Raw genomic sequence first — 97,403 nt, 5'->3', positions numbered from 1 at the left:
GTGAAAAGCCCGATTGCCTTATCACCATCGACAGTCCGGATTTCTCGCTGCGCGTCGCCAAGAAGGTGCGTGCCGCCGATCCGACTATCCCGATTATCCATTATGTCTGCCCGAGCGTGTGGGCTTGGCGGCCGGGCAGGGCGGCGGCGATGAAGCCATATGTCGATCACATTCTTTGCATCCTGCCGTTCGAGGTGAAGGAACTCGCTCGCCTGGGCGGGCCGCCCGGCACCTATGTCGGGCATCGTCTTGCACACGATCCGGGCATAATCAGTGCCGCCAGGGCGCAGGCGCAGCCGCGTGACCTGTCCGCAGATCACGTCAAAACGTTGCTTGTACTGCCTGGTTCGCGTCGTGGTGAGGTGCGGCGCATGGTCGGGCCGTTCGGCGAGACGGTGTCGATCCTGCGGGCGCGCGGGCACCGCTTGCGCCTGCTGTTGCCGACGGTGCCGCACGTCGCCGATCTGGTCAGAACCTCGGTCGCGAGCTGGGACGAGAAGCCGGAGATCATACTCGATGCCGAACGCAAATGGCAGGCCTTCGGCAAGGCCGATGCGGCGCTGATCGCATCGGGGACAGTATCGCTGGAACTGGCACTGGCGAGTGTGCCGATGATCTCCTGCTACCGGCTCGATCCGGTCATGCGCATGGCGCAGCCGCTGATCAAAGTATGGAGCGCAGCCTTGCCCAATCTCATTGCCGACCGGCCGGTTGTGCCGGAACACTACAATCAATATGTGCGGCCGCATTATCTGGCGCGGCAGTTGGAAGCGCTGTTCTCCGATACCGCCTACCGCACCTGGCAGAAGGACGGTTTTGCCGAAATCGCCAGGCGTATGGCAACCGACGAGCCGTCAGGCGAGATAGCCGCGGGTGTGGTGATGGGGATGGTGAGGAAGTGAGTGAATTGTGAATAGTGAATTGTGAATAGTGGTTTCTATGGACAGGGAGCGACGCTTCGCTACTCCCATTCACCATTCACCATTCACCATTCACCATTCACCATTCACCATTCACCATTCACCACCTTCACCGCTTCGCGATTGGCACGTAGTCCCGTTCCGGCGCGCCGGTATAGAGCTGGCGCGGGCGACCGATCTTCTGGTGCGGGTCCTCGATCATCTCCTTCCACTGCGCGATCCAGCCGACGGTGCGGGCGACCGCGAACAGCACGGTGAACATGGTGGTGGGAAAGCCCAGCGCCTTCAGCGTGATGCCGGAATAGAAATCGACGTTCGGATAGAGCTTCTTCTCGATGAAATAGGAATCGGTCAGTGCGATCCTTTCCAGCTCCATGGCGATGTCGAGCAGTGGATCGTCCTTGATGCCGAGCTCGCCCAGGACCTCGTGCGCGGTCTTCTGCATGATCTTGGCGCGCGGATCGTAATTCTTGTAAACGCGGTGGCCAAATCCCATCAATCGGAACGGATCGTTCTTATCCTTGGCGCGCGCAATGAATTCCGGGATGTGATCGACATGACCGATCTCGCCCAGCATGTTCAGGGCTGCCTCGTTGGCGCCGCCATGTGCGGGACCCCACAGGCAGGCGATGCCGGCAGCGATACAGGCAAAAGGATTGGCGCCCGACGAGCCGGCCAGGCGGACGGTCGAAGTCGAGGCGTTCTGTTCGTGATCGGCGTGCAGGATGAAGATGCGCTCCATCGCGCGGGCCAGCACCGGATTGATCTTGTATTCCTCGCAAGGCACGGCGAAGCACATATGCAGGAAATTGGCTGCGAAATTCAGCTCGTTCTTCGGGTAAATGAATGGCTGGCCGATGTGGTATTTATAGGCCATCGCCGCGATCGTCGGCATCTTGGCGATCAGCCGCATTGACGCGACCATGCGTTGATAGGGGTCCGAGATATCGGTGGAATCGTGATAGAAGGCCGACAGCGCGCCGACCACGCCGCACATCACCGCCATCGGATGCGCATCACGGCGGAAGCCGGTGAAAAAGCGCGACATCTGCTCATGCACCATGGTGTGGCGCGTCACCCGGTAGTCGAAATCGTCCTTCTGCGCCTTGGTCGGGAGTTCACCATAGAGCAAGAGATAGCAGACTTCGAGGAAGTCGCCGTGCTCGGCCAATTGGTCGATCGGGTAGCCGCGGTGCAAAAGAATGCCGGCATCGCCATCGATGAAGGTGATTTCCGATTCGCAGCTCGCCGTCGACGTAAAACCGGGATCGTAGGTAAAGACGCCGGCGGTGTTGTAGAGCGAACCGATGTCGATGACGTCAGGTCCTACCGAACCACTTCGTATCTTGAATTCATGGATTTTGCCGCCGAGTTCCAGTTTGGCCGTCGATGCCTGGGTTTTGCCGCCAAATTCCATTTTTGTCGCAGGTTCGGTCATAGCAAACTCCTTTTTGTTTCCTCAGGCCGGCAAAGGCAAAATATCTGAACCCAACACGTCAAAAACATCGGAATACGCACATTTGCGCCCGCAATTAAATCTGCGCGGCAGATTAGGCCAAGACCCAATGTTGCACTGCGAAACACACCTTTCAATGCCAATCTTCTTGGGCCAGTTTGCTAATCGATTTGATCAGCGATCCGCGCCAGGCTTTCCTCGCGGCCAAGCACGGCCAGCACATCGAAGACACCTGGCGAGGTACTTTTGCCGGTGAGCGCGGCGCGCAAAGGTTGGGCCACGGCGCCGAGTTTATGGCTGGCGGCCTGCGCATAGTCGCGGATCGCGGCTTCGGCTGAGGCGGCAGACCACTCCGAAACCGTGGCTAGTGCCGCATGAGCGCCCCGCAGGATCGCGCGCGCCTCACCGCTGAGCAGCGCCGCCGCCTTCTCGTCGACCGGCAGCGGCCGCTCGACGAAAAGGAATGCAGCCCCTTCAACAAGTTCGACCAGCGTCTTGGCGCGCTCCTTCAGGCCCGGCAAAGCGGCAAGCAGTTGCGCCCTGCGTCTGTCGTCGAGGCGCGCCGCGATTGCCGGGCCGCCTTCAAGATAGGGCAGAGTGGCGATGAAGATGTCGAGCAGCGCCGCGTCGTTCATCCGGCGCATATGCACGCCGTTAAGCGCCTCGAGCTTGGCGAAGTCGAAACGGGCGGCGCCCTTGTTGACGTCGCCAATGTCGAACCATGCAATCATGTCGGCGATCGACATGATCTCATCGTCGCCGTGGCTCCAGCCAAGCCTCGCCAGATAGTTGAGCAGCGCCTCCGGCAGGTAGCCCATGGCGCGATAGGCTTCGACGCCAAGCGCACCGTGCCGCTTCGACAGCTTGGCGCCGTCGGCACCGTGGATCAGCGGGATATGCGACATCGACGGCACCTCCCAGCCCATGGCCTGATAGATTACGGTCTGGCGTGCGGCGTTGGTCAAATGATCGTCGCCGCGGATGATGTGGGTGATGCCCATGTCGTGATCGTCGACGACGACGGCATGCATGTAGGTGGGATTGCCGTCCGAGCGCAGAATAATGAAATCGTCGAGATCCTTGTTGGGAAAGCGCACGTCGCCCTGGACGCGGTCATGCACCACCGTCTCGCCGTCTGTCGGCGCCTTGATGCGGATCGCCCCCTTGGCGCCGGGCGGCGCCTCCGACGGGTCGCGGTCGCGCCAGCGTCCATCATAGCGGGGAGGCAGCCCCTTGGCCCGTGCGCTCTCGCGCATTGCCTCTAGCTCGGCAGGCGTCGCATAACAATAATAGGCCTTGCCCATACGAACGAGTTCCTCGGCCACCTCGCGATGGCGCGGCGCACGCTCGAACTGCGACACCGGCTCGCCGTCCCATGTCAGGCCAAGCCAGGAAAGCCCGTCGAGAATGGCCGCGCTTGCCGCATCGGTGGAGCGCTCGCGGTCGGTGTCCTCGATGCGCAGCAGCATCGTGCCGCCTGTGTGCTTGGCATACAGCCAGTTGAACAGCGCCGTGCGCGCGCCGCCAATGTGCAGATAGCCGGTGGGCGAGGGGGCAAAACGGGTGACGACCTTATCGGGCATGGAACTCTCAGGCGGGCGAAGGAAGTGGGTTTGCGGACTTTCGCGCGTTGCGCGTTCATGTAGCATAGGAGGTCGAGGGCGCAAGGGGCAGACCCGATGGCTGTGCGAGGCCGTGGTGCGGGCGAGGGCGAGGACGTTGGCAGCGGCGTCAGCGAACGCTTGCTGTTTGCCGCACCCCCGCCTGTCCTGCCGGCACCGGCATTGCTACCCGCTCCGCGCTTCGATGCTCCGTCGCTGCCGGCCAGCGACCCAGCAACGGTTCTCGTGCCCGCGGGCGAGCCCATCGTACGCCTGCCTAGGCGTTTCCGCCTCCCGTCACCGTCCCGTATCCGCAACAGCGTAACCTCGGCAGCCGGCCTGGAACTCGACCGCGGCATCGCCTTCCTGCTGGTGCCGGTGTTCCTCGCATGCGGGGTGGTCGTATATTTCGGGCTGTCGGTGGAGCCGGCCTTTCCACAGCCGATCGCAATCGCGCTCCTCGCGGCCCTTTGTGCCGTCGTCTCGCGGTCATGGCCCAGGACGCGCCTGTGCTTCATGGTGGCGCTGCTCTGCGCGCTTGGCGTACTTGCCGCCAAGTTCGAGACATGGCGTGTCGGAACGCATATGCTCGGCTCCGAAATCTCGACGCGGCTGACGGGTCGCGTCGTATCGTACGAGCCCATGGCGAGCGGCCGCATCAGGCTGACAATCGATGTGATCTCAACGGCCAGGCCGACACTGCGCTACATGCCGGAACGGGTCCGCGTTTCGGCGATGAAGATACCGGCTGAGCTGACCGCCGGTTCCGAGATCACCGGCTATGTGCGGCTGCTGCCGCCGACCGGCCCGGTGCGGCCCGACAGCTATGATTTCTCCTTCGACAGCTATTTCGCCGGTATCGGCGGCAGCGGCTTTTTTCTCGGCAATCCGAAAGTCGTGTCGTCGGGCAGCATGCCGCTTGCCGCGCAGCTTTCTTCCGCGATCGAAGACGCGCGCGAATCGATCGCCGACCATATCCGCAGCCGCATCGGCGGTGCCGAGGGCGAGATTGCTGCTGCGCTGATCGTCGGCGTGCGCGCCGGCATTCCCGAGGAGATCAACGAAGCGATGCGGCGCACCGGCATCTACCACATCATCTCCATCTCGGGGCTGCATATGGCGTTGGTCGCCGGCACCATCATGGCGCTGCTGCGGGGTGCCTTTGCGCTGTTTCCCGATTTCTCATCGCGACGGCCGGTCAAGAAATATGCCGCGGCCGCCGCGCTTTTTTCGATTGCGGCCTACCTCGTCTTTTCCGGCATTGTCGTTGCGGCCGAACGCAGCTTCATCATGCTGGCGGTGATGCTTATCGCCGTGCTGTTCGACCGGGCCGCGCTCACCATGCGCAACCTGGCGATCTCGGCCATCGCGGTCATCCTGGTGTCGCCGCACGAGGTGGTCGGTCCGAGTTTCCAGATGTCCTTCGCCGCGACGGCGGCCCTTGTCGGCGCCTATGCAGGCTGGTCCGATTACCGCGCCGGCAGGGCCACCACGCCGCCACCGCGGCGGTCGCCGCTACGCTTTGCCACTCGAAAGGTCCTGTTGGGCATGTGCGGTCTGGCGATGACCTCGATCATTGCAGGGAGCGCCACGGCGCTTTTCGCCATATGGCATTTCCAGCGCGTGGCGCCGCTCAGCCTGTTCGCCAATCTGGCCATCATGCCCATCGTCTCACTGGTCGTCATGCCCTTCGCCGTTCTCAGCGCGCTGGCGATGCCGTTCGGTGCGGATGGCCCTTTCCTCTATGTCATGGGCAAGGGGCTGACGGCGATGATCGCCCTGTCCGGGTGGATCTCGGAGCGCTCGCCGATCGATGCGGTCGGGCTGATTTCGCTGAGATCCGTCCTTCTGGTGACGATCGCCCTCGTCATTGCCAGCATGGCGACGACCTGGTTGCGGCTGGCGGCACTTCCTTTTGCGCTCGCCGGCTTGCTGACGACAACGCAGACACGCATACCCGACGTATTGGTCTCGGAGGACGCGCGGCTGGTCGCGCTGCCGATCGGCAGCGGTGAACTCGCGGTCAACCGGGCACGCCCGAATGAGTTCACCATCGACAACTGGAAACGCGCGCTCACATCAGAGGCCATCGTCGCGCCGGAAACGCCTGGAAAGAACGACCCGCAATTCGACATTGCCGATCCGGCCGACCTACCGCCGGGCATGCCGTTCATTTGCACGGACGGCCTCTGCCTTGCCAGGCATCCATCCGGCGCGATCATCGCGCAAGCCAAGGACCGCGATACTGCGCGGCCAGCCTGCGCCTTTGCCAGCTTGATCGTCATCGACGACGCCACCGCCCATAACCCCTGCTACTACGACCGGCTGGTCCTCGTCGTCACCAAACGGCAACTGGCGCGCGCGGGAAGTGCCGCCGTCTATTTCGATCCACAAGCGGCAACACGCGCCGAGATCCGCTTCGCCGTCGAAAAATCATACCGGCCCTGGCACGTGCAGCGGAAATTTTCACGCGCGGCACGGGGCCTGCCGCCATACCGCAGGGCCGACAACCCCAAAGCCGGCGCCAAGGGCGGAGCTCAGTAGCGGCGGATCAGTCCGACGAGCTTGCCCTGCACCTTGACCCTGTCTGGTCCGAAGATGCGCGTCTCGTAGGCCGGATTGGCGGCTTCCAGGGCGATCGAGGCGCCCTTGCGGCGGAACCGCTTCAGCGTCGCTTCCTCCTCGTCGACCAGTGCCACCACGATCTCACCGGGGCTCGCCGTATCGGCATTGCGGATGATCACCGTGTCGCCGTCGAAAATGCCAGCCTCGATCATCGAATCGCCTTTGACCTCGAGCGCATAATGCTCGCCGCCCATGATCATATCCGGCGGCACCGAAATCGAATGCGTCTGGTGCTGGATGGCATCGATCGGCACACCGGCCGCGATGCGGCCCATTACCGGGATCGAAACGGCGGCGACGACATCGTCGTCATTGCCGGCTGCAGGGACACGCGACGATGTCGGCTTGCCCTGCCGAGGGGCGCCTTGCCCAAGGCTGCCCTGGATGACACTCGGCGAGAACTTGCGTGCCGCATTGAGGCCGGGGGCGATCGAGTCAGGCAGGCGTAGCACCTCCAGCGCACGGGCCCGGTTGGGCAAACGGCGAATGAAGCCGCGCTCCTCCAGCGCCGTAATCAGCCGGTGGATTCCGGATTTGGAAGCCAGATCGAGCGCTTCCTTCATCTCGTCGAATGAAGGCGGGATACCGCTTTCCTTCAACCTTTCGTGGATGAACATAAGCAGTTCGTGTTGTTTGCGTGTCAGCATAGCGACCCCCAACAGAATCAGAAAAACAAACCCAGAACAAACACTATCTGTTCCAGTTGTGTTCCGCAACTGTTTAAAGTTTAATGAATGCGTTAAGGCTCGGGAAACAAACGACGTCCCCTACCGGCGTACCGCATTTTCACCGCCGCGAGCCTCATCGCCTTGATTCTGCTTTCGTTTGCGCCCTTCTGGCCTCCTAGAAGGCGGCACTGGCATCGGCCGTCGGTCGGCAAAAGGCACGGAATTGAACCCGTATCGACTGTGCGGTTTGGTCAATGCACCGTGAACGAAACGAATTCAAAACGCCAACCTCGGGTTAAGTCCCGGTTTCCACCGCCTGGTCAGGCTGCTTCTCGCCGGTGGAGCCTTGCTGCGCGCAACCAGGTAATGGAAGAACAGTCGATGCGTGTCCGGCGTTGCGTTGGATCTTGGGGGAGCAGACAAATCATGACAGGAATTCCCGATCTCGTGGCCATAAAGGCGATGGATGCCGCGGATCCGTTGCGCGCGATGCGCGACCGCTTTGTGTTGCCGCAAGGAGTGATCTATCTCGACGGCAATTCGCTAGGAGCTGCTTCACGTGCCGCTTTCGATGAACTGCACAAGGCCGCGACCGAAGAATGGTCGCATGATCTCATCCGCGCATGGAACACGGCCGGCTGGTTCAACATGCCGCTTGAACTTGGCGACCAGCTCGGGCGCCTGATCGGTGCCGCGGCCGGCCAGACGGTGGTCTGCGACACGACATCGGTCAACATCTACAAGCTGCTGCACGCCGCCATGGCCATGCGACCGGAGCGGCAGGTCATCGTCGCCGAGGGCGATAGTTTTCCGACGGACCTCTACATGGCCGAGGGTGTGGTTTCGACGCGAAAAGATACGCTGCTGCGCCTCTCGGGGGTCGACGCGCCGACCATCGAAGAGCTGATCGACGAACGCACCGCCGTGGTGCTGGTCAACCACGTCAACTATAAGTCGGGCGAACTGCGCGACATGCCGGCGCTGACGCGCAGGGCTCAGGAAGCCGGGGCGATGATCGTCTGGGATCTCTGCCACACCGCCGGCGCGATGCCAGTCGAACTCGACAAGGCAAACGCCGATTTTGCCGTTGGCTGCACCTACAAATATCTGAATGGCGGCCCGGGCGCGCCTGCCTTCATCTATGCGGCTGAGCGGCATCTTTCCGACATCCAGCAGCCGCTCACCGGCTGGTGGGGCCATGCACGGCCCTTCGCCTTCGAGCCAGGCTATGCGGCCGGCACCGGCATCCGCCGGTTTCTGTGCGGCACGCAGCCGGTCCTGTCGATGCGCACGCTGAAGGGCGCGCTCGACATCTGGAACGATGTCGACATGACGGCGGTGCGCAAGAAGAGCATCGCACTGGCGGATCTGTTCATCGAGCTTGTCGAGGCAAAGTGCGGCACTTACGGGCTCACGCTCGAAAGCACGCGCGATGGGGAAAAACGCGGCAGCCAGATTTCATTCATGCATGAGCATGGCTACCAGGTCATGCGCGCGCTGATCGAACGTGGCGTGATCGGCGATTTTCGCGCGCCATCGACCATGCGCTTCGGCTTCACCCCGCTCTATGTCGGCTATGCCGATGTCTGGCAGGCCGTCGAAGTGCTTGAGGACATCCTGCGCACCGGTGCGTGGAAGGAAGCGCGCTTCGCCATCAAGGCGGCTGTCACTTGAGATTGATGCGAGAGCTGGAATCGTGAGGCTGGCGACGACGCGCCGCGCGATGCTCACGGCTACGTTGCAAGGCTATATTGCCAGGGAGGGCGCAGGGTGTTCGAACGTCACATTGCCGATTGGGACAACGCCTATGCCAACGGCGCCAACATAGCCGGCAGCGATCGCTGGCCGGCGGCCTGGATCGAGCCCGCGCGGGTTTTCCGCGACGTGCTTTCGACCGAGGGCAGGGCGCGGCTCGACATGGCCTATGGCGACAACCCACGCAACCGGCTCGATCTTTTCCTGCCGGCCATCAAGCCCAAGGGACTCGTGGTGTTCGTTCATGGCGGCTACTGGATGGCATTCGACAAGAGTTTCTGGTCGCATCTTGCCACTGGCCCTGTTGATCGCGGCTATGCGGTGGCGATGCCGTCCTACACGCTCTGTCCGCAGATACGCATTGGCGGCATCGTCAAGGAAGTCGGCGCGGCGATCGGCAAGGCGGCGGCGATGGTTCCAGGGCCGCTGATGCTGACCGGACACTCGGCCGGCGGCCATCTTGTTAGCCGGATGGTTACGGCGACGACGCCGCTGGCGCCCGAAGTGGTCCGGCGCGTTCGTCACGTGGTGTCGATCTCGGGGGTGCACGATTTGCGCCCGATCATGCGCACCGGCATGAACGAGACGCTGGCGATCGATGAGGCCGAGGCGCAGGCCGAAAGTCCGGTGCTGCTGCGCCCGATGGACAAGGCCCGCCTGACCTGCTGGGCCGGCGGCGGCGAGCGCGCCGAATTCCTGCGTCAGAGCGCGTTGCTGGCCAACATCTGGATCGGCCTGGGTACCGCGACCAGCTCGGTGGTCGAGCCTGACCGGCATCATTTCAACATCATCGACGGTTTGGCCGATCCAGACCATCCGCTGACCCGGACCTTGATTTCGGAGTGAGGCAGGTTCAGCGTAGCATCAGTACGTCGCAGGGGGAGCCCGCCGCCGCGGCAGGAGCGAACGGCGCGCGAACGATCAGCCCGTTGGCATCGGCCAGCATTTTCAGCATCGAGGAGTCCTGGATGCCGAACGGCGTCGCCACGAGCGTACCGGTGTCATCTATGACAACAGCCCGCACATAATCTTGCCTGAGATCGTTGGCCGGCATGGCAGCACCGAGCCGTGCCCGACGTATATCCTGCTGAAAGGCGCGGCCACCGAGCCGCGCCAGCAGCGGCTTCAGGAAGAGCTGAGTGCAGACCAGGCTTGCCACCGGATTGCCGGGCAGGCCGATGCAGCGAATGTCTCCCAGCCGCCCGAACATCAGTGGCTTGCCCGGCCGCATGGCGATCTTCCAGAAATCGAGCGTCATGCCTTGCCCGGTCAGCACGTCATGGACGAAGTCGTGGTCACCGACCGAGGCACCGCCCAGCGTGACGATGACGTTCGCGCCAGCCTTCACGGCCTTTTCAACCAGCGCAGCGATCGCCTCCCTGCGGTCCGGCGCGATGCCAAGGTCGAGCGCGCGCGCACCGACCGACTGTGCGGCAGCGGCGACACCATAGGCGTTGGAGGAGATGATCTGGTCGGGGCCAACATCGCTGCCCGGCGGCAGCAATTCGTCGCCGGTGGCGATGATGGCGACCAGCGGCCGTTTGACCACGCGCACCTCGGGGTGATTGGCCGATGCCGCCAGCGACAAGGCCGCCGGGTCGAGCAGGCGGCCTTTGGGCAGCAGGACATCGCTCTTGGCGAAATCGAGCCCGAGGCGGCGGATGTTGCGCCCCTGCACCGTCGGTTCCGTCACTTCGACGCTGCCGCCACCGAGATCGCGGACGTTCTCCTGGATGACGATAGTGTCGGCGCCTTCGGGAAGCGGCGCGCCGGTAAAGATGCGCACGGCCTGCCGCTGCTGCACCGTTCCGGCAAAGCCGCGTCCGGCCGGCGCCATGCCGACCACCGAAAGCCTTGCCGGTACGGACGCGATATCGGCCGCCCGCACGGCATAGCCGTCCATGGCGGAGGCGTTGAACGGCGGCTGGGTGCGGAGCGCCACAACCGGCTCCACCAGCACGCGGTCGGCGGCATCCAGCAGTGCGACGCGTTCGCCCGGCAGCGCTGCTGCGCCGTCCAGCAGGCGCTCGAGCGCCTCGGCAACTGGGACCAGCGCCATTATCGGCCTGCCTCGGTGGCCCCGTCTCCGGTGATCTTGTAGTCGCCGGATTTGCCGCCGGTCTTTTCAACCAGCCTGATGCCGGAGATGACCATGGCGCGGTCGACCGCCTTGGCCATGTCGTAGATGGTCAGGCAAGCGACCGAGACGGCACTCAGAGCCTCCATCTCAACGCCGGTCTTGCCGGTGACGCGGGTCAATGCTGTCACCTTCAGGCCGGGCAGCGCGGCGTCCGCCTCGATATCGACAGATATCCTGGTCAGCAGCAGCGGATGGCAAAGCGGGATCAGTTCATGCGTCTTCTTGGCCGCCATGATGCCGGCAATGCGCGCTGTGCCCAGCACGTCGCCCTTCTTGGCGTCGCCGGCGAGGATCATGTCCAGCGTCTCGGGCCGCATCGCGACAAAACCTTCTGCGACTGCCGTGCGCACCGTCTCAGCCTTGTCGCCGACATCGACCATGTTGGCTTCGCCCTGCGCGCCAAGATGAGTGAGGGCGGCCGCCATCCTCAAACGGCCTCTGCCGGCGCCTTGCCCGTCAACAGCAGGCGCGTTGCCGCGGCCACGTCCTGCTGGCGCATCAGGCTCTCGCCGACCAGGAAAGTCGCAATGCCGCTCTGCTCCAGCCGGCGGCAATCGTCGTGCGAAAAGATACCGCTCTCGCTGACCAGATGGCGGTCGGCCTGCACCATCGCTACCAGCCGCTCCGAGGTCTGTAGGCTGGTTTCGAAGGTCCGGAGATTGCGGTTGTTGATTCCGATCAGCCGCGACGACAGCTGCAGCGCGCGTTCCATTTCAGCCTCGTCATGCACTTCGACCAGCGCGTCCATGCCGAGCCCGAACGCTGTCGCTTCGAGTTCTCTTGCCAACGCGTCGTCGACGCTGGCCATGATGATCAGGATGGCATCGGCGCCCCATGCCCTGGCCTCGTAGACCTGATAGGGGTCGAACAGGAAATCCTTGCGCAATGCAGGCAGCTCGACGACAGCGCGCGCAGTGGTGAGGAATTCGGGCGCGCCTTGGAAGGAGGGTGCGTCGGTCAGCACCGAAAGGCAGGCGGCACCGCCCTTCGCATAGGCCCTGGCCAGCGTCGGCGGATCGAAATCGGCGCGGATCAGGCCTTTGGATGGGCTAGCCTTCTTGATTTCGGCAATCAGCGCGAACCTGCCGGATTTGCGCTTTGCTTCAAGGGCGGAAAGAAAGCCGCGCGGCGCGTCGGCATCCGTCGCCCGTGCCTTGATCTCGGCCAATGACACGCGCGCCTTGGCCGCCGCGATCTCGTCGCGCTTGTAAGCCTCGATCTTGCGCAGGATGTCGGACATGGTTTTAACCGTTCGAAATCTCGATCAGCCTGTCGAGCACTTTCAGCGAGCGGCCGCTGTCGATGGCCTGCGCCGCCGTTACCATGCCGTCGGCGAGGGTCGTCGCTTTGCCGGCCACCACCAGCCCGGCGCCGGCATTCATCAGCACCGTATCGCGAAAGGCGCCGGCTGCGCCGGCCAGCATGTCGCGCAGTGCCTGGGCGTTGTGGGCGGCGTCGCCGCCGCGCAACTCGTCCTTGGTGTGACGCGTCAGCCCGACTGCTTCCGGGGTCAGCGTAAAGCTGCGGATCTCGCCGCCGGCCAGTTCGGCGACAAGTGTCTCGCCGGTGGTGGTGATCTCGTCATAGCCGTCGCCATGGACGATCCAGGCATGGTCGGCACCAAGTTCCTTCAACGTTTCTGCCACCGGCATGATCCATTCGGGCAGGAACACGCCGACCATCTGCCGTCTGACACTCGCCGGATTGGAAAGCGGGCCCAGCAGGTTGAAGATGGTGCGGGTTCCGAGCTCGACCCGGGTCGGGCCGACATGCTTCATCGCCGGGTGATGCGCCGGCGCGAACATGAAGCCAACGCCGGCCTCGTGGATGCAGCGGCCGATCGTCTCCGGAGGGATGTCGATCTTGACGCCCAATGCGATCAGCACATCGGCGGCGCCGGTCAGCGAGGACAGTCCGCGATTGCCGTGCTTGGCGACGGGCACGCCGCTGCCGGCGATGACGAAAGCGGATGCGGTCGAAATGTTAACGCTGTGCGAATTGTCGCCGCCGGTGCCGACAATGTCGATGGCGCCCTCGGGGGCTTCGACACGCAGCATCTTGGCGCGCATGGTGGCAACGGCGCCGGCGATCTCGCTGACGGTCTCACCGCGCACGCGCAATGCCATCAAGAAGCCGCCGATCTGGCCGGGGGTAGCATCGCCGGACATGATGATGTCGAAGGCCTCGCGCGCCTCCTCGAAGGAAAGAGCGCTGCCGGCGGCGACCTTGGCGATGTGGATCTTCAGCGCGCTCATCTGGCCAGGGCTTGGGTTACGGCCGTCTGATCGATGCGGACGTCATATTGCGTCTGCAACTGCGCCACCAACTGGTCGAGCAGGTCGTCGGACATGCCGGAGGTGAAGGACTTCTGTGCGTCCTCGGGTACTGAGCTGGCATCGGCCCCGGCAGGCTCGAACACCTCGGCAACCTTGAACAGGATCTGTCCGTCGCCCGTAGGCGAGGGGATCAGCCCGGTGCCGCCTTCGCCGACGCCGAACATCGCGGCGGCGCCTTCCTTGCCGAAATCGACGTCGTCCGCATCGCGCTTGACGCCGCGCTTGGTCTGCTTTTCGAGTTTGAGCTCACCGGCGATCACCTCGAGCGTGGCGCCAGCCTTGAGACGCTTCTCGAGCTCCTGTGCTTTTGCGGTGAGCCGTTTGGTGGTCTCCGCCGCGGTCCAATCGGCCACGACCTTCTGGCGGACTTCGTCCAATGTGCGGTCGCGGGCAGGCGTGATCGCGCTCACGTCGTAGAAGACGAAGCCGTTATCGGCGGTGGTGAGGCCTTCATTGTCGGTTCCGGGTTCGGATTCGAACACCGCCTTGATGAGTGCCGGCGATTCCGGCAGGTCTTTGACGATGCTTCCATCCGGCCGTTGGCCGGTGCGATCGATGGCATCGATGGTGACGACCTTCAGCTTCAATTTGGCGGCTGCCTCGGCGAGCGAACTGCCCGAGGCGCGCGTATCCTCGTAATTGTCGTGCACGTCCAGCAAGATGCGGCTTGCCTCGCCCAGTGCCAGGTCCTTGCGGATCTGCTCGGATACTTCGGCCAGCGGCTTCACCACTTCCGGCTTGATCTCGGTGACGCGCAGCAGAACGGGACCAAATGCGCCTTGTACGACCGGGCTGACCTCATTGACATTGAGCTTGAAGGCAGCGTCGGCGACCGCCTTGTCGGCGATCTTGTCCTTGGCCAGCGTGCCGAGCAGCGTGTCGGCCGGCGTCTTGCCTTCGGCAGCGACGATCTTGTCGAAGGTCGCGCCGGTCCTGAGCGAATCGAGCGCCGCCTTTGCGGCATCAGGTGTCTTGAACACAAGCTGCTCGATGGTGCGCATCTCCGGCGTGGTGTAGCGCGCCTTGTTCTTATTGTAGTCGTCGCTGACCTGTTGGTCGGTCACCGCGCTCAAATCCATGATGTCTTCCGGTTCGAGCCTGACATAGAAGAACTTGCGGTATTCGGGCGCAGCGTAGGTTTTCTTGTTTTCCTCGAAATAGGCCGAAAGCGCGCTGTCGGACGGCGCTTCTATCGGCTCGACAAGCGATTTCGGCAAGGTCAGGTAGTCGATGGTGCGATCTTCGCCGCGATAGAGCGCGACCGCCTTGAAGAATGTATCCGGGGCCTTGAGGCCGTCCGAAACCGCCTCGACGATCTGCTGGCGGACCGCGACCTGGGCGCGGTTCTTCAAATAGTCTTCCGGCCGCATGCCGATCTGCCGAAGCAGGTACTCGAAGGTTCTCCTGTCGAAGCTTCCGGCAGGCCCTTTGAACGCCGGGTCTTCACGCGTCAGTTCGGCGAGCCGGTCCTTTGACAGGCCGAGTCCGAGCTTGCGGGCCTGCTCGTCGAGGACAGCGCCCGACACGAGTTGCGCCAGCACCTGGTTGTCGATGCCGAGCGCCGTCGCTTGCTCACGGCTGATGCGCTGGCCGAATTGCTGCGACATGACGCTGAGCTGGCGATCGTAGGCGAGGCGGTATTCGTTGATCGAGACCTTGGTGCCTCCGGCCGTGATCACGGCATCATGGCCGGCAAGACCGCCCATCAGCCGCCCCGAGATGCCCCAGACGGCGAAGCTCAACACCAACAATGACAGCAGCAGTTTAGCGACCCAGGTCCCCGCCGCGCTTCTCAACATACCAAGCATGAGTACTTCCGATTTTTGCGCATTTCGCATGCGCCGAGTCTGAAACAAGCGCAATAGCGCCCTTCCTGCCCACTGTCGATTGCTTTGTGGCCTGATTTTGATAGTGAGGGCCAGCTGGAAATTGCCCGGAGAAACAAATCCCATGACGCCTGGAATCCGCCCGCTCGTCGCCGGCAACTGGAAAATGAACGGCACCAGCGCCTCGCTCAACGAGCTCAGGATGATCGGCAACGGCTTCATGAGTGGGCTCGACGCCGAGACCGAAGCGGTGGTCTGCGTGCCGGCGACCTTGCTTGCGCACGCCGCCGAGATTCTGTCGCGCACGCCGGTGCGGGCCGGCGGAGAGGATTGCCACACCGAGGAAAGCGGCGCCTATACCGGCTGCATTTCGGCCGAGATGCTGAAGGATGCAGGTGCCAGCCATGTCATCGTCGGCCATTCCGAATGCCGCGCCGATCGCAAGGAGGACGATGCCTTGGTCCAGGCCAAGGCCTCCGCCGCATGGCGCGCCGGGCTGGTGGCCATCATCTGCATTGGTGAGACAAGAGCCGAACGAGAAGCAGGAGCCACGCTCGACGTGCTGTCGCGCCAGGTCGCTGGCTCGGTCCCGCCAAACGCCACGGCTTCCAACACCGTCATTGCCTATGAGCCAATATGGGCGATTGGGACCGGCTTGACCCCGACCGCCGCCGACGTCGCCGAGGCACATGCGCATATCCGCGAAGAACTGGCACGGAAGCTCGGCAATACGGCGGCCAAGATGCGCATTCTCTACGGCGGCTCGGTCAAGCCGTCCAACGCCGTCGAGTTGCTCGGCGTCAGGAATGTCGATGGCGCGCTGGTCGGCGGCGCCAGCCTAAAGGCGGCGGACTTCCTCGGCATCGCGGAAGCCTATCGAAACATCGCTTGATACAAGGGCTGCTTGCTGCATTTGAGCGGACGGCCGGCGCCGAAATCGTTGCAAAGGACGCATTGCTTCCCATATTCCGGCCACGGGCTTGGAAATGCCGTCAAAGCATTGTATTGAGCCGCCTCCAAATCAGCGGCCGCACAAGGCCTTGCCAGGGTAAATTATGGAAACCGTACTGATCGTCGTCCACCTCATGGTCGTGCTCGCGCTTGTCGGCGTGGTGCTGCTGCAGCGCTCCGAAGGCGGCGGCCTCGGCATCGGCGGCGGATCGGGCTTCATGACCGCGCGTGGCGCCGCCAATGCGCTGACGCGGGCGACGGCGATCCTGGCTGCCGCTTTCTTCGTCACTTCGCTGACACTGTCGATCGTTGCGCGCTATGGCGAGAAGCCGATCGACATTCTCGATCGCGTGCCGGCGACCTCGGACGGAGCAGGCAAGGGCGTACTCAACCAATTGCCTGGAACCACGACGCCGACGCCGCCTTCGGGCACCACGGCGCCGACCCCGCCGTCCGGCAATGGCGCGGCAACGACGCCGCCGGCAACCGCTCCGGCGACGCCGCCAGCGACAAACGGCGCCACCGCGCCGGCCACGCCGCAGGTCCCCAACCAGTAATAGGGCAACTTATGCCGCGATCTGTTGTCGTTTGAACACAGTCGCGGCAAATGCCGCACGATCACGAAGATTCGACTGCGCCTCACGCTTGAGGCGCTTCCGGCTAATCGATTATAGGTTGCACGCGGCATTCTCGGCGTCCTTGGGGGGCGCCGGGCGACGCCGTGGGCAACAAGCATTGAACGATCGGATCTTCCCCATGCAGCTTCGCAGCTTCATTTTTGCCGGCCTTTGTGCCGTGCTCAGCCTAGGTGCGCCCGCTTACGCGGCCATGCCGACGGCAAACTCGGCCCACAAAGCCGCAACAACAACCGACGTCGTCAAGGTCGCTGCCAAAAGCGATGCAGCGCAATTGAAGCTTCTCAAGAAGAAGAAAGATCCGACGCCGGACGACCTTGCGCAGATCCGCAAGATCGAAGCCAAGATCGCAGCCGACAAGGAAGCCGCTCGCGCCAAGGCACTCGAAGCCAGGAAGCTAGCGATGCGCGAGGCGGCGAAAGCCAAAGCCGATGCGGAACGGCAGGCGTTCCTTGCCAAGAAGAGCCAGCCGCTCGCAACGGCCAAGGTGGCTGACGCCACGCCGGCCAAGAAGAAGACCGTCAACATCATCGAACCGATTACGCCCATTGCGCCGATCCAGTCGGCCGAGCCGATCCCGGCCGAGGCCATGAACGTTGCGCTGACCGGCAACAATGGCGAGTTGCGCAGCGAACCGGTCGGGCAGAAGCCGCAGAGCGTCGGGCTGTTCGCGGGACTGTTCGGCGGCACATCCACTTCGTCGATGTCGCTGCTTCCGGAAACACGCGCGCTCGACGCCGCGCTCGAAAGGAAGCAGGCCAAGCGGCAGTTCAAGGTCAAGGCGGAATTCGTGCCGCAGGAGGTCGAATTCACCGGCTACAACCCCGGCACCATCGTCATCGATACCAGCGCCCGTCGTCTCTACCTCGTCGAATCATCGTCAACCGCCCGCCGTTATGCCATCGCGGTCGGCCGGGAAGGCCTGCAGTTCAAGGGTACGGTTGCCGTCGGCGACAAGCAGGAATGGCCGCGCTGGATTCCGACGCTGGATATGCAAAAGCGCGAACCCAAGCACTATGGCCAGTACAAGGACGGCATGCCCGGCGGCGGCGACAATCCGCTCGGTGCGCGCGCCATCTATCTTTACGACGGCAAGAAGGATACCCACCTGCGCATTCACGGCACCATCGCGCCGCAGTCAATCGGAACCAGCGCCTCCAATGGCTGCTTCCGTATGATCAACGAGCACGTCATGGACCTTTACCGCCGGGTGAAAGTAGGCACCAAAGTCGTCATCATCTGACGCTTTGACAGATCGTGCCAAAAGGGCCGGCCTCGCCGGCCCTTTTGTTTTGATACGCCAACGACCAGAGCGCCTTCTTGGGAAAAAGCCTTCGCGGCGGTTTTTTTCTCTGGCGGAATCAATTCGGCCGCGTTAAGCGATGACTCCCATGGCGCGATATGTATTCATCACAGGCGGCGTGGTTTCCTCACTTGGAAAAGGTATTGCTGCAGCGGCCCTTGGGGCTCTCTTGCAGGCGCGGGGCTATCGCGCACGCATCAAAAAGCTCGATCCCTATCTCAATGTCGATCCCGGCACGATGTCGCCCTATCAGCACGGCGAAGTCTTCGTGACCGATGACGGGGCCGAGACCGATCTCGATCTTGGCCATTATGAGCGCTTCACCGGCCGCTCGGCCAACCAGCAAGACAACATCACCACCGGCCGGATCTATAAGAACATCATCGAGCGCGAGCGGCGCGGCGACTATCTCGGCGCTACCGTGCAGGTCATTCCGCACGTCACCGACGAGATCAAGAATTTCGTCCTCAACGGCAATGACGACTACGATTTCGTGCTGTGCGAGATCGGCGGCACCGTCGGCGACATCGAAGCGATGCCGTTCCTGGAGGCGATCCGCCAGCTCGGCAACGACCTGCCGCGCAACAACGCCGTCTACGTCCACCTGACCTTGATGCCTTACATTCCGACGGCAGGCGAACTGAAGACCAAGCCGACGCAGCATTCGGTCAAGGAGTTGCGCGGCATCGGCATTGCACCCGACATACTGCTGGTCCGCGCCGATCGGCCGATCCCCAAGGAAGAGCGCAGAAAGCTGTCGCTGTTCTGCAATGTCCGCGAAAGCGCCGTCATCCAGGCGCTCGACGTCCCGCATATCTACGACGTGCCGATGGCCTATCACAATGAAGGGCTGGATTCGGAAGTGCTGGCGGCCTTCGGCATCGATCCGGCGCCGAAGCCGCGCATGGAACGGTGGCAAGCGGTGTCCAACCGCATCCACAATCCGGAAGGCGAAGTGACCATTGCCGTCGTCGGCAAATATACCGGCCTCAAGGACGCCTACAAATCGCTGATCGAGGCGCTGTCGCATGGTGGCCTCGCCAACCGGGTCAAGGTCAAGCTCGACTGGATCGAAAGCGAGATATTCGAGAAGGAAGACCCGGCGCCGTGGCTGGAGAAGGTCCATGGCATTCTCGTCCCCGGCGGTTTTGGCGAGCGCGGCTCGGAGGGCAAGATCCTGGCGGCGAAGTTCGCGCGCGAGCGCAAGGTGCCGTATTTCGGCATCTGCTTCGGCATGCAGATGGCCTGCATCGAGGCGGCGCGTTCGCTGGCCGGCGTCGAGCGCGCATCATCGACCGAGTTCGGTCCAACCGAGGAGCCGGTCGTCGGCTTGATGACCGAATGGCTGAAGGGCAACATGCTGGAAAAGCGCAGGGAAACCGGCGACCTTGGTGGTACCATGCGGCTCGGTGCCTACCAGGCCGACCTCGCCAAGGGATCGAAGATCGCCGAGATCTATGGCGATACCCAGATTTCCGAACGCCATCGCCACCGGTACGAGGTCAATGTCGACTACAAGGAGCGGCTCGAGGATTGCGGCCTGGTGTTTGCCGGCATGTCGCCGGACGGCGTGCTACCGGAAACGGTCGAATATCCCGACCACCCCTGGTTCATCGGCGTGCAGTACCATCCCGAGTTGAAAAGCCGGCCGCTCGATCCGCACCCGCTGTTTGCCAGCTTCATCGAGGCGGCGGTAGAGCAGTCGCGGCTGGTCTAGACTAGCCGCCCATGCAAACTTACGTCGCGCTGCTCTACAGCATTGTCCTGGGCGAGGGGCGGCGGGTCGTCATGTCCGATCTGAAGGCGATGGCCGAAGGCCTGGGTCTGAATAACCCGCGCACGCTGGTAGCGACCGGCAATCTGGTCTTCGAGGCGCAAGAAACAGAACTTGCGGCGTTGGAGCAGCGGCTGGAGGCGGCGTTCGCAAAGACTTTCGGCCGCCACGTCGACATCATCGTGCGCCGCGCCGACGGCTGGCTGAAGCTGGCGGCCGGCAATCCGTTCCCAGCCGAATCGGCTGAGGCCGCGGACCAGGTGGCGGTGCGCGTGATGCGGGCGCCCGTTTCCCCTGATGCGGTCTCTGCGCTGCGGGCCTATATCGGCAGGAATGAAAAGCTGCAGGCGGTGGGCGGCGACATCTGGATCGTCTTTTCGCGCGAGACGCCGAGTTCGCGGCTGCTTGCGGCGGTGAGCCACAAACGTCTCGGCATCGGCACCTCGCGCAACTGGAATACAGTGCGCCGCCTGGCCAAGATGGTCGCAGAATAGACGGGGCGGCTCGCGCCGCCCCGAGTCTGTTCAGGCCTTGGCTATCCTTGCTCCGGCACCGAGTGCCATCGTGCGCAGCACGTAGTAGATGACGCCGGCAATTGCCACGCCGAAGAACCAGCCATAGACGCCCCACCATGACGGCAGCAGGCTGGTGAAGTTGGGCAGGATCGAGGAGAAGACCGCGCCGATACCGGCGGCGATGAAGGCATTGACATGCCAGCCGCCCTGAAAGCGGAATTCGCCATTCTCCCTGTAGAGCGCCTCGACGTCGACCTCGCCCTTCCGGATCAGGTAATAGTCGACCATCATCACGCCGAAGATAGGCCCCATCGTCGCGCCAATGATGTTGACGAAGGAGGCGGCACTGCCTTCCCAGGGCGCGAATGGATAGAGCACCAGCGCGATCAGCGCCGCGATGTAGCCGCCCTTCTTGAAGTCGATCTGGCGCGGAAAGACATTGGAGAAGTCGAAGGCCGGCGACACGAAGTTCGCCACCACATTGATGCCGAGCGTCGCCACCGCAAAGGTCAGGGCTGCGAGCGCCGCCAGGAACCAGCTGTCGAATTTCGCCGAAATCTGGTCGGGATGCAGCAGCACCTCGCCATAGACGTCGAAGGCGGCGATCGTGGTGACGCCGGCGACCAGCGAGAACAGGATAAGATTGACCGGCAGGCCCCAGATGTTGCCCTTGCGCAGCGATGCCTTGTCCGGGGCGTAGCGCGCGAAATCGCAGAAGTTGAGATAGAGCGCGGAGAAATAGGTCACCCAGATCGCGGCCACCGCAAACAGCGAGGTCCAGGAGCCCGGCGTGCCCGGCACGCCCGCGTCCTTTGTCTTTTCCAGCAGCACATCCATCGGGATGTCGCTGGTGAACGCGAAGGTGCCTGCCTTGATGCAAAGATAGATCGCCAGGATCAGCATCATCACCCACACCGCCGGTCCGGCCCAATCCTGGAAGCGGCGCACCGTTTCCATGCCTTTCTGGATGATCAGGAGCTGCAGCGCCCAGATGATGACGAAGCAGATCACCTCGAGCCCGGAGTGGCCGAGGAAATGGGTGCTCTGGTTGAAGTCGGCGAACCATTGCGAGCGGATCAGCAGGGCTACGATCGCCCCGGAGGCCGCCGCCGTCTGCGCGCCGTACCAGAAGCAGGCGACGATGGCGCGCACCAGCGCCGGTATGTTGGCGCCCCAGATGCCGAAGGAGGCACGCGCCAGGACCGGGTAGGGCACCCCGGTCTTCACGCCGGCATAGCCGACCATGTTCATCAACGCATAGATGATCAGCGAACCGATACCGATGGCGATGATGAAGTTGACGAAGCCGCCGCAGAACAGGAACAGGCTGGCAGCGAGATAGTAGCCCCACAGGCTGTGGACGTCCGACGTCCAGACGTTGAAGATCGAGAACGGTCCCCAGTTTCGAACCTTCGCCGGAGCGAGATCCTCATTGTACAGGTCCGGTGATGCGCCTTGTATTGTCATTGCTATGTCCTCCCCTTGCAACCGCACGCGCCTCCACGCATGGCACGCAGGTTAAGCCTGACGCAGGGGAACCGGCAAGCAGACGATTTGCCGGCTTTGGGCTTAAAGTCATTCAATGAGAAACGCGCTTATCGGCGTGGCGTCGTTGAGCTTGTAGCGCCGACGATTCGTGGGGTGACACCGATCGCTCGACCTAAGCTCCCGAGTCCACCTTGTGCGTGATCAGGGCGGCAAGCTTTTTGGGCGCTTGTGCGCGATAACTCTCATCGAGCCATGACTTCAGTTGTCCGATCGGTGGCAGTTCGTCCGGTGCTGGTTCGAATGTCACCCATCCGCTCTTGCCAAGGCCGTACTCCGTCGGCGACGCATAGTGGAGCTTTCTCGCCTCGTCGCCGCTGTAGGGGAGTTTGAGGGAGATGCTGAACGGTTCGCCCTCCAGGCTCAAATAAGCAAAGGTCTTGCCTTTCACCGCGAGATCGTCGTGACCAGGCCACGGACTCTTTGTCTCTGCGCCTGGATAGGTGAGGCCGAAGGCGCGCAGTTCCTTGAGAACGGCATCGGTCGAAGCCCGCGATTTCCTACTCATCAACTCTCCTCCATCGCTGTCAGCGGCTTACGGTCCGGCTTCGAGAAAAGCCCGGGCAAAACCGGGCTGCACGGCTTCTATCGTTCCATCGGGCAACTTCAAAAGCCGGTCGATTGCGATGCCGTAGAGCCGCAATCGGCCCTCGAGCAGCCGCGCTGCTTCGTCGATATTACCCTGTTCGGCCTGTAGCAGGGCGCGGTGCATCACGTCCCGAAAGGTCAGCCGGAGTTGCAGGAACATCTCGGCAAAAGCTTGCGGGTCGGGCACGTCGAGAATGCCTTCCTCGCTTCCCTTCCTGAGCAGATTTGTGATTATCGGCTCGGCCAGTTCCCTGGCCGCCTGGTCGACCCGATGGAAGAGGGCAAGGTTCTCGGGCCGGAACACGACGAAGAACGTTTTTCGCAATTGCGGGGCAAGCTCGACGTTCAGCCGTCGCGAGCCGGCAAAGAGTGCATTGAGCCGGCCAATCCCATCGAGTGACGGGTCGTCGAGGAGGGGTTGCAGCTCGGCAAGGCTGTCACGTGCGAGACGTCTGGCGAGCGCCTCCAGCAGGGCCTCCTTCGACGCGAAGTAGTGATAGAACGCACCCTTCGACAAGCCGGCCTCGCGGATGATGTCGTTCACCGTCGTATTGTCGTAGCCATGCTCGAAGAAAAGCCGCTGGGCACAGTCGAGGAGCTCGGCGGATCGTATCTCCGGCGGCTTTATCACTCGGGGCAAAATCAACCTCGCAAAGTACAGGGGGCAAGAGGAGCACGAACCGTTTCTTTATGCAACTTTTATAGACCGACGGTCGGTCTAATGCTATGTGTGCCACCGCTCCGACGTTCGCATTCGATGGTGGAAGGAGAGCTTCTTGCGACGGATACGTTGGACTGTCGGCATCGTTCTTGTCGCGGCGACTGCTGCTTTCGGCGCTTGGTATGTGTGGCAGCCGGCCAAGGTTTCGGTCGTGACGCCACAACGCGGCGACGCGGCGGAGATCGTTTACGCGAGTGGCTCGGTCGAGCCGCGAACCTGGGCCAAGGTGACTCCCGTTGTCCGCGAGAGGATCGTCGAGCAGTGTAATTGCGAGGGGTCGAGGGTTGCACAAGGCGATGTGCTCGCCAAGCTCGACGACAGCGAGGCCCGGGCCGTGCTTGGCGAGATCGAAGCGCGTCAAGCACTTGCCCAGGAAGAGCTCCGGAGGCTGACCGTGCTTGCCGAAAGGCGTGCGGCAAGCCAGCAGGCGCTCGATCGCGCGCAAAGCGAGCTTGGCCAGATCGAAGCGCTGGTTGCCGGACAGAAAGCGCGGCTCGACACCTACGTCTTACGAGCGCCGAGCGCCGGCGTCGTGCTCAGGCAGGACGGCGAGGTGGGTGAGATCGCCGAACTCGGCGCCGTGTTGTTCTGGGTCGGCGAGCCGAAGCCGCTCCTGGTGGTCGCCGAGGTCAACGAGGAGGACATTCCACGGGTCGAGATCGGCCAGCGCGCGCTGCTTAAATCCGATGCGTTCCCTCGGCAGAATCTGGAAGCGGTGGTCGACAGCATCACGCCCAAGGGCGATCCGGTGACGAAGACCTACCGCGTTCGTTTCCGCCTGCCGGACGACACGCCACTTCGGATCGGCATGTCGACCGACGTGAACATCGTCATCCGCGTCTCGAAAAGCGCGCTGCTGATCCCGTCCGTCGCGATCGAAGGGAACAATGTGTTCATGGTCGAAGGCGGCAAGGCCGGGCGCCGTGAAATCCGCACGGGCATTCGCGGCACCAATGGCGTCGAGGTACGGTCAGGCATCGACGAGAAGGCCAGCGTCATCTCGCCCTATCCCGCTGACCTCGGCGACGGTGCGCGCGTGAGCATCGCCGCCGCGCAGGAGAGATAGGCAACGATGGCGCTGATCGTCGACATTGCCGTAACGCATATCGCCGGCCGCGGCCGCCAGACGCTGGTCGCCATAGTCGGCGTCGCGGTGGGTGTCGGCTTCTCAATTGCGATGGCGGCGCTGATGCAGGGCGGGCAGGACGATTTCGTCAAGCAGCTCGTCGACACGATGCCGCATGTCGACATCACCGACGAGCAGCGCACCGCCCGCCGGCAGCCGGCCGAGGACTACTTCGAGACCGCCGCCATCTCGGGGCTCCGGCCACGCGACGATCGGCGCGGCATCATCAACCCGACGGCCGCGACCTCCTGGCTCGAGAGCTGGGTTCCCGGCCGCTTCGCAGCAAGCCTAAAGACGCAGGGCGTGATCCGCTATTCCAGCCGCGAAGTGGGCGCAGCTATCATCGAGGTCGATCCGCAGCGCGAGACCGGCGTTTCACCGATCGTCGGAGAGTTCGTCGAAGGCAGCTTTTCGGCACTTGCCGCGGGCGGCAACAACGTGCTGATCGGCAACACGATGGCGAGCCGGCTCGGTGCCGGGTTCGGCGATACGATAACGGCGGTCTCCTCGGAAGGGCTGACGCGCAATTTCAAGATCGCCGGCCTTTTCCACACCGGCACCACCGCGCGCGACGAAGGCGAAGCTTATGTGCTTTTGAAGAACGCGCAGATTCTCTCAGCGCGGCCAAACGCCATCAACGAGATACGCATCAAGCTCGACGATCCAAATCGCGCCCCAGCGGTGGCGCGCCGTGCCGAGGCTGAACTGGGCTACAAGGCCGTGGCGTGGCAAGAAGCCAACGAATCGATCCTCGAAGCACTCGTCGTGCGCAACGTCATCATGTACACCGTCGTCGGCGCGATCATGCTGGTTGCTGGCTTCGGCATCTACAACATCATCTCCACCATCACGCACGAGAAGGCGCGCGACATCGCCATCATGAAGTCGCTTGGCTTCCCGGAGTCCGACATGCGCCGGCTCTTTCTGCTGGAAGGCGTGGCGATCGGCGCTGCCGGCTCTGTGCTCGGCGGGGTGCTTGGCTTCTCCATGACCTATGCACTGTCGCTGGTGCGTTTCGAGATCGCCGCGACTGGCCAGGAGATGACCCGGCTGCCGATCGCTTGGAGCTTGATGCACTACGTGATCGCGTCGGCTTTCGCGCTGGGCTCGGCGGCAGTGGCCGGCTACCTGCCGGCGCGCCGTGCGGCGCGCCTGAACCCCGTCGAGATTATCCGAGGCGCGTCATGAGCGCACTCATCGAGACCGAAAAACTGACGCGCGTGTTGCCCGAGACGGTTCCCGTCACGCTGGTCAAGGACATCACGCTCGCGATTAACGAGAGAGAATTCGTCGCCATCACCGGACCCTCCGGCTCCGGCAAGTCCTCGTTGCTCTATTTGCTCGGGCTGCTCGACCGGCCGACCGCTGGGACGTTGAGAATAGGCGGCCGCGACACCGAGCCGATGAATGAAAGGGAGCGCGCGCAGACACGGCTTTCGACGCTGGGCTTCGTCTTCCAGTTTCATTTCCTTCTGCCGGAATTCACGGCGCGCGAAAATGTAGAAATTCCAATGCGCAAGCTTGGTCGGCTGGCCCGACCCGTGATGCGCGAACGGGCTGGCGAGTTGCTGTCATCGCTGGGGCTCGGCGAACATCTCGACAAGCGGCCGGACCAGCTTTCGGGAGGCCAGCGTCAGCGCGTCGCGGTGGCACGCTCGCTCGCCAACGACCCGCCGCTTATCCTGGCAGACGAGCCGACGGGGAGCCTCGACAGCAAGAGCTCGGAGCAGGTGTTCACAATCCTGCAGAATCTGGTGCGCGAACGCGGCAAGACGGTCGTGGCAGTCACGCATGACCTGGACATGGCCGCACGCATGGATCGCCGCATTCACATGGTGGACGGGAAGATCAGCTGAACCGGGCCACGGCGCGATCAGGCCACCGCCGACGTCTCGAAACTGGCCTCGAGCCAGGCTATTGCGCCGGTCACGTCGTCGAGGGCATAGTTTGCGGCCGTCGGTCCGTTCGGCTTCACGCGGATGGAGATGCCGCCAATTTTATTGATCGCCTCGAAACCGTGTTCGTCCGATGTATCGTCTCCGAGGAATATCGGCCGCCGGCCGACAAAGGGCGGAATGTCCATGAAACGCCGGATGGCAGCACCTTTGACGGCTTCCAAAGGCATGAGCTCGACGCCGGCGTTTCCCGGAAGCACCCAATAACCCTTCGGAAGCCGGGCCAATGCCTGTTCGACGAGCTGGATTGCGGGTGCAAGCAGTTGCGGTGCTGCTCTTGTATGAACGGCAAGGACCGGCCCCTTGCGCTCGACATAGACCTTGCCGCTGCCGAGTTCGGCCTCGATCTCGTCCGCAAGGGCGGCGATGTCGGCCGGCGCGTCGGCGGCATCGATCGGACCGCTCGGCGTCAGCCGGTGCTCCAGCCCATACAGTCCGGCGATCCGCAGCTTCAGCGGATGGAATAGCTTGTCCACGGCGGGAATCGATCGGCCGGTGATGAAGGCGACCGCACCATCCAGCCGCCGCTCGATGCGTTCCAGCAGATTGCGCAATTCCTCGCCGACGAACACCGCGTCGGGATGGGCAGCGTGTTCCAGCAGGGTTCCGTCGATGTCGAGGAAGAGCGCCCATTGCCCTTCCGACAGGTTCAACGCCAGCGGTTGTTCAAAGCTTTTCACGACGCTGCCTTCCGAGCCCGCTCGAACATCGAGATGACGTTGTTGGTGTTCGATGGCGGGCGCTCGCCGGTTCCGGTCACCCTGTCGAGATCGCCGCGTTTGCGCAGGCGCGCGGCGTCCAGCAGCATACTGCCGGCCCAGCGGTAGACATTGTTGTCGCGGACCATCTCGCGCATCGGCCGCAAACGTTCGCGCTGCTCTTCCGGCGTCATCGTCAGCGCCTGCAACAGCGCCTCGCTCATCATGGCCGCATCGTAGGGGTTGACGATCAGCGCTTCCAGCAGTTCGCGCGAGGCACCGGCGAAGGTGCTGAGCAAAAGCACGCCCTGTTCGTCGTCGCGCGCTGCGACGAATTCCTTGGCGACAAGGTTCATGCCGTCATGCAGACTGGTGACCATACAGATGTCGGCGGCGCGATAGACCTCGTAGACCTGCTCCTGCCGATGATGTTCGGCGACCATCAGGATAGGGCTGTATGTCTCGCTGCCATAGCGCCGGTTGAGCTCCTCGGCACAGCGGCGGCATTCGTCGTGGAGTTGCTGGTAGGCGGGCAATGTCCCCCGGCTCGGCGCGGCGATCTGCAGGAAAACCACCTTGCCTATCCATTCGGGATATCTCGTGAACAATTCGTCCAAGGCATGGAAGCGATCGAGAATGCCTTTCGTGTAGTCGAGGCGCTCGACGCCAACGCATAGTTTGGTATCCGCAGACAGGCCGAATCTGTCGCGCACGCTGGCGCGGCACTCCTCCACAGACGGCAGTTTTGCCAGCAATTGGGCCGGCCATTCTATGGAAATGGGATAGGCGTGGACCAATGTGGTCTGCCCACCATAGGAGATTGCCGCGTCTGCCCGTTCGATCCGGCTCTCCAGAAAGCGGTCGACACTTTCGGTGAAGTTGTTGGCATGGAATTGGGTATGAAAGCCGATGATCGAACTGCCGAGCAGTCCTTCCAGGATCCGCTCACGCCACGGACAGATGCTGAACACTTCCGAATTGGGCCAAGGGATGTGCCAGAAGGTGATGACTATCGCGTCCGGCAGGCGCTGGCGAATCATGCGTGGCAGCAGCGCAAAATGGTAGTCCTGCACCAGCACGATCGGCCGTTCGTTGCGGGCTTCGGCAACCACCGTATCGGCGAATTTGCGGTTGACGGCCTCGTAGGCGTCCCAGTCCGAGGCGCGAAACACGGGGCGGGTGAAGGCGATATGGCAAAGCGGCCATAGGCCCTCATTAGCGAAGCCCAGATAATAGCCCTGATATTCCTCCTCCGTCAGCCAGACCCTGCGCAGCGTGTAGGACGGATTGCCTGGCGGCACCTGCACCCGGTCGTCCTTGTCGACGGTGAGGCGGTCTGCCGTGCCGCCGCCATAGGCGATCCAGGTGCCGGCACAGGCGCGGGTGATGGGCTCGAGTGCCGAAACCAGCCCGCTGGCCGGCACCAAAAGTTGGACCCCGTCATCCTTGATGTTGTGGATGTAGGGTTCGCGGTTGGACACCACGATGACCTGTGCGTCCGGCAGGTCGTCGGCCAGGATCTTGCGCAAAGTGTCGGGCGACCATGTGACCAGTGCCGCATCGGCCGACTGGCCGTTCTTTTCGAACTCGCGCAGCACCTTGCGTGCCGCTTCCGACGCGACATCCTCGCTCGGCGTGTATGCGGCCGCCGTTGCGCGGCCGCGACGCTGGCGGGATATCGACAGGAGAATGGCAAAAGCGGAAAAGCCAAAACTTGCAATCAGCAAAACCCAGAGCAGGTTTACAGTATAATCTGACATGGAATGTGATCTCGCCTCCGGCCGGTCGATAGCCGTTTTTTATTTGTTTTCTGGTTCGCCGCCGTATGTCAACGACAGCATCCCCGCACCGCCCATTTTTGCAACGCACAAAGAGGCTATCGGTTCCGGACGATTGCAATGCCGCGCGTCATTTTCGATGCGCCGCAGCGCGGCGGCATCAAGTGCGCACGATGAGCGGCACCATCCCCTCATACCGATCGGCGAGAAAGGCGACGACCCGGTCGCCGACACGCTGGAAGGTGAGGTCGACCACTGTCGAGCCGACACCTAGATGCCGCAATGTCAGCGTGTCGATGCCGATCGGCAGCCTTGGGCGGGTGACCCGGATTTCGCTGTTCCAGCCGTCGATTTCGAGCCCAAGGCAGGCCTGCATCAGCATGAAGGCCGATCCCGCCGACCAGGCCTGCGGCAGGCACGCGACGGGATAGGCGATGGGCGCTTCGCCCGGCGACCGGGTAAAGCCGCAGAACAGTTCCGGCAGCCGCATGTTGAAATGGACAGCCGATTCGAACGTGCCGCTCATCAGCCTGACTACGCTGTCGCGCACGCCATAACGTGCCAGGCCGGCACCGCACATGGCGGTGTCGTGCGGCCAGATCGAACCATTGTGGTAGGACATCGGATTGAAGAATATCGCATCGTCGGCCAGCGTCCTCACTCCCCAACCAGAGTGGAACGACGCAGAGAGCAGCTGATCGGCGACCATCTGCGCCCGTTCCGGCTCGGGCAGCCCGACAAAGAGAAGATGGCCGGCATTCGACGTCCGTACCTTGCAGAGCTCGCCTGCACCATCGATCGCCAGTGCATAGAAATTGAGATCGTCCATCCAGAAATGGCGTTCCACCGCGGCGCGCATGGTTTCGGCGCGTTCCTCCCAATGATCGGCCTTGTCGTCCTCGCCGCGGCGGCGGGCGAGCGCCGCCAGCCCACGGAACGCGGCAAAGACGTAGCCTTGCACCTCGACCAGGGCGATCGGCCCCTTGGGCATGCGGCCATCGGCATGGAAGACGGAATCGAAACTGTCCTTCCAGCCCTGGTTGGCAAGGCCGGTCTCGGCGCCGCGCTGGTAGGTAACGAAGCCGGTCGCGCGGCTTGTCTCCTCCGTCCATTCGGCCGCTGCACAGAGCGATGGCCACAGGCTGTCAACGAACGCCATGTCGCCGGTACGATCCGCATAGGCGCAAGCGAGATGAATGTAGAGCGGCGTGGTATCGACGCCGCCGTAATAGCGGCCGAACGGGAGCTCCCGCAGTGCCGCCATCTCGCCCTTGCGGGTCTCGTGCATGATCTTGCCCGGCTGCGAATCGCTGAACGGCGACGTTTCGGTCGCCTGATGCTGGGCGAGAAAGGCGAGTACGCCGCGCGCCAGCCCAGGATTCAACCACAGCATCTGCAGTGCGGAAATCACCCCGTCACGGCCAAATGCCGTCGAGAACCAGGGTATGCCGGCATAGGGGTAAGGTCCGGTTGAAAGCTCGGTGGTCAGCAACGCCACGTCCGCGCGCGCGCGTTCGATCCAGTCGTTGAAGACGCGGCCGGAGCTGTGCACCGTCGCGCCGTGGCGGCGTTTGGCGCGCATGCCGAAGCGAGCGCGGGCGGCGGCAGCCCGAAAACGGTCGCGGTCGGGTGTCTCCGCCACTTCCGGGCCGACCTCGATATAGAGGACCTCGCTGCTGCGCTTCGTCACCGCAACCAGGAAATCCGCGCGGCTGGCGGTCAAATTGTCCGGCGCCTGCGAGAACGAGATCGCCGACAGGCGCACGAGCTGGTCCAGCCCGTCATATCGAAGCACCACGGATGTCGGACTGGTCTCGGCGGCGTGGGCTATTCCGCGCTTGAGCCGGGTCGAACCGCGCACCTCGAACATGTCGCGGAAATCTGCTGCGAAATGCAAGGAAACCCGAATGGCCGACGATTCCTGGCTGTAGTTGGAAAGGGTGATGCGCTCGAACAGCCGGTCCTGCCAAAGCAGCCTGACGCGTTCTATGTGGATCGCGCCCTGCGGAATGTCGCGACCACCGACACTCTGGATCGGCAGATTGGTCAGGTTCGAGGTGAAAAGCACATTGTCCTGGCTGAGCGAGGCGCCGAGCAACGACATTTGCCGGCCACCGACCGTCAGCCGGAATTCCGAAAGCACACGCGTGTCGTCTCGGAAAAAGCCATCGCCGGCGCCGCGGATGTCGCCATAGGCGTCGGCCACCGCGAAGCAGTCGGCTTGCTTGAGGGCGAACAGCCGGTGCGGCTCCCGGGGCGCAACCTCGTCGAGGGAGGCAAGGGCTACGGCGGGATCAAGCTTACGCTCGTCGAGTTGATTCATACGTCACAAGCTCTGTCGTTTCGTTCCAACGTCCACAATGACGCCGATCAGGACGCTCTCGCTTCACCGGGAGTACCGATCAGGCGCGCATAGGCAGCCACATAGTCGTGGGCCATTCTCGTGGCAGAAAAACGGTTTTCGAACACGGCTCTCACCTGTCGCCTGTCGAGGCGCAGCAATTCCGGTATCGAGGTGACTGCGGCATCGACCGTATCGACAAGGAAACCGGTCACGCCGTGGTCGATGATCTCCGGCAGGGCACCGCATTTCCAGGCGATTACCGGCGTGCCGCAGGCCATAGCCTCTATCGCGGCAAGACCGAACGGCTCCGGCCAATCGATCGGAAACAGCAGGCCGGCCGCCTTGCCGAGGAATTCCGCTTTTCCGTCCTCTTCGATCTCGCCGATATAGTCGACACGGTCGCCGTCGATCAGCGGCTCGACCGTGTCGTGGAAAAAAGGGCGATCGTCGTCGCCGATCTTTGCCGCAAGCTTCAGTTTCAGCCCGGAGCGCAAGGCGATCTCAATGGCACGGTCCGGGCGCTTGTCGCGCGACAGCCGGCCCAGAAAGGCCAGATACGGCTCGTCCGCATTCGTCTCGAAAGTCGGCTCGTAGATATTGATCGGCAGCCCGTGATGGATGGTCGCCAGCCAATTGGCCCTGGGTAGCCCGGTTCTCTGGCTGCGCGAAATCGAGATCATCGGAAAGCGCGGAAAATGTTCGTAGGCCGGGGCCAGGTCGACATAGTCGAGCCTGCCATGCGGTGTCGTCACCGTCCGGTCGGGCATGTGTTCGAAGAAAGGAAAATGCAGGAAGTGGCTGAGATGGAAATGGATGATGTCGAACTGTTGCGCCCGGTTCCTCACCTCGGCGAGCATCGAGAGATGCGCCGCGGTTTCGGATTTGTGCGGGCGCGGATCGAGACGGAGCGCACGCTCGCGACACGCCACCAATTTCGCCGACGTCTTGGTATCGCCGCTGGCGAACAGGGTCACGTCATGGCCAAGCTCGACCAATCCTTCGGTCAGATAGGAGACGATGCGCTCCGTCCCTCCATAGAACCGGGGTGGCACGGATTCATGGAGCGGCGCCACATGGGCTATTCTCATGTTTTGGCATTTCCCTCAAAAAGACTGCTCGTGGCATCGAAATGCATCAGCCGCGCTAACGTTCCCGTACAATGGCAAGATGTCACCCAATTGGGGCAAGATGTCACCCAATTGGAGCTGCCGGGCGCTTCCACCGCTGCTCGTCTCGTCCAGCCAACATTTTTCAGGCCAAGCCCTCTTTTGCCGGGAACCAAAGTCGGGTTCGCGAGTTTAGTGGGGTTCGATCGCACGCATCCGGTCGACGGGGAGGAAATGATGGACCGCTTGCAATTCTTTTCGCCCGTGCGGGTTTTGCGCGGACAGGGACAGCCTGTGGAGGAGATCGACAGCGTTGCCGAAGCAATGGCATTCTTGCGAAAATGGCCGGCGGGGCGGCGCGGGCCGGTTTACCAGTGCGCCGTGAATTGCTGCGCTGCGGCCATGGCCGGCCGGATGTCGGCCGAGGAAGCGAGAAAGGCTTTTGCCGGCTTCGCCCGGATCACCCGCCTGCTCGAGGGCGATCGGCCGTTGCCGATGAGCGGCGAGGATCGGCATCGCGATCACGCCTTGAGGCGATAGCGCCGACTGCCCAGATGGTCCGAGGAAGGGTGGCATTCAGCCGGAGCGCCCGATCGGCGACCGACGAGCAGCGCCGGCAAGGTATCGTAGAGCGCTGCCCAGTAGGGACGTAAAACTCACGCCGGTATTCCGGCACTATCCAGTAGACTGCGGCAATGGTCGTGAGCGTAACGATGAAGCCGATGAGCTTGCGCACGACACGCTCGACTTCAAGCGCTCGCATCGGCTTCGCCTGCAATCCCGTTGAACGCCTTCGAAACGTCTCGAAATAAGCCGTGTCGACCGCGATCATTGCTGCAGTAGTAGTAGCTGCAATGACAGTCATGGCCTGCAAATGCACAGGCCAGCTTCTGTCGGCGAGCATCGCGACGGTGAGCGCAAGACCAAGCAATCCTGCAAGGCCAGTGAGGGGCGCGGTCGCCGATTTCGGTCGGAGCGTCATACTACTACTCCCGTTGTCGTGAGGATCGATCGTCGTTGCCGGCCGCGTGGTCGCCGCCACGGTTCAACTCGAGTGGCGCCGCCACCGGAGCCGCTTGAGCAGCCGCTACACTCCGCCGCTGCCGTTAGACCCGCCGCTGCTTGTTCCGTCGTTGCCGCCACTGGATCCGCTGCTGCCGCTCGAACCGCTGCTGCCGCTCGAACTGGTAGTACCGCTTGAGCCGCTGGCGCCGCTCGATCCGCTCTGCTGCTTGAGCCGCCGATGGGCCCCTTGTTGACATTGTGCGGGGAGGGATGATTGTTAGCGCCCTCGCTTACATTTTCGCAGGTGCATTTGCGCTGATATTTGGCGCCGAAGGCACTGCCTTCATTGCTCGCCTTCTGGCAGACCAACCCATGGCAAATCAACGTCGCTTCGGTTGTCTCGGGGGTAAGGCCCGTGATGACTAGTGCGGTTGTCGTGGCCGCCATGCCCGTGATCGTGAACCGGAGTAAATTCCGAAAATTTTGCATAGATACCTCGCTTTCTGACGCCTCGCTTCTCGGGCTCGCGCCCAAGCTTCCTCGTTGTCGAGTGGATGTTTGCGACAAGGCCGCATACGGATCGCTTACGCCTCAGCGGTCGGGGCTCAGGGGCGGCATAAAAAGTTGGACGAAACGCAGACAATGGTGCCGCATTGCGGTATTTCGACCGGAAAAGGCCAAAGATGCACTTTTGGGGGAATGGATAATGTCGAAACGGCTTAGACTGGTGCTGGGAACGGCCGGCGCAATTGCCGTCGCCATTGTCTGGGGGATCGTCGCCACGTCGATGGGGGTGCCATCGATTCTGATCACTGTAGGAGCGGTCGCGATCGGCGCGGGCATCTACAGCTATGTCGATCGAAGCCGAAGCTGATCCGGTTATCAGGCTACGGGCATAGCGCAAAAATCCCACGGTCGCAGACTGTCTGCGGCAATGCTCAGTGTACGAAAATTACCAACGACAGCGTTCTGTGGAACGAGTGGCCTGCCGAAGCTATTGTGGTGGCGGTCCGAGACACCCCCGCCTCGGGTCATTGGCTCACCCAGCCGAGTGGTCCGCTGCTACCCGATGGCAGCGGACCTTTATCCGGAGGACAGACCCGGAAGACGGACATTGTGCCGAATCGAGGGAGAACGATGGTCGTTGACGAGATTGCCGCGCGGCGCCTGAAAAGTCAGCTCGAGCAATACATGGAGACCAGGAAGAGGCGCCACGATGCGGTTTCCACCGCAGCGGCTGAGATCGCGATCAGGGCTGTCATGCCGAATTGCCCGGCCTCCGGAAAAGCCCTGGACGACATGATTGCGGCATGTGCGTTCGAACACGGGCTGGGGGTACTGTTCGATCGACCTGACGCATGAAGGCCTAAACGCCATGAATCCCAACGCCAAAATCGCACGGTGCTGTCGTGCACAAATCCGACGCTGTTCCTGAGACCGCTTGCGACTAGATAAACCAACCAACCGGAGCAGGCATGCCGAGATATTTTTTTCATTTCCGAAACAATGACGGCCGCTTGACGGAAGATTTCGAGGGTCAGGAGTTGGACGGTTTGTCCGCGGCTCAGGATAACGCAATGGCTTCGGCCAAGGAAATCCTGGCCGAGGGCCTGCTCAGCGGCAGCCCGGTCCTGACAGGCCTTTCCTTCGAAATCTGCGACGAGAACCGGAACCTGCTTTTCCGATTTCCATTCTCGGAAGCTGCCGAAAAGGCCGGCACTCGGCCGTGATTGGCCAAAAGCCCCGCGATGCGGGCGAGCTTTGATCGAGCCTGGCTGAAAAACCGCATGTCGCGGCAAGACGGTCGTTGGTGCAAATCAGCACCATAGGCAAATTAGTAGCATAGCTGCCGGCACAAAGCAAGAACAAATATGGGCTTGCCTTGCCTACGGGGCATTACTTATGTCCCTGCGTGTGCCGGCCCGGGCTATCGTGCGTTTCAGGAACTCGAGGGCAGGCACGGGTAGGGGGCACCAAGCGACGTTGCCATTTCCAACCAGTATGTCGATTTGTCGGGCCGGGTGTTCGTCAACTTACCGAAACGTCTTCGCAGGATGCTGTGATCAGGAGTTCCTTTCTCCCGCGGTTGCGTTTACAGGACGCTCAGGACAGTGTCGTTTGCGCGCCAGCAACTGGACCGAGTTAGGCCGGGCGCACAGTCCCCTCCGTCAAGGTAACCAGTCCGGCGCCGTTTTTGGAGAACAATGATTTGTGGTGGTCAAATAAGCAAAAGAGATTCAAGGGAACGTGGGACGACCGACTGGACGGCCTATTCTCAGCAGAGGTCGACTACGCCGGGAAATCCATTCTCGATGTTGGCTGCAACATGGGTGTTGTCGCCTATGAGATATCCAAGCTAGGACCGAGTTCGATCCATGGGATCGACATTCTCAAGCCGCATATCGAGACGGCCAGGATGATCTTCCTGGGTTGTCCGGTCCAAAGCCGGTTCGATTGTCTCGATCTTGGCAGCCGGAAGCTGCAAAATGTTCTCCAACCGCAGTACGACATCGTCATGCTGCTGGCGGTCTACCATCACATGCAGTGGAGCCTCGGCGCGGACAAGGCGCGACGCGTGCTGTGCGATATCGCCGGGCGTGCTCAAACGATCGTTGCCCGCGTCCCTCCTGGCAAGGATAAGGAGATGATCGCGGTGCTTTCGGATGTGGGCTTTTCAATCAAAAGCAATCACACATCGCCTCTTGGAAGCCATCTCATGGTCCTCGCGAAACACTGACCAGGCATAGCGCGGCCGACGACGAATGGCGCAAGAGCCGCGTGGCTGGGGTCCGCTATGCTCGCATGCGAGGAACCGACGGTCATAGGCCGATGACGTGCAAGGATCCGGTTCGGCATTGACTGCGGTCGGGAACGAAGCCACAGACAGGTGATCGAAACCGTCTCGCGCTTCAAGATAACGTGAAGACCGGACGGGATCGCAACGGGCGGCGACGAGATGATTACAAAGAAACGAGTGTCAACGGCCCCAGCATATCCGCTGATCAAGCGTCTGATTGGCGAAAATCTGCCGCCGCACAAGATGCTGTATGTGACAGGTTTGCTGTGCTCGATCGCCGCTGCTGCGGCGACCGGCGCGGCGGCCTGGATCATGAAAGTCATGATCAACACCATCTATGTCGAGCGAGACGCTGCCGCTGTATCGGGTATCAGCGCCGTCATCATCGGCATTTTCCTGGTCAAGGGCATAGCTGCCTACTGCCAGACCATCACGACGGGAAAGATTCGCCGGGCTATCGTTTCGGACCTGCAAAACCGGCAATTTTCCCGAATGGTGTATTTCGACATCAGCCGTTTCGCGAACCAGCATCCGGCAAAATTCATCTCCAAAATCATGTTCAACGCGCGCGCCGGGGCGACCGTTATTCTCACCCTCACGAGCAGCGCCGTCTCTGATCTGCTGACCCTGATTGCCTTGGCCAGCGTCATGGTCAAGCAGGACCCGGTGATGTCGCTGATATCCGTGGCGGTTCTGCCGATGCTGTTCCTGTCAGTCGGCGCGATAACAAGGAAGCTCAAGGCGCTGGCGAGGGGCGAGACGGAATTGGCCGCACAAGTCCAGTCGATCGGCACGGAAGCCGTCGAAGGCATCCGCACCATCAAGTCCTTCCAGCTCGAGGACAAGGCGGTTGCCAGCTTTGCAAAGGCCGTCCGCAAGATGGAAAGACGTGGCATCCAGATCAACCGGACGTCAGCATTGATGAGCCCATTGATGGAGACCGGCGGCGGCGTGATCATCGGGCTTTTCGTTATGTACGCCAGCTGGCAGACCCTCGGCAACGGCAAGACGCCCGGCGAATTCATGGCCTTCATTACCGCGTTCCTGCTTGCCTATGAGCCTGCCAAGCGGTTGGCCCGGGTCAATGTCGACATCCAGAAGCAAATGGTCGCCGTCGAGCAGATGTATGATTTGATCGACACGCCCGAGCAACGGCGACTCGCGATTGCGGGCGAGCGTCTGACCGACGTCGATGGTGGTATCCGCTTTGAAGATGTGGCCTTTTCCTATGACGGCAACAGCCCCGCGCTCGAGGGTGTTTCCTTCGACGTGCGACCTCGTGAGAAGCTGGCGATCGTCGGCCGCTCCGGCGCCGGCAAGACCACCATCGTCAATCTGATCCTGCGCCTGATGGAGCCGGACAAGGGCAGGATCCTGATCGACGGAAAGGACATTTCGAAGATCAGCCTGGCCGACGTTCGCGATAACATCGCACTGGTATCTCAGGACGTCTTCCTGTTCGAAGGCTCGATCCGCGACAACATTCGCGACGGTCGCCCAAACGCCACCGATCAGGAAATCGAGTCCGCTGCGAATCTCGCCCGGGTCACCAGCTTTGCGTCTGCGCTCGAAAACGGGCTCGACACGCTTGTCGGGCCGAGCGGCACCAACCTGTCGGGCGGGCAGAAACAACGCGTTGCCATCGCACGCGCCCTGCTCAAGAATGCTGCGGTAATCGTCTATGATGAAGCGACATCCGCGCTCGACGGTGAAAACGAACGGGCGGTCATGGAGGCAGCCTTCGACAACACATTTCAGCGCACGCTGATCTGCATTGCGCACAGGCTGTCTACAATCAAGGCGGCCGATCGTATTCTCGTGTTTGACGCCGGACAGCTTGTCGATGCTGGAACGCATGACCAGCTTGCCAAGCACAGCGAGATATATCGTTCGATATTCCACCTGGAGACGCCCGATCCGATGGTCGAAAGCGGCAAAAAGCTGCGGCAGAGCGTATTGCGCTGAAGGCCGATGACCAGCTTTTATCACGGTTCCTATGTCCGGTATGTGATTGGTGGACTGGGCCTTCAGGTGCGCCGGTACAAAAAGGCGGTGCGCAGGTTGTTTTTCAGTCCCAAGCAGCCTCGTTCCATTCTTGAGCTACAGGCCAAGGTTGAGGCCCTGATCGTGCGCAGGGACTGGAAAGGCCTTGAAGCCGGTACCAATGAGATGGCTGTCACGGCCGATCATAATCGCGACCCGGAGCTGATGCAGAAGGCGGGCCAGGCGTTCGAACGCCTTGGCAACTTTGCGCGGGCAGCTGAGCTTCGGCTTTCCGCTCGCCGGCTGCGGAAAGGGAAGAGCGCCAACGAGTGGACCGGCGAGAATCTCGGATCGGATACACTGCTGATCGATCTTGTGGAGGATGACCCGCGCAGCCTTGGCCGGGTTATCCGCCACGCGCGACTGGCCGGCGCTGCCGCTGCCTATGCCCAAAGTGCAACAATTCGGGTCGAGCCGCGCCTGGTATCAATTCTGCAGCGAACGTTCCCGAAGGCGACCGTGGTCCCGGCGCAGCGGGATGTGGTCGGCGACAAACACGCGACTTTCGAAGATCTCGCCTGGGTGTTCGGACGCGACGCCGAAAAGCTTGCTGCCGACTTCGTACCGCTGCGGGCAGATCCTGAACTCGTCGAGGCATTCCGCAAGCGCTATCGGGCGATGACGGATCTGCCGCTGGTCGGTCTCTCCTGGGGCAGCAAGTCCCATACCAAGGACGTGCCTGATTTTCCTGAATGGGCACGGTTCATCGCCCAGACGCCAGCGACATTCGTTTCGCTCCAGTACGGGCAGATCAAGCCGGCGTTGCGGCGCCTTCGCAACGGCAACGACGCGCGTCTGATCTTTGACGACAGCGTCGACCAGATGGTCGACATGGACCGTTTCGCCGCACAGCTCGCCGCACTCGATGCTGTCGTGACGATCAGCAATACGGCGGCCCATCTTGCGGGAGCCATTGGCGTGCCGACTGTTTTCCTCATCGACGATAATTTTCAGACGGCATGGCCAGTGACTGGCGACCGGACACCCTGGTATCCGAAGGGCATTGTCATTCGCAAGGAGGGGCGCCCTTGGTCGCTGGTGCTCGACGAGGCCGGCCGGCGGCTCTCGTCGATCCTGACGACGCTTTCCGACGCTCCCCGGGGACGATAGAACATCGCCGTGCAGAACAGACGAACCATCCTTCAGAAGGCAAAAACCGCCGATCTGCGCCCGCAAGGCGCCGTCGGCAAGCGGCTGCAGAAGGTTCTCGAGCGGGCAAAGGAACTTCTTAGACGTCCTTCGCGCCACGCCGACGAAAGCGCCGAACGGCATATGAGGCTGATGGAGGAAAGCGTGCAGCGTGGTGATTGGCAAACTGCTCGCGACCATGCACTGGCGCTTGGCGTGCTTGGTGAGCAGCTTGGCGATCTCGGCCTGATCAAGAAAGCGGGGCGTGGACTGAGGCGTCTCGACGGAGGAAATCGCATCTGGCAGTTGATGGCGGCGAGCAAGCAGCTGCGCGGCAGGCCCGATTGGGATGGCAGTGATCTTGCGGGTCGCACGCTTCTCGTCGATCGTCGCGAAGGCGACCTGGCGATCTTTTTCCAGTTCGCGTCTTTGCTTGGTCCAGCAGCTGCGGCTGCCGGTCGATGCATCGTCTTCGTCGAGCCGCGACTGGCACCGCTTTATCGCAGAACATATCCTGCGCTCGATGTCAGGATTGAAGGGGAAGAGGACATGGCGGCGGTGGACGCCGATGTCGTTGCCGGTTTCGAGACGCTCGCAAAGCATTTCTGGCCGGACGACCCGGCGGCACGCGCGCCCTTCGTTCCGCTGGAGCCGGACCGCCGACTGGTTGCCGAGCTGCGCGGCACCTATCTCGATGGCGGCCCAGGTCCCCTGATCGGATTTGCTTGGGGAAGCCTCAACAAGAGCAAGGATCTGCCGGCCCTGGACGATTGGCGGACGCTGTTCAGCAGTCTGCCGGGGCGCCTCGTCAGCTTGCAATATGGCGATGTCGGGCCGGCCCTCTCCGAGTTCGAGCGCCACGCGCCGGGGCGCATCATCCATGACGCTTCCGTCGACCAGTTGACGGACATGGACCGCTTTGCCGCCCAAATTGCGGCGCTCGACGCGGTGGTGACGATCAGCAATACCGGCGCCAACCTGGCCGGAGCGCTCGGCGTGCCGACGATTGTCATGCTCGACGACGGGTTTCGACTGTCCTGGCCTGCCTTCGGCGAGACCGTCGCCGCATATCCGAGCGTTCGACTGGCCCGAAAAGGCGGCCGAGCCTGGGCGTCGGCAGTGCAGGAAGCAGGCGGACGGGTCATGCAAATCATCAGCGGAGCTGGCGATGGAAGGTAGCCTACTTCTCGGCCGGTTGCGCCGCGCTGTCGCGCTTGCAGGCTACAAATACAAGGTCTGGTTCCGACGTCACCGCCGGCAGCTCTTCCTTCGCTGGCGCGACGGCGACATTGCCGATCAGATGGCGGATTATCGGCGAAGCGTCGAGTCCCGCGATTGGCCGGCGGCCCTGCCGAAAGCCCTGGCTCTTGGATCCATTGCGAAGTCGAGGGGCGAGGTCCACCTGATCGACGAGCTCAGCAAGGCGCTGATGCGGATGGGCGCTTATGGCGCAGCCGCCGAACTCAGGATCGCCCGACGCCACATCGTCAACGGCCGCGTCGATGGCGAGTGGCTGGGCCAGGATATTTCTGGCCAGACACTGCTGATTGATCTGATGGAAACCGAAAAGCAGGGTCTGGCCACCGCGATCCATCATGCGAGTTCCGTCGGCTGTGCCCTGGAGCGCGCCGCCCGCTCGATCGTGCTGGTCGAGCGCCGCCTGGTACCGCTCTTTCAGCGCACTTTTCCGACCGCCGATGTGCGGCCGGTCGGCGCTGGCGGCAAGGCCGCCTATGCCGAGGCGCAGGCCTTCGCCGGCGTCCAGCATCTGACTGCCGTTTTCGAAACCGACGAGGCGACGATCCGCGAGCATTTCGTGCCCCTTAAGCCGGATCCGGCCCGGGTCGCTGAACTTCGCGCCCGCTACCGGAAGGAAGGACGGCCGTTGGTCGGTATCGCATGGGGCAGCTCCAATCCCGGCAAAGACCTGCCGCCGCTTGCCGCCTGGCGAAACCTGATCGGCCGACCGGACCTCCGGTTCGTCTCGCTGCAGTACGGCCAGATCGAGACCGATCTGAAGATCCTGACCGACGGTGAGCCGGAGCGAATTCTTCATGACAGATCGGTCGATCAGCTCGTCGACATGGATCTTTTCGCCGCGCAGGTTGCCGCGATGGACGCCGTGGTGACCATCAGCAATACCGGAGCGCATCTGGCCGGCGCGCTCGGCATCCCCTCGGTTTTCATTCTGGGCGACGGCTTCAAACGCTCCTGGCCGGTCGAGGGCGACCGCACGCCCTACTATCCATCGGCCGTGCTGGTCTCGAAACGGGAACGCCCCTGGTCCGTGGTGATGGGCGAGGCCGAGTCCATTCTGGCGCCATGGCTCACAAAAGTGAGTGGCTAATGCATGTCGTCCAAAAGCGCGTCACTGAATACGCTTCGACGCGATGCGCATTAAGGAGTTCGGCCGACGGACCGCGGAATGGAGCGCCCGTGTCGAACAGTCGTCGCAACAGGCCAAAAAACATAAGGCATTCCGAACCGGGATATAGTAAAGGCCAATTCGCCCCGCAGAGGATCGCAATTCTTGCCGGCATTTCTGCCTTGTGTTCGAATTAGCCGTAGGCTTAGGCGCCCAGTAATGGGGTTGGTCTGGCCGGCAGCGGTTCGGGCGCCAGCTCTGATAATCTAAAGGAGGTCTCTCCATGTCCTTTCTAAACATGTCCTTTCTAAAATTTTTCCAGGCCAAAGAGCCGCCTCTTCCTCTTATCGTATCCTTTCCAAAATCGGGGCGCACGTGGCTGCGTGTCATGCTGGACGATCTCGGAGTTGAAGTTCAATACATTCACGACGGAACCGACCACAAGTTACTTCGACCGATATCGGGCCTCAAGGAGAATAAATCTCGATACAAGAAGAGAAGAACAATAATGCTTGTTCGCGATCCAAGAGATACGGTGGTCTCAGGGTACTTTCAGGTTCAGAAGCGCCACATGCTTCCAGCGGGATCGTTCAGCGATTTTATCAGAAGCGACAATCATGGGATTGAAAAGATCATCAGATTTAATCTGCATTGGTTCGCGGCCATGCCCCGGATGCGCGAAATCCGGTATCTTCAATATGAAGATATGCATCGGGATACGGCTGGTGTCCTTCGCGCGATCCTTGGATTCCTGAACCAGCAGGCTGACGATCGGACGCTTGTCGAGGTGGCGAACAACCGAACGTTCGACAAGATGAAAGTGAGTGAATCGACCGGTGATCTGTCCGATCGATACGGCAAGATATTACAGCCGCGCGATGCGAATGATCCCGAAAGCTTCAAGGTGCGCAAGGGCAAGATAGGCGGTTACGGGGAATATCTTTCCGAGGACGACGTGGCCTATTGTGACGAGCAGTTGGCTAAGTTCGAATATTGGGAGAAGCTGGACAAGGTTTTTAGCACGAACGGCTTGTGCTACGCTCGCGTCGATAACCGCGCCCGGGTCGCCTTGGGTTAGGGAGCATTGCCGACATGGTGATGCGGACCGGATTCATTTGCGGCTGCGGCCATAGCGGGACGACGTTGATTGCGACGATCCTTGCGTCGCATCCCGACGTCTACCTGCCGCTCCAGGAAACCAACATTTTCTTCAAGTGGACGCCACTGGCCATGTTCCGCTTCTGGAAACTGAAGCGGGCGGCGCTCGATGCTGGAAAGAACCTGCTGCTTGAAAAGACACCGCGGCATATCCGCCGTGTCGCCCGCATTCGCCGGCTCGTGCCCGGTGCGCGTTTCGTCATGCCGGTGCGAGATGGGCGCGACGTCGTAGCGTCCCTGATCAAACGACTTGGCGACCCAACGGAGGCTCTCGACCGCTGGATCAACGACAATGCGCTGGTTCTTGCGGAACGGGGAAAGCCGGATGTGCTGATCTATCGCTATGAGGACCTGGTCGAGAATCCGGCCAAAGTCGTCGAGCAGATATGCGGCTTTCTCGATGTAACCTTCAGCCCGGATCTCCTCGACTATCACAAGAACCCGCAGCAGTGGTTCAAGCCGACCGACGCCAGCGGCGAGACGCCGCATGCGGTGCTCCGGAACCAACAGGTCAATCAGCCGATCTATGACGGGAGCGGAAGATGGCGCTCCGAACTTGGAAACGCCGAGCTACAGGACCTGGTCCAAGGACGAGGTGCCCAGCTTATGAAAGCATTCGGTTATGCATGATGTCGGTTCGGCATCTGCTTGAAATGCCGTCTACCAATCAATTTTGTCGATCAAACCCGTTTTGAACAGGCTGTGAGCTCCTTCGTACAGCATTGACTGTTCGCTCATCGCGCTGAGAGCGGCTTTACCGCTCGATACCTCATGATACTGGCGATATTTGGAAGCGCCGTTCCAATACTGACCTTCCGCCACCGCGACCTGCGCCTTGTCGTTGAAATCGGCGAAGAACTTGAAATGAAGCAGGCCAGCCAATCCCTTTATATAGTTTCGCCAGTAGGGCAGCGGTGAGTGAATCGACGTAAAAATCGTCTGGCGATCAACATATATCAGAGGAAACTTGGTCAACTTGTGCTGCCTGGCGAAAAGCCGGGTTCTCGGGCCGCCTGTGATCTTGAGATGCCGGGGGCTCCTCGTCACCTCATAGCCGCTGCCGTCGAAATGGTCCGCAACTTGCCATGGCGGCACGATGGGATCGAAGGGTACGTCCCAGATGTTTCCGCTCGGATACATGTCGATCATCGGCGCCAGCAGGCGTGTCATTCCGCGCCGCTTGAGCCAGTCGGCCATCGCACCGAGCGGATGCTGATCCATACCGTCATAGACAAGATATTCGTCCGCATCCACGGTCAGATACCAGCGAGGCTGACCATAGATCTGCACAATCCGCTGACGCCAAAGGTTTCCCAGGTCCGACTGCGAATAGGTGATCGGCGAGCTGAATAGATCGACATCTGGCTGCTCGGCCAGAAGCTCAGCTGTTCCGTCTGTCGAGCGGTCATCGAGGACGGCGAATCTGGTGACGCCGAGTTCGCGATAGTGCTTCAGGAACGGGCGTAGCCTGTCCGCCTCGTTGCGGATGACGAGGATCAAAGGCAGGTCATTCGCTTTAAGGGGCGTTATCGGCCGCAGCGATGACACTTCTGCCCGTCTTCCGAAGGTGTGTCTCAGCCGATATATGGCGGTGTCGGTAATCGTCCGGCGGACAATGGCGGGCCAGGTTGCTTTGCTCAAGCCATCGATTCCCCTCATGGCGGTCACCGCCCGGCTGGAGCTGGCGCTGATCCGCTGTTTGCAGTTAATTTCTACATGCAGCACCGTTAGGCAAATCGCAAGCAGTTGCGGACAATGGACACAGGCCTGTTCTGAGTTCCGGCGGGTGAGCTTTCCAAGTGTTGCCGATGCGAGCTGGCCTCTATAGACATCGTCAGATGGCAACAAGGCCGGAGCCCAGACCCCATGTACGCCGGCATTCGTGGCGCCGAAATTCAATTCGACAGGCCGCTCCTGTTCGTGCGCCAGCGTTATGCGCCTTTCGGTGGCGGCGAGATCATGTTGGAAAACATCATGGCCGCATTCGCCGCGCGTCAGCGGCGGGTGGCCGTGCTGTCCGGCGACTGGCCGCGTTATGAAGGCATCGAGTTCATCCATTGTGCCGGCCGCCGGTTTCCGCGTTCGCTGCGGGCGACGTCCTTTGCCCAAGCTGCCTGCCGCAAGATCGCCGAGATGCCGCCGGCGCTGGTGCAGAGCAACGATCGCCTCCCGTGCTGCGATGTCTTCCGGGCCGGGGAGGGCGTTCATGCCGCCTATCTTGCCGAGCGGCGGCGTTTCGAGACGCGGCTTGGCAGGGCGGCAATGGCGCTGAGCCCCTTTCACCGCCAGACGCTGCGCCTTGAACGTGCAACCTACGCCAGCCCGAGGCTCAAAGCTGTCATTGCCATTTCGAAGATGGTGGCAGAGGACATTGTCCGTCACTACGATTATCCGGCGGAAAATGTGCACCATATTCCCAACGGGGTGGATCTCGACCGCTTCAACCCGCAGCTGCGCCAGCAGCATCGGGCGACAATCCGCGCGCGGCTCGACGTCGACGAAAACAGGCCGGTCGTCCTGTTTGTCGGCTCGGGCTTTGCGCGAAAAGGACTTCTTGCACTGATGAAGGCGGTCGCTAGGCTCGATGGCGAGCCTGAATTGTGGGTCATCGGCCATGATTCGCGCGCCAACGCCTTCAGGCAGGCCGGTGACAGGCTCGGTCTCGGCGCACGGCTCAAGATGCTGGGGCCGCAGAAAGACATGCTGCCGTGGTACGGCGCGGCCGATATTGCCGTGCTGCCTTCCATCTATGATCCTTTCGGCACAGTGGTCATCGAAGCGATGGCCAGCGGCTTGCCCGCCGTGGTAAGCACCGGCTGTGGAGCGCGCGAGCTTGTCGAGCGGTTCGAGCCGACGCTCGTTTGCGATGCGGCCAGCGAAAGCGACCTCGCTGCAGCGCTCGCGCACGCGCTGCAGTTGTCGTCACGACCTGAGACCGCAGCCCGGGTGAGAGCGGCGGCCGAACACTATGATTTCAATGTCATGATCAAGCGAATGATGGCGCTGTATGAAGGCCTTGATCTGAAATGATTTTCGACTTTGTTGAATTAGGTTAGTACCCTCAGTGTGCTAACGGGCCGGGAGCCGATGCTGCAGATGCATTCGAATGACAGTGGCAGCTTTGATGCCGGAGCATTCTGACCGTGCCGGCGCTCTCGGTCATTATCATCACCCGCAACGAGGAGGCATCCATCGCGCAATGCCTTCGGTCGGTCCATTTTGCCGATGAGATCGTCGTTCTCGACAACAACAGCAGCGACAGAACCAGGGAGATTGCCGGTGCTCTGGGAGCAAAGGTTCTGATGACCGTTGATTGGCCCGGTTTTGGTGCGCAAAAAAACCGTGCGCTGGCCGCGGCAACGGGGGATTGGATCCTCTCGCTGGATGCCGATGAGTGGGTGGAGGCGCCGCTCGGCGCGGAAATAAGGGCCGCAATCGCCGACCCAAAAGCCAATGACGGCTTCGAAATACCGAGAAGATCGCGCTTTTGCGGGCACATTGTCCGCCATAGCGGCTGGTCGCCCGATCTGGTGCTCAGGCTCTTCCGTCGCCGCTCCGGGCGGTTCAGCGACGACACCGTGCACGAGAAGGTATTGGTGAACGGGAAGGTCAGCCGATTGTCTCAGCCGATCGAGCACGATTCCATTACCGACTTGGCAGATGCCCACGACAAGATCGGCCGGTACGCAGAAGCGTCCGCCGCGCAACTGCTTGCCGAGGGCAAAAAAAGCTCGATAGGCAAGGCGGTTTTGCGCTCGGTCTGGGCCTATGTGCGCAGCTATATTTTCCGGCTGGGATTTCTGGACGGTTCCATTGGTGCGATGGTGGCCGCGTATTCGGCCAGCTACACCTATCAGAAATGGGCCCGTGTCGCATTGGGAATGCGAGGCCCGGTCCGCCCAAAAAAGCAACGCTGAGGCCAGGACAAATCTGTGAGAAACCGGCTTGGTTGACCGCAATTGTTGCCGAGCCATCGCCAACTAGTTAGTGTACGACCGTAAAAATCGAAAGCCAGGGTAGTGAATATGACTGATGCGTTTAGGGTATTTATCGGATGGGACAGCCGTGAGCCGATCGCGTACGACGTCGCGCGACACTCGCTGCTCAAACATGCGTCGGCGCCTGTCTCCGTCATTCCGATCAAACAGGACGAGATGCGTGCCCGCGGGCTATATTGGCGGGAAAAAGATCCGCTCGCCTCAACGGAGTTCACCTACACGCGCTTCCTCACGCCCTTTCTCGCCGACTACACGGGTTGGGCCCTGTTTTGCGATTGCGATTTCCTGTGGCTTGGTGATGTCGCAGGCCTGCTGAAATATACGGACTCGGACAAGGCGGTCTATTGCGTCCAGCATGACTATACGCCGAAGGCCACAACCAAGATGGATGGTGTGGTCCAGACGTCCTATCCTCGGAAAAACTGGTCGTCGCTGATGCTGTTCAATTGCGCCCATCCTTCGGTCAGATCGCTCACGCCAGAGGTCGTGAATCAGGAAAGTGGCGCCTATCTTCACCGAATGCAGTGGGTTGCCGACAAAGATTTGGGCTCATTGCCGGTAGAGTGGAATTGGCTCGAAGGTTGGAATGAAAAGCCTGCGGTCGGCACACCTAAGGCGGTCCACTATACCAGCGGCGGCCCGTGGTTTGCCGAATGGCAGAATGTCGACTACGCCGATTTGTGGATAGCAGAACGCGACGAGTTCCTGGCTTCCGATCAAGCGGAATCTTCTCAGAGCGCCGTTCGATAAGAACATCGTGTTTGGCAGGTGACCTGGGCGCTTCCGAAAGTGGCATTGATTTTCGTGTCGCCAAGGGCGCAGCAACCAGCCGTCAGGCGCTGGGCGTCGACAACAATGCGTGTTGCCGCCTGGGGGCGGGACCGGGGCAGATTGCGCCTACGAATCTGGCGGCTCCGGCCGGGTAAACATGCCGCGCTCAGATAAGGATCAGCTCGCGGCAATATGATCGGTTTTTGGGTCCGTCAGCTCTTTCATCGGCCTAGCCGGCACGCGAAAGTCGACCATGCCGTCACTGCGAAGACGCCTCGATCGTTTCCTGGAGAACCGCGGGCCTAAAATACCGCGGCTGCAGCTGAACCATGTCGAGCGCCTGGCGCTGGTCCGTCGCCATGGTGATTTTTCCCTTGCCTATTCGACCGCCGTGCAGAAGGGGCTTCACTACTTCGGCGATGCCCAGGGCTACATCGCTTACGGCAGCAAAACGCGACATCATTTCGCGCTCGGTGATCCAGTGGCTGCCCCGGCCGATTGGCGCGACTATATCAGACGTTTCATCGAGGTTGCCGGCAGCCCGTGGTTCGTGCAGATCGGCGACCAGACGGCGCGCGTGCTTGCCGGGCTTGGCTATCGGGTCAACCGCCTCGGCGTCGATACCAGGCTTGTCCTGCCCAGACACGACTTTTCCGGAAAGCGCAATGAGACAGTGCGCTATTCCGAACGCTGGCTCTTGAAGAAGGGTTTTTCCTTCGCAGAGGACAACGGGACTGTCTTCCTCGACGAGATTGCCAGGCTCTCCCAGAATTGGCGGGCCGATCGCATCGTCAAGCGCTGGGAGATGAAATTTCTCAACAGGCCCTTTGCCGATCACCTTGGCGTCGATATGCGCCGTTTCGTCCTGCACGGTCCGGATGGGGAGCTCGTGGCCTTGCTGGATTTCGATCCGCTGTTCAGCGACGGCAAGGTCATCGGCTACACCACCTCGTTCAAGCGCAAGCACATCGATGCCTCGGCGCATGCCGAGATCGGCCTGACCAAATTCGCGGTCGACCGCTTTCGCGATGAAGGTGTTTCCGTCGTCACCCTAGGCCTGTCGCCGCTTGTCGAAATCGGACCTAGCGGGTTTGCCGAAAGCGATTTCTGGCGGCACGCCTTCCAGCGTGCCTATGACTCCCCCTGGGTCAATCGCACCCGCTTCAATCTGCAGGGGCAGGCGGCCTTCAAGCGCCGGTTCCATGGTGTCGAAGAGCCGACCTATCTTGCCTTTCGCAATGGGACCTTTTTCGAAGCGCTCTCTCTGCTCCGGCTGATCAGGGCCGTCTAATGCCTAGTGGCTTAGCGCTCGTCGTCTCCTAGTATGGTCGACCTCACACCGGTCAGGCTTGGTTGTTTAGGTGGGAAAGGAATGCCGCGGCGGGAAGCAAAAGACCGGCTGCGAACCGCCGGCCCATTCCGCGGCGTCCCCCAGTCCCGCCGGGGCACTTTTGGCAGCCTGAGAACGGCTCCGCGTCAGCGCCAAGGGGTCGGATTCACGGTTGCTGCAGCGTACCGCCAGGAATAACGAGGGTACCCTGGCCTGGCCTTGAGTATCTGAAGCCTATGAAGAACAAAGCAACGATGATCAAACAAATGACGATGACCGCGACGACGCTGCCAGGATGGTGTCCGGTATCTGGCGGTTGGACCATTGCCTTCCCGTATGGCTATCGCCGCTGACCTTCTTCATCTTCCAACCGAGCATGACGACTGTCAATGGATACAGGAGTTGCGCCCGCCATCCAATCAGCCGACTGCAACGTCGATCACGTTGCGCGCTTGCTGATCGAAGCTGATGATGGACCTAACCACAGCTTGTTCCCAAGCACGCTTCCATCGCTGCGAAGCGTTGAAGGGCGGCGATCCACCGCGGCTTAGTCAGGCCGGAAACAGGAATGCAGCAGCGGGATCGAAAAAGACCTGCCGGCTGCAGGGCCACACATCCTGCGATTGCATGGCGGCGGAGGTCGGCCTGATGTCGACCTCCTGTCCAGCGGCGATGCGCGCGACGATCCGCCGGCGCTCGCCGTAAAATGCGATGTCGACGATCTCGACATTCAGTTCCGCGCTCGCCGGGCTCCGCTCCATGCTAAAGGCTTCGGGCCGGATCATCAGCCTGGTCTTCTGGCCTTTGCCGAACGTACCGTTGGCCCTGACTCCGGATATGACCGAACCGTCTGTCATGCGGATCGTTGTCGTGCCGTTGGTAGTGCCGAGATGTTCGGCGGCGAGGAAATTCGAATTGCCGATGAAGCCGGCGACGAAATCGGTCGCCGGCCTGAGATAGAGATCCTCGCCGGTGCCGGTCTGCTCGATGCGGCCATCCTTGAACAGGGCGATTCGGTCCGACAGATGCAGCGCCTCTTCCTGATCGTGGGTGACGTAGAGAATGGTGACGCCGGTCTGGCGATGGATGCGGCGGATTTCGCCCTGGATTTCCTCGCGCAGCTTCTTGTCGAGCGCCGACAATGGCTCGTCCATCAAAAGGATCGGAGGATCGTAGGCCAGCGCCCGGGCCAGCGCGACGCGCTGCTGCTGGCCGCCCGACAGCGCACCGGGTAAGCGTCCGGCAAAGCTTTCGAGCCGCACCAGGGCCAGCATGTCGGCGACCTTTTTCTTCACCTCGGCGTCCGGCCTGCGGCGAACCCGCAGCGGAAAAGCGACGTTTTCGGCCACCGTCAGATGCGGAAACAGCGTGTAGCGCTGGAAGACCATGCCGATGTTGCGCTTGTGCGAAGGCACTGCAAGCAGTGATTTTCCTTCCAGCAAGACATCGCCGGAAGTCGGGTCCTGAAAGCCGGCGATCGCGTAGAGCGTCGTCGATTTTCCCGAACCGGAGGGCCCGAGGAAGGTCAGGAACTCGCCCCTGGGAATGTCCAGCGTCACGTCGTGCACGGCGACGATCGCCCCGAACGCCTTGCGCAGATTGCGGATGGAGAGGAAAGGATGGGTCATGTCCGGAACTTTCGCTGCAGCAGCGCCGTCATCACCATCAGGGCAAGCGTCAGCCCGACTAGCAGGCTGGAGGCAGCGGCGATCACCGGACTGAGGTCCGACCGCAGACTGCCCCAGATCTTGACGGGCAAGGTTTGCAAGCTGGGGCTGGCCATGAAGATCGCCACCACGACTTCGTCCCACGAGGCGAGGAAGGAAAAGATCGCGGCGGAGAAGATGCCGATCCGGATCGACGGCAAGGTGATCCTGAGCCTGGCCTCGAGCGGGCTTGCCCCGCAGACGATTGCCGCGTCCTCGATCGACTTGTCGAACCCTTCGAGCGCGGTGGCGATCGGAATGATGGCGAAGGGCAGCGCCAGCACGGTGTGGGCGATGACGAAGCCGATGGTGGTGCCGCCGAGGCCAAGGCGAAGGAAGAAGGCGTAGATGGCGATGGCGAAGACAACGACGGGCAGAACCATCGGCGTCAGCAGCAGGCCGCGCAGGATCTCACGTCCGGCAAACCTTCCGCGAACCAGGGCAAAGGAGGCGAGCAGGCCGATCGCTACTGCCAGGATCGCCGTCATGGTGGCGATCCGAGCGCTGGTCAGCGCGGCGTCGAGCCAGGCCGGATCGGCAAAAAGCTCCTGGTACCATTTGAGCGTCCAGCCGGGCGGCGGAAAAGCCAGCCAGCGCGACGAGCCGAAGGAGAGCAGGACAATGAAGACCACCGGCAACAGAAGAAAGCCAGCGACCAGCGCGGTGAAGCCGAGCAGGGCAACCCGTAGTCCACCCATGCGGTCATAGTCGAGCAGCATCTCAGATGCCTCCGCTCGTGCGCCTGGCACCGACAAGGCGCAGCTGCAGTGCGTAGAGAACCATGGTGACGACAAGCAGGATGAAGGCAGCGGCGCTGCCGAGCCCCCAGTTGAGCAGCGACTGGACCATCTGTGCGATCATTTCGGCAAGCATCATGTTCGACGTGCCGCCGAGCAGTGCCGGCGTTACGAAGTAGCCGAGCGACATGACGAAGACCATCAGGCCGCCGGCGGCGACGCCGGGAAGCGACAGCGGCACGAGGATGCGGCGGAACGCCTGGAAAGGGCTTGCGCCGCACAGCGACGCCGCACGCAGCGTCATCGGATCGATCGCCCGTAACGTGCCGACTAGCGGCAGGATCATGAAGGGCAGCATGATGTAGACCATGCCGATAGTGACGCCGGTGAGATTGTTGATGAGCGGCAGCGGCTGGTCGATGACGCCGATGGTCATCAGCGTCCGGTTAATGACGCCGGTCCGCTGCAGGAGCACCATCCAGGCATAGGTGCGGGTGAGCAGGTTCGTCCACATCGACAGAATGATGATGCCGAAGATGATCGAGGCCAGTCCCGAAGGCATGATCGCCAGCATCCAGGCGACCGGAAAGGCGACAAGGACCGTGACGATGGTGACCAACGCCGCGACCAGGAATGTGTTGAAGAACACCCGCGCATAGGTGCCGTCACCAAGCAGGGCAGCATAGTTCTGCAAGCCTGGCTCGGGCTCCGTGACACTGCGCAAAAGCAGCGCCAGCACGGGGACGACGAAGAACAGCATAATCAGAATCAGGGCCGGCAGCAGGCCATTGAGACCTGCGGGCACCCGCACCGTTCCAAAGTTCCGGCGTGTTTCGACCGACATGACAGCGACCCGGCTACGGGACGAGACGGAGCGAACCGTCTCGTCCATTGCGGTTCAAGGGCGGGCTTATTTCGCCTGCCAGGCATACCAGCGCGCGGCGATGGTGTCGCGATTGGCGGCCCAGTAGTTCATGTCGAGATTGATCTGTCCGTCGACATGAGCGTCCGGCAGCGATTTCACGGCATCGGCCGGCATCTCTGCCTTGGCCTTGGTGTTGATCGGCGCATAACCGCTGGCTTCGGCAAATTTGGCCTGGCCGGCGGGGCTGCTCGCCGCGGCGACGAATTTCATCGCCGTATCCTTGTTCTTGGCACCCTTCGGTACCACCAGAACGTCGGCTGCGGTCAGGTTCTGGTTCCAGGAGACGCCGACATCGGCGCCATCCTTGTCCAGTGCGAAGACGCGGCCGTTCCACAGCTGGCCGAACGTTGCTTCGCCGGATGCGATCAATTGCTGCGACTCCGCCCCGCCGCCCCACCAGACGATGTCCGACTTGATGGTGTCGAGTTTCTTGAAGGCGCGATCGAGATCCAGCGGATAGAGCTTGTCCGCCGGAACACCATCGGCCAGCAGCGCGATCTCGATGACACCGGGCGCCGACCATTTGTAGAAGGTCCGCTTGCCCGGGAACTTCGTCAGGTCGAACATGTCGGCCCAGCCGGCCGGTTCACCCGAAACGGCGCCCTTGTTCCAGGCGAGCACGAAGGAATAGTAGAAACTGCCGACGGCGTGATCGGTGGTGAAGCGCGGATCGAGGTCGGCCTTCGGCACGGTCTTGAAGTCGATCGGCTCGAGCAGACCGTCCTTGGCCGCCTTGATGGCGAAATCCATCTCGACGTCGACGACGTCCCAGTTGACACTGCCGCTGTCGACCATCGCCTTCAGCTTGCCGTAGTCGGTCGGGCCGTCCTGCATGACCTTGATGCCGGATGCAGCGGTGAACGGCTCGGCCCAGGATTTGGTCTGCGCTTCCTGGGTCGTCCCGCCCCAGCTGGTGAACACCATGTCCTCGGCTTTTGCGGCCGTCGTTGCCAGAACTGTCGTTGCAATAAATCCGGCAAGGAAGCCGGTGATGATCAGTTTCATGTCGTTCTCCTCTGTTGTTTTCGTTGTTGTCTGTTCGCGATCGGTCGTTTTCGCCTTGATCGCGCATCTCCGGCCAGCGGCGGCTACCGCATGACAAAAGGATCGGGAATCGGGTCGTCGGAGGTGCGTATCCACACCGATTTCGAACGCGTGTAGTCGCGGATCGCATCGAGGCCGCCCTCGCGGCCGAGCCCGGATTGGCCGTAGCCGCCAAACGGAACCAGCGGCGAGACCGCCCGATAGGTGTTGATCCAGACCACGCCGGCATGGATGCCGCGCGCCATGCGGTGGGCTTTTGCCAGATTGGTGGTGAACACGCCGGACGCCAGGCCGAACTTCGTGTCGTTGGCGAGCGAAAGCGCTTCAGCTTCGCTGTCGAAGGCTAGCACACAGAGCACCGGGCCGAAGAGCTCTTCGCGCACGCAGGCAAGGGTCTGATCAGGCGCGTCGATAATCGTCGGCGCGTAATAGAAGCCGTCCGCCATGCCCGCGGGGCGGATGCCGCCGGTGACCAGTTGCCCGCCCGCGGCCAGGCTTTCAGCAATGATCTTCTCTATCCATTCGCGCTGGCGCGAGGTGGCGAGCGGTCCCATTTCGATCGCGGGATCCTGCGGATCGCCAATCCTGATCGCCTCGGCCTTGCGCTTGAGCCGGGCGAGGAATTCGTCCTTGACGGAGCGCTGGACCAGCAGCCGCGAGCCGGCGACGCAGCTCTGGCCGGTGGCAGCGAAGATGCCGGCAACGACCGCGTTGGCGGCGCTGTCCAGATCGGCATCGGCAAACACCACGACCGGGCTTTTGCCGCCGAGCTCGAGCGTCGTGAAGGCGAGGTTTTCCGCCGTATTCCTGACGATCTGCCGAGCGGTCGAGGGACCGCCGGTGAAGGCAACGCGGGCGACGAGTGGATGACTGGTCAGCCGGTGACCGCAATCGTGGCCGAAGCCGGTCAGGATGTTGACGGTCCCGGCGGGAAATCCCGCCTCATGGACGAGTTCGGCGAAGGCCAGCAACGGGGCAGGGCCGTCTTCCGATGCTTTCAGAACGATGGTGCAGCCGGCCGCCAGCGCCGGCCCGAGCTTGACGGCGGACAGGAAGAGCTGCGAATTCCACGGCACAATGGCGGCGACGACGCCAATTGGCTCCGGCCGGATGGTCACTTCCATGTCGGCCTTGTCGATGGGGAGAAACGAGCCCTCGTGCTTGTCGGCCAGCCCGCCATAATAGCGGTAATAGTCGCCGACATAGGCGATCTGGGCGCGGGTCTCGCGGATGATCTTGCCGGTATCGCGCGTCTCGAGTTCCGCCAGCCGGTCGGCATTGGCGACCACCAGATCGCCGAGCCGCACCAGAAGCTTGCCGCGTGCCGTTGCCGTCATTGCCGGCCAAGTGCCGGAGCCAAGCGCCCGGTGAGCAGCTTCGACGGCGCGGTCGACGTCATCAGACGATGCAGCGGGCATCTTCGCCCATGGCGCGCCCGTCGAGGGATCGATGCTGTCGAAGGTGGCCGCCACTTCGACGAAGCTGCCGTCAATATAGTTCCTGAATTGAGTGGTGCTCATCGCAATCCAGCTTTCGGCTCGGAAAAGGCCGGCATCACCCTGTCGATGAAGAGCTGCAGCGATTTCTTCTTGCGCCAATGGGAAAGGCCACTGTCGATCCAGATCGAATACTGATCGTAGCCGAGCGCTTCGTAGGCCTTCAGCCTGGCGATCACCTCGTCGGCTTCGCCAATGACCAGGTTCTGCTTGATCTTGTCAGGCGCATATTGCGGCATGGCCGCGATCTCGTCTTCGGTCAGCGCCTCCATTATGCCCTGGTGCACCGGCTTCTTGTTCTGGAACCAGGCGCCGAACTGGCAGTAGAACTGCGACAGATCCTGCGCGAGCCGGTCAGCCTCCGCGGCATCCTCGGCGACGAAAGTATGCATCAGCAGCATGATCTCCGGCCTTGGTACGTCGGGGTGGGCATTACACGCCGCGTTGAAACGCTCCATCAGGCTGGCCACTTCGCCATCGCCGGAGGCAAGCGGCGTCACCTGGACGTTGCATTTGCTGGAAACCGCAAAGTCGTGCGAGTTCGGATCGCGTGCGGCCACCCAGATCGGCGGATAAGGCTTTTGCAGCGGCTTGGGCGACGAGGTGGTTGAAGGAAACGACCAGAACTCGCCGGCGAGTTCGAAATCACCATCCCAAAGGCCCCGGATCGCCGGCACCATCTCGCGCATACGCTGGCCGGCACCCCAGGCCTCGAGGCCTGGGAAAAGTCGCTGGTATTCGTAAGCGTAGGCGCCGCGCGCAATGCCGATGTCGAGACGGCCGCCGGTGACGACGTCGGCCATCGCTGCTTCGCCGGCAAGCTTGATCGGGTGCCAGAACGGCGCGACGATGGTTCCTGTTCCGAGCCGGATGCGCCTGGTTTTGGCGGCGAGCCAGGCGATGTTGATGAACGGGTTCGGCGAGATGGTGAATTCCATCCCGTGATGCTCGCCGATCCAGGCAGTCTCGAATCCTGCCTCTTCGGCCTGGACAACCAGGTCCTCCAGCTCGCCGACAAGCTCGGAATGCGGCTTTGCTGGATCCGATCGCTCCATGTGCACGAAAAGCGAAAACTTCATCGGTTTCACCCGCGACCGGAAAGAGGAATTTGAGAAGGCGAGGACTTGGCGAGCGGCCGGACTTCGCCTTCGACCTCGTTGCCGACATAGACGCCGAATGCATCTTCCGTACGTTCGCGCGCATAGCGGGCAAGCATCGAACGCACCGCGGGATCGGCGATCTTCAGATCGGCGATCTGCTCGATGTCGACAAGCCGCATCTGGCGGTCGTCGGAATAGGCGCCATCGACCGTTCCGCGATAATAAACATGCGTGCGCCAGGGTTCGGCGGCATCGTCCCACACCGCGAACAGGAAGCCGAGCTGGGCGTCTATGGCCCTGGCGGCAAGGCGCCCTTTGAGGCTGCGCGCATCGTTGGGCGTGCCCAGTCCGCGCCCCGCAGGCAATTCATAAATCCCGTCGGCCGTTTCGACGAACAGCACACGGCCCTCGTTCTCGAGAATGGCGCCGACCTCCGTATCGGGGGGCGCCGCCGCCAGCGCCTCCTGGCTGAGGCCAGGCGTGACGTAGGTGCCTCTGCAATAACCGAGGGGCTGGGCTCCGTTGTGGCTGAAGTCGCGGACGCGGCCGATGAGGATCGAGTGATCGCCAGCATCGACCAGCTGCTCCATGCCGCAATCGAATACCGCAACGGAGCCGTCGATCAGCGGATTGCCGGTCCGGCCCGGTTGCCAGCTCACGGCCGCGAACTTGTCCGCTGCTTTGGAAGCGAAGATGCCGGAATGGGCCTTCTGGTCCTCTGACAGGATGTTGATGGCGAAACCTCTCGACGTCGAAAAAGCACTGTGCCCCAGCGCCCTCTTGGCGATGCAGACAAGCACCAGCGGCGGCTCGAGTGAGACCGAGGTGAAGGAGTTGGCGGTGAAGCCGCGCGGTTCGCCTTCCGCTCCGATCGTTGTGACGATGGTGACGCCGGTCAGGAACGAGCCGAGTGCGCGCCGGAATTCGCCGCTGTCAAAAACTGCATCCGTCTCCGGCCTCACGCCAGCGTCTCCTGCCGTGTCGAGAAATTCCATGATGTGTTTGGTCACTTTTTCAGGTGAAGCCATTGCCATCATGTGCCTTTCTCCATTGAGCACGAGGCATTGGCCGTGCGGCGCTAGCCTCGCCATCGCCGCCGACATGGCCGGGGTCGAATTGCTGTCTTGCGACCCGGTTATGAACAGGGCCGGCGCGGCAAGACCGGGGAGAGCACCGGCGTGCTCAGCATCGGCATGGGCAAAGAGGCGATAGGTGCGCGCGTAGCCTTCGGGGTCGACCCTTTCAAGGGCGGCGCGCGCGGTAGAGGCCGCCCCGATAAGGTTCGCCGGCAGCGGGTCGCCGAACCAGCGGGCAAGCGTGGCCGCAATGGCGGAAGGGTTGCCATGGGTGCCGAGCGCGGCCGCACGCTCGCGTACGGCCTGCGCCAAGGCCGCGGGGCGGCGGAATACCGCATTGAGACAGACGATGGAGCGAACGCGCGAGGGGGTGCGAAGGGCGATCTCCAGAGCGATCAGCGCGCCCATCGAATGGCCAACGATCGACACCGACGCCACGCCAAGATGGTCGAGAAGGCGAACCGCCTGATCGGCGAAATCCGACAGGCTGGCTTCTTCCGGCGGCAGCGGTGAAACGCCGTGGCCGAGCATGTCGATGGCGATCAGGTCATGATGGTCTTTCATCGCCGCGATCTGATCGTGCCAGATCGCGGCGTTCATGCCGACACCGTGAATGAGCAGAACCGGCGCGCCGGAGCCGGCGCGGATGAAGCCGGTGCCGTCCGGAGCCGTGTCTCGGACCCATGCGGTGGCAGCGACGTCAGCCATGCAGGTCTCCGACCTCCTTGAGGTCCTGATAGCGATCGCCGATACGATGGTGCGGGCGGCCGCCAATCGAAGCGCCAAGCGCCACCACCAGCTCGTCGGGCGCGGGCGCGTCGCCGATTTGGAAATGTACGGTCAGATAGTGGGAGCGGCGGCCTTCGTCGTTCTTGTCCATCAGCGGGATCATGATCGGGGTGTTCGGCCCTCCGCGCAGATTGGTGAAGGCGAGATAGGTCTTGGCGCCGACCGCGCGACGGTAATGGTTGCCGAAATGCAGCGTATGGATCAGCGCCGATGCATGCTCGATCTCGCCCGCCGTGCCGCAGACCGCGGCTTTGCCATAACCCTCTATTGCCTCGCCGGAACCGGCAACGGCGATAATCTCGCGGGTCAGCAGTTCGCCTAGGACGGGAGCAATGACGCGGATCTCCGGCGACAGGTCGTCGGTGAAACCGCGGCCCGCCCAAGGGTTTGTCAGCACGGCGGCGACGCCGATCAGGCGCAACGGTTTTGGGGCTTCCTTGCCGCCCTCGATTAACGTGTTCTCGATGTAGGTGACGATCTTTCGAATGGCTGGTTTCATGAAAGTCCTCGGTCGCCACGGCGCTGTGCAACGCCGAAATCTTTACATCATCTTATGGTATACCATACTATGGAGCACCAGAAGCCTTGTCAATCGGCTATGGAATCTGTTTTGTGGCCGGATCGGGGTAGGGAGAGAAAATGTCAGGCGATACGCTGCGGATCGACCGCTCTGCCAAGACGCTGAGGACGCTGGCGCTGGAGCGCATGCGTGAGGCGATCATGGGCTTCCATTTCCAGCCTGGTGAAAGGCTGGTCGAGCGGCCGCTATGCGATCAGCTCGGGGTAAGCCGTTCCGTCGTGCGCGAGGTGCTGCGGCAGCTGGAGGCGGAAGGCCTGGTGCAGATGATACCGGGCCACGGACCTGCCGTGGCCAAACCGGATCTCGGCCGCACCGACGAAATCTATGAATTGCGGGCGCTGCTCGAGGGCATCGCGGCGCGGGCTTGCGCCCTGACAGCCACGGACGCGCAGATCGCCTCGCTCGATGCCGCCTTGACGAACCTGCTTGAGGCGTGGGCGTCCGGTGCGCCTGTCGAGGTGATGCGGGCAACGACCAAGTTCTACGAAACGCTGTTCGAGGCGGCGGACAAGCGCATTGCCTGGGAAATCGTGACGGGGCTGAATGTCCGCATCAACCAGCTCCGCTCAATGACGATCGCGTCGGAGAACCGCCGCGAGCCGGCGATCGCCGAAATGACCGAAATCATGGATGCAATCCGGTCGCGCAAGCCGGACGAGGCGGAGGAGGCGGCGCGGCGGCATGTCGAATCCGCGTGGCAGATCGCCCGCAACACGCTTCGCCTTGGCTGACTGGTATGCCGCCGGCGGTCCATCGTTCCACGGCAGGCATCTAACTGGTGCGTACAGTGACATGTGTGACATGCCAATTTGCTTTCAGTTGCGGCGGCAAAATCGTATATCGGGTCAGTTAGGTGTGCATCTCTTGCCAAATTGCTCTGTCATTCGAACGGAGTATCGGACGGACTGAGACAGAAAAAATAGTAAAATGAATATGTTACGCCACAAATAAAATGAATATGTTACGCCACAAAGTTGCCGTGGCGCCGATGATGGACTGGACGGACCGGCACTGCCGGTTCTTCCATCGCCAGCTGACGCGCGAGGCGCTGCTCTACACCGAGATGGTGGTGGCCGATGCGGTCATCCACGGCGCACGCGAGCGGCTGCTCGGCTTCGTCGACAGCGAACATCCGGTGGCGCTGCAACTCGGCGGCGCCGATCCGGGAAAGCTGGCCGAGGCGGCGCGCATCGGCGAAACCTTCGGCTATGATGAAATCAACCTCAATGTCGGCTGCCCGTCCGACCGCGTCCAGTCGGGCACCTTCGGCGCCTGCCTGATGAAGACGCCCGTGCTCGTCGCGGATTGCGTCGCGGCAATGAAGGCGGCGGTGAAAATACCGGTTACCGTCAAGTGCCGCATCGGCGTCGATGAGCAGGATCCGGAACCGGCACTCGATGCGTTGGCCGATGCTGTTTTCGCGGCCGGCGCCGACGCGCTGTGGGTGCACGCCCGCAAGGCCTGGCTGGAAGGACTGAGCCCAAAGGAAAATCGTGACATCCCACCGCTCGACTATGACCGCGTCTATCGGCTGAAAGCCAGAAAACAAAACAAATTCATCGGCATCAACGGTGGCATTCAATCTCGCGCAGAGGCGCTGACGCATCTCGACCATGTCGATGGCGCCATGCTCGGCCGCGCCGCCTATCACACGCCAGGGATACTGACCGGCATCGATGCCGCGTTTTACGGCAGCACTGCTGAGTCGTTCGATTTTGCCGCACTGATCGATGCCATGGCGGATTACGCGTCACGCCATATCGAGCAGGGCGGACGCCTCGGGCATGTCACCCGGCACATGGTCGGGCTGTTTCACGGCCTGCCCGGTGCACGCCGCTACCGGCAGATCCTCTCCACCGATGCGACACGGCCGGGTGCCGGACCGGAGGTGCTGAAGTCAGCCTTCGCAGAGGTCGATTTCGGCCGGACCGCGGAGGCGGCCTGAGGAAAAACTTAATCCCGCAAAATCATGCGATCGCCACGGACGTCGAAGCCCGATAGCGAGCCGATGAAATTCATGCCGAGAAGGCTCTGGCCGAGCGTGCCTGGTGCGGCGATCATGATGGGCATGTCCTTGCGCACGATGCCGCCGATCGACAGTTCGTCGGTTCGCACCGCCGCCGCGCGTGTCATGCCGTTGGCGGTAGAGATCGGTATGGTGAAGCGGAGAGCCGCCGAATTGAACCCGACCGCCAGAGCGTCCTCGGCGGTCAGCACGGTGCTGGTCGCGCCGGTATCGACAACCGTCAGGATCGGCGTGCCGTTGATCGTGACGCGCGCTTCGAAATGGCCGCTGCCGGCCTTGTCCAGGGTGACGGTGGCATGGCCTTCTTCCACGCCCAGCGCCAGCGGACTGCCGGGAACAAGGCCGGCGGTGACGCGGCTGGCGAAATCCTGCAACTCATAGCGGTACTGATAGCCGGCGATCAGCGCCAGCACGATGGCACCCCAGGCGCCGAGGCTGCGGGCCATGGTGCCTAACGGCCTGCCCGATCTGAGCAGGCCGGCGCCGACGAGCGCCGCTAAAGCGCCAAGCCAGATCAGCTGGCTGAAATCGTAATTCTCAATGCCGAACGTACTGCCGGCGGAATCGTTGAGCATGAGCAGGAGCACACCCGCCCCGATCGCGACGATCAGAATCCACAACAGTCGGTTCATCTCTGCGGCCGGTTCACGAGAGGGCGTCGCGTTCGCGTGCCATGCGGCTGCGACGGGTTTCCCGGCGGGGGCGTCGCTCGACCGTTTCCAGCCTTGCCGGCAGCTCGGCCATGACGCTGCGGCGGGTTTGCGGGGTCATGTCGATCCAGGCGGCGATTTCCTCGCGCGTGCGCCCGCAACCGAAACAGAAGCCGGTTTTCATATCGATCGAGCAGACCAGGATGCACGGGGATTCAATGGCCGTCATAAGGATTTCCTTGGCTAGCCTCCACATGGTGCAACGACAAAGTCAATGCAAGCCCTCCGGGAAGCGCCGCCAACGAATGCTTTCGCGTCAATACCGCCAAGTTGTACCGGGCCTGGAGGTTGTGCCGGCTTGAGGTTGTGCCGGCTGGCCAAGGCGGCTATGCCGCTCACCAATTCACACGGACGATCGCCATCGACATGACCAGCGCGCTGCCTTTCGACGATTTTCGCGACCTCCTGGTGAGCCTGCCGCCGGGAGATATGGCGGCCAAGGCCCGCGTGCGTCAGTTGTTTGCCAAGGCAGACAAGCCCAAAGGCTCGCTTGGCCGCATCGAGGACATCGCCGCCTGGCTTGCCGGGTGGAGCGGCCGCGCGCCGCCGGCGGTGACGCGGCCATTGGTGGCGATCTTTGCCGGCAATCATGGCGTCACCCGTCACGGCATTTCGCCGCGCCCCGCCGCCGCCACGGCAAATGCAGTCGAGCTCTGCGCCGCCGGCGGTGCAGCAATCAACCAGATCTGCATCGCCAACGATCTCGGCTTGAAGGTGTTCGATCTGGCCCTGCACATTCCGACAGCCGACATTACGGAGGATGCGGCACTGGACGAGCGCGGTTGTGCCGCTACCATGGCCTTCGGCATGGAAGCGATTGCCGGCGGTACCGACCTGCTTTGCCTTGGCGACCTCGGCGTCGGCAATTCGACTGTCGCCGCGGCCCTTTGCACGGCACTGTTCGGCGGCACCAGCGCCGACTGGGTCGGCCCTGGATCAGGGGCGGACGCGGCGATGCAGAGGCGCAAGGCGGAGGTGGTCGATGCCGCGGTCGCGTTTCACGGCGCGAGCCTCAAGGACCCGCTGGAAGCGCTGCGCCGGGTCGGCGGGCGGGAATTCGCCGCGATCTGCGGCGCCATTCTGGCGGCGCGGATGCAGAAGATCCCGGTGCTGCTCGATGGGTTTGCGGTGACTGCGGCCGCTGGTGTCCTACATACCGCCAACCCCGCCGCGCTCGATCATTGTCTCCTCGCAAGCCTGTCGCCAGAGTCTGGTCATGCCAAGGCCGCCGAGCGCCTCGGCCTTCGCCCGCTGCTCGATCTGGGCGTCAGTCAAGGCGAGGGGGTAGGGGCGGCGCTTGCCGCCGGCTTGGTCAAGGCGGCCGCGCTGACCAGCTCCGGCATGGCAGCCGCGGTCCGCGGTTAAGCATTCAGCGCCGGCGCGAAGGCAACCGCCTTGGTCGGCAGCGCCGGCAGTTCCTCCATCACCCGGCTCAGCGGGAAGATGGCGATCGCCTCGGTGCCTTCGCGCAGCCTGGAATGGAGCTGGAATTCGCCGCCATGCATGGCCAGCAGGCCTTGCACGATCGGCAGGCCAAGCCCGGTGCCCTGTTCGGCGCTCTTGATGGCGATCGAGCCCTGGCCGAAGGCCGAAAGCACGATCGGAATCTCGTCTTCCGGTATGCCCGGCCCATTGTCCTTGACGGAGAGATATTGCCCGCCGCCCGCCGTCCAGCCGACGCGCACGCGGATTTCGCCGCCGGTGGCGGTGAACTTGATGGCATTGGACAACAGGTTGAGCGCAATCTGCCGCACCGCGCGTTCGTCGGCGAACAAGCGCGGCAAGGCGTTTTCGAAATCCTGGACGATGCGGATGTCCTTGTTGCGCGCCTTCAGCTCCATCATGTGGCAGCAATCCTCGACGACGGAGAGCAGCATCATCGGCTCCTCGTTGAGCTGGTAGCGGCCCGCTTCGATGCGCGACAAATCGAGAATTTCGTTGATCAGGTCGAGCAGATGCTGTCCGGAGTCGTGCACGTCACGGGCATAGTCGCGATAGGTCGGGTTGCTCATCGGGCCGAGCACCTCGTTGGCCATCACTTCGGAAAAGCCGAGAATGGCGTTGAGCGGCGTGCGCAGTTCGTGGCTCATCGAGGCCAGGAAACGCGATTTCGCCAGATTGGCGTCTTCCGCCCGCCGCCGTGCCTCGTCCGACATCGATTTCGCCGTCTCCAGTTCGGCGATCAGCGCATCCTTTTCGGAGCGGAACGACAGCAGCATCAGCGAGGAACGGTTGAGCTGGCGCGCTACATAGGCGAAGAAAGGCAACGAGGCGATCAGCAAGCCTGCCATGATCACTTCGACCGGCATCCATAATTTCGCACTGGCATAAGCATAGATGGCGACCGGGAGGGCGAAGGTCGCCAACAGCGCACCGCGCAGGGACGAGGCCAGGATCGCGGTTGCCGACATGGCGAGCAGCAGCACCACCGCCTTGGCGACCTGGAACTGATCCATTTGGCAAGTTTCGCAGCCGAGCCATGCGAACCAAGCCCAGCCAAGCCCGCACAGAAAATGGCCGATCAGGAAATCCCTATGCGTTTCCAGCGGGTTGAGTTCGGACGCTTGAGTGACGCGTCTGGCCATGAATGCAACGATGGTATAGCAGATGAATGTGAACAGCGCCCAGACGCCGATCTCCTTGCCGATGCCCGCGAACAGGCCTGCCGCGGCCGTTGCCAGAACGAGCAGCGGAATGACGATCACGCCGCCGGTCATCGAAAGCGCGTGGAGCTTCAACAGCTCGCGGTCGAAGTCGGGATTTCCGGCTTGCTGCGAAAGACGGTCGCGCGTCTTGCGCACCGCGCGCGCGACATCGCTGTTGCGATGGCGTTTCCTGCGGTCCACAATAAACTTGTCCGCCGTGGTCGAGCGTTGCAGGGGCATGAAGTCTTCAATTTACGCGGGCAGCAATTTCAAATCGTTAAGCTACGTTCGAATGATTAACCAACGGTTTGCCATATGAGCCGTTCGTGGTCGCGATGGCCGCGCCAGCGATACTATGCGCCACGTCCGCGAAGCCTGTGGCGCCGAGTAATGGACTATGGGCTGACACTCATCGTGCTCGGCCTGGCGATCCTCCTGGCGGCGCGCCTCGACCGGATCGAGACGCGCAAGACGGAGGGCGCGGCCACCGTCAATGACGGCGATAGCATCACCCTCGGCAGCGAGCGTGTCCGCATGCGTGGCATCGACGCGCCGGAATATTCGCAGATCTGTCGCAAGGACGGTGCCGACTATCCTTGCGGCAAGCTCGCGCGGCAGTCCCTGGTGCGGTTGATCGGCGGCAAAGCCGTCTCCTGCAGCGGCTGGCAGCGCGACCGCTACGGCAGGCTGCTCGGCGACTGCAAGGCCGGCGGCAAGGATCTCAACCGCGCGCAGGTCGAGGCCGGCTGGGCGGTCGCCTTTGGCGATTTCGAGACCGAGGAAGCTGCTGCGCGCGCGGGCAAAGCCGGCATCTGGGGCGGAACTTTCGACGAGCCGAAGAACTGGCGCGAGAGCCACGGCCACGAGCTGGTCGAAAGAAAGCACGGCACCTTGGCGTCGATCGGCGATGCCTTGCGTGAAATTATTCGCTTCTGGTGAGTTGTGCCTATAGTTCGTCGGGACGGACGAGGAGGATAGAGATGAAGCTGTTCGACGGCGGGCGCGCGCCCAATCCACGCCGGGTTCGGATTTTTCTGGCCGAAAAGGGACTTCAGGTTCCGCTGGTGCCCGTCGACATGGGCGCGCTGGAGCACAAAGAGCAGCCGGTCAGCTCGCGCAATCCGCTGAAGCGTCTGCCGGTGCTCGAGCTCGATGACGGCACCATCATCACCGAATCCGTCGCAATCTGTCGTTACTTCGAGGAACTGCACCCCAAGCCGGCTTTGTTCGGGGATGGGGCGCTCGGCAAGGCAATCGTCGAGATGTGGCAAAGACGTGTGGAGTTCAATCTGTTCGGCTGCGTCGCCGCGGCGTTCCGGCATATCCACCCCGCAATGAGGGAATGGGAGATCCCGCAAATCCCCGAATGGGGCGAGGCCAACAAGCCGAAGGCGATCGAATTCCTGAGGTTTCTGGACACTGAGCTCACCGGCAGGGAATTCGTCGCCGGCGATGCCTATTCGATCGCCGACATCACCGGGCTGGTCGCCATCGACTTCATGAAGCCGGCTCGCATCAAGGTACCTGAAGAGTGCACCAACGTGCTGCGCTGGTATCGAGAAATCTCCAGCCGGCCGAGTGCCGCCGCCTGACAATGAATTCCGAATGAGCGAAGAGTTGGAAGCCTTGACGGCGCGAGTACGCGCTTGCCGCATCTGCGTCGATAACCCGGCCGGCAGGCCGTTGCCGCACCAGCCGCGTCCGGTGCTCAGGCCATCGTCGAGTGCGCGTATCCTGATCGCCAGCCAGGCGCCGGGTACCAAGGTTCACATTACAGGGATGCCGTTCACCGACGCCTCCGGCGACCGGCTGCGAAGCTGGCTGGGCGTCGGCAGCGAGGAATTTTACGACACGGACAAATTCGCCATCGTGCCGATGGGCTTTTGCTTTCCCGGCCAGGACGCCAAGGGCGCCGACCTGCCGCCGCGCCGCGAATGTGCGCCGGCCTGGCGCACATCGCTGATGGCGCTGATGCCGCAAGTCGATATGGTGCTGACGATCGGCATCTACGCGCAAAGCTGGCATATGGGCGCGGCGCGCCGTCCCTCGCTGACGGAAACGGTCATGGATTGGCGTGCCATCTGGGCGGCGGCAATCGACCCGAAAGTCCTGCCGCTGCCGCACCCGTCCTGGCGCAACACCGGTTGGCTGAAGCGCAATCCATGGTTTGAAATGGATTTGCTGCCCTTCCTGAGATCGGAAATCCGCTATCGCCTCGGCTAGGCATTCAGCAAGAAATCACTCGCTTTCGCACTATGCGGCAGAATTTCTTTCTTGTAATAGGCTCGAGCAAGAGGGATTATGGTAATCCATTCCTCGAAGCGCGTCGCGCATGAGGGGACGCGCGTTAAATTCTTGTTTTTATGCATGTCGTTGTGCCAAGGCCGCTGCGCACTTGGACGACTTGCATCAGGGGAGCACCCAATGGACCGCCTTGATAGAAAAATTCTCCGCCTCCTGCAGGAGGATGCGACGCTTGCAGTCGCCGACGTCGCCAAGAAGGTCGGCCTGTCGACGACGCCGTGCTGGCGGCGCATCCAGAAGCTCGAGGAAGAGGGCGTCATCAAGCGGCGCGTCGCCATCCTCGATCATGAAAAGGTCAATGTGCGGGTCACGGTGTTCGTCTCGATCCGCACCAATTCGCACAGCCATGAATGGCTGCGGCGCTTTTCGGAGGTCATCCAGGAATTCCCGGAAGTGGTCGAATTCTATCGCATGAGCGGCGACGTCGACTATCTCTTGCGCGTCGTGGTGCCCGATATCGCCGCCTACGACGCCTTCTACAAGCGGCTGATCGCCAAGATCGAGATCCGCGACGTGTCGTCTTCCTTCGCCATGGAGCAGATCAAATACACGACCGAGATGCCGCTGGATTACATGATGCTCGACAAGGAATCCGGCGCCAACGCCGCCTGAGATTCGTCTGTTTAGTTCTTCTTTTTGTTCAGGAAAGTCCATGGCGAGTTGACCGGCAGCGTGATCGTGTCCGGCACCGTATCGACGTTGACCACCTCGGCCTTGTGCACGGTGTAACCCGACTGGATGACGCTGACGCCGTCAAGAATGAAAAGCTGGCTCTTCTCCATACCCGGTTGCAAGGCGCCGGTCACCGAAACCGGCTGGTAGGCCTCGGACATCCTGTAAGGGTGTGCAGGCGTGACGAGGACGATCTGGTTGGGCGGCGGCGTCGGCATGTGGCTGCAGGCTCCCGTCCACGGCACCAGCAGGAACTGGTAGACGAGATCGCCGTCGCGATCGACTGGCAGCGCATAGCCCGCGAGCTGCACGATCTTGTCCTGCAGATTGAGAGACAGCGTCTCGCCATGATCGGGCATTTTGGCCGCGATCATCGGCAGTCCGACGCTTTCGGCGGCTGCCTGGGTCGCCGGGCGCAGATCCTTCCAGAAAATATGCATCGTCCCGGCGCAAGCACTGTCTGCCACAATGGACACGAACACCGCGGCCGCCAGGATCGCTCCTGATTTGAGACGGTTGCTCATTGCTGCTCCATTGTTGAGCCTTGATCTGCGGCCTATGCCAGCAAGTAAAGCTGCCGCTGCCCCACAGGTCAACGCTCAAGCCGCATCACATGCCGGCGCGAGCCGGTCATGCCGATCTCGCGAAAGCCGCGGGCGACGAACATGTCGCGAAAACCCATGAAGCTGTAGCTCGGCGAAGCCTGGTCGACGGGATAGGCTTCGATCGTCCTGGCGCCTTTGGCAAAGGCGTGATCGATGGCCGCGTCGAGCAATGCGCTTGCCAGCCCGCCGCCGCGCAGCGCTTTCGGTACATAGAAGCAGACGATCGACCAGATGCCCATCTCGCTATCGTCCTGCTGCCGTGACAGCTTGCGGTAGGTCTCGCGCGGCGCAATCGAGCACCAGCCGACGGTCCGGCCATCGATCTGGGCGACAATGCCGACCGGCGTGCCGGCGTCGATCAGCGTCATCATCGCGCGTTTCTTCTCGTCGTTCTCGACATGCTCGCGGCGGTCGAGATTACGCCAAGCCATACACCAGCAGTATTTCGGCCCGCCGGGTTGCTCGAACAGGTTTTCGAAATCGGCGCGCGTCGATTGCGTCACCTCCGTGAAGCGCACTTCGCTCAGGTCAAGCTTTTCTGGCGGCGAGCCGCTCGAGCGTCTTGGCATCGGAAAGTTCCTTCACGGCGTCCTTGCCGATCCAGCGTGCGGTCCTGTCTGTCGAGGCCGCCAGTTTTAGCGCCACGGCAAGGGCAGGGCCGTGCAAATTCATCGATCGCTTGCCGATCGAACGAAGCGCCCAGTTCACGGCCTTCTTCACAAAATTGCGGCCGTCGGTCGCATGCGCTTCGATGATCGGCAGGAATTCGAGGAAGGTCGTCTCGGGTTCCTTCTTCCGGTGGACCACCGACCAGGCCATCATCGCAAAAGCCGTGCGTCGAACGAATTCCCGTTCGTCGACCGCGAATTCGGCGATCAATTCCTTCCAGCAATCCGTATCGACAAAGAGATCGGAGACCCCGTCGACGATATCCCACGAGTCGAAAGTCGCCGCCCATCGTCTTGCATCCGCGGCGGAGAACCGCTCCGGATCGGCTGTCACGGAAGCGATGAACTGCGCCTCCATGATGCCTGTCTGCCAAAGCTCGAAGGCACGCTCATGGTTGCGCTTGATTTTCTTGGCAATCTGCCGCTGCACGCCATGCGAGATACCGAGCGCACGTTCGATCTTGATACCGTAGCGCAGCATGCCAAGTCGATTTTCCTCTGAGGCGATCGAGCGCAGATGAGCGACGATTTCATCGGCGCTGGATTGAGGCGAAAGCTCGGCCACAGTGAAATCCTATTTCTCCAGCCGCGCCAGCAGCGAGGACGTGTCCCAGCGCTTGCCGCCCATCGCCTGCACGTCCTTGTAGAACTGGTCGACAAGTGCCGTCACCGGCAGTTTGGCGCCGTTGCGGTCGGCCTCGGCGAGGCAGATGCCAAGATCCTTGCGCATCCAGTCGACGGCGAAGCCGAAATCATATTTGCCGGCATTCATCGTCTTGTGGCGGTTCTCCATCTGCCAGGAACCGGCGGCGCCCTTGGAGATAACCTCGATTACCTTTTCGATGTCGAGCCCAGCCTTCTTGCCGAAATGGATGCCCTCCGCCAGGCCCTGAACGAGGCCGGCGATGCAGATCTGGTTGATCATCTTGGTGAGTTGGCCAGCCCCGGCCGATCCCATCAATCCGACCATGCGGGCATAAGCATCTATGACTGGCCTGGCCCTGTCGAAGGCGTCGGGCTCGCCGCCGACCATCACGGTCAGCATGCCGTTCTCGGCGCCTGCCTGACCGCCGGAGACCGGGGCGTCGAGGAACGCAAACCCGAGCGCTTGCGACTGCTGCGCCAGTTCGCGCGCGACCTCCGCCGATGCCGTGGTGTTGTCGATGAAGATGGCGCCTTTCTTCATGGAATTGAAGGCGCCTCCGGCACCGGTCGTCACCGAGCGCAGATCGTCGTCATTGCCGACGCAGGAAAAGACGAAGTCCTTGCCCGCGGCCGCCTCTGCTGGTGTCGCGGCGAAGCTGCCGCCATGCTGGGCAACCCACTGCTCGGCCTTGGCCCTGGTGCGGTTGTAGACGGTGACGTCGTGACCGCCCTTGTTCTTGAGATGTCCGGCCATCGAATAGCCCATGACGCCAAGACCAAGAAATGCCACCGAAGCCATGTTTTCGAATCCCTTAGAAGCCTGCTTTGCGGTCTTCTTACCGGATCAGGCAAGGCGATGGGAGTCAGCGGTGCAGATGGATGGTGATGCGCCGTTCGATCCACTCGACGCCGTGGCGCAATGTTTCCACGATGATCAGATAGATGATCGCCGCCCAGATATACGACTGGAAGTCGAAGGTGCGCGCATAGGTGAGCCGGGTGATGCCCATCAAATCGTAGACCGTGATGATGGCGACGATTGCCGAGCCCTTGATCATCAGGATGATCTCGTTGCCATACGGGCGCAACGCGACGATCAGCGCCTGCGGCAGGATGATCTTCCACATCGTCTGCAGTTTGTGCAGGCCGAGCGAGGCGGCACCTTCCCACTGGCCCCTTGGCACGCTCTCGATCGCGCCACGCAAAATCTCGGCCTGGTACGCGGCCGTATTCAGCGAAAAGGCGAAGATCGCGCAGTTGAACGCTTCGCGGAAGAAGCCCCACAGTCCGACCATCTCGAGCTCCGGCCGGAAGGAGCCGACCCCATAGTAGACCAGGAAGGTCTGCGCCAACAGCGGCGTGCCGCGAAAGAAATAGACATAGGCATAGGCGAACCCCGAAAGGATCGGGTTCTTCGACATGCGTGCATAGGCGATCGGCACGGACAGGATCGCGCCAAGCACAATCGAGATGGCAACCAGCAACAGGGTGATGCCGAGGCCGGATATGTAGCCGGGTGCATATTTCTGGAAGAACTCCGGGTTCCACGCAGCGACCAGGTAGACGACCATGCCAATGCCGAGAGCGATCCACAGGCCGACTAGGACATGGCCGAGGATGCGTTGGCGCGACCAGCCGCGTGCGGGCGGCGGCGGCCGGTCGACTTTCAGCGTGTCGGTGGCAAGGCTCATCTCTTGACCTCGCTGCCGCCGACCGCTCGTTCGATCGCGTTGATGCCGAAGGAGGAGACGATCGCCAGCAGGAGATAGATGAGGCCGGCGAAACCGTAAAACAGGAACGCGTGCTTGGTGACGCGAGCGGCAACCCCGCTCTGCCGGAGGATCTCGTTGAGGCCGACGGCCGAGACGAGCGCGGTGTCCTTGAGCAGGATAAGCCAGAGATTGGCAAGTCCGGGCAACGCGATGCGGATCAACTGCGGCAGCACGATCAGCCGCATCGTCTGGCCGCTGGACAGGCCAACCGAATAGCCTCCCTCATATTGCCCTTTTGGAATCGCGCGGAAGGCGGATAAAAACACCTCGCTGGAATAAGAGGAGAAAATGAAGCACAGCGCGATCATGCCGGCGACGAAGCTGTTGACGTCGGCGGACGTTCCGGGGCTCACCAGCCGGACAATGTACTGCAGGATCAATGGGACGCCGAAGAAGATCAGAAACAGCGTGAGCAGCTCGGGTATTCCGCGAAAAATCGTGGTGTAGATGTTCCCGGCCAGTCTCAGCGACGGCTCTTCCGATTGTTTGGCCAGCGCCACGAAAAAGCCGAGCGTCAGCCCGAAGGGCAGAGTGGCCAGCGCAAGACATACCGTGACAAACACACCCGCGGCGATGTCGTCGAGCCAGCCTTCGGGTCCCCAACTGAGAAGCGTCAGTGCGCTCTGCATCCGCCTGCCTGTTCTCCTTGAGGCTCTTTGAGACCCGTGCCGCGTCACCCCTCGTGCGCGGCATCCTTATAAGAACGGCGGGAATCTCCCGCCGTTCAAGTCCTCGTATGTCGGTCGATCAGGACTCGCCGCCATAAACATCATATTTGAAGTATTTGTCGTTGATTTCCTTGTACTTTCCGTTTGCTCGGATGGCGTCGATCGCCGCATTGAACTGGTTGACCAGATCGGTCTCGCCCTTGCGCACGGCAATGCCGGCGCCCGGACCGTGGATTTCGATGACCGGCTTGATTGTGCCGACCAGCTTGCAGCAGGCGCCGTCCGGCGAATCCAGCCATTGCTGCAGCACGACGATGTCGTCATTGGCGGCATCGAGCCGGCCATTGGCCAGATCGAGCTGGTATTCCTGTGCGGTCGGGTACGGCTTGACGGTGCTGTCGGTATAAGTCTTGGTCGAATAGTTGAAATGCGTGGTGGACGCCTGCACGCCGATCGTCTTGCCGGCCAAATCTTCCTTGGTGACACCCTTGATGTCGGTGTCCTTGGGCGCGGCAATCGCCGGCGGCGTATTGTAATATTTGTGGGTGAAGTCGACCTTCTCGGCGCGTTCCGGCGTGATCGACATCGACGCGACGATGGCGTCGAACTTGCCTGCCTGAAGGGCGGGAATGATGCCGTCCCAGTCCTGCGCGACAAAGGTGCACTTCACCTTCATCTCGTCGCAGAGCGCCTTGGCAATGTCGATATCGAAGCCTACGAGCTGGCCGTCGGCTGTCAGATTGTTGAATGGGGGATAGGCTCCCTCGGTGCCGATCCTCAAGGTCTTTTCCTGGGCCTGGGCAACGCCAAGCATCAGCAGCGCAGCCGAAGCGGCAAGCGCGATACGCAGTGCAATACGCATAATGGTCCTCTCTGTTGGTCCCGGCCGTCGTTCCCGAACGGCTCTGTGGGCGGTGCTTTTGACCGCCCGCTGATGCGATATTCCCATTCTTTCCCAAGAAAAAGCAACTGCAAAACCGTCGCTTGAGGGAAGGTCATGTTCAGAAAGCGATGACGCTGGGTCAGACGCCTAAATTGGAAAGCAAGTGGGCGGAAACTGTCTTCTGCCGCATTTTCAGCGCGACAGGCTTGTGGCGCGCTCGATGAAGTCAGCTATCGAATTCGTGTCGTCGAGATCGAAGGCCGGCAGGTCTTCGCCGACAATGGGGAAGTCGGAGGCGATGGCGACAATGTGTGGATCGCCTGCCGAGAGCGGTGTCCGGTCCTTGGCCTCGAGCCGTCTCGTCTCGATTTTCTTGTGCGCTTCGCGCTTGTAACCCTCGACCAACACGATGTCGCACGGTGCCAGCCGTGACAGGATCGCGTCTAGCGTCGGCTCGTCCTCGCCGCGCAATTCGTGCATCAGCGCCCAGCGCCTGCCCGACACGACCGCGACCTCCATCGCTCCCGCCTGCCGGTGGCGAAAGCTGTCCGCTCCGGGTTTGTCGATGTCGAAATCATGATGGGCGTGTTTTACCGTCGACACTTTCCAGCCGCGCCGGACGAGTTCGGCTACCAGCTTTTCGGTCAATGTCGTCTTGCCGGAGTTCTTCCAGCCGGTGATGCCGAAAATACGTCTTTTCATGGCTCGATGCTCTGCAACAGATGCACGGCCTGGGCAAGGTCGTCGGGAGTGTTGATGTTGAAGAACGGATCGATCTCGGCCCCGCCGGATTTCAGGATGGGAAATTCCACCTCGACAAAACCGTGCCGGTCGATGAACGCCGCAACGCGCCGGTTGTCTTCCTCGACGAGAAATTGTCGCAAGACCTGATCTAACCCTAGCGGCCAGAGTGCAAAGGTCGGATGCCGTTTGCCGCCGGAACAAGCGACCGCAATCGAGCCGGGGCGTTCGTCGGCTGCCGCGAGCAGCCGCTCGACCATATCCCTGGGCAGGAAAGGCGTGTCGCCGGCAGCCGTGACCAGCGCCTGGCAGGTCGTGTCGGAAGCCCATTCGAGGCCGGTCAGGATCCCGGCAAGCGGCCCGGCATAACCTTTGACAGTGTCGGCAAGCACCGGAAGCCCCGTTGCGGCAAACCGTGCCGGATCGCCGTTGGCGTTTAGCGCAAGCGGTCCGACCTGCGGGCCAAGGCGCGAAACGACACGGTCGAGCAGGGTGCCGTCGCCAAGCGCAAGCAGCGTCTTGTCGCCGCCGCCCATCCGGCTCGACCTGCCGCCGGCCAGAATGATCCCTGCGATATGTCGGCCCATCGTTTGCTGCCTAGACCCAAAATCCAGTTTTCAAATCAGACAGTCGTCGACAGTCACTCTAGTCGACAGTCACTCTATATGCCGTCCGGCGCCATGTCCGGTCCAGTGCTTTCGGCGGCTGTTTTTCGCCGTCCGACGATCCGTTCGCGGTAGAGCGCATAGAGGCCTGACGCGATGATGATCGTGGCACCGAGGATCATCGGCAGATCGGGGACATCGCCGAAGATCGTGAAGCCAAGCAAGATCGACCAGAGCAGGGCGGTGTAGCGAAACGGCGCGATGAAGGAGATATCGCCCACCCGCATCGCCGTGATGATGAAGTGATAGCCGATGAGCACGAGCACCGCCGCCAGCGCCAGGAACGCCGTGCTTTGTCCTGTCATCGGTGTCCAGCCGCCCATCGGCGAAAGCAGTGCCGCGCCCAGAACTGTCATGGCAAGTGCGGTGGCGGTCGACACCAGCAATGTCGGAATTGCCTGCGGGATCCGCTTGGTAGCGAGATCGCGCACCGCGCAGCATGCGACGCTGGCCAGCGCCAGCAGAGAAAAGACGCTGAACCCTTCGAAGCCGGGCCGCACGATGATCAGCACGCCGGCAAAACCGACGGCAATAGCCAGCCAGCGCCGCCAGCCGACGCCATCGTTGAACACAAGCGCGGCGCCCATCGTCACCGCCAGCGGCAGCGCCTGCAGCACGGCGGAGACATTGGCGATCGGAAGATGTGCCAGAGCAACCAGGAACGACACGGTGGCGCCGGCCTCGCCGGCGACGCGCAGCGCAACGGTCGGCTGCAGCATCGAACCTGGCCGGGCAAGCGCGCCCCGTTGCCACGCAAGCAGGCCAACGAAAAGCGAAGCGAAGGCGCCGCGGATCAGCATGACCTGCGCCATGTTCATCGATTCCGATGAGAATTTGGTGATCGCGTCGTTGAGAGTGAAACCAGCCATGGCCACCATCATGAACAACGCGCCGCGGAGGTTTGGCGAAAGAGGCAAGGCGATTACCGGGTGAGTCCTGCAGCAAGCGTCTAGCAGGCACCCACAAGACAGCAACGTCAAAGGGCTGGGCCACAGCCTTTCTGTGGCCCGTGACATCTGCCGCGCAAGAGCGGCAGGGCTTATTTGGGCGTCAGTACCTCGGTGCCGTTGCCTTCCTTGCCGGCAATCGTCCACAGGCCATGCAGCGAGCCGTCTTCCTGCACCTTGTAGACGACTAGACCGACCGCCTTGCCCATGACATAGCCGGCGGAGAAGGCATCGTCGTTGCGCATGCAGATACCGTCCGAGGACGAGCCGCCTGTCTCCCAATGGATCGTGCAGGTCGTCTCGCTGGTCAGCGTGATCGTCGCGTCGCCACCATAGGACGACCCATCGAAATTGGTGCCGGCCACGGCATAGGTGCCGCCGATCGACTGAGCCGCCGCGGGCAGGGCCGCGAGGCTGAGCAATGCAAGAGAAAGAATGAGTTTGCGCATATCGTATTCCCCCACTGGGCGAAGAACCGCTCCAGAGCAGAGGCTAGGCCCGAATGGGCTTCCGGTAAATCCGGTGACCGTTTGCGGACAAGACCTTTTCTGGGTGTGACCCCAAAAAAGGTGCCGTTCTAAAGGATGGGTTCGGAGGGCAAATTTGTCACACTGCGGCTCGAGGAAAATTTTTCGACGAGATCAAATTTGCTCGGCAAGATTCACCAAATTGGTCATTGTAAGCTTCTGATCGTGTTGGGGAGATGGTCCATGATGAATGCACGAGGCAATGCGGACTGGCTTGGCACAGGCAGCAGGCGGCATGTTTCGTCGGCTTTCCGGTTCTCTTCTGCCCTGGCGGTTATCCTCATGGCGATAGCGCCTGCGTTCGCCGAGAACGGCGCTTCGGCGTCGGCAGTCGAACGGATGTCCACGTCGGGTCACGAAGCGGATGAGCTCGCTCGCCGCGTCGGGAAATGGTCCGTCGTCAACACGATCTGGCCAACGCCCGGCGCCCAGCCGATCGTGATGACGGGGCTGGTGGCCGAGCGCACGATGATCGGTCCCTTCATGCAGGAGGTGATGCGCCCGGCGCCCGGGTCGAAAATGCCGGACTTCCAGCGGATAGCCTATTTGAGCTATGACCGGGTGGAGGGCCGCTGGAAGTATGTCTCCATGGACACCCGTTTCCCGGCAGGGATCATGCCCGCCTGGAGTTTTGGTGGTGAGGAGGACGGCAAGATTTCACTGCTGTTCCAGCCGCTTGGTTTCGTCGGCTTCGGCCCCGAGGTCGAAGGGCGGTTCACGGCCTCCGATTTCGTCATTTCCAGGGACGGCGACAATCACGAAGTGGCCGAGCAACATTTCCTCCAGGCCAATGGCAGCGGCAAAAAATGGCTTGCCGTACGATATGATTACACGCGCCAACAACCGTGATTTGCTAGCAAAAACAATAGGCTGCCAATAAGTTCTGACGTCGCCGGATGCTCGCGGTCCCCTGAGGCTGCCGGCGATCGCATCGACGAGCGGGTCGTATTTCGATTTCAGGGCTGGCGGGTAGTCGATCCAGACCGTGCGGATGACACCGTCTTTTCCGAACAGGCGGCGTTCATAGAAGATGTTCCCACCTTTGATGCCCGACAGCACCGCCCAGTCCTTGCCGGTCTTGCTGTAGGTGATCCTGTAGCCAGGTTCCTTGCTGGCCCTCTCGGCGGAGACGAAGGCTGTCGGGGTGTCATCATCGATGTTGAGGATACCCGAACAGATCAGGCTGGCGCCATCGGCAGTGAGCCATTGTTGTCCATCGCCATTGTCCGGCTCAGGCTGGCGAAGAGTGAAGATTTCATCCGGAAAGGTGCAGATGGTACCGAAGCGCTCGTTCGTGTAGGTAAATGGCGCGGCAACTGCCGTGGTCCCCGCCATCACTCCGAAAAACCTCAGGACTGCAAAAAACCGCTGCACGCCTTGCCTCGCGCCGATACCAAGGCGATTATTCTTGCACGAAATCGGCGAAAAATCAGCCGCCGGTGACGCTCATATGCCGCGACACCGACGGACGGTTGGTGCGGCGATCGATGATGAAGTCGTGGCCTTTGGGCTTGCGGCCGATTGCTTCGTCAATGGCATCGGCGACCAGCTCGTTGCCTTCCGACGCACGCAGCGGCGCGCGCAGGTCGGCCGCATCTTCCTGGCCGAGGCACATGTAAAGGGTGCCGGTGCAGGTCAGCCGGACCCGGTTGCAGCTTTCGCAGAAATTATGCGTCATCGGCGTGATGAAGCCCAGCCGTCCGCCGGTCTCGGCGACTTGGACATAGCGGGCCGGGCCACCGGTCTTGTAGGGAATATCGCTCAGCGTGAACTGGCGCTCGAGTGCTGCGCGCAGCAGCGACAGCGGCAAATACTGGTCGGTGCGGTCGGCGTCGATCTCGCCCATGGGCATGGTTTCGATGACCGTCAGATCCATGCCGCGGCCATGCGCCCAGCGCAGCATTTCCGGCAATTCGGCGTCATTGAAGTCCTTCAACGCCACGGCGTTGAGCTTTACCTTTAGCCCGGCCGCCTGCGCGGCGTCGATGCCGTCCATGACCTTGTCCAGATTGCCCCAGCGGGTGATCTGGCGGAATTTGTCGGCATCGAGGGTATCGAGCGAGACGTTAATGCGCTTGACGCCGCAGTCGGCGAGCTCGGCGGCAAAGCGGGAAAGCTGCGATCCGTTGGTGGTCAGCGTCAGCTCTTCCAGTGCACCACTCTCGAGATGCCGCGAAAGCTGGCGTACCAGGTGCATGATGTTCTTGCGCACAAGCGGCTCACCGCCGGTGAGGCGGAGCTTGCGCACACCCTTTTCGATGAAGACCGTGCAGAGCCGGTCGAGCTCTTCCAGCGACAGCAGGTCCTTCTTCGGCAGGAACGTCATGTCCTCGGCCATGCAATAGGTGCAGCGGAAATCGCAGCGGTCGGTGACCGACACGCGCAGGTAGGTGATCGTGCGACCGAAAGGATCGATCATATCCATGCTTGTGCGCTTCCCGTGGGCGTGAACGGCTTCGTTATATATGGCTATGTGATACGAGCCAACTTGGCATTCAAGATAGAAGCTCGCGATCATCGGTAACATTCCGACGCCGACAGATCATGTCGGAACTTTCCATGCGGCCTTTTCCCTCGACGCGAAGCGGCGTAGGGAAGGGCAGTTCTCCGCAGGATCCACCACCATGACAGCGCCAAAAGAACTTAGGGTCTCGAAGGACCGCAAGCTGCTTTCCGTCACCTTTCCGGGCCATCAGCCGTTCGAATTGTCGGCCGAGCTGCTGCGCGTCGCCTCGCCATCGGCCGAGGTGCAGGGCCATTCGCCCGAACAGCGCGTCACCGTTCCCGGCAAGCGCAATGTAGCGATTCTGAAGATCGAGCCGGTCGGCAACTATGCCGTGCGCATCACCTTCGACGATTTCCACGACACCGGTATCTTCACCTGGAACTACCTGCATACGCTGGGTCATGAGAAGGATGCACGCTGGGCCGCCTATCTCGCCGAACTGGAAGAGAAGGGGCTGAGCCGCGACCGTTGAAATGCATCCCGCAGGACTCTCAGGTCAACGCAAGATCGCCAGTATCTCGCTGGTGTCGTAATAAAACGGCGTGCCTTCGATCAGCCGGTCATCCTTGAAGCGCAAGACTTCGGCAAACGGCTGTTTGATGGTTGCACCATTGGCCCGCGATGTCAGCGAAAGCGAGCAGCTCATGAACACCGTGTCATCGTTTTGGGCGACCTGAAGGTCCTCCACCGCCACGTCGCTCCAGATTTCCCGCATTTTGCGGAAAAGGGCGCCAACGCCGTCGAGGCCGTTCCAGTCACCGGCATAGGGCAGGGAGCGCGGCTCATGCACGACAATGTCGGCATGAAATGCGCCGGCAAGCACATCGAGGCTCTCCGAGCCTGATTGCAGGAAACGCATTTCAACATTGAACATGTTTTCAATAAGTTCCATGGCGGTGCGTCGCCGGTCGAGCGGTTTATCCATTTTTGACCTCCGTATCCGTTGGCACGATCATGCAGGTAAAGCGGTTTGCCCTTGTTTGCGTTGCCTCGACACCCGTTTCCTGATGACCGGCAAACGGGCACTTGTCGTGAAAACGTCATCCATCTGGAGTAGCGCCGGCAAAGCTTTGGAGACGAAACCATGTCCATGATCACCAGCATCGAACAGCTTGAAGCGCTCTATGGCCTGCCCGGCGAGGCGTCGGTGGTCAAGGAACTCGACCAGCTGATTCGCGAATACGCAGCTATCATCGAGGCTTCGCCGTTTGCCGCGCTCGCAACCTGCGGGCCAGAAGGGCTGGACTGCTCGCCGCGCGGCGATCTCGCCGGCTTCGTCCGCATCCACGATCCGAAAACGCTGATGATGCCGGACCGGCGCGGCAACAACCGTGCCGATTCGCTAAGGAACATCCTTCGCGATCCGCGCGTCGCGCTCCTGTTCCTGGTGCCGGGTTCCGGCACGACGCTGCGCGTCAATGGCCGCGCCCACATCACCACCGATACCGGGCTCTGCGCCTCGTTCGCCGTCGAGGGCAAGCCGGCGCGCTCGGTGACGATCATCGAGATCGATGCGGTTTATTTCCAGTGCGCCCGCGCCATCCACCGATCGGAACTGTGGAATCCGGCAAGGCATGTCGACCCGAGATCGCTGCCGACTCCCGGCCAAATCCTGGAAATCACCAGCCGCAAGAACATTGACGGCGAAGTCTACGACAAGGAATGGCCCGAGCGCGCGAAAAAATCGATGTGGTGAAGCATTTGGTGGTGGAGCACTGGGCTGTCAGGCGGTCTTCAAAACCTCGGCAACCCTACGCATCTGTTCGCCGATCATGTCACATTGTTCCGGCGTCGACTGGCTCATCGCCTTCTCGATCAGCGCCATATGGACCTTCAGCGCCTGCATCAGCAGTGCCTCGCCGGCCTCTGTCAACGTCAGCCTCAGCACGCGCTTGTCCTTCTCGTCGCCCTCGCGGCGCAGCAGGCCACGGGTCTCCAGCTGAGGCAAAAGCATGGTGATGTTGGAGCGGCCGACCAGCAGCCGACGAGCAAGGTCGTGCTGCGACATGCCGGGATGACGGTAGAGGTTCATCAGCACGTCGAGCTGCGCCGGCTTCAGGTCGAGCGGCGCAAGCTTCACCGCCAGGGTGCGTTCCACCACATGGCAGGCGCGCGCCACCGCGACCCAGTTGCGAAAACGCGGGTTGTCCCAGGGCAGGTCTTGCTTAATGTTCATGTTTGAACTATTATGTTCATGCTTGAACCAATGAATGGATCGCCACTATGGCATCATTTGGACTGAAGGTCATCCGCGGCACGTTCGGCGTGGCTGAGCATGTGGCACCGCGACTCACCGGGCGTGCTGCATTCGAGCTGTTCTGCCGCACGCCGCACGAGAAGAGCTTGAGCGAAGGCGAGCGCCGCGCAATCGATCGCGCCGCCGATTTCATGACCCAGGCACGCCATCACCGGCTAAAGACCAGAACCGGCTGCGTCATGGTGCATGAATTCCGGCCCGAGCCGGGCAGGGCGACTGCCGGCACCGTGCTCGTCATCCATGGTTGGCGTTCGCGCACCGAATACATGCGCGCGCTGATCGAAGCCTATCGCGATGCCGGCTACAAGGTGGTCTCGCTCGATCTGCCGGGCCACGGCCAGTCGCAGGGCCGCCGGCTTACCCTGGTCAGTGCGGTCGATGCGGCACGGGTTGCCGGCGAATGGTTCGGCCCGTTCGCGGCCATTGTCGGCCATTCCTTCGGTGGTGCCGTTGCCGCCAACGCCGTCGCCGGTTCGATCAGGAACATCCCGCGATTGGCGGCCGGGCGGCTGGTGCTTATCGCCGCGCCGAGCTCGCTGCCGGCGATCTTCGCTGATTTCAGCCGCATGCTGAATGTCGGCTCGCGCTCGCAGGCCGCCATGGCCGACCGGGTCGAGCGCATCGCCGGCCGGCCGTTGCACGAGTTCACCGGTGACCGCCAGCTCGCAAGCACGCCGCTGCCGACGCTGGTGATCCACGCGCCGGACGACCGCGAAGTGTCCGCCGAGCATGCAAGGCTCTACACGCGCGCCGGAGACCATGTGCGGCTTTACTGGGCCGACGGGCTCGGCCACCGCCGCATTCTCGCCGACAGGGGTGTGGTGGAGCGTGCCGTTGGCTTCGTTGCCGGCAGGCTGGAGCCGTCTCTGCAGTGACCTGAATATCGTTCTTGTCAGCCGGTTTCGACCGTCATGCCGCCCCGGTGCTGGCCATCGCTATCCAAGCCGCCATTGCCCCGTCCACCGTCGCCAGAAGAGCCGAGCGCGACGCGCCGTCGCGCGCCTGGATCGACATGCCGTGCTGCACGGTCGCGTAGAAGGTCGCGGCCGTACCGCAGTCGAAATCGGCCGGCAACTCTCCCTCGGCCACGCCACGCTCAAGGCGTCTCAGCAAGGCTTCGCGGTTTTCGGCGCGGCGACGGCGCAGATCATCGCAGATGGCGCCGCGGCTTGAGTCCTGGTGCAATGCGCCGAGCGCGATCAGGCAGCCTTGCGGGCGACCGGTCTGTGAATAGGCCCTGGCCGTCTGCCGCAGGAACCGCTCGACCGCCTGACGCGCGGTCGGCGCCTTTTCCAGCGCGGACCAGATCTCGGTTCCCTCGACCCGCGTGTAAAGCTCGGTTGCCTCGAGAAACAGCGCTTCCTTGCTGCCGAAGGCGGCATAGAGGCTGGGTGAGTTGATGCACATTGCAGCGGTCAGGTCGCTTATCGACGCGCCCTCATAACCCTTGGCCCAAAACACTTCCATTGCGCGCCGCAAGGCGGCGGCTCGATCGAAGGTGCGGGGGCGGCCTCGTTCCGGCATGGCATCCTTTCTGTATTGATCGATACATAATTCCGTTGACGTGGTTCAGCAAGACTGGCAGATATTTATGTATCAATCACTACAAAATGGAGAAGCAGATGTCATCCAGAAGCTTGAACGGCAAGGCCGCCCTCGTCACCGGCGGCAGCCGCGGCATTGGTGCGGCGATCGCAAGAAGGCTCGCGGCCGACGGCGCAGGCGTGGCGATCACCTATGTGAATGGCGAGAAAGGGGCGCGTGCGGTGGTCAGGGAAATCGAGGCGGCCGGCGGCCGGGCCTTTGCCATCAAGGCCGACAATCGCGATGCTGGGGCGATCGAGGCGGCAGTCGATGAGGCAGCAAAAGCCTTCGGACGGCTCGACATCCTGGTCAATAGCGCCGGCGTCTGGCGCGCTGCGCCGATCGATGTCCTGTCGCTTGCCGATTTCGATGAGACAATGGAGGTCAACCTCAGGGCCCCGTTCGTCGCCGCCAAGGCGGCAGCAGCGCATATGGGCGAGGGTGGCCGGATCATCTCGATCGGCAGCAATCTGGCCGAGCGTGCCACGGACGCCGGCCTGAGCGCCTATTCGGCCAGCAAGGCTGCCTTGGTTGGCCTGACCAAGGCCTTTGCACGCGATCTCGGTCCGCGCGGCATCACCGCCAATGTCGTCCATCCGGGGTCGACGGATACCGACATGAATCCGGCAGGCGGCCCGCACGCCGAGCATCAGCGTCAGAAGATGGCGATGCCTCGCTTCGGCACGGCCGACGAGATCGCCGGCATGGTTGCGTGGCTTGCCGGCCCCGAAGGGCGCTTCGTGACAGGCGCGGCATTGACCATCGACGGCGGCGCCAACGCTTGAGGTTTGGCTCACGGGCACTACCATTGGTCGGGAGCGACGGCGGATTCGCTCCCCCCGTCACGACGTTGTGAAACCGTTCTGCAACAGACGTTCCGAAATTTATGAAAGCTTAACGAAATCAGTATGAATCAGTGTAGTCACGCCTTACATCCGCCATGGGGTGGGCGAGACCGTGAAAGCGGTGCGGAACGGGATCCGGTTCAACCGGAGCGGGTGATCCATGAAATTCCTTGGAAACAAAGCAACCGTGCTGCCGTTTGCGCTGGCCGCGGCAATGCTGGCCTTCGCGGCGCCGAAGGCTGAAGCGCAAGGGTTCTTCGACATGCTTTTCGGCGGCGGCGTCAAACACGCACCGCCGAAAGGTAACTTTCCGCCGCCACCGTCAAAATACAAGCCGAAGCCCAGGGCGCCGGCCGCTTCCGGTGGTGGGGGCGGTGGTGGTGCGCAAATCAGCGGCCCGTCCTATTATACCTACAAGAGCGATCCGCTGGTGCGCGTCGATTTTTCGGCACTGTCGGCAGCGCCTGAACCGGCAACGCCTCAGGACGCTGCTTTCGAGCCGGCGGCCACCGGGGCTGCATTCCGCGAAGCCATTGCCGGCCTCGACGGCTATGACCTCTACGCCGAGAAGGACATCGCCAAGGCGCTGATCGCCTATTACTCGGCCAATCCGGATTTCATCTGGGTGACGGGAATCAGTCCCAGCAGCCGCGCCCAGGATGCGGTGCGGGTGCTGGGCGAGGCCGCGAGCTACGGCCTGACGCCCGCCGACTACACCGTCGAAGTTCCGGCAGCAGGCACATCGGTGGGCAATGCCGATGAACGCCTGAAAGAGCTGGTCCGCTTCGAGATGGCGCTGTCGGCGCGTGTCCTGCGCTACGCCCGTGACGCACAAAGCGGCCGCGTCGATCCCAACCGCATGACCGGCTACTACGATTTTCCGCCGAAGCCGCTCGACATGGAAGGGGTGCTGAAGACGCTGGCCCATACCCAGCAAGTGCGCACTTATCTCCAGTCACGGCATCCACAGAATTCCGAGTATCAGGCGCTGCGCGTCGAACTGGAAGCGCTCCAGGCCAGCGCCGAAGACGAAATCACCATCGATCCCAATCTGCTGTTGAAGCCGGGGCAGACCAGCCCCGAGCTGCCGAAGCTTTTGACAAAGATCGCGCGCAATCTCGATGACGAGATGGGCGGCGCCTATGGCGAGGTCCTGGCGAGGCTCGCTACCAGCGAGGTCTACGATCCGGAGCTGGTGCCGGTGATCAAGGCGGTGCAGAAACGGGCCGGCATGAAAGGCGACGGCGTCATCGGCCCGCGTACCGTTGCATCGTTGGCCGGAACGTCCAAGGCCGACAAAATTCAGAAGGTTCGGGTTGCGCTCGAAGAGTTGCGCTGGTTGCCTTCCGACCTTGGCAGCCCGCGCGTCTTCATCAACCAGCCGGCTTTCACCGCGAGCTATATCGATGATGGCGAGGAGAAGCTGAAGACCCGCGCCGTGGTTGGCAGGCCCACCAACCAGACTGCTTTCTTCTATGACCAGATAGAGCAGGTCGACTTCCATCCCTACTGGGGCGTGCCGCAGTCGATCCTGGTCAACGAGATGCTGCCGCGGCTGCGCCGGGATCCTGGCTATCTCGATCGCGCCGGCTACGAGGTGGTCAATGCCCGCGGCAAGCGCATTCCCTCGTCCTCGGTCAATTGGGGCGCCTACGGCGCAAAGATACCCTACGGCGTGCGCCAGCTGCCGAGCGAGGCCAATGCGCTGGGCGAGCTGAAGATACTGTTCCCCAACAAGCATGCCATCTACATGCACGATACGCCGCAGAAGTCGTTTTTCCAGCGCGACATGCGCGCGCTCAGCCATGGCTGCGTTCGCTTGCAGGATCCGCGCGGCATGGCCGCTGCCGTGCTCGGCACCTCGGTCGACTACATCGAGGACAAACTGAAACACGGCCATTCGACCGAAGACGTGACACGCAATATCCCGGTCTATGTCGCCTATTTCACCGCATGGCCGGACCTGTCAGGCAAGGTCGAATACTTCAACGACGTCTACGGCCGCGATACAAGGCTGCAGCAGGCGCTCGACAGCACGGAAGCGGTGCGTTCGCCGGCAAGCTGACGAATGCGGTTCTAGCGCTGAAACAGTGGACGCCGGAAACCGGCATCGCGTCCGGCGATGAGCCAATAGACCAGGCCCGCGACAACGCCTGCGGCGGCAATGATGCCGATATCGGCCCAGCGCTCCGGGTTCGTGTCATCCGGTACATTGGGCCAGATCAAGGCGAAGCCGCCAACCGCGGCCGCCGCGCCGAAGACCATGTGCAGCCAAAAACTGCGCAGCGAGAAAAACTCGGCAATCAGTGCGAAGATCAGCGTCTGCAGGCCGGTCAGCACGATCGTCAGAAAATAGATGAACATGCCGAGCGGCGGCAACAGCAGCACCGCAACGGGGGTGACACCCATGACGTCGAAATAATTCGGCGCATTTGGCAGCGAACTCAGCCCGCCATAGATCGCCGCCACCGCGATCAGCCCAACCAGTACCGCTATGAAATAACCCGCGAGCATCATCAGAAAGCGCTTCAATACGTGCTTTACCGTCGCCATGCCCACCCCCGCGCGCAATGATAGCACCGCAGTCAGCCATCAAAGTCATATCTGCGCAAGTGCATGCCCAAGGCCGGGTGCCTCCGGGCGCGCCTTTTTCGAATGCTAACCTTTGCAGGCAGCGACTATTTCGGCGCGGCTGTCACCGGATCGTAGGTGATTTCGACTTTCGCCTTGTCGCTCGTGTAATAAATGACGGTGTAGCCATCGCTGTCCCAATCGATTTCCTTGATGTAGCGGAAGTCGTCGCGCTGCTCGACCTTGGCGATGATTTCCGACAGCTTCTTGGCATTCTGCGGCGGCACCGGATTTTCGTCCGCGGCAAAGGCCGATCCGCCGACAAGCAGCACGGCGGCCGCCAAAACAAGTCTGGACATGGCTTTCCCTCACATCTCGATCAGCAGAAACTCGTTTCTATGTAGGTTTGTTCCGGGATAGCGGACCGTTGCGCTACAAGGAGGCGCCGGCCGTGCCTGACTTATGGCTGCCGAAAGAACACGGCGAATGCTTAAAATCATGATGCGTCGCCTCAACATCGCGGCCGTAATAGTGCCGGTGGTCATTCGGGTTTTACATGCAAATGCGTCATGCCATCATATTTGTACTTTTCATATTTTCCATTCCGGCCATTTCGATGCCTGTCCAGAAAGCCGAGGCGCCAGAACCTGAACGCTATACGGTCTATTGCGCCGACGACCGCATCGAGGTTTCGTTCTGGGATATCGAGCAGATGAGGTGCGGGCCGGCTCCAACGTTTGCCAGTTCCAAAGCTATACGAGCTACAGCAGCGCCTTGAATTTCGCCCAAAGAATTTTGGCGGCGAGGGGGCGACCTGCAGCTGCTAGTGGTAAAAATCTGACGCTTGGTGCCCGATGCGGATTATCTGTTCCGACCCTTTCCGGTCGTACAGACGTGGCAATGCTACGGCGTCAGTTGACCCGTTCCGATCATTGGCCATCTTGCAACCGTTTGAAATCTGGCGCTAGATGGGACATGGGACCATTACTGTGCGAGGTCTCTATGGCAAACACAGAAGAAGGAACGCGCGTAGCAGGAGTTTGGCTTGCGATCGCCTCTATCCTGCTGGCAGGCGCGCTGGTCGGCCATGGTCCGATCGATCCCGATATGGGTCGCCAGATGGGAGTCATCACCGACGACCCTGTCCGATGGGCGATCATCCATTGGGTTTCCGCGGTAGCGCTATCACTGTTCGTCCTGACAGGTCTGATCGTGCTGGCGGCCAGATCGCGCCTCACCGAGGCGTGGTGGACGTTGTCTGCCTGGGGTGTGCTGACTGTCGGCGCGCTCTGGACCATGACGACCGCGGTGGCCGAGGCCACAGTGGTCTCCGCCGCTGCTGCCGCCGGGGACACGGCAACTTTCGAGGCCTGGTGGGCATTTTCCGAAGGAAAGGCTAACGGCTTCATGTTTTTGGCGTTGGCCGTTGCCGTGATCGCTGGCAACGAGGCGCAGACCACTCACCGAGCCACGCCGGTCTGGGCATCGTACATCGCAGTCGTGGCCGGAATTGGAGCCTTCCTCGGTTGGCCCCTGGGCATGTGGCTCGGAGTCACCCTGGGCAGCTTCGTCTGGGTCGTGGCATCACTGGTGATGTCCCTGTGGACACTTTGGTTCGGGTTGGGTTTAGCGCGGACCGTGATCGGGCTGCGGCCTCACAATGGGTGACATCGAGTCCGTAGCGGGAGCGTAGCGAGCGACCGCTTGATGACCGCGACGGGCGCTCCAGCCGCTCCGAGGCGGCGGGGATTGCTTCGCGCCGCTGAAAACGGCCTCGACGCGCGAGTTTGCCGAATGGGCAATATGCTTGCAGTAGGCGCGATAAAGCCGCTTCAGCAGCCGGAGCGAAAGGCAGGTTTACCCAGAGCGGGCCTACTGCTTCGGCACCAAGCGTCAGATTTTGACCACTAGCCGCTCTGACTTGGAATTGATTCAGGAAAGCAGATGGTGGGCGATGCAGGGATTGAACCTGCGACCCCACCCGTGTGAAGGGTGTGCTCTCCCGCTGAGCTAATCGCCCGCTCGTTGCCCGAAGGCCAAGCGCGCCGCGATATAAGGGAGGCCGGCCTGCGAAGTCAACCACTTGTCGGTCGGCATCTGCGGCCGCCTGAGGTCCGGCTTCAGCCTTCTGCCGCGGCCATCAGCCCTTGGACCAGATCAAGCGTCAGCGAATCGAAATGCGAGATCACCGCCGACGGTTCGAACTCTCGCACATGGCGGTCGGTGTAGCCGAAATCGACTGCCACCACCGGAATGCCGGCGGCCTTTGCCGTGTCGATGTCGGTCTGCGAATCACCGACCATCAGCGCACGATGCGGGTCGCCGCCGGCGCGCGCGATGGTCTGCGTGAGATGGCGCGGGTCGGGCTTGCGGAACGGAAAACTGTCCTGGCCGCAGATCGCCGCGAAATGCCTGGTCATGCCGAGCGCCTCGATCAGCGCCACCGAATTGGCCTCGTATTTATTGGTGCAGATGGCCAGCAGGTAGCCGGCCGCCTCGAACCGCGCGATCGCCCCGGGGACGCCGGGATAGGGGCGCGATTTGCCGGGGATGTTAACGGTGTAATGGTCCAGAAACAGCTTGAGCAGGCGATCGTGCTCCTCCACTGCCAGCGACCTGTGCTGCGCTGCGTGGGCGCGCTCGATCATCACCCGGCCGCCATGGCCAACGAAGCGCCTGAAGCCGGCTTCGTCGACGGCCGCGAGCTGGCTGGCGGCAAGGCTGTGGTTGAGACTGTCGAGCAGGTCCGGCGCCGTGTCGATCAGCGTCCCGTCGAGGTCGAACACGATGATCGGTCGGGTCATGGCCTGTCCTGTGACGATTTGATTGCCGGCAGGCGATAACCGCTGCGGCCCGTTCAGGCAAGCCGGCTTATCCACCGCGGGCAAGGTCCTTTGACCAGCCCGGCAAAAATGCTACGAGCGCCGAAACAAATCTCGGGACCCGGTATGGATGCGAGGCAATTGAAGGTTGAGGCCGCGCGGGCAGCGCTTGCCCATGTCACGGATGGCATGCGGCTCGGCATCGGCACCGGCACGACGGCGGACGAGTTCGTGCGGCTGCTCGCCGACAAGGTCGCCACCGGCCTGACTGTCATCGGCGTGCCGACCTCGGAGCGCACCGCCGTCCTTTGCACCGAGCTTGGTGTGCCGCTGTCTACCCTCGAGGAAACCCCCGAGCTAGACCTCACCATCGACGGCGCCGACGAGATCGATCCGGCGCTGACGTTGGTCAAAGGCGGCGGCGGCGCGCTGCTGCGCGAAAAGATCGTCGCGGCGGCCTCCGCCCGCATGATCGTCATCGCCGACAGCTCCAAGATGGTCGAGATGATCGGCCGTTTTCCGCTGCCCATCGAAGTCAACCGGTTTGGCCTGCGCGCCACCGAAATTGCGGTCGGCGCGGCGGCTGCAAACCTTGGCCTTTCCGGCCCTGTTACATTGAGGATGACGGGGAGCCAGCCATTTGTTACAGACGGCGGCCATTTTATCCTCGATGCATCTTTTGGCCGCATTCCGGATACAAGAGCGCTTTCGAATGCTCTCCACGCCATTCCGGGCGTGGTCGAGCATGGTCTTTTCATCGGGCTGGCATCAACGGCCATCATAGCCGGCGGCGACGGCATCCAAACCGTCCATGCCGCCCGAAAATCAGGGAGTTTTACCGATCATGATGTTGCATAACCGGGTTGGCCGCTTTTTTGCCATTCTGGCGGCCTCGGCCGTTTTCGCGTTTTCGTCGCCTGCGTCTTCGCAGGACGTCACCGATGCGCATCTGAAGGCGGCGCGCGCCGCCGTCGCGGCGATCCATGCGACGGATACGTTCGACAGCATCCTGCCGCAAGCGGCCGCGGCACTGGAGCAGCAGCTGATCCAGAAGAACCCGGACATGCAGGAACTGATCGCCAAGACGATCAACGAGAAGGCGATGGCCTTGGCATCGCGCCGCGCCGACCTGGAAAAGGAAGCGGCGCTCGCCTATGCAAAGGTGTTCTCGGAAAAGGAACTCAATGAAATCGCCGCCTTCTACAATTCCGATTCCGGCAAGAAGCTGCTCGACAACGGCCCGATCGTGACGCGCGAACTGGTGAAGGCTGCCGAGATCTGGCAGAACGGCCTGGCTCGCGATCTCGCCCAGCAGGTCGGCGAGACCCTGGGTGCAGCGGCGAATGCCAAGGCGCCGGCTGCACCTGCCGACGGTACCGCTCCGGCCGATGGCGCAGCTCCCGCGGACGCTACACCGAATTGATTGCGGACTTCCGAGCCGCCTGACCGCCACTGGACCAAAAGCCCGGCAAGTCCGGGCTTTTCTTTTGATAGTCGGCAGCCTACCTGTCTCGGGGTTTGAGGGGCAAGGAGTTCAGCCATGGCCGGTTACGACTACGATCTTTTCGTCATCGGCGGCGGCTCCGGCGGGGTGAGGGCGGCGCGCGTCGCGGCCGCACTCGGCAAGCGGGTCGGCATTGCCGAGGAATACCGCTATGGCGGCACATGCGTGATCCGTGGCTGCGTGCCGAAGAAGCTCTATGTCTACGCCTCGCAATTCCCCGAGCATTTCGCCGACGCCGCCGGTTATGGCTGGACGGTACCTGAGGCGCGTTTCGACTGGCAGACGCTGGTCGCCAACAAGGACCGCGAAATCAGCCGGCTGGAGGCCATCTACAAGAAGAACGTGCAGGGCGCCGGCGGCGAGGTCTTTCATTCGCGCGCCACCCTGGTCGATCGGCATGTGGTGCATCTTCTTGGTGAGGATCGCACCGTTACCGCCGACCAGATCCTGATCGCTACCGGCGGGCGGCCGGCGCCGCATCCGGCATTGCCCGGCCATGAGCACTGCATCTTTTCCAACGAGGCCTTCGACCTCAAGGAACTGCCGAAGGCAATCATGATCGAGGGCGGCGGCTATATCGCCGTCGAATTCGCCAACATCTTTCACGGCCTCGGCGTCGACACGACGCTGGTCTACCGCGGCAAGGAGATCCTCAGCCGTTTCGACATGGACCTCAGACGCATGCTGCACGAGACGATGGAAAAGAAGGGGATAAAAATCCTCTGCCACGCCGTGTCCGAGTGGGTCAGGAAGCGGCCTGACGACCGGCTCGACGCGCTTGTCACCGGCGGCACGGTGCTGACGGTCGACCAGGTCATGCTCGCCATCGGCCGCATTCCCAACACCGAGAACATGGGCCTGGAAGGCGTCGGCATCGAGATGACCAAAACCGGGGCAATCCACGTCGACGAATACTCCCGCACCAACATCGACAACATCTGGGCAATCGGTGACGTCACCCATCGCGTGCAATTGACGCCGGTGGCAATCCACGAGGCGATGTGCTTCGTCGAGACCGCCTTCAAGGACAAGCCGACGGCGCCCGACCATGACACGATCGCTACCGCAGTCTTTTCGCAGCCCGAGATCGGTACGGTCGGCCTGTCGGAGGATGAGGCGGCAAAGCGCTTTTCGGATGTCGAAATCTACCGCGCCACCTTCCGGCCGATGCGTCACACACTTTCCGGCCGCGACGAAAAGATGCTGATGAAGCTGGTCGTCGACGGCGCCTCGAAAAAGGTCCTCGGCGCCCACATCCTCGGGCCGGATGCCGGCGAAATGGCGCAGCTTCTCGGCATACCGCTGAAGGCCGGCCTGACCAAGGATGATTTCGATCGCACCATGGCGGTGCATCCGACCGCCGCGGAAGAACTCGTCACCATGTACAAGCCGACTTACCGGGTGAGAGATGGTGAGCGCGTCTGAGGCGACATCAACCCATCGCGGCAACGAAATTGCCGCGATGGAAGTGCGTGCGTTTTCTTACAGCAGCGTTCCGCGCAGGATCACCAGCGCCACAGAAAAATAGATCACCAGCCCGGTGACGTCGACCAGCGTGGCGACGAACGGGGCCGATGCGCTGGCCGGGTCGAAGCCCATGCGCTTCAGGGCGAACGGCAGCATCGATCCAGACAGCGAGCCGAAGGTGACGATGCCAACCAGCGTGGCGCCGATCGTCATCGCGATCAGCGGCCAGTGCGGGCCGTAGTCGTAGAAGCCGAGATACTGCCAGAGCGCGATGCGGCAGACGCCGACCACGCCAAGAATCGAGCCAAGCACCAGGCCGGTGGGCAGCTCGCGCAATGCCACCCGCCACCAGTCGCCAAGGCCGATCTCGCGCAGCGCCAGCGCCCGGATGACGAGCGAGGTCGCCTGCGAGCCGGAATTTCCGCCGGAGCTCATGATCAATGGAATAAATAGCGTCAGCACGATCGCCTTTTCCAGCTCGCCCTCGTAACTTTGCATCGCGTTTGCGGTCAGCATCTCGCTGACAAACAGCGCGCACAGCCAGCCGGCGCGTTTCTGGATCATCGCCAGAAAGCCCATCTTCATATAGGGCTCGTCGAGAGCCTCCATGCCGCCGAAACGATGCACATCCTCCGTCGTTTCCTCGATCATCGTGTCGATAATATCGTCGATGGTAACGATGCCGAGCAGTTTGCCGTTGTCCACGACCGGAACGGCGAGCAGATCATATTTCGAGATCAACTGAGCAACCTTTTCACTATCGGTCAGCGGTGAAACGGTGACAGGCGCACGATCCGGCGCAACCGCCATGATCAGCTGATCCGGCCCGCCAGCGATCAGTCGACGCAGGCTGGTCGAGCGCAACAGGACATGCGTTTGCGGATCAACGATGTAGATCGCGTAGACGGTTTCGCGCGTCCGCTCCACCTTGCGGATGTAATCCAGCGTGCGGGCCACGCTCCAGTCCGGCGGCACGCTGACATATTCGGTCGTCATGAGCGAGGCGGCGCTGCCTTCGGGATAGCCGAGAATGGCAAGCAGCGTCGCGCGCAGCGGTGGCGCCAGGCCACCAAGCAGTTCGGAACGAGCCGGCTCGTTCAGATCGCGCAGTATGTCGGCGGCGCGGTCGACCGACATGGCGGCAAGCAGTCTGCCTGCCTTGATGCGGGGCAGCGCCTCGACCAGTTCGGATGCGCCGTCGAGTTCAGGCTGGTCGAAGATCTCGACCAGCCGCCCGAACGGCACTTCGCAAAGCAGCTCCGATGCCGTCTCGCGGGGCTCCTGGTTCAAGGCCTCGACGATGTCGGCGACGTGTTCGTTGGCAAGTACGCGAGCGATGGCGATGGCATCGCCGCCCGCGACAGGGGAAAACTCGTTCATGGCTCACTCCTTGCCGTCCGGCAGGACGTGAGCCTGTCAGGTCACGTCAAGCGGACGGCGGTTGCGTTCGACTGTGACTGTCGCCAGGCATGGCGCGGTGACCTTTCTGCTCGCGGGTTCGAGTTGAGATTCTGCAAGCCGGCGCAACATAGGAGCGCGCCTTGCCGAGTCAATCGCGAGAGCGGGTTAAAGCGGCGGCAAACCGACTGGATCGCGAGACTGTGATCGGGCTACGTGGCAGGCTGGCTGGACGCTGGCAATGGTGCCGCAGCTATCTCTGCTTCAGCCGGCGGGGAAAGCGCAGCCATTTGTCCTCGGCCGGCCGCGTCGGCTGCGTGAGGATGGTGGTGAGCTCTACCGGCAAGCTCGGAACCAGCGGCTTCTTGGTGGCGACGCCGTCGGCGATCGCAACCACGCTGTGGTAGAATTCGGTGCCCGCGAGCGATCTCGGCGGTGTCGCCTCATGCATGATCGAGATCACAGTTGCATCAGGGCAATTGTCCTTGATCGCCTGGTGGAAGGCGATCCGTCCATCGGGGTCGAGCGCGCCGGTGGCTTCATCGAGGAACAGCAATCCCGGCTGCTGCAGCACGATGCGGGCGACAACCAGCTTCTGTTTCTGCCCACCCGAGAGAACCTGATCCCAGATCTTTCCTTCACGGCTCTCATCAGCCAGATGCTCGATGAAGTCGCCGAGGCCGGCCTTGTGCAGGGCGGATGCGACCTGCATGTCGGCGTAATCATGCTCGGAACCAGGCAGGCAGACCAGTTGCTTCAACGAAACCTGCTGCAGCTTCACCTCCTGGGCGGCGTAGAAACTCCTGACCCCTTCCGGGAAGACGATGGTGCCGCGGCCGTAAGGCCACAGGCCGTTGATCGCCTTGACGAGCGAGGTCTTGCCGCAACCGGATTCGCCCTTGAGGAAAGTCCACTCGCCACGCCGGAAGCGCAAGTTCGCGGCACTCAGGAAGGGCGTTGCGTCCTCACCCTGATGCGCCAGTTCGAGCTTCTGGATGGTCAGGCCGAAGACCGGGTTCTGATGATCGTAGCGGAAGTCGGAGCGGCCGGTCAGGCTATAGAATTCCTGCGGATGCTGGACGTTTTCGATCGCCTGCGCCAATTCGACGACGCGCTGGCTGTTGGCACGCAACGTGGCGAGATCCGGCATCACATGGATGAACCACGAACACTTGCTGATCAGCGAATCGACCTGTCCGGAGGCGGTTAAATAGCCCTTGAGGTCGAGGCCGTTGTGGATGAAGGGCACTAGCCCAGGTCCGAAAGCGACAATTTTGGCGCCGATGAAATTGTAGATCAGCTCGAACGAGGCGTAGCCGGTATTGACGACGTTCAATCTTGCCCAGGTGCGGTCAATGTCGGCATAACGCTGGCTGTGCACAGTCTTCTGCACATTCTCGCCCTGCAGTGCGGCGACGTGAAAACTGCGGCGGAGCAACGTGATCAACTCGCTGCGGTAGTTGCCTTCTGCCTGCTGCATCCTGATGTTGAGCCACTCCAGCATTCCGCCGAGTTTGACTGCGATCCAGGTGTTGAACGGCACGTAGATAGCGACCGCCAGGAGCGCGAGGACGGCACTGCCGTAGCTGCCGAGGAACTCCAGTCCTTTTACTTCCACGGAATTTGCCAGCAAAGCGCCACCGACAAAATAGAGCGAGGTGAAGACACCTAGCACACCCGTAGCAAGCCCGATGGCCCCACCGGTCATGCCCTTGATGGATTCCTGCACGCGCTGGTCGATATTGTCAGGAGCTGCGTTCCCGGAAGACCCATGCTGGGCATGGAAGTGGGTATGATTGCTGTCGAGCAGGGCTTCGTTGAAGCGGCTGTCCAGCCATCCACGCCATTTGCGATGCAGTGTTTTGGAAACAAGGTTGCGAACGCCTGCAATACCCGCGTCCTTGAGCACGACCAGCAGCACGAGCAAACCGGCATTGGTCAGTACTGTCTTGAGTGGCGTGGTATTCGCGGCATCGTGGAAAAAAGCGATCGAAGTCGCCAGCTCTGCCCCAGCCACTGTAAACCAGACCTCAGCCTTGCTGGACAGGGCGATGACCAGCGCAATCACCAGCGTCAACGTCCAGGCTTCCACCCACCGGTCCGAGAACCAGTAGGCCCGCATCAGTCCCCAGAAGCTGCGCATCGACGATACGGGCGTCAGGGGCGACGGCCTTGCGGCACCGCGGAGCCATTTTTCCGATATTGAATGTCGCGTTGGTCTATCGACCCGAATCACTATCCCGCCCAAACGATTTTTCTTTTGTTACGGACAGTAACACCAATTGATCATTTTCCATTAGCTTTTCACCAGTCGCAGGTGGCTTAGCTCGCCGGCCGTTGCAGTGGAGCAACAGAATGAATGATCATGGCGCTATGCCGTCATGCTTCGAGGGGCGGAATACCAACGCAATTTCAAATAGTTACTTGCCTGAGCCGGAGCAAGCAGTGACCTTCCCTAAGGGAAGGTCTTCACACAGCTTTGTGAACATAGAAGCGCCGTCCAGCGGTCGATCTTTCACAGCCTGAATCGCCTTCACGGCCAGTCCGGCCTCGTCGGCGGCCAGAAAGTGACCGCATGATTCGTGGTTGAAGCCGCCTTGTCAGGACGCCGTAGTCGGCCAAGCAATGACTTTGCCGACACAGTCCAGGGTGAAGATCAATATCAATTGGCCCGTGCCTTTTTAAGAGCGCGCACAAACCGCGTTTGACAAACACGCGCTTCGGATCGAACCTGCCGGACGCATCCAGGTTTGACCCGGGGGGAAGTTTGCCATGCTTGCACGGACATTGTTTGTGGCGATGCTCGTGATGTTTGCCTGGCTGCCGCAAACATATGCCGGCAGCCAGACCGTTCCCGCAAACGCCGAGGGACAGATCGAGTTCAACACGCCGTCCGGCAATATTGGCTGCATCTACACGCCGAACGGCGGCACCAGCACCTACGAGCCGCAGGATGGCGGACCGGAGTTGAGCTGTTCGCGCGTCGAGCCCAGCTACGTCACCGTCATCCTCGGCCCGAAAGGCCAGGCGACGCTGATCAAGAATCCGGGCGAGCAAGGCTGCTGCGGCGACGTCGCCAACCTGGCGTACGGCGCCAGCTGGAGTAAGGGCCCGTTTTCCTGCCAGTCATCCACCAAGGGATTGACCTGCACCGGCAAGCATGGCCATGGCTTTTTCGTCAGCAAGGCCAAGGTGACGGTGAAATAGTCCGACTCAGTTCGCCGTTTCCAGTTCGCCGCGTGCCTTGGCCGCGGCGACCTGGCGGAGTGCATCGGCGAGCGTATCGGCGTCCTGGGCGCCCATCACCGCATATTTGCCTTCAAGCAGAAAGCACGGCACACCCGATATGCCCATGCGCGAAGCGGTGGCGATTTCGGTGCGCACCGCCTCTACATCGGCGTCGGTCGGCAGAAGCGTTTCGACCACGGACGCATCCATGCCGGCCTCGCGGGCGGCTTCGATCAGCACGGCATGATCGCCGAGATTGGCGCCTTCCTCGAAATTCAGCTGGAACAGCCGACGCACCAGCCGGTTCTGAATGGCCTCGCCGGCCGTCCCGGCCCAGCGAATGAGACGGTGCGCATCCAGCGTATTGGGCGCGACCTTGATGGCGTCGAAGGCGAAGGAGATGCCTTCAGCCTCGCCCAGCGGTTCGATCCGGGCATGGATTTCGCGGATGCGTTGCTCGCTGCCGAATTTCGCCACCATATAGTCGCGGCGGTTCTTGCCTTCGGGCGGGATTGTTGGGTCGAGTTGGAAGGGCCGCCAGCGTATGTGAACGTCGATATCGACGGCGGCAATCGCCTTGTCGAGCCGTTTCTGGCCGATAAAGCACCAGGGGCACACGACGTCGGAGACCACATCGACGGTAATCGAGTTCTCGTCGTTCATCTTGATCTCCTGTTGTGAAGAGGTCACTTCGGTTTGCGCCACCAGGTCGGCAACTGATAACCGTATATGGGCGTCTTTTGCGGATGTTCCAGATAGTTCCAATAAGCGAGCCATTGCTGGTTGTTGTGCTGCGTCGGCACCATGTAGTTGCCGGAGATCAGCAGCCGGTCGAGAACGCGGACGGCGGCGACGGAGTCCTCCTTCGAACGAGCTCTCAGCATCGCCTCGATCGCCGCATCCACCGCCGGATCGGCGACGCCGGCGAGGTTGAACGATCCTTCGGCCTTGGCGGCAGCGGATCCCCAGCGCCCGGTTTGCTCGATACCGGGCGACAGCGAGTTGTTGAAACCGGTCGAGCCGACCAGGACCTCGAAATCGAAACGCTGCTTGCGCGACTGGATCTGATCACCGTCGAGGCTGCGGATGCCGACATCGATGCCGAGCTTCTCAAGGGTGCGCTGATAGATAGCGGCAAGTCGCTCTTCGTCTTGCGAGGCGGTCAGGATCTCGAAACCGAACGGCTTTCCCTCGGGATCGAGCATCGCGCCGTCCTGCACCGTATAGCCCGCGCTCTTCAGCAGCTCGAATGCCGCCTTCAGCACCTTGCGGTCCTGGCCGGAGCCGTCGGTAACGGGCGGCCTGTAGGTGCCGTCCATGACATCTGCGGGCACGCGGCCGGGGTAGGGGGCCAGCAGGGCCTTTTCCTTTTCGCTGGCCGGGTGGCCGAGCGCGGACAGCTCGGAATTCTGCCAAAAGCTCATCGTGCGCGTGTATTTGCCACCGAACAGATTCTTGTTGGCCCATTCGAAATCGTAGAGCATGCCGAGCGCGCGCCGCACGACCGGATTGGAAAATTTCGGCAGCCGCGTGTTGAACAGGAAACCGTTGACCACCGGCGGAATGCCGGTATCGAAAGTTTCGGCGATGATTTCGCCCCTGTGGAAAGCAGGAAAGTCGAGATCGCGCTCGCGTTTGACCGGGTCGCTGTCGTCGTCGATGGCGCAGATGCCTTTCTTGAACGCTTCCTGCTTGGCGTTGGCGTTGAGGAAATATTCGATGGTGATCTGGTCGTAATTGTCGAAGCCGCGCTTGGACGGCACGTCCTTGCCCCAATAGTCCGGATTGCGCTTGAACACGATGCGCTGACCGGGCACGACTTGCGCCACCTTGTAAGGCCCGCTGCCGATCACCGGCTTTAGCGTCGTCCTGTCGAAGGTGTCCTTGTTGAACGCGTGTTTCGGAATGATCGGCGTCAGCGCAATGATCAGGGGAAATTCGCGGTCCGCCTTTTCGTTGAAGGTGAAGCGCACACTGCGCTCGCCGGTCTTTTCGAGCTTGGCAATCGCTTTCATTCGCTGGCTGTAAGGTGGCCGGCCCTTCTCGGTGAAGACGTCATAGGTGAACAACACGTCTTCCGGCGTCACCGGCTCGCCGTCCGACCATTTGGCCCTGGGATCGAGATGGAATTCGATGCTCTTGCGCTCGGGGTCCATGTCGGCGGTATCGGCGAGCAGGCCGTAGAGACTGAAGGCCTCGTCGTAGTTGCGCTGCATCAACGGCTCGAAGACAAGATTGCCAAAGGCTTGATCCATCATGCCGCGCGCGGTGGTGCGCAGGCTTCTCAGGATGAACGGATTGAGATTGTCGAAGCTGCCGACGACGCAAT

At 61.9% G+C, this 97,403-nt stretch carries 93 protein-coding genes, 1 tRNA gene and 1 pseudogene; 45 read left to right on the top strand and 50 right to left on the bottom strand.

Features of this window, described 5'->3' with window-relative positions:
* Positions 1 to 902, top strand: a 902-nt coding sequence (locus NKI17_RS26845; RefSeq protein ID WP_352907025.1) for a lipid-A-disaccharide synthase, incomplete at its 5' end; no start/stop codon positions are given.
* Positions 903 to 1,029: 127 nt separating this feature from the next.
* Here the strand turns inward: NKI17_RS26845 and gltA are convergent.
* Entirely contained in the window at positions 1,030 to 2,358 is a 1,329-nt protein-coding gene (gene gltA, locus NKI17_RS26840) for a citrate synthase (RefSeq protein ID WP_352568691.1), read from the bottom strand.
* A 179-nt stretch (positions 2,359 to 2,537) separates the two neighbouring features.
* A complete protein-coding gene (gene gltX / locus NKI17_RS26835; RefSeq protein ID WP_352568690.1) occupies positions 2,538 to 3,959 on the bottom strand; it encodes a glutamate--tRNA ligase in 1,422 nt (473 codons plus the stop codon).
* A gap of 96 nt (positions 3,960 to 4,055) precedes the next feature.
* Here gltX and NKI17_RS26830 point away from each other — a divergent pair, with 96 nt between their 5' ends.
* Positions 4,056 to 6,521 (top strand): ComEC/Rec2 family competence protein, encoded by a 2,466-nt coding sequence (locus NKI17_RS26830; protein WP_352568689.1) that lies wholly within the window; start codon positions 4,056 to 4,058, stop codon positions 6,519 to 6,521.
* Here the strand turns inward: NKI17_RS26830 and lexA are convergent.
* Positions 6,515 to 7,249 (bottom strand): transcriptional repressor LexA, encoded by a 735-nt coding sequence (gene lexA / locus NKI17_RS26825; protein WP_023674949.1) that lies wholly within the window; start codon positions 7,247 to 7,249, stop codon positions 6,515 to 6,517. The two genes, NKI17_RS26830 and lexA, sit on opposite strands and share 7 nt — an antisense overlap.
* Before the next feature lie 447 nt (positions 7,250 to 7,696).
* Between lexA and kynU the strand changes: the two genes are divergently transcribed.
* Together kynU and NKI17_RS26815 are read left to right on the top strand one after the other, a co-directional pair.
* Positions 7,697 to 8,944, top strand: coding sequence for a kynureninase (gene kynU, locus NKI17_RS26820; protein ID WP_352568688.1), 1,248 nt, complete (start codon positions 7,697 to 7,699; stop codon positions 8,942 to 8,944).
* Positions 8,945 to 9,040: 96 nt separating this feature from the next.
* Positions 9,041 to 9,871: a hormone-sensitive lipase gene (locus tag NKI17_RS26815; RefSeq protein WP_352568687.1), complete on the top strand. Its 831-nt coding sequence runs from the start codon at positions 9,041 to 9,043 to the stop codon at positions 9,869 to 9,871.
* 7 nt (positions 9,872 to 9,878) lie between these two features.
* Here NKI17_RS26815 and NKI17_RS26810 read toward each other — a convergent pair whose 3' ends face one another.
* From NKI17_RS26810 to NKI17_RS26790, 5 genes are read right to left on the bottom strand one after another with little or no spacing between them, the layout of a single operon-like run.
* The gene (locus tag NKI17_RS26810) at positions 9,879 to 11,084 is read right to left on the bottom strand and encodes a molybdopterin molybdotransferase MoeA (RefSeq protein WP_352568686.1); all 1,206 of its coding nucleotides are present in this window, start codon (positions 11,082 to 11,084) and stop codon (positions 9,879 to 9,881) included.
* Positions 11,084 to 11,590: a cyclic pyranopterin monophosphate synthase MoaC gene (gene moaC, locus NKI17_RS26805; protein ID WP_352448833.1), complete on the bottom strand. Its 507-nt coding sequence runs from the start codon at positions 11,588 to 11,590 to the stop codon at positions 11,084 to 11,086. The genes NKI17_RS26810 and moaC overlap by 1 nt, the downstream gene beginning before the upstream one ends.
* Positions 11,591 to 11,592: 2 nt before the next feature.
* Complete coding sequence (trpC, locus tag NKI17_RS26800; protein WP_352646136.1) at positions 11,593 to 12,405, bottom strand: indole-3-glycerol phosphate synthase TrpC; 813 nt, start codon at positions 12,403 to 12,405, stop codon at positions 11,593 to 11,595.
* Positions 12,406 to 12,409: 4 nt separating this feature from the next.
* On the bottom strand, positions 12,410 to 13,420 hold the full coding sequence (gene trpD / locus NKI17_RS26795) for an anthranilate phosphoribosyltransferase (RefSeq protein WP_352646134.1): 1,011 nt from the start codon (positions 13,418 to 13,420) through the stop codon (positions 12,410 to 12,412).
* Positions 13,417 to 15,309, bottom strand: a complete 1,893-nt coding sequence (locus NKI17_RS26790; protein ID WP_352754760.1) for a SurA N-terminal domain-containing protein — start codon at positions 15,307 to 15,309, stop codon at positions 13,417 to 13,419. The genes trpD and NKI17_RS26790 overlap by 4 nt, the downstream gene beginning before the upstream one ends.
* A gap of 142 nt (positions 15,310 to 15,451) precedes the next feature.
* Here NKI17_RS26790 and tpiA point away from each other — a divergent pair, with 142 nt between their 5' ends.
* The 5 genes from tpiA (at position 15,452) to NKI17_RS26765 (ending at position 20,484) form a co-directional block, all read left to right on the top strand.
* A complete protein-coding gene (gene tpiA, locus NKI17_RS26785; protein WP_023674957.1) occupies positions 15,452 to 16,219 on the top strand; it encodes a triose-phosphate isomerase in 768 nt (255 codons plus the stop codon).
* A 163-nt stretch (positions 16,220 to 16,382) separates the two neighbouring features.
* Positions 16,383 to 16,835, top strand: coding sequence for a preprotein translocase subunit SecG (gene secG / locus NKI17_RS26780; RefSeq protein ID WP_254817294.1), 453 nt, complete (start codon positions 16,383 to 16,385; stop codon positions 16,833 to 16,835).
* Between the two features lie 199 nt (positions 16,836 to 17,034).
* The gene (locus NKI17_RS26775; protein WP_023674959.1) at positions 17,035 to 18,156 is read left to right on the top strand and encodes a L,D-transpeptidase; all 1,122 of its coding nucleotides are present in this window, start codon (positions 17,035 to 17,037) and stop codon (positions 18,154 to 18,156) included.
* Between the two features lie 148 nt (positions 18,157 to 18,304).
* Positions 18,305 to 19,933: a CTP synthase gene (gene pyrG / locus NKI17_RS26770; protein ID WP_023674960.1), complete on the top strand. Its 1,629-nt coding sequence runs from the start codon at positions 18,305 to 18,307 to the stop codon at positions 19,931 to 19,933.
* 11 nt (positions 19,934 to 19,944) lie between these two features.
* The gene (locus NKI17_RS26765) at positions 19,945 to 20,484 is read left to right on the top strand and encodes a DUF1697 domain-containing protein (RefSeq protein WP_352907024.1); all 540 of its coding nucleotides are present in this window, start codon (positions 19,945 to 19,947) and stop codon (positions 20,482 to 20,484) included.
* Positions 20,485 to 20,514: 30 nt separating this feature from the next.
* On the opposite strand, the gene NKI17_RS26760 is transcribed toward NKI17_RS26765, so the two are convergent.
* The 3 genes from NKI17_RS26760 to NKI17_RS26750 all read right to left on the bottom strand — a co-directional run bounded on the left by NKI17_RS26760 (position 20,515) and on the right by NKI17_RS26750 (position 23,269).
* The gene (locus NKI17_RS26760; RefSeq protein WP_352907023.1) at positions 20,515 to 21,972 is read right to left on the bottom strand and encodes an NCS1 family nucleobase:cation symporter-1; all 1,458 of its coding nucleotides are present in this window, start codon (positions 21,970 to 21,972) and stop codon (positions 20,515 to 20,517) included.
* Positions 21,973 to 22,165: 193 nt separating this feature from the next.
* Positions 22,166 to 22,558 (bottom strand): MmcQ/YjbR family DNA-binding protein, encoded by a 393-nt coding sequence (locus NKI17_RS26755; RefSeq protein ID WP_352907022.1) that lies wholly within the window; start codon positions 22,556 to 22,558, stop codon positions 22,166 to 22,168.
* Between the two features lie 27 nt (positions 22,559 to 22,585).
* Positions 22,586 to 23,269 carry a TetR/AcrR family transcriptional regulator gene (locus tag NKI17_RS26750; protein WP_502894622.1) on the bottom strand — a complete coding sequence of 228 codons (684 nt, stop codon included), beginning with the start codon at positions 23,267 to 23,269 and terminating at the stop codon, positions 22,586 to 22,588.
* A gap of 145 nt (positions 23,270 to 23,414) precedes the next feature.
* Between NKI17_RS26750 and NKI17_RS26745 the strand changes: the two genes are divergently transcribed.
* The 3 genes from NKI17_RS26745 to NKI17_RS26735 are packed head-to-tail and all read left to right on the top strand — an operon-like array spanning position 23,415 to position 26,341.
* The gene (locus NKI17_RS26745) at positions 23,415 to 24,425 is read left to right on the top strand and encodes an efflux RND transporter periplasmic adaptor subunit (RefSeq protein ID WP_502894621.1); all 1,011 of its coding nucleotides are present in this window, start codon (positions 23,415 to 23,417) and stop codon (positions 24,423 to 24,425) included.
* Between the two features lie 6 nt (positions 24,426 to 24,431).
* The gene (locus NKI17_RS26740) at positions 24,432 to 25,673 is read left to right on the top strand and encodes an ABC transporter permease (RefSeq protein WP_352907020.1); all 1,242 of its coding nucleotides are present in this window, start codon (positions 24,432 to 24,434) and stop codon (positions 25,671 to 25,673) included.
* Entirely contained in the window at positions 25,670 to 26,341 is a 672-nt protein-coding gene (locus NKI17_RS26735; protein ID WP_352458124.1) for an ABC transporter ATP-binding protein, read from the top strand. Before NKI17_RS26740 ends, NKI17_RS26735 begins: the two co-directional genes overlap by 4 nt.
* Before the next feature lie 17 nt (positions 26,342 to 26,358).
* Here NKI17_RS26735 and otsB read toward each other — a convergent pair whose 3' ends face one another.
* From otsB to NKI17_RS26715, 4 genes are all read right to left on the bottom strand, one after another.
* The gene (gene otsB, locus NKI17_RS26730) at positions 26,359 to 27,120 is read right to left on the bottom strand and encodes a trehalose-phosphatase (protein WP_352907019.1); all 762 of its coding nucleotides are present in this window, start codon (positions 27,118 to 27,120) and stop codon (positions 26,359 to 26,361) included.
* Positions 27,117 to 28,898: an alpha,alpha-trehalose-phosphate synthase (UDP-forming) gene (locus NKI17_RS26725; RefSeq protein ID WP_023674969.1), complete on the bottom strand. Its 1,782-nt coding sequence runs from the start codon at positions 28,896 to 28,898 to the stop codon at positions 27,117 to 27,119. The genes otsB and NKI17_RS26725 overlap by 4 nt, the downstream gene beginning before the upstream one ends.
* Positions 28,899 to 29,076: 178 nt before the next feature.
* Positions 29,077 to 31,239 carry an amylo-alpha-1,6-glucosidase gene (locus NKI17_RS26720; protein ID WP_023674970.1) on the bottom strand — a complete coding sequence of 721 codons (2,163 nt, stop codon included), beginning with the start codon at positions 31,237 to 31,239 and terminating at the stop codon, positions 29,077 to 29,079.
* Between the two features lie 47 nt (positions 31,240 to 31,286).
* Positions 31,287 to 32,348 (bottom strand): glycosyltransferase family 4 protein, encoded by a 1,062-nt coding sequence (locus tag NKI17_RS26715; protein ID WP_352907018.1) that lies wholly within the window; start codon positions 32,346 to 32,348, stop codon positions 31,287 to 31,289.
* On the opposite strand from NKI17_RS26715, the gene NKI17_RS37055 reads away from it, so the two are divergent.
* From NKI17_RS37055 to NKI17_RS26660, 11 genes are all read left to right on the top strand, one after another.
* A complete protein-coding gene (locus tag NKI17_RS37055) occupies positions 32,334 to 32,906 on the top strand; it encodes a DUF982 domain-containing protein (protein WP_502894620.1) in 573 nt (190 codons plus the stop codon). The two genes, NKI17_RS26715 and NKI17_RS37055, sit on opposite strands and share 15 nt — an antisense overlap.
* A gap of 1,171 nt (positions 32,907 to 34,077) precedes the next feature.
* Positions 34,078 to 34,245, top strand: coding sequence for a hypothetical protein (locus tag NKI17_RS26705; protein ID WP_352593649.1), 168 nt, complete (start codon positions 34,078 to 34,080; stop codon positions 34,243 to 34,245).
* 263 nt (positions 34,246 to 34,508) lie between these two features.
* Positions 34,509 to 34,733 (top strand): hypothetical protein, encoded by a 225-nt coding sequence (locus NKI17_RS26700; protein WP_352568673.1) that lies wholly within the window; start codon positions 34,509 to 34,511, stop codon positions 34,731 to 34,733.
* Positions 34,734 to 34,846: 113 nt separating this feature from the next.
* Positions 34,847 to 35,101: a DUF6894 family protein gene (locus NKI17_RS37050; RefSeq protein ID WP_023674976.1), complete on the top strand. Its 255-nt coding sequence runs from the start codon at positions 34,847 to 34,849 to the stop codon at positions 35,099 to 35,101.
* A 464-nt stretch (positions 35,102 to 35,565) separates the two neighbouring features.
* Positions 35,566 to 36,108, top strand: coding sequence for a class I SAM-dependent methyltransferase (locus tag NKI17_RS26690; RefSeq protein WP_352568671.1), 543 nt, complete (start codon positions 35,566 to 35,568; stop codon positions 36,106 to 36,108).
* 312 nt (positions 36,109 to 36,420) lie between these two features.
* The gene (locus NKI17_RS26685) at positions 36,421 to 38,133 is read left to right on the top strand and encodes an ABC transporter ATP-binding protein (RefSeq protein WP_352907017.1); all 1,713 of its coding nucleotides are present in this window, start codon (positions 36,421 to 36,423) and stop codon (positions 38,131 to 38,133) included.
* Positions 38,134 to 38,139: 6 nt separating this feature from the next.
* Positions 38,140 to 39,321: a glycosyltransferase family 9 protein gene (locus NKI17_RS26680; protein ID WP_352646116.1), complete on the top strand. Its 1,182-nt coding sequence runs from the start codon at positions 38,140 to 38,142 to the stop codon at positions 39,319 to 39,321.
* 9 nt (positions 39,322 to 39,330) lie between these two features.
* Positions 39,331 to 40,518 (top strand): glycosyltransferase family 9 protein, encoded by a 1,188-nt coding sequence (locus tag NKI17_RS26675; protein ID WP_352568668.1) that lies wholly within the window; start codon positions 39,331 to 39,333, stop codon positions 40,516 to 40,518.
* Positions 40,508 to 41,686, top strand: coding sequence for a glycosyltransferase family 9 protein (locus NKI17_RS26670; RefSeq protein ID WP_352646114.1), 1,179 nt, complete (start codon positions 40,508 to 40,510; stop codon positions 41,684 to 41,686). The genes NKI17_RS26675 and NKI17_RS26670 overlap by 11 nt, the downstream gene beginning before the upstream one ends.
* A gap of 301 nt (positions 41,687 to 41,987) precedes the next feature.
* Positions 41,988 to 42,782, top strand: coding sequence for a sulfotransferase domain-containing protein (locus NKI17_RS26665; protein WP_352568666.1), 795 nt, complete (start codon positions 41,988 to 41,990; stop codon positions 42,780 to 42,782).
* 14 nt (positions 42,783 to 42,796) lie between these two features.
* On the top strand, positions 42,797 to 43,492 hold the full coding sequence (locus NKI17_RS26660; protein ID WP_352568665.1) for a sulfotransferase family protein: 696 nt from the start codon (positions 42,797 to 42,799) through the stop codon (positions 43,490 to 43,492).
* A 30-nt stretch (positions 43,493 to 43,522) separates the two neighbouring features.
* Here NKI17_RS26660 and NKI17_RS26655 read toward each other — a convergent pair whose 3' ends face one another.
* Positions 43,523 to 44,920 (bottom strand): glycosyltransferase family 2 protein, encoded by a 1,398-nt coding sequence (locus tag NKI17_RS26655; RefSeq protein WP_156937290.1) that lies wholly within the window; start codon positions 44,918 to 44,920, stop codon positions 43,523 to 43,525.
* Between NKI17_RS26655 and NKI17_RS26650 the strand changes: the two genes are divergently transcribed.
* The 4 genes from NKI17_RS26650 (at position 44,837) to NKI17_RS26635 (ending at position 48,922) form a co-directional block, all read left to right on the top strand.
* Positions 44,837 to 45,892, top strand: a complete 1,056-nt coding sequence (locus NKI17_RS26650) for a glycosyltransferase family 4 protein (protein WP_210164203.1) — start codon at positions 44,837 to 44,839, stop codon at positions 45,890 to 45,892. The two genes, NKI17_RS26655 and NKI17_RS26650, sit on opposite strands and share 84 nt — an antisense overlap.
* 113 nt (positions 45,893 to 46,005) lie before the next feature.
* A complete protein-coding gene (locus tag NKI17_RS26645; RefSeq protein ID WP_352907016.1) occupies positions 46,006 to 46,779 on the top strand; it encodes a glycosyltransferase family 2 protein in 774 nt (257 codons plus the stop codon).
* A 108-nt stretch (positions 46,780 to 46,887) separates the two neighbouring features.
* Complete coding sequence (locus NKI17_RS26640) at positions 46,888 to 47,610, top strand: glycosyltransferase (protein WP_352448862.1); 723 nt, start codon at positions 46,888 to 46,890, stop codon at positions 47,608 to 47,610.
* 274 nt (positions 47,611 to 47,884) lie between these two features.
* The gene (locus tag NKI17_RS26635; RefSeq protein WP_352907015.1) at positions 47,885 to 48,922 is read left to right on the top strand and encodes a phosphatidylglycerol lysyltransferase domain-containing protein; all 1,038 of its coding nucleotides are present in this window, start codon (positions 47,885 to 47,887) and stop codon (positions 48,920 to 48,922) included.
* Between the two features lie 590 nt (positions 48,923 to 49,512).
* On the opposite strand, the gene NKI17_RS26630 is transcribed toward NKI17_RS26635, so the two are convergent.
* The 8 genes from NKI17_RS26630 to NKI17_RS26595 form a co-directional block, all read right to left on the bottom strand.
* Positions 49,513 to 50,589: an ABC transporter ATP-binding protein gene (locus NKI17_RS26630; RefSeq protein ID WP_352575042.1), complete on the bottom strand. Its 1,077-nt coding sequence runs from the start codon at positions 50,587 to 50,589 to the stop codon at positions 49,513 to 49,515.
* Complete coding sequence (locus NKI17_RS26625) at positions 50,586 to 51,386, bottom strand: ABC transporter permease (RefSeq protein WP_352873415.1); 801 nt, start codon at positions 51,384 to 51,386, stop codon at positions 50,586 to 50,588. Before NKI17_RS26625 ends, NKI17_RS26630 begins: the two co-directional genes overlap by 4 nt.
* Before the next feature lies 1 nt (position 51,387).
* On the bottom strand, positions 51,388 to 52,248 hold the full coding sequence (locus NKI17_RS26620; protein ID WP_352742805.1) for an ABC transporter permease: 861 nt from the start codon (positions 52,246 to 52,248) through the stop codon (positions 51,388 to 51,390).
* Between the two features lie 66 nt (positions 52,249 to 52,314).
* The gene (locus NKI17_RS26615) at positions 52,315 to 53,334 is read right to left on the bottom strand and encodes an ABC transporter substrate-binding protein (protein ID WP_352907014.1); all 1,020 of its coding nucleotides are present in this window, start codon (positions 53,332 to 53,334) and stop codon (positions 52,315 to 52,317) included.
* A gap of 83 nt (positions 53,335 to 53,417) precedes the next feature.
* A complete protein-coding gene (locus NKI17_RS26610; RefSeq protein ID WP_352907013.1) occupies positions 53,418 to 54,893 on the bottom strand; it encodes an aldehyde dehydrogenase in 1,476 nt (491 codons plus the stop codon).
* Entirely contained in the window at positions 54,890 to 55,948 is a 1,059-nt protein-coding gene (locus NKI17_RS26605; RefSeq protein ID WP_352907012.1) for an LLM class flavin-dependent oxidoreductase, read from the bottom strand. The genes NKI17_RS26610 and NKI17_RS26605 overlap by 4 nt, the downstream gene beginning before the upstream one ends.
* A 5-nt stretch (positions 55,949 to 55,953) precedes the next feature.
* Positions 55,954 to 57,753 carry an alpha/beta fold hydrolase gene (locus NKI17_RS26600; protein ID WP_352907011.1) on the bottom strand — a complete coding sequence of 600 codons (1,800 nt, stop codon included), beginning with the start codon at positions 57,751 to 57,753 and terminating at the stop codon, positions 55,954 to 55,956.
* Complete coding sequence (locus NKI17_RS26595; protein WP_352448870.1) at positions 57,746 to 58,333, bottom strand: amino acid synthesis family protein; 588 nt, start codon at positions 58,331 to 58,333, stop codon at positions 57,746 to 57,748. Before NKI17_RS26595 ends, NKI17_RS26600 begins: the two co-directional genes overlap by 8 nt.
* 140 nt (positions 58,334 to 58,473) lie before the next feature.
* Here NKI17_RS26595 and NKI17_RS26590 point away from each other — a divergent pair, with 140 nt between their 5' ends.
* Positions 58,474 to 59,145, top strand: coding sequence for a GntR family transcriptional regulator (locus tag NKI17_RS26590; protein ID WP_023674997.1), 672 nt, complete (start codon positions 58,474 to 58,476; stop codon positions 59,143 to 59,145).
* A 227-nt stretch (positions 59,146 to 59,372) separates the two neighbouring features.
* Positions 59,373 to 60,359: a tRNA dihydrouridine(20/20a) synthase DusA gene (dusA, locus tag NKI17_RS26585; protein ID WP_352621788.1), complete on the top strand. Its 987-nt coding sequence runs from the start codon at positions 59,373 to 59,375 to the stop codon at positions 60,357 to 60,359.
* Between the two features lie 8 nt (positions 60,360 to 60,367).
* On the opposite strand, the gene NKI17_RS26580 is transcribed toward dusA, so the two are convergent.
* Together NKI17_RS26580 and NKI17_RS26575 are read right to left on the bottom strand one after the other, a co-directional pair.
* On the bottom strand, positions 60,368 to 61,072 hold the full coding sequence (locus tag NKI17_RS26580) for a TIGR02281 family clan AA aspartic protease (protein WP_352448873.1): 705 nt from the start codon (positions 61,070 to 61,072) through the stop codon (positions 60,368 to 60,370).
* 13 nt (positions 61,073 to 61,085) lie between these two features.
* A complete protein-coding gene (locus NKI17_RS26575) occupies positions 61,086 to 61,319 on the bottom strand; it encodes a DUF1289 domain-containing protein (protein ID WP_031193575.1) in 234 nt (77 codons plus the stop codon).
* 197 nt (positions 61,320 to 61,516) lie between these two features.
* On the opposite strand from NKI17_RS26575, the gene NKI17_RS26570 reads away from it, so the two are divergent.
* Positions 61,517 to 62,515, top strand: coding sequence for a nicotinate-nucleotide--dimethylbenzimidazole phosphoribosyltransferase (locus NKI17_RS26570; RefSeq protein ID WP_023675001.1), 999 nt, complete (start codon positions 61,517 to 61,519; stop codon positions 62,513 to 62,515).
* Here the strand turns inward: NKI17_RS26570 and NKI17_RS26565 are convergent.
* A complete protein-coding gene (locus NKI17_RS26565; protein ID WP_352907010.1) occupies positions 62,512 to 64,035 on the bottom strand; it encodes a sensor histidine kinase in 1,524 nt (507 codons plus the stop codon). The two genes, NKI17_RS26570 and NKI17_RS26565, sit on opposite strands and share 4 nt — an antisense overlap.
* Positions 64,036 to 64,110: 75 nt before the next feature.
* Here NKI17_RS26565 and NKI17_RS26560 point away from each other — a divergent pair, with 75 nt between their 5' ends.
* From NKI17_RS26560 to NKI17_RS26545, 4 genes are all read left to right on the top strand, one after another.
* Positions 64,111 to 64,734 (top strand): thermonuclease family protein, encoded by a 624-nt coding sequence (locus tag NKI17_RS26560; protein WP_352698901.1) that lies wholly within the window; start codon positions 64,111 to 64,113, stop codon positions 64,732 to 64,734.
* 41 nt (positions 64,735 to 64,775) lie between these two features.
* Complete coding sequence (locus tag NKI17_RS26555) at positions 64,776 to 65,387, top strand: glutathione S-transferase (protein ID WP_352681211.1); 612 nt, start codon at positions 64,776 to 64,778, stop codon at positions 65,385 to 65,387.
* A gap of 13 nt (positions 65,388 to 65,400) precedes the next feature.
* Positions 65,401 to 66,018, top strand: a complete 618-nt coding sequence (locus NKI17_RS26550; RefSeq protein WP_502894617.1) for a uracil-DNA glycosylase family protein — start codon at positions 65,401 to 65,403, stop codon at positions 66,016 to 66,018.
* A gap of 201 nt (positions 66,019 to 66,219) precedes the next feature.
* A complete protein-coding gene (locus NKI17_RS26545) occupies positions 66,220 to 66,711 on the top strand; it encodes an Lrp/AsnC family transcriptional regulator (protein ID WP_023675006.1) in 492 nt (163 codons plus the stop codon).
* A gap of 11 nt (positions 66,712 to 66,722) precedes the next feature.
* Here the strand turns inward: NKI17_RS26545 and NKI17_RS26540 are convergent, their stop codons facing one another.
* The 11 genes and pseudogenes from NKI17_RS26540 to NKI17_RS26490 form a co-directional block, all read right to left on the bottom strand.
* The gene (locus NKI17_RS26540; protein WP_352568651.1) at positions 66,723 to 67,295 is read right to left on the bottom strand and encodes a DUF3299 domain-containing protein; all 573 of its coding nucleotides are present in this window, start codon (positions 67,293 to 67,295) and stop codon (positions 66,723 to 66,725) included.
* Positions 67,296 to 67,363: 68 nt separating this feature from the next.
* Entirely contained in the window at positions 67,364 to 67,945 is a 582-nt protein-coding gene (locus tag NKI17_RS26535) for a GNAT family N-acetyltransferase (protein ID WP_352568650.1), read from the bottom strand.
* Positions 67,905 to 68,609, bottom strand: a complete 705-nt coding sequence (locus NKI17_RS26530; RefSeq protein ID WP_254817259.1) for a DNA alkylation repair protein — start codon at positions 68,607 to 68,609, stop codon at positions 67,905 to 67,907. Before NKI17_RS26530 ends, NKI17_RS26535 begins: the two co-directional genes overlap by 41 nt.
* 9 nt (positions 68,610 to 68,618) lie before the next feature.
* Positions 68,619 to 69,494, bottom strand: a pseudogene (locus tag NKI17_RS26525) (NAD(P)-dependent oxidoreductase); the annotation flags it as partial.
* 58 nt (positions 69,495 to 69,552) lie between these two features.
* Positions 69,553 to 70,380 (bottom strand): ABC transporter permease, encoded by an 828-nt coding sequence (locus tag NKI17_RS26520; protein WP_023675012.1) that lies wholly within the window; start codon positions 70,378 to 70,380, stop codon positions 69,553 to 69,555.
* Positions 70,377 to 71,090 carry an ABC transporter permease gene (locus tag NKI17_RS26515; RefSeq protein ID WP_352568649.1) on the bottom strand — a complete coding sequence of 238 codons (714 nt, stop codon included), beginning with the start codon at positions 71,088 to 71,090 and terminating at the stop codon, positions 70,377 to 70,379. Before NKI17_RS26515 ends, NKI17_RS26520 begins: the two co-directional genes overlap by 4 nt.
* Before the next feature lie 118 nt (positions 71,091 to 71,208).
* Positions 71,209 to 71,991, bottom strand: coding sequence for an ABC transporter substrate-binding protein (locus tag NKI17_RS26510; protein ID WP_352907009.1), 783 nt, complete (start codon positions 71,989 to 71,991; stop codon positions 71,209 to 71,211).
* 213 nt (positions 71,992 to 72,204) lie between these two features.
* Positions 72,205 to 72,714, bottom strand: a complete 510-nt coding sequence (gene mobB / locus NKI17_RS26505; protein WP_023675015.1) for a molybdopterin-guanine dinucleotide biosynthesis protein B — start codon at positions 72,712 to 72,714, stop codon at positions 72,205 to 72,207.
* Positions 72,711 to 73,340, bottom strand: a complete 630-nt coding sequence (gene mobA, locus NKI17_RS26500; RefSeq protein ID WP_352754748.1) for a molybdenum cofactor guanylyltransferase MobA — start codon at positions 73,338 to 73,340, stop codon at positions 72,711 to 72,713. Before mobA ends, mobB begins: the two co-directional genes overlap by 4 nt.
* Positions 73,341 to 73,414: 74 nt before the next feature.
* A complete protein-coding gene (locus tag NKI17_RS26495; protein ID WP_352907008.1) occupies positions 73,415 to 74,335 on the bottom strand; it encodes a DMT family transporter in 921 nt (306 codons plus the stop codon).
* 122 nt (positions 74,336 to 74,457) lie between these two features.
* Positions 74,458 to 74,814: a hypothetical protein gene (locus tag NKI17_RS26490; protein WP_023675018.1), complete on the bottom strand. Its 357-nt coding sequence runs from the start codon at positions 74,812 to 74,814 to the stop codon at positions 74,458 to 74,460.
* A 135-nt stretch (positions 74,815 to 74,949) separates the two neighbouring features.
* On the opposite strand from NKI17_RS26490, the gene NKI17_RS26485 reads away from it, so the two are divergent.
* A complete protein-coding gene (locus NKI17_RS26485) occupies positions 74,950 to 75,741 on the top strand; it encodes a hypothetical protein (RefSeq protein WP_352568645.1) in 792 nt (263 codons plus the stop codon).
* A 580-nt stretch (positions 75,742 to 76,321) separates the two neighbouring features.
* Here the strand turns inward: NKI17_RS26485 and moaA are convergent.
* Entirely contained in the window at positions 76,322 to 77,317 is a 996-nt protein-coding gene (gene moaA / locus NKI17_RS26480; protein WP_352568644.1) for a GTP 3',8-cyclase MoaA, read from the bottom strand.
* A 199-nt stretch (positions 77,318 to 77,516) separates the two neighbouring features.
* On the opposite strand from moaA, the gene NKI17_RS26475 reads away from it, so the two are divergent.
* Positions 77,517 to 77,870 carry a gamma-butyrobetaine hydroxylase family protein gene (locus tag NKI17_RS26475; RefSeq protein WP_352456745.1) on the top strand — a complete coding sequence of 118 codons (354 nt, stop codon included), beginning with the start codon at positions 77,517 to 77,519 and terminating at the stop codon, positions 77,868 to 77,870.
* A gap of 24 nt (positions 77,871 to 77,894) precedes the next feature.
* Here the strand turns inward: NKI17_RS26475 and NKI17_RS26470 are convergent, their stop codons facing one another.
* A complete protein-coding gene (locus NKI17_RS26470; protein WP_352698893.1) occupies positions 77,895 to 78,323 on the bottom strand; it encodes a nuclear transport factor 2 family protein in 429 nt (142 codons plus the stop codon).
* Between the two features lie 159 nt (positions 78,324 to 78,482).
* Between NKI17_RS26470 and NKI17_RS26465 the strand changes: the two genes are divergently transcribed.
* Positions 78,483 to 79,094 (top strand): pyridoxamine 5'-phosphate oxidase family protein, encoded by a 612-nt coding sequence (locus NKI17_RS26465; protein WP_023675024.1) that lies wholly within the window; start codon positions 78,483 to 78,485, stop codon positions 79,092 to 79,094.
* A gap of 27 nt (positions 79,095 to 79,121) precedes the next feature.
* Here NKI17_RS26465 and NKI17_RS26460 read toward each other — a convergent pair whose 3' ends face one another.
* Complete coding sequence (locus NKI17_RS26460) at positions 79,122 to 79,574, bottom strand: MarR family winged helix-turn-helix transcriptional regulator (RefSeq protein ID WP_352456748.1); 453 nt, start codon at positions 79,572 to 79,574, stop codon at positions 79,122 to 79,124.
* A 47-nt stretch (positions 79,575 to 79,621) separates the two neighbouring features.
* On the opposite strand from NKI17_RS26460, the gene NKI17_RS26455 reads away from it, so the two are divergent.
* Complete coding sequence (locus NKI17_RS26455) at positions 79,622 to 80,530, top strand: alpha/beta hydrolase (protein WP_352568641.1); 909 nt, start codon at positions 79,622 to 79,624, stop codon at positions 80,528 to 80,530.
* Positions 80,531 to 80,564: 34 nt separating this feature from the next.
* Here NKI17_RS26455 and NKI17_RS26450 read toward each other — a convergent pair whose 3' ends face one another.
* Positions 80,565 to 81,179, bottom strand: a complete 615-nt coding sequence (locus NKI17_RS26450) for a TetR/AcrR family transcriptional regulator (RefSeq protein ID WP_352568640.1) — start codon at positions 81,177 to 81,179, stop codon at positions 80,565 to 80,567.
* A gap of 98 nt (positions 81,180 to 81,277) precedes the next feature.
* Between NKI17_RS26450 and NKI17_RS26445 the strand changes: the two genes are divergently transcribed.
* Together NKI17_RS26445 and NKI17_RS26440 are read left to right on the top strand one after the other, a co-directional pair.
* On the top strand, positions 81,278 to 82,024 hold the full coding sequence (locus NKI17_RS26445) for a 3-oxoacyl-ACP reductase family protein (protein ID WP_352568639.1): 747 nt from the start codon (positions 81,278 to 81,280) through the stop codon (positions 82,022 to 82,024).
* 220 nt (positions 82,025 to 82,244) lie between these two features.
* Positions 82,245 to 84,149: a L,D-transpeptidase family protein gene (locus tag NKI17_RS26440; RefSeq protein ID WP_352568638.1), complete on the top strand. Its 1,905-nt coding sequence runs from the start codon at positions 82,245 to 82,247 to the stop codon at positions 84,147 to 84,149.
* Between the two features lie 11 nt (positions 84,150 to 84,160).
* On the opposite strand, the gene NKI17_RS26435 is transcribed toward NKI17_RS26440, so the two are convergent.
* Positions 84,161 to 84,637, bottom strand: coding sequence for a hypothetical protein (locus NKI17_RS26435; RefSeq protein ID WP_352568637.1), 477 nt, complete (start codon positions 84,635 to 84,637; stop codon positions 84,161 to 84,163).
* 125 nt (positions 84,638 to 84,762) lie between these two features.
* Complete coding sequence (locus tag NKI17_RS26430; RefSeq protein ID WP_023675031.1) at positions 84,763 to 85,014, bottom strand: PepSY domain-containing protein; 252 nt, start codon at positions 85,012 to 85,014, stop codon at positions 84,763 to 84,765.
* Positions 85,015 to 85,657: 643 nt separating this feature from the next.
* Here NKI17_RS26430 and NKI17_RS26425 point away from each other — a divergent pair.
* Positions 85,658 to 86,323, top strand: coding sequence for a hypothetical protein (locus NKI17_RS26425; protein WP_156948025.1), 666 nt, complete (start codon positions 85,658 to 85,660; stop codon positions 86,321 to 86,323).
* Between the two features lie 277 nt (positions 86,324 to 86,600).
* Here the strand turns inward: NKI17_RS26425 and NKI17_RS26420 are convergent.
* Positions 86,601 to 86,675 (bottom strand) — tRNA-Val (locus NKI17_RS26420).
* A 100-nt stretch (positions 86,676 to 86,775) separates the two neighbouring features.
* On the bottom strand, positions 86,776 to 87,459 hold the full coding sequence (locus tag NKI17_RS26415) for a phosphoglycolate phosphatase (RefSeq protein ID WP_352568636.1): 684 nt from the start codon (positions 87,457 to 87,459) through the stop codon (positions 86,776 to 86,778).
* A gap of 144 nt (positions 87,460 to 87,603) precedes the next feature.
* Here NKI17_RS26415 and rpiA point away from each other — a divergent pair, with 144 nt between their 5' ends.
* The 3 genes from rpiA (at position 87,604) to gor (ending at position 90,406) form a co-directional block, all read left to right on the top strand.
* Positions 87,604 to 88,335 (top strand): ribose-5-phosphate isomerase RpiA, encoded by a 732-nt coding sequence (rpiA, locus tag NKI17_RS26410; RefSeq protein WP_352456755.1) that lies wholly within the window; start codon positions 87,604 to 87,606, stop codon positions 88,333 to 88,335.
* The gene (locus tag NKI17_RS26405) at positions 88,322 to 88,900 is read left to right on the top strand and encodes a DUF2059 domain-containing protein (protein ID WP_352568635.1); all 579 of its coding nucleotides are present in this window, start codon (positions 88,322 to 88,324) and stop codon (positions 88,898 to 88,900) included. The genes rpiA and NKI17_RS26405 overlap by 14 nt, the downstream gene beginning before the upstream one ends.
* 117 nt (positions 88,901 to 89,017) lie before the next feature.
* Entirely contained in the window at positions 89,018 to 90,406 is a 1,389-nt protein-coding gene (gene gor / locus NKI17_RS26400) for a glutathione-disulfide reductase (RefSeq protein WP_352568633.1), read from the top strand.
* Positions 90,407 to 90,463: 57 nt separating this feature from the next.
* On the opposite strand, the gene mgtE is transcribed toward gor, so the two are convergent.
* Positions 90,464 to 91,828 carry a magnesium transporter gene (mgtE, locus tag NKI17_RS26395; protein ID WP_352568632.1) on the bottom strand — a complete coding sequence of 455 codons (1,365 nt, stop codon included), beginning with the start codon at positions 91,826 to 91,828 and terminating at the stop codon, positions 90,464 to 90,466.
* 271 nt (positions 91,829 to 92,099) lie between these two features.
* The gene (locus NKI17_RS26390; RefSeq protein ID WP_352568631.1) at positions 92,100 to 93,989 is read right to left on the bottom strand and encodes an ABC transporter ATP-binding protein/permease; all 1,890 of its coding nucleotides are present in this window, start codon (positions 93,987 to 93,989) and stop codon (positions 92,100 to 92,102) included.
* A 629-nt stretch (positions 93,990 to 94,618) separates the two neighbouring features.
* Between NKI17_RS26390 and NKI17_RS26385 the strand changes: the two genes are divergently transcribed.
* Entirely contained in the window at positions 94,619 to 95,053 is a 435-nt protein-coding gene (locus tag NKI17_RS26385) for a hypothetical protein (protein ID WP_352456760.1), read from the top strand.
* Positions 95,054 to 95,059: 6 nt separating this feature from the next.
* Here the strand turns inward: NKI17_RS26385 and NKI17_RS26380 are convergent, their stop codons facing one another.
* Both NKI17_RS26380 and NKI17_RS26375 read right to left on the bottom strand, forming a co-directional pair.
* Entirely contained in the window at positions 95,060 to 95,737 is a 678-nt protein-coding gene (locus NKI17_RS26380) for a DsbA family oxidoreductase (protein ID WP_352456761.1), read from the bottom strand.
* Between the two features lie 23 nt (positions 95,738 to 95,760).
* A partial coding sequence (locus NKI17_RS26375) for an extracellular solute-binding protein (protein ID WP_352907007.1) occupies positions 95,761 to 97,403 on the bottom strand: 1,643 nt, incomplete at its 5' end.

This window comes from Mesorhizobium sp. M0816 (genome assembly GCF_040320005.1).
Taxonomy (GTDB): domain Bacteria; phylum Pseudomonadota; class Alphaproteobacteria; order Rhizobiales; family Rhizobiaceae; genus Mesorhizobium.
Note: the sequence above shows the minus strand (reverse complement) of the source record. Positions and strands in the feature narration are given on the sequence as shown.

Bases quoted from the DNA above. Each gene is read 5' to 3' on its own strand.
- NKI17_RS26425 (WP_156948025.1), top strand. From the start codon at position 85,658: ATGGCAAACACAGAAGAAGGAACGCGCGTAGCAGGAGTTTGGCTTGCG.
- NKI17_RS26760 (WP_352907023.1), bottom strand. From the start codon at position 21,972: ATGACAATACAAGGCGCATCACCGGACCTGTACAATGAGGATCTCGCT.
- NKI17_RS26635 (WP_352907015.1), top strand. From the start codon at position 47,885: ATGCCGTCACTGCGAAGACGCCTCGATCGTTTCCTGGAGAACCGCGGG.
- NKI17_RS26660 (WP_352568665.1), top strand. From the start codon at position 42,797: ATGGTGATGCGGACCGGATTCATTTGCGGCTGCGGCCATAGCGGGACG.
- NKI17_RS26445 (WP_352568639.1), top strand. From the start codon at position 81,278: ATGTCATCCAGAAGCTTGAACGGCAAGGCCGCCCTCGTCACCGGCGGC.
- NKI17_RS26570 (WP_023675001.1), top strand. From the start codon at position 61,517: ATGACCAGCGCGCTGCCTTTCGACGATTTTCGCGACCTCCTGGTGAGC.
- NKI17_RS26650 (WP_210164203.1), top strand. From the start codon at position 44,837: ATGGCCGCATTCGCCGCGCGTCAGCGGCGGGTGGCCGTGCTGTCCGGC.
- NKI17_RS26475 (WP_352456745.1), top strand. From the start codon at position 77,517: ATGACAGCGCCAAAAGAACTTAGGGTCTCGAAGGACCGCAAGCTGCTT.
- NKI17_RS26680 (WP_352646116.1), top strand. From the start codon at position 38,140: ATGACCAGCTTTTATCACGGTTCCTATGTCCGGTATGTGATTGGTGGA.
- NKI17_RS26830 (WP_352568689.1), top strand. From the start codon at position 4,056: ATGGCTGTGCGAGGCCGTGGTGCGGGCGAGGGCGAGGACGTTGGCAGC.
- moaC (WP_352448833.1), bottom strand. From the start codon at position 11,590: ATGGCGGCCGCCCTCACTCATCTTGGCGCGCAGGGCGAAGCCAACATG.
- NKI17_RS26735 (WP_352458124.1), top strand. From the start codon at position 25,670: ATGAGCGCACTCATCGAGACCGAAAAACTGACGCGCGTGTTGCCCGAG.
- lexA (WP_023674949.1), bottom strand. From the start codon at position 7,249: ATGCTGACACGCAAACAACACGAACTGCTTATGTTCATCCACGAAAGG.
- NKI17_RS26640 (WP_352448862.1), top strand. From the start codon at position 46,888: ATGACTGATGCGTTTAGGGTATTTATCGGATGGGACAGCCGTGAGCCG.
- NKI17_RS26655 (WP_156937290.1), bottom strand. From the start codon at position 44,920: ATGGATGAACTCGATGCCTTCATAACGCGGCCAGTCGCCGGACAGCAC.
- NKI17_RS26555 (WP_352681211.1), top strand. From the start codon at position 64,776: ATGAAGCTGTTCGACGGCGGGCGCGCGCCCAATCCACGCCGGGTTCGG.
- NKI17_RS26670 (WP_352646114.1), top strand. From the start codon at position 40,508: ATGGAAGGTAGCCTACTTCTCGGCCGGTTGCGCCGCGCTGTCGCGCTT.
- NKI17_RS26485 (WP_352568645.1), top strand. From the start codon at position 74,950: ATGGGTTCGGAGGGCAAATTTGTCACACTGCGGCTCGAGGAAAATTTT.
- NKI17_RS26630 (WP_352575042.1), bottom strand. From the start codon at position 50,589: ATGACCCATCCTTTCCTCTCCATCCGCAATCTGCGCAAGGCGTTCGGG.
- NKI17_RS26540 (WP_352568651.1), bottom strand. From the start codon at position 67,295: ATGAGCAACCGTCTCAAATCAGGAGCGATCCTGGCGGCCGCGGTGTTC.
- NKI17_RS26665 (WP_352568666.1), top strand. From the start codon at position 41,988: ATGTCCTTTCTAAACATGTCCTTTCTAAAATTTTTCCAGGCCAAAGAG.
- NKI17_RS26790 (WP_352754760.1), bottom strand. From the start codon at position 15,309: ATGCTTGGTATGTTGAGAAGCGCGGCGGGGACCTGGGTCGCTAAACTG.
- secG (WP_254817294.1), top strand. From the start codon at position 16,383: ATGGAAACCGTACTGATCGTCGTCCACCTCATGGTCGTGCTCGCGCTT.
- trpC (WP_352646136.1), bottom strand. From the start codon at position 12,405: ATGTCCGACATCCTGCGCAAGATCGAGGCTTACAAGCGCGACGAGATC.
- NKI17_RS37055 (WP_502894620.1), top strand. From the start codon at position 32,334: ATGGGCTATTCTCATGTTTTGGCATTTCCCTCAAAAAGACTGCTCGTG.
- NKI17_RS26590 (WP_023674997.1), top strand. From the start codon at position 58,474: ATGTCAGGCGATACGCTGCGGATCGACCGCTCTGCCAAGACGCTGAGG.
- NKI17_RS26515 (WP_352568649.1), bottom strand. From the start codon at position 71,090: ATGCAGAGCGCACTGACGCTTCTCAGTTGGGGACCCGAAGGCTGGCTC.
- NKI17_RS26625 (WP_352873415.1), bottom strand. From the start codon at position 51,386: ATGCTGCTCGACTATGACCGCATGGGTGGACTACGGGTTGCCCTGCTC.
- NKI17_RS26545 (WP_023675006.1), top strand. From the start codon at position 66,220: ATGGACCGCCTTGATAGAAAAATTCTCCGCCTCCTGCAGGAGGATGCG.
- NKI17_RS26565 (WP_352907010.1), bottom strand. From the start codon at position 64,035: ATGCCCCTGCAACGCTCGACCACGGCGGACAAGTTTATTGTGGACCGC.
- NKI17_RS26460 (WP_352456748.1), bottom strand. From the start codon at position 79,574: ATGAACATTAAGCAAGACCTGCCCTGGGACAACCCGCGTTTTCGCAAC.
- kynU (WP_352568688.1), top strand. From the start codon at position 7,697: ATGACAGGAATTCCCGATCTCGTGGCCATAAAGGCGATGGATGCCGCG.
- NKI17_RS26465 (WP_023675024.1), top strand. From the start codon at position 78,483: ATGTCCATGATCACCAGCATCGAACAGCTTGAAGCGCTCTATGGCCTG.
- tpiA (WP_023674957.1), top strand. From the start codon at position 15,452: ATGACGCCTGGAATCCGCCCGCTCGTCGCCGGCAACTGGAAAATGAAC.
- NKI17_RS26385 (WP_352456760.1), top strand. From the start codon at position 94,619: ATGCTTGCACGGACATTGTTTGTGGCGATGCTCGTGATGTTTGCCTGG.
- NKI17_RS37050 (WP_023674976.1), top strand. From the start codon at position 34,847: ATGCCGAGATATTTTTTTCATTTCCGAAACAATGACGGCCGCTTGACG.
- mobA (WP_352754748.1), bottom strand. From the start codon at position 73,340: ATGGGCCGACATATCGCAGGGATCATTCTGGCCGGCGGCAGGTCGAGC.
- NKI17_RS26740 (WP_352907020.1), top strand. From the start codon at position 24,432: ATGGCGCTGATCGTCGACATTGCCGTAACGCATATCGCCGGCCGCGGC.
- pyrG (WP_023674960.1), top strand. From the start codon at position 18,305: ATGGCGCGATATGTATTCATCACAGGCGGCGTGGTTTCCTCACTTGGA.
- NKI17_RS26725 (WP_023674969.1), bottom strand. From the start codon at position 28,898: ATGTCAGATTATACTGTAAACCTGCTCTGGGTTTTGCTGATTGCAAGT.
- NKI17_RS26605 (WP_352907012.1), bottom strand. From the start codon at position 55,948: ATGAAGTTTTCGCTTTTCGTGCACATGGAGCGATCGGATCCAGCAAAG.
- NKI17_RS26600 (WP_352907011.1), bottom strand. From the start codon at position 57,753: ATGGCTGACGTCGCTGCCACCGCATGGGTCCGAGACACGGCTCCGGAC.
- NKI17_RS26470 (WP_352698893.1), bottom strand. From the start codon at position 78,323: ATGGATAAACCGCTCGACCGGCGACGCACCGCCATGGAACTTATTGAA.
- NKI17_RS26620 (WP_352742805.1), bottom strand. From the start codon at position 52,248: ATGTCGGTCGAAACACGCCGGAACTTTGGAACGGTGCGGGTGCCCGCA.
- NKI17_RS26575 (WP_031193575.1), bottom strand. From the start codon at position 61,319: ATGACGGCCATTGAATCCCCGTGCATCCTGGTCTGCTCGATCGATATG.
- gor (WP_352568633.1), top strand. From the start codon at position 89,018: ATGGCCGGTTACGACTACGATCTTTTCGTCATCGGCGGCGGCTCCGGC.
- mgtE (WP_352568632.1), bottom strand. From the start codon at position 91,828: ATGAACGAGTTTTCCCCTGTCGCGGGCGGCGATGCCATCGCCATCGCT.
- NKI17_RS26755 (WP_352907022.1), bottom strand. From the start codon at position 22,558: ATGAGTAGGAAATCGCGGGCTTCGACCGATGCCGTTCTCAAGGAACTG.
- NKI17_RS26615 (WP_352907014.1), bottom strand. From the start codon at position 53,334: ATGAAACTGATCATCACCGGCTTCCTTGCCGGATTTATTGCAACGACA.
- NKI17_RS26380 (WP_352456761.1), bottom strand. From the start codon at position 95,737: ATGAACGACGAGAACTCGATTACCGTCGATGTGGTCTCCGACGTCGTG.
- gltA (WP_352568691.1), bottom strand. From the start codon at position 2,358: ATGACCGAACCTGCGACAAAAATGGAATTTGGCGGCAAAACCCAGGCA.
- gltX (WP_352568690.1), bottom strand. From the start codon at position 3,959: ATGCCCGATAAGGTCGTCACCCGTTTTGCCCCCTCGCCCACCGGCTAT.
- NKI17_RS26535 (WP_352568650.1), bottom strand. From the start codon at position 67,945: ATGCCAAGACGCTCGAGCGGCTCGCCGCCAGAAAAGCTTGACCTGAGC.
- NKI17_RS26415 (WP_352568636.1), bottom strand. From the start codon at position 87,459: ATGACCCGACCGATCATCGTGTTCGACCTCGACGGGACGCTGATCGAC.
- NKI17_RS26715 (WP_352907018.1), bottom strand. From the start codon at position 32,348: ATGAGAATAGCCCATGTGGCGCCGCTCCATGAATCCGTGCCACCCCGG.
- dusA (WP_352621788.1), top strand. From the start codon at position 59,373: ATGTTACGCCACAAAGTTGCCGTGGCGCCGATGATGGACTGGACGGAC.
- NKI17_RS26550 (WP_502894617.1), top strand. From the start codon at position 65,401: ATGAGCGAAGAGTTGGAAGCCTTGACGGCGCGAGTACGCGCTTGCCGC.
- rpiA (WP_352456755.1), top strand. From the start codon at position 87,604: ATGGATGCGAGGCAATTGAAGGTTGAGGCCGCGCGGGCAGCGCTTGCC.
- NKI17_RS26450 (WP_352568640.1), bottom strand. From the start codon at position 81,179: ATGCCGGAACGAGGCCGCCCCCGCACCTTCGATCGAGCCGCCGCCTTG.
- NKI17_RS26560 (WP_352698901.1), top strand. From the start codon at position 64,111: ATGAGCCGTTCGTGGTCGCGATGGCCGCGCCAGCGATACTATGCGCCA.
- NKI17_RS26700 (WP_352568673.1), top strand. From the start codon at position 34,509: ATGGTCGTTGACGAGATTGCCGCGCGGCGCCTGAAAAGTCAGCTCGAG.
- NKI17_RS26720 (WP_023674970.1), bottom strand. From the start codon at position 31,239: ATGAATCAACTCGACGAGCGTAAGCTTGATCCCGCCGTAGCCCTTGCC.
- moaA (WP_352568644.1), bottom strand. From the start codon at position 77,317: ATGGATATGATCGATCCTTTCGGTCGCACGATCACCTACCTGCGCGTG.
- NKI17_RS26810 (WP_352568686.1), bottom strand. From the start codon at position 11,084: ATGGCGCTGGTCCCAGTTGCCGAGGCGCTCGAGCGCCTGCTGGACGGC.
- NKI17_RS26455 (WP_352568641.1), top strand. From the start codon at position 79,622: ATGGCATCATTTGGACTGAAGGTCATCCGCGGCACGTTCGGCGTGGCT.
- NKI17_RS26510 (WP_352907009.1), bottom strand. From the start codon at position 71,991: ATGCGTATTGCACTGCGTATCGCGCTTGCCGCTTCGGCTGCGCTGCTG.
- NKI17_RS26765 (WP_352907024.1), top strand. From the start codon at position 19,945: ATGCAAACTTACGTCGCGCTGCTCTACAGCATTGTCCTGGGCGAGGGG.
- trpD (WP_352646134.1), bottom strand. From the start codon at position 13,420: ATGAGCGCGCTGAAGATCCACATCGCCAAGGTCGCCGCCGGCAGCGCT.
- NKI17_RS26405 (WP_352568635.1), top strand. From the start codon at position 88,322: ATGATGTTGCATAACCGGGTTGGCCGCTTTTTTGCCATTCTGGCGGCC.
- NKI17_RS26490 (WP_023675018.1), bottom strand. From the start codon at position 74,814: ATGCGCAAACTCATTCTTTCTCTTGCATTGCTCAGCCTCGCGGCCCTG.
- mobB (WP_023675015.1), bottom strand. From the start codon at position 72,714: ATGAAAAGACGTATTTTCGGCATCACCGGCTGGAAGAACTCCGGCAAG.
- NKI17_RS26440 (WP_352568638.1), top strand. From the start codon at position 82,245: ATGAAATTCCTTGGAAACAAAGCAACCGTGCTGCCGTTTGCGCTGGCC.
- NKI17_RS26430 (WP_023675031.1), bottom strand. From the start codon at position 85,014: ATGTCCAGACTTGTTTTGGCGGCCGCCGTGCTGCTTGTCGGCGGATCG.
- NKI17_RS26595 (WP_352448870.1), bottom strand. From the start codon at position 58,333: ATGAAACCAGCCATTCGAAAGATCGTCACCTACATCGAGAACACGTTA.
- NKI17_RS26610 (WP_352907013.1), bottom strand. From the start codon at position 54,893: ATGAGCACCACTCAATTCAGGAACTATATTGACGGCAGCTTCGTCGAA.
- NKI17_RS26705 (WP_352593649.1), top strand. From the start codon at position 34,078: ATGTCGAAACGGCTTAGACTGGTGCTGGGAACGGCCGGCGCAATTGCC.
- NKI17_RS26435 (WP_352568637.1), bottom strand. From the start codon at position 84,637: ATGGCGACGGTAAAGCACGTATTGAAGCGCTTTCTGATGATGCTCGCG.
- NKI17_RS26520 (WP_023675012.1), bottom strand. From the start codon at position 70,380: ATGAGCCTTGCCACCGACACGCTGAAAGTCGACCGGCCGCCGCCGCCC.
- NKI17_RS26390 (WP_352568631.1), bottom strand. From the start codon at position 93,989: ATGCGCAGCTTCTGGGGACTGATGCGGGCCTACTGGTTCTCGGACCGG.
- NKI17_RS26580 (WP_352448873.1), bottom strand. From the start codon at position 61,072: ATGAACCGACTGTTGTGGATTCTGATCGTCGCGATCGGGGCGGGTGTG.
- NKI17_RS26775 (WP_023674959.1), top strand. From the start codon at position 17,035: ATGCAGCTTCGCAGCTTCATTTTTGCCGGCCTTTGTGCCGTGCTCAGC.